The organism is Nocardioides sp. P4_G10 (genome assembly GCF_056401175.1).
Genome location: NZ_JBFUJV010000003.1, coordinates 1 through 106,630 on the forward strand (window position 1 = coordinate 1; position 106,630 = coordinate 106,630).

The 106,630-nt window shown below is 69.9% G+C and carries 135 protein-coding genes and 2 tRNA genes (1 of these 137 cut by a window edge); 88 read left to right on the forward strand and 49 right to left on the reverse strand.

What is annotated here, in order from left to right; genetic code table 11:
* Positions 1–93: 93 nt before the first annotated feature.
* Positions 94–1,359 (reverse strand): tyrosine--tRNA ligase, encoded by a 1,266-nt coding sequence (gene tyrS, locus AC1DP1_RS05340; RefSeq protein WP_477505965.1) that lies wholly within the window; start codon positions 1,357–1,359, stop codon positions 94–96.
* 72 nt (positions 1,360–1,431) lie between these two features.
* Here tyrS and AC1DP1_RS05345 point away from each other — a divergent pair, with 72 nt between their 5' ends.
* Positions 1,432–2,808, forward strand: a complete 1,377-nt coding sequence (locus tag AC1DP1_RS05345; protein ID WP_477505966.1) for a serine/threonine-protein kinase — start codon at positions 1,432–1,434, stop codon at positions 2,806–2,808.
* Here the strand turns inward: AC1DP1_RS05345 and AC1DP1_RS05350 are convergent, their stop codons facing one another.
* From AC1DP1_RS05350 to AC1DP1_RS05360, 3 genes are read right to left on the reverse strand one after another with little or no spacing between them, the layout of a single operon-like run.
* Positions 2,809–3,468 carry a response regulator gene (locus AC1DP1_RS05350; RefSeq protein WP_457192425.1) on the reverse strand — a complete coding sequence of 220 codons (660 nt, stop codon included), beginning with the start codon at positions 3,466–3,468 and terminating at the stop codon, positions 2,809–2,811. It abuts the gene before it with no gap.
* Positions 3,465–4,721, reverse strand: a complete 1,257-nt coding sequence (locus AC1DP1_RS05355; RefSeq protein ID WP_477505967.1) for a sensor histidine kinase — start codon at positions 4,719–4,721, stop codon at positions 3,465–3,467. Before AC1DP1_RS05355 ends, AC1DP1_RS05350 begins: the two co-directional genes overlap by 4 nt.
* A 41-nt stretch (positions 4,722–4,762) precedes the next feature.
* A complete protein-coding gene (locus AC1DP1_RS05360; protein WP_477505968.1) occupies positions 4,763–5,296 on the reverse strand; it encodes a hypothetical protein in 534 nt (177 codons plus the stop codon).
* A gap of 151 nt (positions 5,297–5,447) precedes the next feature.
* Between AC1DP1_RS05360 and AC1DP1_RS05365 the strand changes: the two genes are divergently transcribed.
* Together AC1DP1_RS05365 and AC1DP1_RS05370 are read left to right on the forward strand one after the other, a co-directional pair.
* A complete protein-coding gene (locus AC1DP1_RS05365) occupies positions 5,448–6,995 on the forward strand; it encodes a serine/threonine-protein kinase (protein ID WP_477505969.1) in 1,548 nt (515 codons plus the stop codon).
* A gap of 56 nt (positions 6,996–7,051) precedes the next feature.
* Positions 7,052–7,474, forward strand: a complete 423-nt coding sequence (locus tag AC1DP1_RS05370; RefSeq protein ID WP_477505970.1) for an ATP-binding cassette domain-containing protein — start codon at positions 7,052–7,054, stop codon at positions 7,472–7,474.
* A gap of 426 nt (positions 7,475–7,900) precedes the next feature.
* Here the strand turns inward: AC1DP1_RS05370 and AC1DP1_RS05375 are convergent, their stop codons facing one another.
* A complete protein-coding gene (locus AC1DP1_RS05375; protein ID WP_477505971.1) occupies positions 7,901–8,602 on the reverse strand; it encodes a hypothetical protein in 702 nt (233 codons plus the stop codon).
* 600 nt (positions 8,603–9,202) lie between these two features.
* Here AC1DP1_RS05375 and AC1DP1_RS05380 point away from each other — a divergent pair.
* Genes AC1DP1_RS05380 through AC1DP1_RS05390 form a run of 3 tightly spaced genes read left to right on the forward strand, consistent with a single transcriptional unit; the run spans position 9,203 to position 10,762 of the window.
* Complete coding sequence (locus tag AC1DP1_RS05380; protein WP_477505972.1) at positions 9,203–9,427, forward strand: hypothetical protein; 225 nt, start codon at positions 9,203–9,205, stop codon at positions 9,425–9,427.
* A complete protein-coding gene (locus AC1DP1_RS05385; RefSeq protein WP_477505973.1) occupies positions 9,424–9,615 on the forward strand; it encodes a hypothetical protein in 192 nt (63 codons plus the stop codon). Before AC1DP1_RS05380 ends, AC1DP1_RS05385 begins: the two co-directional genes overlap by 4 nt.
* A gap of 13 nt (positions 9,616–9,628) precedes the next feature.
* Positions 9,629–10,762, forward strand: coding sequence for a tyrosine-type recombinase/integrase (locus AC1DP1_RS05390; protein WP_477505974.1), 1,134 nt, complete (start codon positions 9,629–9,631; stop codon positions 10,760–10,762).
* On the opposite strand, the gene AC1DP1_RS05395 is transcribed toward AC1DP1_RS05390, so the two are convergent.
* Both AC1DP1_RS05395 and AC1DP1_RS05400 read right to left on the reverse strand, forming a co-directional pair.
* Positions 10,759–11,046 carry a hypothetical protein gene (locus AC1DP1_RS05395; protein WP_477505975.1) on the reverse strand — a complete coding sequence of 96 codons (288 nt, stop codon included), beginning with the start codon at positions 11,044–11,046 and terminating at the stop codon, positions 10,759–10,761. The two genes, AC1DP1_RS05390 and AC1DP1_RS05395, sit on opposite strands and share 4 nt — an antisense overlap.
* Positions 11,047–11,316: 270 nt before the next feature.
* A complete protein-coding gene (locus tag AC1DP1_RS05400) occupies positions 11,317–11,682 on the reverse strand; it encodes a helix-turn-helix domain-containing protein (protein ID WP_477505976.1) in 366 nt (121 codons plus the stop codon).
* A gap of 187 nt (positions 11,683–11,869) precedes the next feature.
* Here AC1DP1_RS05400 and AC1DP1_RS05405 point away from each other — a divergent pair, with 187 nt between their 5' ends.
* From AC1DP1_RS05405 to AC1DP1_RS05620, 44 genes are all read left to right on the forward strand, one after another.
* Positions 11,870–12,127 carry a helix-turn-helix domain-containing protein gene (locus tag AC1DP1_RS05405; RefSeq protein ID WP_477505977.1) on the forward strand — a complete coding sequence of 86 codons (258 nt, stop codon included), beginning with the start codon at positions 11,870–11,872 and terminating at the stop codon, positions 12,125–12,127.
* Positions 12,124–12,474: a GIY-YIG nuclease family protein gene (locus AC1DP1_RS05410; RefSeq protein WP_477505978.1), complete on the forward strand. Its 351-nt coding sequence runs from the start codon at positions 12,124–12,126 to the stop codon at positions 12,472–12,474. The genes AC1DP1_RS05405 and AC1DP1_RS05410 overlap by 4 nt, the downstream gene beginning before the upstream one ends.
* Positions 12,471–12,674, forward strand: coding sequence for a hypothetical protein (locus AC1DP1_RS05415; RefSeq protein ID WP_477505979.1), 204 nt, complete (start codon positions 12,471–12,473; stop codon positions 12,672–12,674). The genes AC1DP1_RS05410 and AC1DP1_RS05415 overlap by 4 nt, the downstream gene beginning before the upstream one ends.
* Positions 12,675–12,789: 115 nt before the next feature.
* Positions 12,790–12,966 carry a hypothetical protein gene (locus AC1DP1_RS05420; RefSeq protein WP_477505980.1) on the forward strand — a complete coding sequence of 59 codons (177 nt, stop codon included), beginning with the start codon at positions 12,790–12,792 and terminating at the stop codon, positions 12,964–12,966.
* 148 nt (positions 12,967–13,114) lie between these two features.
* Entirely contained in the window at positions 13,115–13,297 is a 183-nt protein-coding gene (locus AC1DP1_RS05425; RefSeq protein WP_477505981.1) for a hypothetical protein, read from the forward strand.
* 103 nt (positions 13,298–13,400) lie between these two features.
* Positions 13,401–14,141 carry a hypothetical protein gene (locus AC1DP1_RS05430; protein ID WP_477505982.1) on the forward strand — a complete coding sequence of 247 codons (741 nt, stop codon included), beginning with the start codon at positions 13,401–13,403 and terminating at the stop codon, positions 14,139–14,141.
* The gene (locus AC1DP1_RS05435; RefSeq protein ID WP_477505983.1) at positions 14,138–14,434 is read left to right on the forward strand and encodes a hypothetical protein; all 297 of its coding nucleotides are present in this window, start codon (positions 14,138–14,140) and stop codon (positions 14,432–14,434) included. Before AC1DP1_RS05430 ends, AC1DP1_RS05435 begins: the two co-directional genes overlap by 4 nt.
* The gene (locus AC1DP1_RS05440; RefSeq protein WP_477505984.1) at positions 14,431–15,120 is read left to right on the forward strand and encodes a lambda exonuclease family protein; all 690 of its coding nucleotides are present in this window, start codon (positions 14,431–14,433) and stop codon (positions 15,118–15,120) included. The genes AC1DP1_RS05435 and AC1DP1_RS05440 overlap by 4 nt, the downstream gene beginning before the upstream one ends.
* The gene (locus AC1DP1_RS05445) at positions 15,117–15,326 is read left to right on the forward strand and encodes a hypothetical protein (protein ID WP_477505985.1); all 210 of its coding nucleotides are present in this window, start codon (positions 15,117–15,119) and stop codon (positions 15,324–15,326) included. The genes AC1DP1_RS05440 and AC1DP1_RS05445 overlap by 4 nt, the downstream gene beginning before the upstream one ends.
* 56 nt (positions 15,327–15,382) lie before the next feature.
* A complete protein-coding gene (locus AC1DP1_RS05450; protein ID WP_477505986.1) occupies positions 15,383–15,799 on the forward strand; it encodes a hypothetical protein in 417 nt (138 codons plus the stop codon).
* A complete protein-coding gene (locus tag AC1DP1_RS05455; protein ID WP_477505987.1) occupies positions 15,796–15,927 on the forward strand; it encodes a hypothetical protein in 132 nt (43 codons plus the stop codon). The genes AC1DP1_RS05450 and AC1DP1_RS05455 overlap by 4 nt, the downstream gene beginning before the upstream one ends.
* A gap of 79 nt (positions 15,928–16,006) precedes the next feature.
* Entirely contained in the window at positions 16,007–16,351 is a 345-nt protein-coding gene (locus AC1DP1_RS05460; RefSeq protein WP_477505988.1) for a hypothetical protein, read from the forward strand.
* Positions 16,348–17,220, forward strand: a complete 873-nt coding sequence (locus tag AC1DP1_RS05465) for a hypothetical protein (RefSeq protein WP_477505989.1) — start codon at positions 16,348–16,350, stop codon at positions 17,218–17,220. The genes AC1DP1_RS05460 and AC1DP1_RS05465 overlap by 4 nt, the downstream gene beginning before the upstream one ends.
* Before the next feature lie 163 nt (positions 17,221–17,383).
* Positions 17,384–17,746 carry a hypothetical protein gene (locus AC1DP1_RS05470; RefSeq protein WP_477505990.1) on the forward strand — a complete coding sequence of 121 codons (363 nt, stop codon included), beginning with the start codon at positions 17,384–17,386 and terminating at the stop codon, positions 17,744–17,746.
* The gene (locus AC1DP1_RS05475) at positions 17,746–18,066 is read left to right on the forward strand and encodes an HNH endonuclease signature motif containing protein (RefSeq protein WP_477505991.1); all 321 of its coding nucleotides are present in this window, start codon (positions 17,746–17,748) and stop codon (positions 18,064–18,066) included. The genes AC1DP1_RS05470 and AC1DP1_RS05475 overlap by 1 nt, the downstream gene beginning before the upstream one ends.
* Before the next feature lie 144 nt (positions 18,067–18,210).
* Positions 18,211–18,393 carry a hypothetical protein gene (locus AC1DP1_RS05480; protein ID WP_477505992.1) on the forward strand — a complete coding sequence of 61 codons (183 nt, stop codon included), beginning with the start codon at positions 18,211–18,213 and terminating at the stop codon, positions 18,391–18,393.
* Positions 18,390–18,620 (forward strand): WhiB family transcriptional regulator, encoded by a 231-nt coding sequence (locus AC1DP1_RS05485; RefSeq protein WP_477505993.1) that lies wholly within the window; start codon positions 18,390–18,392, stop codon positions 18,618–18,620. The genes AC1DP1_RS05480 and AC1DP1_RS05485 overlap by 4 nt, the downstream gene beginning before the upstream one ends.
* 98 nt (positions 18,621–18,718) lie before the next feature.
* Entirely contained in the window at positions 18,719–19,093 is a 375-nt protein-coding gene (locus tag AC1DP1_RS05490) for a hypothetical protein (protein WP_477505994.1), read from the forward strand.
* 300 nt (positions 19,094–19,393) lie between these two features.
* Positions 19,394–19,786: a hypothetical protein gene (locus tag AC1DP1_RS05495; protein ID WP_477505995.1), complete on the forward strand. Its 393-nt coding sequence runs from the start codon at positions 19,394–19,396 to the stop codon at positions 19,784–19,786.
* A gap of 199 nt (positions 19,787–19,985) precedes the next feature.
* The gene (locus AC1DP1_RS05500) at positions 19,986–20,552 is read left to right on the forward strand and encodes a hypothetical protein (protein WP_477505996.1); all 567 of its coding nucleotides are present in this window, start codon (positions 19,986–19,988) and stop codon (positions 20,550–20,552) included.
* Positions 20,549–20,899 carry a hypothetical protein gene (locus AC1DP1_RS05505; RefSeq protein WP_477505997.1) on the forward strand — a complete coding sequence of 117 codons (351 nt, stop codon included), beginning with the start codon at positions 20,549–20,551 and terminating at the stop codon, positions 20,897–20,899. Before AC1DP1_RS05500 ends, AC1DP1_RS05505 begins: the two co-directional genes overlap by 4 nt.
* The gene (locus tag AC1DP1_RS05510; RefSeq protein ID WP_477505998.1) at positions 20,896–21,162 is read left to right on the forward strand and encodes a hypothetical protein; all 267 of its coding nucleotides are present in this window, start codon (positions 20,896–20,898) and stop codon (positions 21,160–21,162) included. The genes AC1DP1_RS05505 and AC1DP1_RS05510 overlap by 4 nt, the downstream gene beginning before the upstream one ends.
* Positions 21,159–21,782, forward strand: a complete 624-nt coding sequence (locus tag AC1DP1_RS05515; protein WP_477505999.1) for a DUF7341 domain-containing protein — start codon at positions 21,159–21,161, stop codon at positions 21,780–21,782. The genes AC1DP1_RS05510 and AC1DP1_RS05515 overlap by 4 nt, the downstream gene beginning before the upstream one ends.
* Positions 21,783–22,066: 284 nt before the next feature.
* On the forward strand, positions 22,067–22,261 hold the full coding sequence (locus tag AC1DP1_RS05520) for a hypothetical protein (protein WP_477506000.1): 195 nt from the start codon (positions 22,067–22,069) through the stop codon (positions 22,259–22,261).
* A gap of 361 nt (positions 22,262–22,622) precedes the next feature.
* Positions 22,623–22,874, forward strand: a complete 252-nt coding sequence (locus tag AC1DP1_RS05525; RefSeq protein ID WP_477506001.1) for a hypothetical protein — start codon at positions 22,623–22,625, stop codon at positions 22,872–22,874.
* Positions 22,871–23,053, forward strand: coding sequence for a hypothetical protein (locus AC1DP1_RS05530; protein ID WP_477506002.1), 183 nt, complete (start codon positions 22,871–22,873; stop codon positions 23,051–23,053). The genes AC1DP1_RS05525 and AC1DP1_RS05530 overlap by 4 nt, the downstream gene beginning before the upstream one ends.
* A complete protein-coding gene (locus AC1DP1_RS05535; protein WP_477506003.1) occupies positions 23,050–23,829 on the forward strand; it encodes a ribonuclease H-like domain-containing protein in 780 nt (259 codons plus the stop codon). Before AC1DP1_RS05530 ends, AC1DP1_RS05535 begins: the two co-directional genes overlap by 4 nt.
* 452 nt (positions 23,830–24,281) lie before the next feature.
* Complete coding sequence (locus AC1DP1_RS05540) at positions 24,282–24,470, forward strand: hypothetical protein (RefSeq protein WP_477506004.1); 189 nt, start codon at positions 24,282–24,284, stop codon at positions 24,468–24,470.
* Positions 24,471–24,651: 181 nt separating this feature from the next.
* The gene (locus tag AC1DP1_RS05545) at positions 24,652–25,059 is read left to right on the forward strand and encodes an endonuclease VII domain-containing protein (RefSeq protein WP_477506005.1); all 408 of its coding nucleotides are present in this window, start codon (positions 24,652–24,654) and stop codon (positions 25,057–25,059) included.
* On the forward strand, positions 25,056–25,334 hold the full coding sequence (locus tag AC1DP1_RS05550) for an HNH endonuclease (RefSeq protein ID WP_477506006.1): 279 nt from the start codon (positions 25,056–25,058) through the stop codon (positions 25,332–25,334). Before AC1DP1_RS05545 ends, AC1DP1_RS05550 begins: the two co-directional genes overlap by 4 nt.
* A gap of 99 nt (positions 25,335–25,433) precedes the next feature.
* Positions 25,434–25,667 carry a hypothetical protein gene (locus AC1DP1_RS05555; protein WP_477506007.1) on the forward strand — a complete coding sequence of 78 codons (234 nt, stop codon included), beginning with the start codon at positions 25,434–25,436 and terminating at the stop codon, positions 25,665–25,667.
* Complete coding sequence (locus AC1DP1_RS05560; protein WP_477506008.1) at positions 25,651–27,102, forward strand: hypothetical protein; 1,452 nt, start codon at positions 25,651–25,653, stop codon at positions 27,100–27,102. The genes AC1DP1_RS05555 and AC1DP1_RS05560 overlap by 17 nt, the downstream gene beginning before the upstream one ends.
* 13 nt (positions 27,103–27,115) lie before the next feature.
* Positions 27,116–28,534: a phage portal protein gene (locus AC1DP1_RS05565; RefSeq protein ID WP_477506009.1), complete on the forward strand. Its 1,419-nt coding sequence runs from the start codon at positions 27,116–27,118 to the stop codon at positions 28,532–28,534.
* Positions 28,512–29,045, forward strand: coding sequence for a VG15 protein (locus tag AC1DP1_RS05570; protein WP_477506010.1), 534 nt, complete (start codon positions 28,512–28,514; stop codon positions 29,043–29,045). The genes AC1DP1_RS05565 and AC1DP1_RS05570 overlap by 23 nt, the downstream gene beginning before the upstream one ends.
* 59 nt (positions 29,046–29,104) lie before the next feature.
* Complete coding sequence (locus AC1DP1_RS05575) at positions 29,105–29,599, forward strand: hypothetical protein (protein WP_477506011.1); 495 nt, start codon at positions 29,105–29,107, stop codon at positions 29,597–29,599.
* A 21-nt stretch (positions 29,600–29,620) separates the two neighbouring features.
* Positions 29,621–30,517, forward strand: a complete 897-nt coding sequence (locus AC1DP1_RS05580) for a phage major capsid family protein (protein ID WP_477506012.1) — start codon at positions 29,621–29,623, stop codon at positions 30,515–30,517.
* Positions 30,517–30,666: a DUF7302 family protein gene (locus tag AC1DP1_RS05585; RefSeq protein ID WP_477506013.1), complete on the forward strand. Its 150-nt coding sequence runs from the start codon at positions 30,517–30,519 to the stop codon at positions 30,664–30,666. The genes AC1DP1_RS05580 and AC1DP1_RS05585 overlap by 1 nt, the downstream gene beginning before the upstream one ends.
* 18 nt (positions 30,667–30,684) lie before the next feature.
* A complete protein-coding gene (locus AC1DP1_RS05590; protein ID WP_477506014.1) occupies positions 30,685–31,176 on the forward strand; it encodes a hypothetical protein in 492 nt (163 codons plus the stop codon).
* Between the two features lie 20 nt (positions 31,177–31,196).
* The gene (locus AC1DP1_RS05595) at positions 31,197–31,514 is read left to right on the forward strand and encodes a hypothetical protein (protein WP_477506015.1); all 318 of its coding nucleotides are present in this window, start codon (positions 31,197–31,199) and stop codon (positions 31,512–31,514) included.
* The gene (locus tag AC1DP1_RS05600) at positions 31,514–31,783 is read left to right on the forward strand and encodes an HK97 gp10 family phage protein (RefSeq protein ID WP_477506016.1); all 270 of its coding nucleotides are present in this window, start codon (positions 31,514–31,516) and stop codon (positions 31,781–31,783) included. The genes AC1DP1_RS05595 and AC1DP1_RS05600 overlap by 1 nt, the downstream gene beginning before the upstream one ends.
* Entirely contained in the window at positions 31,780–32,205 is a 426-nt protein-coding gene (locus tag AC1DP1_RS05605) for a hypothetical protein (protein WP_477506017.1), read from the forward strand. The genes AC1DP1_RS05600 and AC1DP1_RS05605 overlap by 4 nt, the downstream gene beginning before the upstream one ends.
* Positions 32,206–32,213: 8 nt before the next feature.
* Positions 32,214–32,348 carry a hypothetical protein gene (locus AC1DP1_RS05610; RefSeq protein WP_477506018.1) on the forward strand — a complete coding sequence of 45 codons (135 nt, stop codon included), beginning with the start codon at positions 32,214–32,216 and terminating at the stop codon, positions 32,346–32,348.
* A 74-nt stretch (positions 32,349–32,422) separates the two neighbouring features.
* Complete coding sequence (locus AC1DP1_RS05615) at positions 32,423–32,980, forward strand: phage tail tube protein (protein ID WP_477506019.1); 558 nt, start codon at positions 32,423–32,425, stop codon at positions 32,978–32,980.
* Positions 32,981–33,072: 92 nt separating this feature from the next.
* Complete coding sequence (locus tag AC1DP1_RS05620) at positions 33,073–33,327, forward strand: hypothetical protein (RefSeq protein WP_477506020.1); 255 nt, start codon at positions 33,073–33,075, stop codon at positions 33,325–33,327.
* A gap of 367 nt (positions 33,328–33,694) precedes the next feature.
* Here AC1DP1_RS05620 and AC1DP1_RS05625 read toward each other — a convergent pair whose 3' ends face one another.
* On the reverse strand, positions 33,695–34,090 hold the full coding sequence (locus tag AC1DP1_RS05625) for a hypothetical protein (protein WP_477506022.1): 396 nt from the start codon (positions 34,088–34,090) through the stop codon (positions 33,695–33,697).
* Positions 34,091–34,156: 66 nt separating this feature from the next.
* Here AC1DP1_RS05625 and AC1DP1_RS05630 point away from each other — a divergent pair, with 66 nt between their 5' ends.
* The 3 genes from AC1DP1_RS05630 to AC1DP1_RS05640 are packed head-to-tail and all read left to right on the forward strand — an operon-like array spanning position 34,157 to position 39,183.
* Positions 34,157–36,454, forward strand: a complete 2,298-nt coding sequence (locus tag AC1DP1_RS05630; protein WP_477506023.1) for a hypothetical protein — start codon at positions 34,157–34,159, stop codon at positions 36,452–36,454.
* Positions 36,454–38,184, forward strand: a complete 1,731-nt coding sequence (locus tag AC1DP1_RS05635) for a hypothetical protein (RefSeq protein WP_477506024.1) — start codon at positions 36,454–36,456, stop codon at positions 38,182–38,184. The genes AC1DP1_RS05630 and AC1DP1_RS05635 overlap by 1 nt, the downstream gene beginning before the upstream one ends.
* 3 nt (positions 38,185–38,187) lie before the next feature.
* Complete coding sequence (locus tag AC1DP1_RS05640) at positions 38,188–39,183, forward strand: hypothetical protein (RefSeq protein WP_477506025.1); 996 nt, start codon at positions 38,188–38,190, stop codon at positions 39,181–39,183.
* On the opposite strand, the gene AC1DP1_RS05645 is transcribed toward AC1DP1_RS05640, so the two are convergent.
* Complete coding sequence (locus AC1DP1_RS05645; RefSeq protein ID WP_477506026.1) at positions 39,170–40,276, reverse strand: SGNH/GDSL hydrolase family protein; 1,107 nt, start codon at positions 40,274–40,276, stop codon at positions 39,170–39,172. The two genes, AC1DP1_RS05640 and AC1DP1_RS05645, sit on opposite strands and share 14 nt — an antisense overlap.
* 225 nt (positions 40,277–40,501) lie before the next feature.
* Between AC1DP1_RS05645 and AC1DP1_RS05650 the strand changes: the two genes are divergently transcribed.
* From AC1DP1_RS05650 to AC1DP1_RS05670, 5 genes are read left to right on the forward strand one after another with little or no spacing between them, the layout of a single operon-like run.
* On the forward strand, positions 40,502–40,792 hold the full coding sequence (locus tag AC1DP1_RS05650) for a hypothetical protein (RefSeq protein WP_477506027.1): 291 nt from the start codon (positions 40,502–40,504) through the stop codon (positions 40,790–40,792).
* Positions 40,789–40,977, forward strand: coding sequence for a DUF7620 family protein (locus AC1DP1_RS05655; RefSeq protein WP_477506028.1), 189 nt, complete (start codon positions 40,789–40,791; stop codon positions 40,975–40,977). Before AC1DP1_RS05650 ends, AC1DP1_RS05655 begins: the two co-directional genes overlap by 4 nt.
* Positions 40,974–41,288: a putative phage holin gene (locus tag AC1DP1_RS05660; protein WP_477506029.1), complete on the forward strand. Its 315-nt coding sequence runs from the start codon at positions 40,974–40,976 to the stop codon at positions 41,286–41,288. The genes AC1DP1_RS05655 and AC1DP1_RS05660 overlap by 4 nt, the downstream gene beginning before the upstream one ends.
* 55 nt (positions 41,289–41,343) lie before the next feature.
* Positions 41,344–41,898 carry a hypothetical protein gene (locus AC1DP1_RS05665; RefSeq protein ID WP_477506030.1) on the forward strand — a complete coding sequence of 185 codons (555 nt, stop codon included), beginning with the start codon at positions 41,344–41,346 and terminating at the stop codon, positions 41,896–41,898.
* Positions 41,895–42,497: a hypothetical protein gene (locus tag AC1DP1_RS05670; protein ID WP_477506031.1), complete on the forward strand. Its 603-nt coding sequence runs from the start codon at positions 41,895–41,897 to the stop codon at positions 42,495–42,497. The genes AC1DP1_RS05665 and AC1DP1_RS05670 overlap by 4 nt, the downstream gene beginning before the upstream one ends.
* Positions 42,498–42,860: 363 nt before the next feature.
* Here AC1DP1_RS05670 and AC1DP1_RS05675 read toward each other — a convergent pair whose 3' ends face one another.
* Together AC1DP1_RS05675 and AC1DP1_RS05680 are read right to left on the reverse strand one after the other, a co-directional pair.
* Entirely contained in the window at positions 42,861–43,205 is a 345-nt protein-coding gene (locus AC1DP1_RS05675) for a hypothetical protein (protein ID WP_477506032.1), read from the reverse strand.
* Entirely contained in the window at positions 43,205–43,357 is a 153-nt protein-coding gene (locus AC1DP1_RS05680) for a hypothetical protein (RefSeq protein ID WP_477506033.1), read from the reverse strand. The genes AC1DP1_RS05675 and AC1DP1_RS05680 overlap by 1 nt, the downstream gene beginning before the upstream one ends.
* Positions 43,358–43,430: 73 nt before the next feature.
* On the opposite strand from AC1DP1_RS05680, the gene AC1DP1_RS05685 reads away from it, so the two are divergent.
* The 3 genes from AC1DP1_RS05685 (at position 43,431) to AC1DP1_RS05695 (ending at position 44,332) form a co-directional block, all read left to right on the forward strand.
* Positions 43,431–43,565: a hypothetical protein gene (locus AC1DP1_RS05685; RefSeq protein ID WP_477506034.1), complete on the forward strand. Its 135-nt coding sequence runs from the start codon at positions 43,431–43,433 to the stop codon at positions 43,563–43,565.
* Between the two features lie 120 nt (positions 43,566–43,685).
* A complete protein-coding gene (locus AC1DP1_RS05690; RefSeq protein ID WP_477506035.1) occupies positions 43,686–43,901 on the forward strand; it encodes a hypothetical protein in 216 nt (71 codons plus the stop codon).
* 41 nt (positions 43,902–43,942) lie between these two features.
* Positions 43,943–44,332, forward strand: coding sequence for a hypothetical protein (locus AC1DP1_RS05695; protein WP_477506036.1), 390 nt, complete (start codon positions 43,943–43,945; stop codon positions 44,330–44,332).
* 58 nt (positions 44,333–44,390) lie between these two features.
* On the opposite strand, the gene AC1DP1_RS05700 is transcribed toward AC1DP1_RS05695, so the two are convergent.
* A complete protein-coding gene (locus AC1DP1_RS05700; RefSeq protein WP_477506037.1) occupies positions 44,391–44,630 on the reverse strand; it encodes a hypothetical protein in 240 nt (79 codons plus the stop codon).
* Positions 44,631–44,862: 232 nt separating this feature from the next.
* On the opposite strand from AC1DP1_RS05700, the gene AC1DP1_RS05705 reads away from it, so the two are divergent.
* From AC1DP1_RS05705 to AC1DP1_RS05715, 3 genes are read left to right on the forward strand one after another with little or no spacing between them, the layout of a single operon-like run.
* Positions 44,863–45,975, forward strand: coding sequence for a hypothetical protein (locus AC1DP1_RS05705; RefSeq protein WP_477506038.1), 1,113 nt, complete (start codon positions 44,863–44,865; stop codon positions 45,973–45,975).
* Positions 45,972–46,286, forward strand: coding sequence for a hypothetical protein (locus tag AC1DP1_RS05710; RefSeq protein ID WP_477506039.1), 315 nt, complete (start codon positions 45,972–45,974; stop codon positions 46,284–46,286). Before AC1DP1_RS05705 ends, AC1DP1_RS05710 begins: the two co-directional genes overlap by 4 nt.
* Before the next feature lie 49 nt (positions 46,287–46,335).
* Entirely contained in the window at positions 46,336–47,949 is a 1,614-nt protein-coding gene (locus tag AC1DP1_RS05715; RefSeq protein WP_477506040.1) for an SGNH/GDSL hydrolase family protein, read from the forward strand.
* A gap of 146 nt (positions 47,950–48,095) precedes the next feature.
* Here the strand turns inward: AC1DP1_RS05715 and AC1DP1_RS05720 are convergent.
* Positions 48,096–48,169, reverse strand: a tRNA-Ile gene (locus AC1DP1_RS05720).
* Between the two features lie 12 nt (positions 48,170–48,181).
* Complete coding sequence (locus tag AC1DP1_RS05725) at positions 48,182–49,150, reverse strand: GNAT family N-acetyltransferase (protein WP_477506041.1); 969 nt, start codon at positions 49,148–49,150, stop codon at positions 48,182–48,184.
* Positions 49,151–49,322: 172 nt separating this feature from the next.
* Here AC1DP1_RS05725 and AC1DP1_RS05730 point away from each other — a divergent pair, with 172 nt between their 5' ends.
* Positions 49,323–50,723, forward strand: coding sequence for a DUF1800 domain-containing protein (locus tag AC1DP1_RS05730; RefSeq protein ID WP_477506042.1), 1,401 nt, complete (start codon positions 49,323–49,325; stop codon positions 50,721–50,723).
* Position 50,724: 1 nt separating this feature from the next.
* Positions 50,725–52,032, forward strand: a complete 1,308-nt coding sequence (locus tag AC1DP1_RS05735; RefSeq protein ID WP_477506043.1) for a DUF1501 domain-containing protein — start codon at positions 50,725–50,727, stop codon at positions 52,030–52,032.
* 24 nt (positions 52,033–52,056) lie between these two features.
* On the opposite strand, the gene AC1DP1_RS05740 is transcribed toward AC1DP1_RS05735, so the two are convergent.
* Positions 52,057–53,259 carry a sulfite oxidase gene (locus AC1DP1_RS05740; protein WP_477506044.1) on the reverse strand — a complete coding sequence of 401 codons (1,203 nt, stop codon included), beginning with the start codon at positions 53,257–53,259 and terminating at the stop codon, positions 52,057–52,059.
* An 87-nt stretch (positions 53,260–53,346) separates the two neighbouring features.
* Here AC1DP1_RS05740 and AC1DP1_RS05745 point away from each other — a divergent pair, with 87 nt between their 5' ends.
* Positions 53,347–54,099, forward strand: coding sequence for a PIG-L deacetylase family protein (locus AC1DP1_RS05745; protein WP_477506045.1), 753 nt, complete (start codon positions 53,347–53,349; stop codon positions 54,097–54,099).
* On the opposite strand, the gene AC1DP1_RS05750 is transcribed toward AC1DP1_RS05745, so the two are convergent.
* A complete protein-coding gene (locus AC1DP1_RS05750; protein WP_477506047.1) occupies positions 54,053–54,922 on the reverse strand; it encodes a hypothetical protein in 870 nt (289 codons plus the stop codon). The two genes, AC1DP1_RS05745 and AC1DP1_RS05750, sit on opposite strands and share 47 nt — an antisense overlap.
* Positions 54,923–55,047: 125 nt before the next feature.
* On the reverse strand, positions 55,048–55,740 hold the full coding sequence (locus tag AC1DP1_RS05755; protein WP_477506048.1) for a GAF and ANTAR domain-containing protein: 693 nt from the start codon (positions 55,738–55,740) through the stop codon (positions 55,048–55,050).
* A gap of 290 nt (positions 55,741–56,030) precedes the next feature.
* Here AC1DP1_RS05755 and AC1DP1_RS05760 point away from each other — a divergent pair, with 290 nt between their 5' ends.
* Positions 56,031–56,207, forward strand: a complete 177-nt coding sequence (locus AC1DP1_RS05760) for a hypothetical protein (RefSeq protein WP_477506049.1) — start codon at positions 56,031–56,033, stop codon at positions 56,205–56,207.
* 31 nt (positions 56,208–56,238) lie between these two features.
* Positions 56,239–57,990: a glycosyltransferase family 2 protein gene (locus AC1DP1_RS05765; protein ID WP_477506050.1), complete on the forward strand. Its 1,752-nt coding sequence runs from the start codon at positions 56,239–56,241 to the stop codon at positions 57,988–57,990.
* Positions 57,991–58,026: 36 nt separating this feature from the next.
* Here the strand turns inward: AC1DP1_RS05765 and AC1DP1_RS05770 are convergent.
* From AC1DP1_RS05770 to dnaG, 3 genes are all read right to left on the reverse strand, one after another.
* Positions 58,027–58,099: transfer RNA gene (locus AC1DP1_RS05770), tRNA-Asn, on the reverse strand.
* Between the two features lie 52 nt (positions 58,100–58,151).
* Positions 58,152–58,589, reverse strand: coding sequence for a hypothetical protein (locus AC1DP1_RS05775; protein WP_477506051.1), 438 nt, complete (start codon positions 58,587–58,589; stop codon positions 58,152–58,154).
* A gap of 74 nt (positions 58,590–58,663) precedes the next feature.
* The gene (gene dnaG / locus AC1DP1_RS05780; protein WP_477506052.1) at positions 58,664–60,571 is read right to left on the reverse strand and encodes a DNA primase; all 1,908 of its coding nucleotides are present in this window, start codon (positions 60,569–60,571) and stop codon (positions 58,664–58,666) included.
* A 140-nt stretch (positions 60,572–60,711) separates the two neighbouring features.
* On the opposite strand from dnaG, the gene AC1DP1_RS05785 reads away from it, so the two are divergent.
* The 3 genes from AC1DP1_RS05785 to AC1DP1_RS05795 are packed head-to-tail and all read left to right on the forward strand — an operon-like array spanning position 60,712 to position 61,770.
* A complete protein-coding gene (locus AC1DP1_RS05785; RefSeq protein ID WP_457189907.1) occupies positions 60,712–61,131 on the forward strand; it encodes a phage holin family protein in 420 nt (139 codons plus the stop codon).
* On the forward strand, positions 61,124–61,384 hold the full coding sequence (locus tag AC1DP1_RS05790; protein ID WP_457189909.1) for a DUF3618 domain-containing protein: 261 nt from the start codon (positions 61,124–61,126) through the stop codon (positions 61,382–61,384). The genes AC1DP1_RS05785 and AC1DP1_RS05790 overlap by 8 nt, the downstream gene beginning before the upstream one ends.
* Before the next feature lie 56 nt (positions 61,385–61,440).
* On the forward strand, positions 61,441–61,770 hold the full coding sequence (locus tag AC1DP1_RS05795) for a YtxH domain-containing protein (protein ID WP_477506053.1): 330 nt from the start codon (positions 61,441–61,443) through the stop codon (positions 61,768–61,770).
* Positions 61,771–61,820: 50 nt separating this feature from the next.
* Here the strand turns inward: AC1DP1_RS05795 and AC1DP1_RS05800 are convergent, their stop codons facing one another.
* The 6 genes from AC1DP1_RS05800 to AC1DP1_RS05825 all read right to left on the reverse strand — a co-directional run bounded on the left by AC1DP1_RS05800 (position 61,821) and on the right by AC1DP1_RS05825 (position 68,513).
* Positions 61,821–63,089: a deoxyguanosinetriphosphate triphosphohydrolase gene (locus AC1DP1_RS05800; RefSeq protein ID WP_477506054.1), complete on the reverse strand. Its 1,269-nt coding sequence runs from the start codon at positions 63,087–63,089 to the stop codon at positions 61,821–61,823.
* A 47-nt stretch (positions 63,090–63,136) separates the two neighbouring features.
* Positions 63,137–63,958 (reverse strand): VldE C-terminal domain-containing protein, encoded by an 822-nt coding sequence (locus tag AC1DP1_RS05805; protein ID WP_477506267.1) that lies wholly within the window; start codon positions 63,956–63,958, stop codon positions 63,137–63,139.
* Positions 63,959–64,280: 322 nt separating this feature from the next.
* Positions 64,281–65,420 carry a tRNA dihydrouridine synthase DusB gene (dusB, locus tag AC1DP1_RS05810; RefSeq protein WP_477506055.1) on the reverse strand — a complete coding sequence of 380 codons (1,140 nt, stop codon included), beginning with the start codon at positions 65,418–65,420 and terminating at the stop codon, positions 64,281–64,283.
* A gap of 84 nt (positions 65,421–65,504) precedes the next feature.
* Positions 65,505–66,629 (reverse strand): hypothetical protein, encoded by a 1,125-nt coding sequence (locus tag AC1DP1_RS05815; RefSeq protein WP_477506056.1) that lies wholly within the window; start codon positions 66,627–66,629, stop codon positions 65,505–65,507.
* Positions 66,630–66,719: 90 nt separating this feature from the next.
* The gene (locus AC1DP1_RS05820) at positions 66,720–68,120 is read right to left on the reverse strand and encodes a glycine--tRNA ligase (RefSeq protein WP_477506057.1); all 1,401 of its coding nucleotides are present in this window, start codon (positions 68,118–68,120) and stop codon (positions 66,720–66,722) included.
* 63 nt (positions 68,121–68,183) lie between these two features.
* Positions 68,184–68,513 carry an antibiotic biosynthesis monooxygenase family protein gene (locus AC1DP1_RS05825; protein ID WP_477506058.1) on the reverse strand — a complete coding sequence of 110 codons (330 nt, stop codon included), beginning with the start codon at positions 68,511–68,513 and terminating at the stop codon, positions 68,184–68,186.
* A gap of 61 nt (positions 68,514–68,574) precedes the next feature.
* On the opposite strand from AC1DP1_RS05825, the gene AC1DP1_RS05830 reads away from it, so the two are divergent.
* The 4 genes from AC1DP1_RS05830 to AC1DP1_RS05845 are packed head-to-tail and all read left to right on the forward strand — an operon-like array spanning position 68,575 to position 71,690.
* On the forward strand, positions 68,575–69,513 hold the full coding sequence (locus AC1DP1_RS05830; protein ID WP_477506059.1) for a metal ABC transporter solute-binding protein, Zn/Mn family: 939 nt from the start codon (positions 68,575–68,577) through the stop codon (positions 69,511–69,513).
* A complete protein-coding gene (locus AC1DP1_RS05835; RefSeq protein ID WP_477506060.1) occupies positions 69,504–70,292 on the forward strand; it encodes a metal ABC transporter ATP-binding protein in 789 nt (262 codons plus the stop codon). Before AC1DP1_RS05830 ends, AC1DP1_RS05835 begins: the two co-directional genes overlap by 10 nt.
* Positions 70,289–71,296 carry a metal ABC transporter permease gene (locus tag AC1DP1_RS05840; RefSeq protein ID WP_477506061.1) on the forward strand — a complete coding sequence of 336 codons (1,008 nt, stop codon included), beginning with the start codon at positions 70,289–70,291 and terminating at the stop codon, positions 71,294–71,296. Before AC1DP1_RS05835 ends, AC1DP1_RS05840 begins: the two co-directional genes overlap by 4 nt.
* Positions 71,283–71,690 (forward strand): Fur family transcriptional regulator, encoded by a 408-nt coding sequence (locus tag AC1DP1_RS05845; RefSeq protein WP_457189931.1) that lies wholly within the window; start codon positions 71,283–71,285, stop codon positions 71,688–71,690. The genes AC1DP1_RS05840 and AC1DP1_RS05845 overlap by 14 nt, the downstream gene beginning before the upstream one ends.
* Here the strand turns inward: AC1DP1_RS05845 and AC1DP1_RS05850 are convergent.
* The 5 genes from AC1DP1_RS05850 to AC1DP1_RS05870 all read right to left on the reverse strand — a co-directional run bounded on the left by AC1DP1_RS05850 (position 71,687) and on the right by AC1DP1_RS05870 (position 76,983).
* Positions 71,687–72,478 (reverse strand): isoprenyl transferase, encoded by a 792-nt coding sequence (locus tag AC1DP1_RS05850; RefSeq protein WP_477506062.1) that lies wholly within the window; start codon positions 72,476–72,478, stop codon positions 71,687–71,689. The two genes, AC1DP1_RS05845 and AC1DP1_RS05850, sit on opposite strands and share 4 nt — an antisense overlap.
* A 77-nt stretch (positions 72,479–72,555) precedes the next feature.
* A complete protein-coding gene (recO, locus tag AC1DP1_RS05855; protein WP_477506063.1) occupies positions 72,556–73,284 on the reverse strand; it encodes a DNA repair protein RecO in 729 nt (242 codons plus the stop codon).
* Between the two features lie 54 nt (positions 73,285–73,338).
* The gene (locus AC1DP1_RS05860) at positions 73,339–74,217 is read right to left on the reverse strand and encodes an alpha/beta fold hydrolase (protein ID WP_477506064.1); all 879 of its coding nucleotides are present in this window, start codon (positions 74,215–74,217) and stop codon (positions 73,339–73,341) included.
* Between the two features lie 25 nt (positions 74,218–74,242).
* Positions 74,243–76,012 (reverse strand): 2-isopropylmalate synthase, encoded by a 1,770-nt coding sequence (leuA, locus tag AC1DP1_RS05865; RefSeq protein WP_477506065.1) that lies wholly within the window; start codon positions 76,010–76,012, stop codon positions 74,243–74,245.
* A gap of 212 nt (positions 76,013–76,224) precedes the next feature.
* The gene (locus tag AC1DP1_RS05870) at positions 76,225–76,983 is read right to left on the reverse strand and encodes a class I SAM-dependent methyltransferase (protein WP_477506066.1); all 759 of its coding nucleotides are present in this window, start codon (positions 76,981–76,983) and stop codon (positions 76,225–76,227) included.
* 46 nt (positions 76,984–77,029) lie between these two features.
* Here AC1DP1_RS05870 and AC1DP1_RS05875 point away from each other — a divergent pair, with 46 nt between their 5' ends.
* Both AC1DP1_RS05875 and AC1DP1_RS05880 read left to right on the forward strand, forming a co-directional pair.
* Positions 77,030–77,515, forward strand: coding sequence for an NAD(P)H-dependent oxidoreductase (locus AC1DP1_RS05875; RefSeq protein WP_477506067.1), 486 nt, complete (start codon positions 77,030–77,032; stop codon positions 77,513–77,515).
* On the forward strand, positions 77,512–78,327 hold the full coding sequence (locus tag AC1DP1_RS05880; protein ID WP_477506068.1) for a septum formation family protein: 816 nt from the start codon (positions 77,512–77,514) through the stop codon (positions 78,325–78,327). Before AC1DP1_RS05875 ends, AC1DP1_RS05880 begins: the two co-directional genes overlap by 4 nt.
* Here AC1DP1_RS05880 and AC1DP1_RS05885 read toward each other — a convergent pair.
* Positions 78,324–79,646 carry an aminotransferase class I/II-fold pyridoxal phosphate-dependent enzyme gene (locus AC1DP1_RS05885; protein WP_477506069.1) on the reverse strand — a complete coding sequence of 441 codons (1,323 nt, stop codon included), beginning with the start codon at positions 79,644–79,646 and terminating at the stop codon, positions 78,324–78,326. The two genes, AC1DP1_RS05880 and AC1DP1_RS05885, sit on opposite strands and share 4 nt — an antisense overlap.
* A 72-nt stretch (positions 79,647–79,718) precedes the next feature.
* Here AC1DP1_RS05885 and AC1DP1_RS05890 point away from each other — a divergent pair, with 72 nt between their 5' ends.
* Positions 79,719–80,642, forward strand: coding sequence for a LysR family transcriptional regulator (locus AC1DP1_RS05890; protein WP_477506070.1), 924 nt, complete (start codon positions 79,719–79,721; stop codon positions 80,640–80,642).
* A 3-nt stretch (positions 80,643–80,645) separates the two neighbouring features.
* Here the strand turns inward: AC1DP1_RS05890 and era are convergent, their stop codons facing one another.
* From era to AC1DP1_RS05940, 10 genes are all read right to left on the reverse strand, one after another.
* Entirely contained in the window at positions 80,646–81,683 is a 1,038-nt protein-coding gene (era, locus tag AC1DP1_RS05895; protein WP_477506071.1) for a GTPase Era, read from the reverse strand.
* A complete protein-coding gene (locus AC1DP1_RS05900; RefSeq protein WP_477506072.1) occupies positions 81,676–82,458 on the reverse strand; it encodes a siderophore-interacting protein in 783 nt (260 codons plus the stop codon). Before AC1DP1_RS05900 ends, era begins: the two co-directional genes overlap by 8 nt.
* Before the next feature lie 20 nt (positions 82,459–82,478).
* The gene (locus tag AC1DP1_RS05905; protein ID WP_477506073.1) at positions 82,479–83,786 is read right to left on the reverse strand and encodes a class I SAM-dependent methyltransferase; all 1,308 of its coding nucleotides are present in this window, start codon (positions 83,784–83,786) and stop codon (positions 82,479–82,481) included.
* Positions 83,783–85,069 carry an FAD-binding oxidoreductase gene (locus AC1DP1_RS05910; protein WP_477506074.1) on the reverse strand — a complete coding sequence of 429 codons (1,287 nt, stop codon included), beginning with the start codon at positions 85,067–85,069 and terminating at the stop codon, positions 83,783–83,785. The genes AC1DP1_RS05905 and AC1DP1_RS05910 overlap by 4 nt, the downstream gene beginning before the upstream one ends.
* Positions 85,070–85,211: 142 nt before the next feature.
* A complete protein-coding gene (locus AC1DP1_RS05915) occupies positions 85,212–85,553 on the reverse strand; it encodes a cytidine deaminase (protein ID WP_477506075.1) in 342 nt (113 codons plus the stop codon).
* Between the two features lie 35 nt (positions 85,554–85,588).
* Complete coding sequence (locus AC1DP1_RS05920) at positions 85,589–86,905, reverse strand: hemolysin family protein (protein WP_477506076.1); 1,317 nt, start codon at positions 86,903–86,905, stop codon at positions 85,589–85,591.
* A 1-nt stretch (position 86,906) separates the two neighbouring features.
* The gene (gene ybeY, locus AC1DP1_RS05925; RefSeq protein WP_477506077.1) at positions 86,907–87,368 is read right to left on the reverse strand and encodes an rRNA maturation RNase YbeY; all 462 of its coding nucleotides are present in this window, start codon (positions 87,366–87,368) and stop codon (positions 86,907–86,909) included.
* Positions 87,365–88,393 (reverse strand): PhoH family protein, encoded by a 1,029-nt coding sequence (locus tag AC1DP1_RS05930; RefSeq protein WP_300051728.1) that lies wholly within the window; start codon positions 88,391–88,393, stop codon positions 87,365–87,367. The genes ybeY and AC1DP1_RS05930 overlap by 4 nt, the downstream gene beginning before the upstream one ends.
* 107 nt (positions 88,394–88,500) lie before the next feature.
* Positions 88,501–89,742, reverse strand: a complete 1,242-nt coding sequence (locus AC1DP1_RS05935; RefSeq protein ID WP_477506078.1) for a hypothetical protein — start codon at positions 89,740–89,742, stop codon at positions 88,501–88,503.
* Between the two features lie 6 nt (positions 89,743–89,748).
* Positions 89,749–90,102 carry an HIT domain-containing protein gene (locus tag AC1DP1_RS05940; RefSeq protein WP_457189962.1) on the reverse strand — a complete coding sequence of 118 codons (354 nt, stop codon included), beginning with the start codon at positions 90,100–90,102 and terminating at the stop codon, positions 89,749–89,751.
* 74 nt (positions 90,103–90,176) lie between these two features.
* Here AC1DP1_RS05940 and AC1DP1_RS05945 point away from each other — a divergent pair, with 74 nt between their 5' ends.
* The 3 genes from AC1DP1_RS05945 (at position 90,177) to AC1DP1_RS05955 (ending at position 92,766) form a co-directional block, all read left to right on the forward strand.
* Complete coding sequence (locus AC1DP1_RS05945) at positions 90,177–91,160, forward strand: Gmad2 immunoglobulin-like domain-containing protein (protein ID WP_477506079.1); 984 nt, start codon at positions 90,177–90,179, stop codon at positions 91,158–91,160.
* Between the two features lie 77 nt (positions 91,161–91,237).
* Positions 91,238–91,768 (forward strand): SigE family RNA polymerase sigma factor, encoded by a 531-nt coding sequence (locus AC1DP1_RS05950; protein ID WP_477506080.1) that lies wholly within the window; start codon positions 91,238–91,240, stop codon positions 91,766–91,768.
* The gene (locus AC1DP1_RS05955) at positions 91,765–92,766 is read left to right on the forward strand and encodes a GerMN domain-containing protein (RefSeq protein WP_477506081.1); all 1,002 of its coding nucleotides are present in this window, start codon (positions 91,765–91,767) and stop codon (positions 92,764–92,766) included. The genes AC1DP1_RS05950 and AC1DP1_RS05955 overlap by 4 nt, the downstream gene beginning before the upstream one ends.
* 10 nt (positions 92,767–92,776) lie before the next feature.
* On the opposite strand, the gene AC1DP1_RS05960 is transcribed toward AC1DP1_RS05955, so the two are convergent.
* Genes AC1DP1_RS05960 through hrcA form a run of 3 tightly spaced genes read right to left on the reverse strand, consistent with a single transcriptional unit; the run spans position 92,777 to position 95,712 of the window.
* Positions 92,777–93,517: a 16S rRNA (uracil(1498)-N(3))-methyltransferase gene (locus AC1DP1_RS05960; RefSeq protein ID WP_477506082.1), complete on the reverse strand. Its 741-nt coding sequence runs from the start codon at positions 93,515–93,517 to the stop codon at positions 92,777–92,779.
* A 6-nt stretch (positions 93,518–93,523) separates the two neighbouring features.
* Positions 93,524–94,693, reverse strand: a complete 1,170-nt coding sequence (dnaJ, locus tag AC1DP1_RS05965; RefSeq protein WP_477506083.1) for a molecular chaperone DnaJ — start codon at positions 94,691–94,693, stop codon at positions 93,524–93,526.
* Positions 94,690–95,712 (reverse strand): heat-inducible transcriptional repressor HrcA, encoded by a 1,023-nt coding sequence (hrcA, locus tag AC1DP1_RS05970; RefSeq protein ID WP_457189971.1) that lies wholly within the window; start codon positions 95,710–95,712, stop codon positions 94,690–94,692. Before hrcA ends, dnaJ begins: the two co-directional genes overlap by 4 nt.
* Before the next feature lie 83 nt (positions 95,713–95,795).
* Here hrcA and AC1DP1_RS05975 point away from each other — a divergent pair, with 83 nt between their 5' ends.
* The 3 genes from AC1DP1_RS05975 to AC1DP1_RS05985 all read left to right on the forward strand — a co-directional run bounded on the left by AC1DP1_RS05975 (position 95,796) and on the right by AC1DP1_RS05985 (position 98,061).
* A complete protein-coding gene (locus tag AC1DP1_RS05975) occupies positions 95,796–96,659 on the forward strand; it encodes an MBL fold metallo-hydrolase (protein WP_477506084.1) in 864 nt (287 codons plus the stop codon).
* Between the two features lie 66 nt (positions 96,660–96,725).
* Entirely contained in the window at positions 96,726–97,115 is a 390-nt protein-coding gene (locus AC1DP1_RS05980; protein ID WP_477506085.1) for a hypothetical protein, read from the forward strand.
* 97 nt (positions 97,116–97,212) lie between these two features.
* Positions 97,213–98,061: a DUF3097 domain-containing protein gene (locus AC1DP1_RS05985; protein WP_477506086.1), complete on the forward strand. Its 849-nt coding sequence runs from the start codon at positions 97,213–97,215 to the stop codon at positions 98,059–98,061.
* Between the two features lie 13 nt (positions 98,062–98,074).
* Here the strand turns inward: AC1DP1_RS05985 and hemW are convergent, their stop codons facing one another.
* From hemW to AC1DP1_RS06000, 3 genes are all read right to left on the reverse strand, one after another.
* On the reverse strand, positions 98,075–99,292 hold the full coding sequence (gene hemW, locus AC1DP1_RS05990) for a radical SAM family heme chaperone HemW (RefSeq protein WP_477506087.1): 1,218 nt from the start codon (positions 99,290–99,292) through the stop codon (positions 98,075–98,077).
* Positions 99,293–99,367: 75 nt separating this feature from the next.
* Positions 99,368–101,188 carry an AMP-dependent synthetase/ligase gene (locus tag AC1DP1_RS05995; protein WP_477506088.1) on the reverse strand — a complete coding sequence of 607 codons (1,821 nt, stop codon included), beginning with the start codon at positions 101,186–101,188 and terminating at the stop codon, positions 99,368–99,370.
* A 149-nt stretch (positions 101,189–101,337) separates the two neighbouring features.
* Positions 101,338–102,270: an aminoglycoside phosphotransferase family protein gene (locus AC1DP1_RS06000; RefSeq protein WP_477506089.1), complete on the reverse strand. Its 933-nt coding sequence runs from the start codon at positions 102,268–102,270 to the stop codon at positions 101,338–101,340.
* A 24-nt stretch (positions 102,271–102,294) separates the two neighbouring features.
* On the opposite strand from AC1DP1_RS06000, the gene AC1DP1_RS06005 reads away from it, so the two are divergent.
* On the forward strand, positions 102,295–102,747 hold the full coding sequence (locus AC1DP1_RS06005) for an XdhC family protein (RefSeq protein ID WP_477506090.1): 453 nt from the start codon (positions 102,295–102,297) through the stop codon (positions 102,745–102,747).
* Here AC1DP1_RS06005 and AC1DP1_RS06010 read toward each other — a convergent pair.
* Positions 102,714–103,424, reverse strand: coding sequence for a GntR family transcriptional regulator (locus tag AC1DP1_RS06010; protein ID WP_477506091.1), 711 nt, complete (start codon positions 103,422–103,424; stop codon positions 102,714–102,716). The two genes, AC1DP1_RS06005 and AC1DP1_RS06010, sit on opposite strands and share 34 nt — an antisense overlap.
* Positions 103,425–103,574: 150 nt before the next feature.
* Between AC1DP1_RS06010 and AC1DP1_RS06015 the strand changes: the two genes are divergently transcribed.
* Positions 103,575–104,780 (forward strand): CaiB/BaiF CoA transferase family protein, encoded by a 1,206-nt coding sequence (locus tag AC1DP1_RS06015; protein WP_457189989.1) that lies wholly within the window; start codon positions 103,575–103,577, stop codon positions 104,778–104,780.
* A 29-nt stretch (positions 104,781–104,809) separates the two neighbouring features.
* Positions 104,810–106,630: the 5' portion of a hydantoinase/oxoprolinase family protein gene (locus AC1DP1_RS06020; RefSeq protein ID WP_477506092.1), read on the forward strand. Its footprint extends 255 nt past the window's final position; 1,821 of the gene's 2,076 nt are visible here — the first part of the coding sequence; the start codon lies at positions 104,810–104,812; the stop codon falls past the right edge of the window.

Below are 106,630 nucleotides of genomic sequence, written 5' to 3' on the forward strand. Positions count from 1 at the left end.
CCCGACGACGTCCTCAGGAGACCTCGACGCCCGCGAACTTCTTCTTGCCGCGGCGCAGCACGAGCCAGGCTCCGGCGACCCCCGACGACGTCCTCAGGAGACCTCGACGCCCGCGAACTTCTTCTTGCCGCGGCGCAGCACGAGCCAGGCTCCGGCGACCAGGTCGGACGTGGAGGGCTGCAGCTCCGGGTCCTCGACCCGCACGTTGTTGAGGTAGGCGCCGCCTTCGGCGACGGTGCGCCGGGCCTCCCCCTTGCTCTTCGCGAGGCCGGCGGCCACGAGGAGGTCGAGGATGCCGGGCAGCTCGCCGGCGCGAAGCGTCGTACCGCCGGCTTCCCTCAGAGCGGAGGCGAGGGTGTCGGGCTTGATGCCGCCCAGGTCTCCCCCGCCGAACAGCGCGGCGGCCGCGGCCTTGGCGTGCTCGACCTCGTCGGCTCCGTGCACCAGCGCGGTGACCTCGTCGGCCAACCGCTTCTGGCCGGCCCGCAGGAACGGCTTGTCGGCCGTCTGCTGCTCGAGGTCCTCGATYTCCTCGCGCGGGAGGAGGGTGAAGATGCGCAGCAGCTCGCCGACCTTCTCGTCCTCGACGTTGAGCCAGAACTGGTGGAAGGCGTAGGGCGAGAGCATCTCGGGGTCGAGCCACAGGGCGCCGCCCTCGGTCTTGCCGTACTTCGTGCCGTCGGTCTTGGTGATGAGCGGCGTGGCGAAGCCGTAGGCGTTCTCCCCCGTCACCCGCCGCACGAGCTCTGCTCCCCCGGTGATGTTGCCCCACTGGTCGGACCCGCCGAACTGCAGCACGACCCCGTGCTCGCGGAAGAGGTTGAGGTAGTCCATCGACTGGAGCAGCACGTAGGAGAACTCGGTGTAGCTGATCCCCGACTCGAGCCGGCGCTTCACCGTGTCGCGCGCCAGCATCCGGTTGACCGGGAAGTGCTTGCCGATGTCGCGCAGGAAGTCGATGGTCGACAGCGACGCGGTCCAGTCGTAGTTGTTGACCGTCGTCGCGGCGTTGCTGCCCTCGAAGGTCACGAAGCGCGAGACCTGCTGCCGCACACGCTCGGTCCACTCCTTGACCGTGTCGAGGGAGTTGAGCGTGCGCTCCCCTGAGTCGCGGGGATCGCCGATCATGCCGGTGGCGCCGCCCACCAGGATGTAGGGCGTGTGGCCCGCGTCCTGCAGGCGTCGGGCCGTGACCAGCTGGACGAGGTTACCCATGTGGAGGCTCGGGGCGGTCGGGTCGAAGCCCACATAGAACTTGACGCTCCCCTCGCCCAGCGCGGCGCGGAGCGCGTCGCGGTCGGTGGAGTGCGCGATGAGGCCGCGCCACTCCAGCTCGTCGAGGACGTTGGGGCTGGTCACGTGAGTTCCTTCGGGTGAGGTGGACTGGTTCGCGGGCACTAGCCTAGGGCGAGGACGCAGGAGGTTCGGCACGTGATCGCAGGCAGGTACCGGCTCGAGCGGCAGATCGGCCGCGGTGGCTCCGGCACGGTGCACCTCGCGATCGACGAGGTCCTCGGCCGCCGGGTGGCGATCAAGCGCATCGGGCTGATCCCGGGCTCGGACAGCGCCGAGCTCGAGCGCGCCGAGCGCGAGGCGCGGCTCGCCGCAGCGCTCAACCACCCCCACGTGGTGTCCGTCTTCGACCTCGTCGACGAGGAGGACGTGCGCTGGCTGGTGATGGAGTACGTCGACGGCCAGACGCTGAGCGAGCGGGTGCGGACCTCGGGCGCCATGGACGCCACCGAGGCGGCGACGCTGCTGGCGCAGACCGCCGACGCGCTGGTCGAGGCCCACGACCACGGCATCGTGCACCGCGACGTGAAGCCCAGCAACATCATGATCGCGCACGGTGCGGCCAAGCTGAACGACTTCGGCATCGCCCGCTCGGAGGACGACCACTCCCTCACCCAGACCGGGCTGGTGACCGGCTCGCCGGCCTACCTCGCCCCCGAGGTCGCGTCGGGCTCGTCGGCCACCGCCGCGAGCGACGTGTGGTCCCTCGGCGCCACGCTCTACCACGCGGTCACGGGCAAGCCGCCCTATGACGTCGGCGACAACCTGATCGGCGCGCTCTACAAGATCGTCCACGAGGACCCGCCGCGGTTGCCCGACGACCACCCCATGGCCGGTCTGCTGACGGTGATGATGAACCGCGACGTCGAGGCGCGCTGGACGATGCCGCGCGTGCGCGACGAGCTGGCGCGCATCGCCCGTGGGCAGCGCTCCACCGTGGTCCCGGCCCCCGCTCCACCGCCCACCCGCGAGGTGACCGGCATGCTGCCGCCGGTGCAGGCCGGGCCGCCGGCTGCGACCTCCCCACGGCACGGCGCCCGATGGGGGTGGCTGGCGGCCGCCGCGGTGCTCGCGGTCGCAGCCGTCGTGGCGGCGTACGTCTGGGCGGGACGCGGCACGCCCGAGGCGCTGCCGGACGAGCAGCAGACCCGCCCCGCGGAGACGTCGGAGACCACGACCGGCAGCACCTCTCCCCCGGTCACCGCGGAGGACACCCGCGCACAGATGGACGCGTTCATCACCTCCTACCTCGCCACCGTCACGAGCGACCCCCGCGCGGCCTTCGACCGGCTGACGCCCGAGTTCCAGCAGGCCAGCGGCGGCTACGAGGGCTACATGGGGTGGTGGGGCCGCGTGCAGTCGGCGTCCCTGGCCGAGGTCGCGAGCGACCCGTCGGACCTGACGGTCGGCTACACCGTGAACTACGTGATGCGGACCGGGGAGCGGAACACCGAGCGCGTGCGGCTCCAGCTCGAGCGGTTCGACGACCAGCTCCTCATCGCCGGCGAGGGGTAGTCAGCCGGGCCCGGTCGCGGATCCGCCGAGGTCGTGGCGCTGCGCCCACAGGGCGGCCTGGGTGCGGTCGGCGACGCCGATGCGCTGGTAGGCCGAGGTGAGGTGCGCCTTGACGGTGCGCTCGGTGATGCCGAGCCGCTGGGCGATCTGCTTGTTGAGCAGGCCCTCGACCACGAGCCGGAGCACCTCGGCCTCGCGTGGAGACAGCGCGGAGACCTCGACGTCCTCGGACTCGGCGGCGACGGTCGCCCGGCGCGACAGGAGCCGCCGCGCGGCCCGGGGATCGAGGGGCGACCCGCCCCGCGCCACCGCGCGGATGCCGTCGAGGAGCACCTCGGGCTCGGCGTCCTTGAGCAGGTAGCCCACCGCCCCGGCCTCGATGGCGGCGTCGATCCGGGCGAAGTCGGAGAAGGACGTCAGGACCAGCACCTCCGTGCCGGTCGCCTCGCCGACGATCGCGCGGGTGGCCTCGACGCCGTCGAGGACGGGCATCTGCAGGTCCATCACCGCCACGTCGGGCCGGTGCTCGCGCACGAGGTCGACGGCCTCGCTGCCGTCCCTCGCGACGCCGACCACCTCGAGGTCGTCGGTCGACTCGATCAGACCGGTCAGGCCGCGCCGTACGACGGCGTGGTCGTCGGCCACCACCACGCGGATCATCCGACCGGCACCTCCACCCGGACCATCGTGCCCGAGCCCGGCGCGGACTCGACCTCCCAGGTGCCGCCGTGCTCCCGCACGAGGCTCTCGGCCGCGCGCAGGCCGAAGTGGTCGTCGGTCGCCACGGTGGCCGGGTCGAAGCCGACCCCGTCGTCGACGACCTCCAGCACCAGTCGGTCGTCCTCGTGACGGACGGTGAGCGACATCCGGTCGGCGTGGGCGTGGCGCGCGACGTTGCGGACCGACTCCTGGGCGACCCGCCACAGCAGCGCGACCGCCGGTCGCGACGCCCCCTCGGCGCCGCTGACGTCGACGTCGACGGTCGTCCCGGTCGCCACCAGCGGGGCGACCAGGTCGTCGACCGCGGCGGCCAGGCCGGCGGTGTGCAGGTCGGGCGGGTAGATCTCGACGAGGAGCGACCGGAGGGACCGCATGCTCACCCGCAGGGACCGACTGACGTCCTCGAGCTCGCGGCGTTCGGGCTCGTCCGCGTGGGCCGCCAGGGCCGAGAGGGCCATCGACGAGCCGGACAGGTCCTGCACGACGCCGTCGTGGAGGTCGCGGGCGATGCGGAGCCGCTCGGCGTCGGAGGCACGGACGGCCGCCTCGAGCAGGCGCTCGCGCTCGCGCGCGGCACGCGACAGGCGCCGCGACAGCAGGAGGACCAGCGGGGTGCCGAGCGCGACGAGGGCGAGCAGGGCGCCGATGGTGATGGGAAGGAACCGGTCGAGGATCTGCGTCCGGCTCGCGCGGATGTCGTCGACGCCGAGGTAGGCCTCGAAGAGGAGCGGCTCGCCCTCGGGCGAGCGGACGCGGGTGTAGACCTCCAGGAGGTCGCCGCCCAGGTCACGCTCGAAGCGGTTCTCCGGCCGACCGAGGTCGGACAGCTCCGCGTCGGTCCCCCCGTCACGCAGCACCTCCAGCTCGTCGTCGCCGAGCGGGTAGCGCGCGCCGATCAGCTCGGTGCGGTCGCTGTAGAGCACGGTGCCGTCGGCATCCCACAGCTTGATGCGCAGCACGTCGTCGACCAGCAGCCGGTCGAGCGCCGTACGGTCCATGCGGTCGATGGCGGCCGCGTCGCCCTCGGTCAGGCCGGGCGGGATCGCCGGCTGGGCCACGGACCGGGCGAGCACCCAGGTCAGCGAGCGGGCGTCGGCGATCGCCTCCTCGTCCGCTGCCGAGCGGCTCAGGGCGCTGGTGGCCAGCACGACGACGACGAGCGTGACGAATCCCGCGGCCAGGAACTGAGCCACGGGATTCGTCAACCAGCGCATGGGGCGTACCTCCGATGTGGTCAGTAGTTGACCACACCCCGACATACCTGGCCGTCCCGCACGGCGCGGAACGCAAGGGTGTCGGTGCCGGCGAGGTTCACCACCTTGCGCTCCACCTCGAACGAGCCGCTGCGCGCGGTGGTGGTGGCGACGCCGCGGTCGCTCACCGAGCCGTTGTGACGCAGCGTCCAGCGCCACCGCTGGCCCGCGACGTCGGAGTCGATCTCGCCCTCGACCTCGAGGCGGCCGTCGTCGGTCTTGACCTTGAGCTTCCAGTCCGCGCCAGCGCTGCAGCGGCCCGTGCGGATCACGCGGTCGTCGTCGCGCGTGCGGTCGCCGCCGTTGTCGTCACCCGCGCCGTCGTCGCTGCCGCCGCCGTGACCACCGTGGTCGTCACCCGGCGGGTCGTCGTCGCCGCGCCACGACGACGGGTGGTCGACCTGCGCGGCGCCGGCGGTGCCGACGCCCACCGTGCCGACGCTCAGGCCGGCGAGGGCGATGCCGACAGCGAGTGCTCGGGCCAGTCGGGTCGTGCTGGTGATCGTGCTGTTCATGGGTCCTCCTCGGTTGGTGGTCCCAGCCTCGTCGCACGGGGCGACGCCGACGAGATGGCCGATGGTGCTAGTACCCCGACTGGTCCCAACGGGTGTGAGGGCGAGGTGGTGCAGGTGACTAGCCTGAACGTCAGCCAACGAAGGGGGCTACGTGATCGCAGGCAGGTACCGCCTGGAGAAGGAGATCGGCCGCGGAGGTGCCGGTGTCGTCCACCTCGCGCACGACGAGCTGCTGGACCGCAGGGTCGCCGTCAAGCGCATCGGCCTGCTGCCCGGGACCACCGCCGACGACGTGTCACGCGCCGAGCGCGAGGCGCGGCTGGCGGCCGGGATCAACCACCAGCACGTCGTGTCGATCTTCGACCTCGTCAAGGACGAGGACTGCTACTGGCTCGTGATGGAGCACGTCGAGGGACGCACGCTCGCCGAGCTGGTCACCGACGACGGCCCGCTCCCGGTCCGACGGGCAGCGGCGATCCTCGCCCAGGCCGCCGATGCGCTCGTGCAGGCCGGCACCGCCGGGGTCGTGCACCGCGACGTCAAGCCGAGCAACATCTTCGTCGGCGCCGACGACCGCGCCAAGCTCGGCGACTTCGGCATCGCGCGGGCCGCCAGCGACACCGTGCTCACCCAGACCGGCCTGATCACCGGGTCCCCCGCCTACCTCGCGCCCGAGGTGGCGACCGGGGAGCCTGCGACCGCGGCGAGCGACGTGTGGTCGCTCGGCGGCACGCTGTTCCACGCGCTGGCCGGCAGGCCGCCGTACGACGTCGGGGACAACGTGCTCGGCGGCCTCTACAAGATCGTCCACGAGGACCCGCCCCGCCTGCCCGACGACCACCCGGTCGCCGGGCTGCTGGCAGCGATGCTCGTCAAGGAGCCGGCGCAGCGCTGGCCGGTGGCGAAGGTGCGCGACGACCTTCGGCGCCTCGCACGTGGCGAGCAGTCGGAGGCACCCGCACCGACCGGTCGCGACGCCCAGGCCACGGCCGTGATGACCGCCGCTTCCCCGGCACCTCCGCCGCAGGAGCGCGGCGCCACGACCAGAACGACGTCCGGGCCGGCTGCGGCCGCCCCGACGTCGCCGCCCGCCGGCCGGGCGGCGACGCCTCCCCCGACCCCGAGGAGCCCGGCCGCGGTCACCACCCGCGGACGGTCCCGCGGCTGGGTGGCGGCCCTGGTCGCGCTCGTCCTGGTGGCGGGCGTGGGTACGTGGCTGCTGTGGCCGCGCGACGAGGAGCCGAGCGACGCCGGTCGGAGCGACGCCTCACCGAGCGCCTCGCAGGACCCGACCTCGGACGCCCCGTCCGAGAGCCCCAGCGACAGCCCGACCGAGAGCCCGTCCGCCACCGACGAGCCGACCGACGAGCCCAGCCCGTCCAACGCGGCGGGCGGGACCCCCGCGGCGATGCGGTCCTTCGTCCAGGACTACTTCGCGACCGTCACCTCGGACCCGGAGGCGACCTTCGAGATGCTGACGCCCGAGTTCCAGTCCTCGAGCGGCGGCATCGAGGGATACACGGGCTTCTGGAACACGATCGAGTCCGCGACGCCGCGGGCCATCAAGGCCGATCCCCGGTCGCTGAGCACGACGTACATGATCGAATTCGTCACCACGTCGGGCCAGACCCGGACCGAGCAGGGACAGCTGCAGCTCGAGCAGCAGGGCGACACGTTCCTCATCGCCGGCGAGGGATAGCGCTCCAGGGCGCGCACGCCGCCCGGTGTGTGACCCGGCTCACTTGCGACAACCTCGTGCGCATCTACCAGTCGGAGTGCGTCGAGGTGCAGGCGCTGCAGGGCCTGGACCTGCTCGAGCACGAGGGCGAGATGGTCGCGCTGGTCGGCGCCTCGGGGTCGGGCAAGTCGACCCTGCTCAACGTGCTGGCCGGCGTGGACTCGCCGACAGCGGGCCGCGCCCGGGTCGCTGGTAGCTCGTCACCCCCGGTGCTGGTCGCTGCCGTGACCGGGCTCGCGGTCGGCGTCGTGTGCGCCTACGCCGCCCTCGGCGCCCTCTCTCTGGAGAGCCTCACCGCGGCGCCGGGACCCCCGACCCCCGCCGTGCCGTGGTGGACCGTGCTGTCCGTCGCGCTCCTCGCGGGCTGCGCCGTGGTGCTGGCCCTCCTGGACTGGCGCCGCGCGCGGGGCACCCCGCTCGCGGAGCTGCTGCGGACCTGATCGCACCGGCGTGGGGCACGCCCACGGGCCGGGACCACTGCGTAGGGCGGGTGGGGGTCGAACCTGCAACCTGGGGAGGGCGAGCACTGGCGCTCTGAGGCGCGCTGAAAGACCGCGCAGGGCAGGGCTCAGGCGCTCACGGTGCCTCAGCGCCCTTCGGTCCGTCGTGCCGCATGCCGCGCAGTGAGTGCTCGCATCAGGTCGCACCCCCGGCGCCAACTGTCGCGCCCGCTCGCACCGCCCGCGCGGCATGCGTCACTCGTCGTTCGGAGCCGAGCCGTCACCGGATTGCAGAGGGGGCAAGGGTCGGGAGGACCCAGGCAGCCGCAGCGTGGAGAACCTCCGGCCAGCCGCGCGCAGGAGCGTTTCGGTGTTGCAGAAGCGCTCCCGCTGCACGGGTGGAGGAGACAGCTCAGTGTGTGGCCGCTACCTGACCTTCATCACCAGAACCTGAGCACCGGCCTGCCCTGCCGTGGCACCCCGGATGCTTCCTACGAGCGTGACCGTCGTGTTGTCTGCGGAAATAGTGACGATGGAGGCCACCGTGGTCTGCCCTGCGTTGGAACCGTCGTTCGGAATGTCGGAGGTCCATCCCGTTCCCGGCTGTGGTTGGCCGTTCACGTTGGTGGAGACAACGCCATAATCAACCGCCGCAGTTCCGGCCGGGAAGTGGAAGAACTGAGCCGTCGCGGTGAGGTGGTAGGTCCCTCTGTTCAGCACGACGCTGACGAGCGGCGTGCGTGAGTCGTTCTGTCCAAGCGCAGGACTGGCCGGGACAGCCACGACATTGAGTCCGCCGTAAGCGGCATTGGGGGCAGTGATTGCCGTCGAGGTGGCAATGACTCCGCTAGGTCCAGCAGGACCAACAGGGCCGGCGGGTCCGGTTTTGCCCTTCAGCTTGTCCTTGGCACCGTCGGACAGGTCGCCATACTGCACGCCTCCGGTCTTGAGCTTGTCCGTGTTGACGATGTGATTCTTGAGGTCCTTCCTCTGGATCGTCTTGTCTTTGATGTCGGCCGACGTGATGAGCTGAGCCGCGAACGTAGTGCCTGAAGTGGCACCGACGAGGAGAATCGCTGCTATCAGGAGAGTTGCGCGTCGACTATTGAGCATCTGCTTGAAACGCACGAGGGGTCACCTCCGAAAAGTCCACGCTTGAAGAAGGCGTGGAACCGGCGGCTGCCGCGACGGAGCGCTACACGGCGAGGCGGTAGCCCGAGGTTTCGACGTTACGCGCAAAGTCGGGCATATCCGGCCAGGTCTAGTCCAGGGGCCGCGCCTGGTTCGAACGACGTTCAGTTCCTTTAAGACCTATGAAATCGAGAATCCCCGCGGTGCCGCACCAATCGCACGCGAGGAGATAGCGCGATGCTCAGGTCATCCGGTGCCACTGTGGCGCGTGTCGAGGTTGTTCGCAGGGGCTGTTTCTCCTCGGTATCGGCAGTCTGCCGCACTTTCGAAGAATCCGAGATCCTCCCCTGTCGGAGTGGTGCGCAGGATGAAAGTCCCTGTCCAGTTTCCGTTTCCGCAGGTCATTGGGTGTTGGTAGGGCGGGTGGGGCTCGAACCCACGACCCAAGGATTATGAGTCCCATTCTGGTGTAGAATGGTGAGCAGCGAATCCACTAAAACCGCAGGTCAGAGCGGTGCAGCGTGTAGCCGTGTGACGCAGGTTCGCGAATGGGATCGTGTGTAGAATGGTGTGTCACCCCAATCTGAGGAGCAGGACATGACCCAATCCACCGAGCAGGACGCGCCGACCGACGAGGAAGTCGAGGCGGCGGCGCGGGGCATCCACGCACAGCAGGAGTACTCGACCTGCTGGGACGACAACCAAGCGGGTGCTGAGTCGCGTATGGGTACGCCGATGCGCCCGCTAGGGGAGCACGGCCGGGAGTTCTATCGCGGACTCGCTCGTGCTGCTCTCGTTGCGGTTCGGGAGGCAGGGAAGTGAGCGAGACGTGGCACCACGGGACGTACGCCGAACGCACGATGGGGCTCATCAAGCGTGGGGTCGACCTCGGGCTGGCGAACGAACTCCGCTGGGCGGGCAACCCGTCGCTCATCATCGAGGTCGAGAACGCCACCGATGCGGAGATCGCCGAACTCAATGCGACCTACCGCGAGCGCCATGCGGGCTAAGGGCGACGGGGGTGTGACCCAACGTCACGACCACAAGTCCTGCCCACCACCCATCGACGGCAAACGACCCGAACACCGATGCCGCGGCAGGTGGCAAGCAACCCTCGACGTCATTGTTGACGGACGCCGCAAGAGGAAAACCATCTACGCCCGCACCAAAGCCGAAGCACAAGTGAAGCTCAACAAAGCACTCCGCGAGAGGGACGCCGGCGCCCTCGTCCTCAACACCGTCACCGTCGAAACCTGGCTCACCGCTTGGCTCGAACGGAAGTCACGCCCACCCAAGCCGCTCAAACCACAGACCATGCGCTCCTACCGGTCCAAGGTCACCCTGTACATCGTCCCCGCCATCGGCCGACGCAGACTCACAGACCTCCGCGCCGAACACATCGAAGCCATGTACGACCACATGCGCGCAGAGGGCAAGGCCGAGGCGACGGTGAGGCAGACCCACGCCATCCTCCTCGGCGCCCTCAAAGACGCCGTACGCGCCGACCGCCTCGCATACAACCCCATGCTCAAAGTCAACCCGCCCGGCACCGAACGAGCCGTCCGCGAACAGTTCACCGTCGACCAAGCCCGCCGCGTCCTCCGAGCTGCTGGTGACGACCCACGCTGGTGGCTCGCCCTGTTCTACGGCATGCGACAGGGGGAAGTGCTCGGCCTCGACTGGGCGCAGATCAACCTCGACGAGGGGCTGCTGTTCATCACCGAGACGCTCCAGACCAACGAGGACGGGACACTGTTCCTCGGCGCACCCAAGACGTCAGCCTCACAGCGCACCCTCCCGCTACTCCCCCAGGTCTCGAGCCGACTGCGGCTGCTGTGGGAGAACGAAGGCCGACCGATGTCGGGGCTCGTGTTCCACCGCGATGGCCGACCCATCCAGCCCAAGAGCGACTGGACAGCCTGGCGCGCACTCATCGCCACCGCATCCACCGAGGCCGACCCGCTACCCGTCATCGCACTCCACGCCGCCCGCAACACCGCAGCCTCCGTCATGGAAGCATCCGGCATCAGCGACCGCGAAGTCATGCAAATCCTCGGCCAATCACAAGTCAGCACCACACACCGATATCAGAGGTCTGATATCACCCGCACCAGAGCCACCCTCGAGCGCGCCGGCAAGGTGTGGGAGCTCGACTAGCGCCGCGGGTTGAACCTAGTCACGTCCGAGTCGTCACGCCGCCGCTGGAGCTCGCCCGTCACACGGACTAGGCGACAGATCCGCGCCGCATAGCAGCGCAGGTGCAGCACGGCCGCCACCGCCGACAGGACGCACGCYGTTTCAGCGACCAGGATGGCGAAGTAGATGTGCTTCTCCTCGCCCAGAATCCACGCGGCCCACGCCATCAGCAGTAGCAATGTGGTGGCAAGCCAGGCCGCTGCGGCCATTACCACACCCCGAGAGTAATACGGCTGATCGTTCACGAAAAATGCCCCCTATGTTGGATGAATGTGTGTCCATCCCCCCGTAGAGGGAGTCTGGACCAGACCACCGACACCTGTCTCCATAAACGAGGGAACCCGAGACAAGTCACCCTTGACGCTCACCCCGGGGGAGGGTTCGGGTCTGTCCAACGTTGACAACGCCCCGGCATCCATCGGATGCCGGGGCGTATCTTTGTCTCTGCTGCCGCTCGACTCTGGGTTACTAGGCCACCTGTCGAGCGGCAGCACCTGGAGGGGGCACAGTGTCCGTCATCCGGTTGCCCCCCTCTCTTGGCCGTCTGCCAGCTCGTAGTAGTAGCCGATCAGCTTGGCGCGGTTCGCGCGGCTAAGGCTGGACCGTTCGATGGCCGCGACCACTGGGTCGACATCGTTGGACGCGGGAGTCCACTCCGCCTCGTCGCGGGCGGCCCGCTCGAGCTCGCCGGGATCGAGCCCCAGTGCGTCCTCGATCTTCTTGCGCGTCCTGGCCCACGGCCAGCGATCGCCGGCCGCAAAGTCCCGCACGGTGTCGCTGTCGACGTCGGCAAGGGCGGCGACCTGCTGAGGGCTCAAGCCCTGTGAGGCCATCGCGGTGCGCACTAGCCGCGCCGCTCGCTCCCTGCCTGTCTCGTCCATGGCCTCAGCGTGGCAGAAACTCTGAGGAACTTCTATTCGTACGAATACGTAGATCCGCGCCAAAGTCCGGGAAAACGCGCCTGTAACTACCGCGATGTCAGACGCTCTGACCTGCGACGATGCAGAAAGTTCCACTGTTTCCGACGTTCCACTTGCTTTGTTCCCCAAAGTTCCTTAGAGTCCCGGTATGGCCGAAAACCTCCCAACACCAGAGACCATCCGGGTTGGCTCAGCCGTCCGAGAGTTCCGCGAACTGCGCGGGATGAAGCCCGACGAGCTCGCCAACGCGATCCCCATCTCCCGCTCCTACCTCGCCAACATCGAGGCCGGGCGCAAGCGATTGCAGCCCGTCCACGCCGCTCGGATCGCCGCAGTCCTGGGCATCCGGCAGATCAGCATCCTGCGCCCCGACGAGTTCCCCGTCAGTGTGGATGTGCCGGCATGAGCATCAACGCACCCCGCAAGAGAAGCCGCCATGACCGCCAGGGTCGCCGCTTCTTCGTCTACTTCCTGAGCAGCGCCGATGGCGAGCTGCTGTACATCGGTCGGTCGTGCCAGCCGGTCCAGCGGATCAAGGCGCATGTTTCGGAGGCCGCCAACCCCGACACGCTGGAGTCGACACGCAAGGCGCTCTGGCTGTCCGACGTGCGGCGCGTCGACATGATCGGGCCGTTCTTCTTCGCCGAAGCGGCGATCCGTGAGCGCGAACTCATCCGGTTCGCGGAGCCCCACGGCAACCTCCGATACACCCAGCGCGCAGGTATCCCCGCGAGGGTGGTGTCGGCCGCATGAGCGCCCCCGACCCGATCTTCGTCAGCGTCAACGAGGCCGCTCGCATCCTCGGCCTGTCGCCGCGGGCGATCTACATGAAGCTCGATCAGCAGGTCATCGAGTCGCGCTACGAGGGTCGCAAGCGGCTCGTCGTCTTCGCGTCTCTCCGCGACTACGCGGCCGGTCTGCCGACCTCTGCGCCTGAACCGAAGGCGTCCTAGTCGTCCCCTCGCCGCAGCGACCCCTGACTGCGGCGAGGGGGCACCCAACTCAACGAAGAAGCCAGCCCACCGATTCGACCCGAGCGGACTGGCTCCGACACAGAAAGGCTACATCGTGATTCGTACAGATGATCTTCGACTGGTCGCCCTTGAGCGCGTCCGTGAGCTCCCCCAGCGTGCGGTGAACCCTCTGCTGGATCTGATCGCGGCGCACTTCCTGGAGGTTGGCCGCCTCGACCGGGACACGTTCCTGCGGCTCGCCGACGAAGCGGAAGCGGTGGCGGTCCGATGAGGCTCGGTCCCGCGTGGCCGTCGCGCTTCTATCGGCCCCTTTGCTCACACCCGTCGACCTCAGCAACGCGTGCGTGGAGCGAATCCGCCAACAGGTGGGTCGAGGTCGAGTGGCGCTGTCTCCGCTGCGACAAGAAGCGGGTGCAGCCGTGATCGCCCCCGAGCACGCAGCAGCCCTCATCCTCGCCACCGCCTCCCTCATCGGCCTGTGTGCGAACCCGGTCGCCAAGTGGTTCGCCAGCGAGTACGCCAAGCAGGACCGGATGGTGTCCGACGCGCTGGACCCGGAGCCCGACTACGAGGCGAACATCGCGGCTCGGTGGGTGGACTGATGGGAAACATCGGCGAGCCCGTCCGACACATCGAATTCGAACCCTTCCCGGCCGAGGCGCCCATTGAGGCACCCGCCACGCCTGAGCGAGAGGCAGTACCGGCATGACCTTCGATAAGCCCGCATTCAAGGGTGAGGACTTCGACTTCGCGCTTGGCAGCGTGAAGGGCCTGCGCTCGTGGCAGATCGACGACAAGGGTCGTCTGCGCGGCATCACTCACCCGGCCATCTGGCTTCCCGGCGACAACGTCGCGATCTGTAAGGCGAAGAGCCGATGCCCCAAGGCGAAGAGCATGTGGGAGATCGAGTACTCGATGACACCCACCCTCGGACCCCGCGCACTCGACAGCAAGGCGTGCCAAGCAGACGGATGCGACGGCCTCTATCACCCCACCGACCACACCTTCGACCCCTCCTGCGAGTGCGGATTCTGGGCCTATGACGAAGCGGGATTCGAGCCCCACGGCCAGGTGACCGGCGTCATCGAGGGGTTCGGGCGCACAACGATCGGCACCAAGGGATTCCGGTGCGAGAAGGCTCGCGTCGTCGCGCTCGCTCGCGAGAACAACGACGGAGCCCTGACGCTGTCCGAGTGGCTGCGCCTCAAGCAGCTCTACCCCGACGCCTCGTTCCACGACGACGTTGACGACATGGTCCTCGCGCATGGCGCTGTCCTGCGCACGTGGCCCGCCGTAGGCGAGGACTTCTGGACCGAGACCAACGAGGAGCCGGTGTTGGACTCGGTGCGCAGTCAGATGTCTGCTCTCAATGCTCAGATCGCACGCATGTCGGCGGCCATGACCTACTCGTCGCCGCGATCATGGCGCATCGGTGGCACCGCATGATCCGCCGCTGCACCAACTACCACTGCCGCACCAGCCTCGACGAGCACCCGATCGAGTGCCCCCACGGCCTCCCGTTCTGCGAGCACTGCGTCTGGGAAGAGGGCTGCGACGAGTGCGTCATCGAGCCGTTACGCCAACGAGCCGCAGCCGCATGGGACGCCGCAGCCGTGCCGGGTCCGTACATCGACCCGGCCCGTGACGCATGGGTCGACCAGGCCGCCGAACTGCGTGCCGAGGAGCGGGCCTACGAGCTCGCACAACTTGAGGACCGAGAAGAGATGAGAAGCGCATGACCCTCCACGAGTACCCCGCCCTAGAGCAGGGCTCCGATGCATGGCTCGAGCAGCGACGCGGCATGGTCACAGCCTCCGTCGTCGGCCAACTGCTCACCGCAACCGGACGACCAGCAAGCAACGACACCTCGCGCCGGCTCACCCTGTCCCTGGTCGCCGAACRCATCACGGGTGACGTCGAGTCCGTCTTCATGAACGACGACATGTGGCGCGGTCACGAGGTCGAGCCGATCGCCCGCGGCCTGTATGCCAAGGACTTCACCGACGAACCCGTCACCACTACGGGGTTCATGGTCCGCGACGACTGGGGCTTCTCCATCGGCTACTCACCGGACGGACTCGTTGGTGACCACGGTCTGCTCGAGGTCAAGGCACCTCGGGCCAAGGCCCACCTCGCCACCATCCTCGCCGACCAGGTCCCCGCACACCACATGGCCCAACTCCAGACCGGGCTACTCGTCTCCGGCCGCGAGTGGATCGACTTCCTGTCCTACTACGGCGGGATGCCGCCGTACATCAAGCGCGTGTACGCCGACCCCAAGTGGGCCGAATCCATCGTCGACGCCGTTGCTGCGTTCGAGCAGCACGCCGTCGAGATGACCCTCACCTATGACGTCGCCACCCGCGGGATCCCTTCGACCCCGCGCCTCGACGACCCCAACACCGTGGAGTTGAAGCTCGCATGAAGACCTATCAAGTGATGTTCACGACCGGCGCCTCGACCGTCATCGAGGTCGAGGCCGACTCGGTCGAGGAAGCCCGCCAGCTCGCCGACGAGCAGTTCGACCCGCCCACCATCTGCGCCCAGTGCAGCGGATGGGGCAACGACCAGAACCTCGAGCTCGGCGACTGGGAGCAGGACGAGTCTGACGGCGGGGTTTGGTCCGCATGAGAGTCACGATCGAGAAGAAGACAGACCAGCTCAACTTTGAGGACTTCCTCGGCGGCGTGACCCGCATCGTCACCGTCAAGGGCGTCAAGGCCGGCACCAAGGAACAGCAGTACGACATCGCCATCGAGGGCGACCAGCGTGTCTGGCGACCAGCCGTGACGGTCCTCAAGCTGCTCGTCGCCGCCTGGTCGGACGACGCAACCCTGTGGACCGGTCGTAGCGCCGAACTGTACGGCGACCCCGAGGTGACGTTCGGCCGCGACAAGGTGGGCGGCATCCGGGTGTCACGCCTTACGAACATCGACGGCCCGCTGTCCGTCAACCTCACCGAGACCCGAGGCAAGCGGAAGATGCACCGCGTCGACCCGCTGCCCCGTGCCGATGTTCTGCGTGCCGAGTGGCATGACGCGACGCCTGAGCGCCGCGAACAGATCAAGGCCGAGGTTGCTGCGCTCGAGGGGAACCCGTCGTGAACCCCACCGACCCGGCCGCGTACGAGTGGCCCGACATCTGCCGCGCGTCCCTGCTCGCCCAACTCAAGGCGACGACCGCGAAGGACGACGCCGATGGTCTGGCGCGACTGCTTGGGGGTGCCGCATGAAGGGGCACGTCATGGCCGCGCTGTACGCGCTGAGCTGCCTGATTCCCACCTGGCTCAATCTGCGCAAGGGGGCCAAGCGATGAGCCGACCGAAGCTGAGTCAGCCCGCCGAGATCGACGCTATCGAGATCGCACTCAACTCCCACCAGATGCAGGCGACGCTCACCGACGCATGCACCTGCGGCGCAGGCGACATCACCATCCTGCGACCGACTGGCGTGGCCTTGCGCATGCACAGGCGGCACGTGGCGGAGGAGATTGCCAAGCGCGTCAACACCGACCGCATCCTCGAACAGGTCGCGCAGGCCATCGAGGCCCAGTCGAAGCCCGGCGACAAGTGGTGGGACGCGGTTCCGGACGAGATGCGCGGCGTCATCGGCGCGTGGGTCGCATCTTCCGCTCGCATCGCTCGGGAGGCCCGATGAAGCTCGACGACTACTGCTGCTGCGCTGGCCTCGGTGCTGACGGGTACGCCTCGGTGTTCGGAGCGAGCGCCATCCACGGTTACGACCACGAGCCGCAGCCCGACTATCCCTACGACTTCACGAAGGCCGACGTCATGCAGATGCTGCGTGACGGACTGCCGCCTGCCGACGCCCGACACTTCTCGTTCCCGTGCCAGGCGCACACGACCGCGAGCCACCTCCGAACCGCACAGGGCGGGACCAGCAAGTACCCGGACCTGCTCACTCCCGGCCTCGCGGTCGTCCGCGAGCGGTACAACGACACCCCGTGGATCATCGAGAACGTGGACGACCGCTCCGGCCACGTCCGCGAGATCATGGCGCCACGACCGGGCGAGACCCTGATCGTCCTTTGCGGCTCGATGTTTGGGTTGCAGGTCCAGCGTCACCGGCTGTTCCTCGCCAACTTCCCCCTGCGCCGTCCCGAGCCGGTGCCCGGGAGTGGCAAGTACCGCGCGCAGGGGTGCGACCACTCGCTCTTCCCGATCGGACCCAAGGGCAAGCCGAAGCCGATTGGCGTCTATCACGTCGCCGGGGACAAGGTGCCCGAGGGCGGCCACACGGCCCGCGACGCCGAGCACGGCCGACAGGTCATGGGCTCGCACCGTTCGCTGCCGTGGGACAAGCTCAAGGAAGGCTTTCCGCCTGCCTATACCGCGTGGGTGGCTGCTGACCTGCTGGTCGAGCTACGGCGGCGAGAGGCTGCAACCGCGCCCAGGGGGTTCGGCCTGCTGCGTGTCGCGGCGAACACGCCAGACCCGATCATCGCGGGCGGACCGGATGAGTCAATCGAGAGCGTCTCCCTACCCGCTAGCGGCGGTGCCGCATGACCACCGAGTACCGCGTCCTCTATGAAACGACAACGGGTTCCGTGCGCGTGCTCCTTGAGACGACGGACCCTCTCGCTGCACATGCGTGCATCGCGGACTTCCGAGAGCTCGGCAAGACGGTCACCCTCGAGAGCCGAGACGTTCCCGAGTGGGAGGTCTGCTCGTGACCCGCTCCCGTGCCTCAGCAAAGACAGCGGGCACCCGCTTCGAACGCCTCATCGCCGACTGCCTCGCAAGCCTCATCGACGACCGCATCGACCGCCGCGTCAAGACCGGCAACAAGGACCGCGGCGACATCGGGGGCGTCCGGCACATGGGTCACCGCGTCGTGATCGAAGCCAAGGACCACGCCCGCTTCGACCTCTCAGGCTGGGTCGACCAGGCCGAAACCGAGCGCGGTAACGACGACGCACTGGCGGGGGTGGTGGTCGCGAAGCGGCGCGGCCACGCAGACCCGCTCGACCAGTACGTGGTGATGACCCTCCGCGATTTCGTTGCGCTGCTGACCACAGAGAGGCCCGCCTGATGCCTGCTCCCCGACCCATCACCATCCGTCTCGCCGAGAAGCTCGAGCGCCGTGGCACCTGTCTCGTCTGGACTGGCGCGACCCGTCCGCTCGGATATGGCGTCATCGGCGGAAGCCGCGACGGCAAGAACTGGTACGACAGCCCGCACCGCATCGCCTACATGCTCGCATTCGGCCCCATTCCCGAGGGACTGCATATCGACCACTTGTGCGGCGAGCGCCTGTGCTGCGAGCCATCGCACCTCGAGGCCGTCACCCAGGCCGAGAACAACCGCCGCGCCAACGCCGCACGCAAGGCCCGAGGGGGCTATGCCGCATGACCACCACGACCCTGCGCGACCTGATCGCGCTGACCACAGGAGAACGACCATGAACGTGATCGACTTCGGCACCGCCCTTGAGGCCGGCCGACCAGCCCCGTCCCGCGAGCAGTACGCCGCCGAGTGCGAGCTGGGCGGTGCGATGTGAACGCCTACCCCGCCCTCGCCGAGTACAACCGCGACACCCTCGCCGCCCGTCACGCCTACCACGCCGACATCGCCGTGCAGGACGGACTCTGCGCCTCATGCAAGTGGCGCAAGCGAGACACGGCCGGGCGCAAGCGCCTCTGCACCACCTGTCGCCGTTCGGGGGTGAGCTCGCGATGATCCACGACGACCCGACACCGTGCTTCGGCCGCTCCGACCTGTTCGACGCCACCGACCTGAGCAGCCACTACCGCGCGAAGGAACTGTGCAGCATGTGCCCGGTCATCGACGCCTGCCGTCAGAACCTCCTCGAGACCCGCCGCGCGCAGATCATCCCCGGCCATGGACCGGAAGGCACCTGGGCTGGGCTGCTCCTCAGGCCGCGGGCAGCGAAGGGGTCGGCATGACACCCGGACTGACCTGCACCCGATGCAAGGGGCAGCTCTACCCGCACACCGCCAAGCACACCGACGACGGCTACACCCACGCTCACCGTTGCCCCCGCATGTGCTCGGTCGAGGACTGCGACCGCAAGCACCACTCCCGCGGCTACTGCCTCAAGCACTACCACCGCGCCAAGGATGGTGGCGACCCGAATCGCCCCCCGGCGACTGTCAACACCGCCGAACGGCTGGAAGACGTGCGCTGGATGGCCGAGACCGGCGAGAACCTCGACGGTGCAGCGCAACGGCTCGGAATGACCGTTGAGGCGCTCGAGAAGTGGTGCGCCCGTCACGACAAGGAAGCACTCACCACCCTCATCGCCGCTCGTCCGCGGGACCACAACCGCGTCATCGACACCCGCATCAGCGTGTCCGACCTGACGGGTCAGAAGGCACGACGCGAGCGCCGTCGACAGCGTGAGACGGAGGCGGCATGAGCACTGGATCAGCCCGAATCGAACCGAGGGATTGCTTCGGTCCCAGGGGTGCGCCGTGGGACAATAGAAGCGCCCCGGAAGGTGCTGGTAACACCACTCCGGGGCTCGACCCGCACCACCTCTATGACAGGAAGTGCTAGCCGTGGCCTCCATTCTGCCACCAACCGAGGGCGTTACCATTCCGCCCCACTGGATCTGCGGATTCATTGCATGTAGTCAGCGGGCAGACCAGCCCCATCTTGACGGCTGCCCCTATGGCGGCGACGCCTGATGCCCAAGGACCCAAGGCAGTACGCCCGTATGGCGGTCGACCTGCCAGTCAACCGCAAGCTCAAGGGCGCACCAGCGCAGACCAAGTGGCTTTCGGTCGTCGGCATCCTCTGGTCAACCCAGAACCTCTCTGACGGCGAGGTGGATCCAGCCATCGTCGCGGCCACGGCAGGGGTCCCGGCAAAGCACTGCCGCGACCTCGTGAACCGCGACGTATGGCACGACAAGGGGCACGCCTGTCCCGACTGCCCCCAGCCTGCCCATTCCGGAGAGGTGGTCATTCACGACTACCTGACCCATCAGGACAGCGCGGAGACGATCCGCCGAGCTCGCGACGAGAAGGTCAAGGCCGGACGCCTCGCCAACCACCTCCGATGGAAGCACGCCGGACCGATCGAGGAGTGTGCCAAGTGCTCCGAGTAGCCATCCCAGATGGGATCCCAAGTGGGATCCGCCACCGGAGTCCGGTGTGGGATCCCAAAGCGGGGACTCCTGTAGCAGTAGCAGTACACAGTAGATGTTCCGGGCTTCTGTCTCTTGTGGTTGTCAGTGGTTCAGACCAAATCCAAAGTGACCGTCACCTAGGACCGCTCGCCGCTCCAATTGGCTTTGGAGATGGACAATGAACGAACACGAAATCGAGCGGCTCGCATCAGCGTTCCACGTCATGCGACCAGACTGGCCCGTCCTCTCGCTCAAGACGTTCATCACCAAGAACCTCGCAGACAGGCCGCGACGTGACGTCGCCGTCGCCCTCGCCTGGATCTCCTGTGAGTCCAACACCGCCTCCCCCGCCCGCGTTCTTGCTGCTGGCCCCTGGTGGCGAGCTGCGGCAGTCGAAGGTGACGTCACCACCACGCATACCGGCAAGACAGTCGGTCGCGGTGAGAACCCGCACAAGGTCTGCGGCATCTGCGACATGTGGCAGGACGAGTGCGAGCGACGGGCAGCAACGAGCGGGCACGAGTTCATCGCCCGCAGCAAGTGCCTGCCGCCCACCGAGGTCGGGCCACTGGGCGAACGGGGCACCTGTCTCGCCGGCCCGATCGACTGGCCCTGCCAGCTCATCACCGGCCACGACGGCGCACACCACTGCCTGCCGCCGAAGCCGACCACACCACCCACCGCGGCCTATCTCGAGGCCCGACGCCAACGCCCTGACGACACCGACGAGAAGGAATCTGCATGAGCGAGCCGAAGCCCCTGCAATTGGGCACCGAGCGGAGTTGGGGCGAGACGACGTGCCACTTCGGAGTACGCGAGCCGATGTGCTCCGAGCGCGCCACGAGGCACTTCATGTGGCTCAGGGACGGCTCAACTAGCGCAGCCTGCGATGAGCACGCCGCCTATATCCACTCCCGCGACACGGCCGCGACTCCGTTCGATGAGCACACACATGGCCCCGACTGCGGGATGCCAGGTGCCATGTGGCGGTTTCCCTACGAGGACGAAGACGAGGGCTATTGCTTCATGGAGGCGCCGGACGACTTGGCCCTACTCGTCGATGAGTCGCTGCCCACCGAGGCCGACGCATGACCGAGATCTGGGCCGTCGCACACCCCCAACACCCCACCACCTACCGCGACACCAAAGCACAGGCCCTCGCCCTCGTAGACGCCTGGACAACCGAACGGGCGCCGGCCATCTGCTGGCCCATGACCGTGGAGGACGTGTACGCGCTCCCGGACACCTACCCGGAGTGTGGTTGTCAGCCCGATGACTGCCCCGACCGCGAGGGCGTTGAACGCGCCCTCGCTCTCTCTGCCGAGACCACCCAGCCAACCGAGGAGATCGCGTGACTGCCAGCACTCATCTCGACATCCACGACCACGTCGAACAGCTCGTCGACTCGCACACCCACCGCGAGCCCTACAGCCACCGCAACGGCACCCAACTCGCCATCTTCACCCACCTCACCATGGTCCCCCCACTCATCGACCAACTCGACGAACCCAACGTCGCCAGCCGCGGCGAAGGTGGCGGCGGTGGATACACGTCCGCTGCCGGGATCTCGGTCGAAGCGATCGACACGCTGATGTTCATCGACGACGAAGCCGCCCGCTGGGTTAGGAAGCTCGGGGAGGACGACCCCGGCGACACAAAAGCCTGCATCCGCCGCGTCCACGCACTCCACGCCAGCCAAGACGCCAACACCAAGGCCGACATCGAACGGGCCGTGAAGCGCTGGTGGACCCAAGCCCGCATCACCTCCGGCTGGGACTCCCCAGCCTGGCGACCAGACAACACCTGCCCAGTCTGCGAGGTGCGTCGGTCGCTGCGGATCAAGCTCGCTGACCAGATGGCCTACTGCACAGACTGTCGGAGCCTGTGGGATCCGTCCGAGATCGGACTGCTGGCCGACTGGATCCGCCTCGAGAACGCCGAGGACGAGGCGCCCGCCGCCGAGGAATCCGCCTAGTACACCCATTCAAGCAAAATCACCAGAGTTGACTTGCCCGACCACCCGGTGTATGTGCTATCGTAGTCCTTGCCGGTACAGCCGACCCCACGGGTAGGCAGAACCAGCACCCAGCCGAAGCCCCGCCACCCGCGGGGCTTCGCGCATTTGTGCAGGATCCCCACGCCGCTGCGAAACGCCACGCTCACCACTGAGGGGCACACAGAGCCCCACGGCCTCAGGTCGACTACCGATGCCGCGTTCAGCCGAGCAAGGGACCACTGCCCCACGCCAGGGAGAAGCCGATGCGACTCATCGTCCGCTTCCTCGGCCTCGACCTGCTCGACCTCGAGCTCGTCACAGAATCGGCACCGTATGAGGCTGCCGAAGAGGACTGCTCTCGGGATCTGAGCGGCGGAACGACCTACGCGACACCACTGGGCTTCACGGCCCACATGGACAAGCCGCACGAGGTCGAAACGCCGGATAGGGACTGGTGAGCATGGTGACAACGTTCGAGAATCGCGAGCCCCTCGACGGCTGGCGTGACCCGCGCACCGACCCACCCCGAGTCGCACCGCCGCGTTGCTGCGGCCTGTTCTGCGACTCACTCGCCTGCTCGATCTGCGGCCAGTGGGTCGCGTTGGGCAAGGGCGAGAACTGATATCACCGCGCTGATATCACCTGCACCACAGCACCACCCGCCGCGACACCCGCCATCCGGGCGCGTGTCCCGCCGAACGGAGCAACGCATGGACAAGTGCCACATGTGCGACAGCACTGACATCGTCTACGTCGACATCCTCGGCTTGAACTGGTGTCGTGCTGACTACGCCAAGACCTACCTCGAGTCGGTCTGACGTGGCCCTGCAAGACGTCGCCGCATCGCTCACCGACGAGATCCCCTGGCGAACCTGCGCCACCTGCCACGCCCTCTCCGGCATGAGCTCGGAGGACGCGGCCACCCTGCGCCGGCTGCTGTCCGACCGTGGCGTGCAGTTCCGGGCGCTGGCGAAGGCGCTGCATGACGACCCGGACTCGCCGTCCATCCCGCATGACGCGCTGTCACGGCACGCACGGGGCATGTGCTCGGCGCGCGAGGTGCTCCGATGAAGAACGCGAGCACCCCGCCGTGGCACAAGACCAATCCCGGAGTTCAGGCCACCCCCGAAGAGTGGGTCGAGTGGTTCCTCAGCAATGACCGCGCGGGCCAACTCGAGATTGCCGAGTGGAGCATCCGGTTCGGCGAAGAGGCAAACGTCTGCCTGATGCGTCACGGGGGCAACCGGTGACCATCTCCGACGTGGCCGCGCAGGTCAAGAACTCCGGCGCCAAGATCCTCATCGTCGACATCGAACGCCTCCCCGGACTCGCCCGCATCTGGGACCAAAAGACGCGCTTCGTCCACATCAACAACTTCACGAAGCTCCCGTCGCTCCTGTGTGTCGCTGCCAAGTGGTACGGCTCCAAGCAGACCGAGTTCCTCTCCGTCTGGGACGACGCCGACCACATGGTCAAACGCATCTGGGAGATGTACGACGAAGCCGACATCGTCGTCACCTACAACGGCGTCCGGTTCGACAACAAGCACCTCAAGTCCGAATGGCTGCTCGCCGGGATGCCACCACCGCGGCCCTGGAAAGACGTCGACCTGTACGCCGTCAACTCGCGGACGTTCGGGTTCGAGTCGAAGAGCCTGCAACACCTCTGCTACCGCCTCGGGCTCGACCTCAAGAGCGGCCACTACGACGCCGTCCTTGCCGAGAAGTGTGTCGATGGTGACGCCAAGGCTCAGGCCAAGATGCGCCGCTACAACGTGGGCGACGTGAAGATCACCGAGCAGGCGTACGACCGGCTGCGTGGCTGGATGCCAGGTCACCCGCACATGGGGATCAACGCGTCCGACGAGATCCGTACGTGCAACCAGTGCTCGAGCGAGAACCTCCAGCGCAACGGCACGAAGCTCGCCGAGCAGATCGTCTACACGCTGTATCGCTGCCTCGACTGTGGCGCCAACGTGCAGTCGACCCGACACGCCCGGGCTGCTGTGACACGGGGTGCGCGATGAGTGGGCGCCTCGAGCGTCTCTGCGAAGTGATGCACGAGGCCTACGAAACGGCCGCCCTTGATGCTGGATGGGAGACGCAGAAGCGCAGCCGCAAGCCGTGGTCCGACGTACCCGAGGCGAACAAGGCCACCATGCGCGCTGCCGTCACCGCACTGCTTGACCACCTCGAACCGAAGCACACCGCTCGACCTCCTCACCCTGACACGATGGCTGCTGGTGGACATGAGCGACGACGACCGTCTCGCTGATTACCTCGCTCGCATGGACAGCGGCGACCACGTGCGCACGCTGGACGACGGATGCAAAGGCTGCGGACACTCGGCGGTCTACTGCCGGTGCTGCATCTACCGAGACCTCGGACCATGCTGCTCCGCCTGCGACCACTAGCCATGCTCTGGATCGTCCTGCACCACCTACTCCGAGCACGACCTGATCCCGTGACGGGGGCCAAGATGACGACAGAGACCATCGTTATCAAGGACGACACCACGCGCGAGGATCTCGTCGAAGCGCTGCGTCACCTCAACGACACAGCCAAAGCCATGCGGCGCAAGGGATACACCGGCACCGCATCCGACGCATACGCCAGGCAGCACGCACGCATCGACAGCCTGCTATCGGAGCTCGAGACCCATGCGTGACCCCGAGACCTGCCGCATGTGTGGTCGGACCGGTGACCACTGTGCGCCGCTGGTGCTCGACTGCTGCCAGTGGTGCAGCCATGGAGTGCGGCGCTGACTGACCACGACAAGCAGTGGCAATGCAGCCTGTGCCTCAAGTGGTGGCCGGTCATCCCGTTGGCTCGAGACTGCGAGGCCAAGCATGAAGACCTGCTCAACGTGCAAGACAGCCAAGAAGCCTGACGCCTACCACCGCAGCCGATCCACCAGCGACGGGCTAGACCCACGCTGCCGAGACTGCCGCAAGGTCGCAGGCACAAGGCACACCATCGACCAGGAACTCAGGCGAGCCAGTCACCTCCTCCGGTTCTACGGCCTCACACCCGAGCAGTACGAAGACATGTACGAAGCTCAGGCTGGCGTGTGTGCCATCTGCCACGACCCCGAGACCATGACCTACCGAGGCAAGCCCAAGTCGCTATCCATCGACCACGACCACGACACCGGCAAGGTACGTGGTCTGCTCTGCGCTGCCTGCAACTTCGCCATCGGTAAGTTCCGTGACGACCCTGCGTTGCTCAGGTCTGCGGCTCAGTACCTCGAGCGATGAGCCAGGCGCCACGCAACACCACCACCCGAGACCGTGACCGAGCTGCCATCAAGCGAGGTCGGCCACCGTGTGGGATCTGTGAGCAGGACATCGACTACTCGCTGCCGTACCTAGACCCGATGTCATACGTGGTCGACCACATCCTGCCCCTTGCTCGCGGTGGCGCCGACGCACTGGATAACAAGCAGGCCGCACACCGATCCTGCAACCAGACCAAGGCCGCCAAGGTTCCCGAGTTCAACATCCGAACGTTCGTCACGTCGCGAACCTGGTGACGGGTGGGCATCCCCACCCCCATGCCCTCATCCGTCGCTCCCTCTGGCATAGGCGACGATCTCTCTCTTCAACTTTTTTGGTCCCCCAGGAGGCGCATCATGGCTGCACGCCACCTCCGCCCGGCCGACGCTGCCCCGTCTGAGTCGCAGCTTCTCCGTGCCCAGTTGGCGCGTGTTGAGGCTGCGTTCTACGACGATAAGACCCGCCCTACCGACCTCAAGGCGCTCTCCGTTGAGATGCGTGAACTCCGCGGCCTCATCAAGGCTGCGGAGGCTGCGGAGAACAAGACGCTGACGGTCGTGGCAGACACGGCCGATGAGCCGCTTAGCTGATCTCGCGAAGCACCTCGTCACCCCCGATCGGGGGGTCTCTACGGGGTGGCCGAAGGTGCGCGATACGTGCAACAACCTCGGCTGGATGTTCGATGAGTGGCAGGAAGACCTCGGCCGGCTGATCCTGTCGAAGGATGCGGTCGGCATGTTCGCCTCGAGCATCTGCTGCATGTCGCTACCTCGCCAGGTCGGGAAGACGTACCTCGTTGGCTGCATTGCGTTCGCCCTGTGCCTGACGCAGCCTGGGACGACGGTCATCTGGACTGCTCACCGGGGTCGTACGGCCACTGAGACGTTCCGCGCCATGAAGGCCAAGGCGAAACTGCCCGAGCTTGCGGCGTTCATCGACCAGCGCGTCAAGGGCGGCGGAATCCGCAGCTCGAACGGCGAGCAGGAGATCGAGTTCCTGAACGGGTCACGCATCCTGTTCGGTGCTCGAGAGTCCGGCTTCGGTGTCGGGTTCGCGAACGTCGGGATGCTGGTACTCGACGAAATCCAGCGCGCGAGTGTCAAAGCGATGGACGACCTGCTGCCGACGACGAACGCCGCAGCCAACCCACTCGTCTTGTGCATGGGCACGCCGCCGCGTCCGACCGATGACGGCGAAGTGTTCACGATGCTTCGCCAGGAAGCGACCACGGGCGAGTCGGATGACGTGCTCTACGTCGAACTGGCGGCGAGTGATCGTTTCGACCTCAGTGATGAGGACGAGTTCTGGCGTCAGCTCCGCAAGGTCAATCCTTCCTTCCCTCACCGGGTTGGCGAGCGGGCGATCCTGCGGAACAAGAAGGGGCTGACCGAGGATTCGGTCTACCGCGAGGTCTTCGGCTTGTGGGATGAGTTCTCCAAGCAGTTCTCCCCAATCAATGGCCCACTGTGGCGCGAGGCTGCCGACGTCGGCCCTGCTGACGGCACGAAGCCGAACGGTATGGCGGTCGACATGTCCCACGACCGGCAGATCAGCGTCGGTGCGTGCTGGCTCGAGGACACTTCGGCTCACGTCGAGGAAGTCTGGGCCGGGATGGACGAGCCCGCGGCTGTTGAGTGGGTCGCCAGTCGTGCGGGTCGCAGGATGCCGGTCTTCATTGACGGCCAATCGCCGGCCGCATCCATGATCCCGGCGCTCAAGGCTCGGGGCGTGAAGGTCTACACCGGCAACGCCTCGGATATGTCCCGGGGCTGCGGCCTGGTCGTCTCTGACCTTGAGTCGGGGCGCCTGACGCACGCCGACCAGGAGTCCGTGAACGAGGCCCGCGAGGGTGCTCGGAAGCGCGCCATCGGAACGGCAGGCGGTTGGGGCTATGACCGTAAGGACGCCTCCGTGAACATCGCTCCTTTGGTCAGCGTCACCCTCGCCCGACTGGGTGCGTCCATCAAGAAGCCCACATCGAGCACTGAATCGGCGCGAGCCGGCCGAGCAAGCGTGACCAGATGAGAGGCGGTGCGGCGTGGTGCAGTACGACTCCCTGACCGTCCCCGGGTTGACCGATGACGAGCAGGCCACGGTCAACCGCCTGGTCAAGAACCTCAAGGACCGCGAGCCGCGCAACCTTCTCCGTCAGCGCCTCTACGACAACCAAGAGGTAGCTCGTCGGATCGGTGACACGATCCCGTCTGCCTACTTCAACATGGGCATCGTCCTCGGTTGGACTGGCAAGGCTGTCGACGCACTTGGTCGGCGCTGCACCCTTGAGCGTTTCGTGTGGGCGGACGGCGACATCGACGCACTGGGCGCCCGCCAGGTCTGGGACGAGAACAACTTGCGCGCTGAGATGAACTCGGCCAAGGTGTCCTCACTGATCCACGGTCCCGCGTTCCTGGTGAACACGACCGGCACCGTGGATGAGCCCAAGTCGCTCATCCACGTCCGCGACGCGCTCAACGCGACCGGCGACTGGAACCCCCGCCGCCGCCGCATGGATAACCTGCTGTCGGTCCTCGACCGCGACGAGCAGCGACAGATCACCGAGTTCGCCCTCTACCTCGATGGCGAGACGGTGACCGCCGTCAAGGTGGACGGCCGGTGGGAGATCGACCGACAGGAGCACCCGTGGGGCGTTCCTGTCGAGGCGATGGTCTACAAGCCCCGTGTCGGCCGCGCTATGGGTGCCTCGCGCATCTCTAGGCCCCTGATCGGCTTGCAGAAGTCTGCTGTTCGTGACCTGATCCGGCTCGAGGGCCACATGGACATCTATAGCTACCCCGACTTCTGGCTTCTCGGCGCTCTTGCCAAGGACGTCAAGGGCGAGGGTGACGCCAACGTCGCCGCGATGGCTTCTGCACTCGGTCGCATCCGAGGGATCCCTGACCTGCCGGCCGATGACCCGAACGCCCGCGACAACAACCTTGACCGAGCCGACATCAAGCAGTTCCCGGCCTCGGCTCCGACGCCGAACCTGGCGACGTTGAACGCTAAGGCCAAGCTGTTCGCTCGAGAGGCTTCATTGCCGGACTCGTCGTTGGCGATCACCGACTTCGCGAACCCGACGTCGGCGGACGCTTATGACGCCTCGCAGCGCGACCTCATCGACGAGGCTGAGGGCGCGATCACCGACTGGTCGCCGGCCGTGAAGCGCGCCCACATTCGTGCGCTGGCAATCCTCAACGACCTCACTGAGATCCCCGCCGAGTGGCAGACCATCGAGCCCAAGTGGCGCGACCCGCGCTACACGTCGAAGTCCGCACAGGCTGACGCCGGATCCAAGGTCGTACCGCTGATCGCCGCCGCCACATCTGAGGTAGAGCTCGAGCTCCTCGGCCTTGACGAGCAGCAGATCCGCCGCGTGATGGCCGAGAAGCGGCGCGCGCAGGGCTCGTCCGTGCTGGACCGGCTGAGGGCCGTCAGTGGCGACGACCCTGCGGTCTGAGACGACCAACCTGGTCCGCCTCGCCGACCGTGACCTGTCGCGCCTGTGGCAGCTCGTCGCGAACGGCGCAGCGGCAGACGAGGCACTCCACGACCTACTGCCCGCCATCGTTCGCGAGTACGGCGCAGCGGGCGGAACGATGGCGGCCGAGTGGTACGACCAGCAGCGCGAGAAGGTCGACGCCAGGGGCCGTTACTTCGCAGACCCGATCCCTGCCGACGACCGCGGCGCTCACGCGCTCGTCGGGTCGGCACTCAAAGAGGCCACCGACGACACGGCTCTCAAGACGCTCATCCTCGGCGGCGTCCAGCGCCGAATTGCCGATCACGTCCGCCTGACTGTCGCCAACAACTCCGTGACCGACCGAGCCGCTCAGGGCTGGGTCCGTGTCGGCGCAGGCGGTTCGTGCGACTGGTGCGACCAGTACCTCGACGGCGAGATCCGCACCGTGGCCGGCTACGACTTCGACGCGCACGACAACTGCAACTGCACCGTCGATGTGGCCTTCTGAGCCACCCATAGACCAACCCAGCCGCAACGGATGGGTCCAACCCGCAACGGGAGCACCGCATGTCCGAGCAGCAGACCGCCGAGGCCACCGCAACGGAGTCCGAGGCCACCAGCGAGTCCAGCGAGACGAAGCCGACTGAAACGGTCGACTTCTGGAAGCAGAAGGCTCGTGAGCAGGAGAAGCGCGCCAAGGTCAACGCCGACGCAGCCAAGCGTCTGGCGGACATCGAGGACGCGCAGAAGACGGAATCCGAGAAGGTCGCAGACCGCATCGCCAAGGCTGAGGCCGAGGTTGCGTCTGTGCCCGCGAAGGTTGCCGAGGTCCTGCGTGACCACCTTGTCGCTCTCCATGAGATCGAGAAGGACGACGCCGAGCTGTTCCTGACGGCCAATGACCCCGAGCTCTTGCTCAAGCAAGTCACGCGCCTCGTCGGTCAGTCGGACAAGCGCAAGAAGACGACCAACACCGTGCCCCGCGAGGGCCAAACCTCATCCACTTCCGGCGATGACGAGGTCCGCGAGTTCGCTCGCGGCCTGTTCAAGCGCGCGGAGTAGTCCCGAAAGGAAACAGCCAACATGGCTACGTTCGCAACCGGATCGCTCACGATCCCGAAGCAGAAGATCACCCCCTGGCTCGGCTCGATCCAGAACGGATCGTGCGTCGCCGCACTGTCCGCCCAGACCCCGATGACCTTCGGCGAGGGTGAGTCCTGGACGTTCAACATCGGCGAGGCCGAGTACGTCGCTGAGGGCGCCCAGAAGGGTCAGTCGACCGTCACGGCGACGACCAAGACGATCAAGCCCTTCAAGTTCCACAAGACCCTCCGCTTCAACGAGGAGGTCATGTGGGCCGACGAGGACCGGCAGCTCGAGGTCGTCGACGAGATCCTGGCTCTCATCCAGCCGGCGCTCTCGCGTGCGCTCGACTTCGGCGTGTTCCACGAGATCAACCCGACCGGCGGTGCCGTTGTGGCCGCGATGAACGGTGGCCTCACGGACACGACCAACCTCGTCGAGTACGTGGCGGCCGACAAGCCCTACGTGTCCCTCGACGCGGCTGACAACCTGGTGCTGGCTGACGGCTTCGTCCCGCGCGACATCGCCCTCGACCCGGTCTACGCCGCGAAGTTCTCCTCGCTGCGTGGCACCAACTCCGAGCAGAAGCTCTACCCGAACTTCCGCCTCGGCCTGGAGACCTCCGAGCTCGAGGGTCACCGCGCGTCGGTGTCCAACACGGTTCGCGGTCTCGGCGTCCTCGCGTCCGACACCAAGGTCATGGGCTTCGTCGGCGACTTCTCCGCGATCCGCTGGGGCGTCCAGAAGTCGATCGGCCTCAAGGTCATCGAGTACGGCGACCCGGACGGTGCCGGCGACCTCCAGCGCAACAACCAGGTCGCCTTCCGTGCCGAGGTTGTCTACGGCTGGGGCATCGCTGACCTGAACGCCTTCGCCAAGATCCACGACCTCGTCTGATGGCTCGCCTTCGTAACACGAAGTCTGGCGCGATCGTCTCTGTCGCTGACGAGAAGGTCGACCGGATGGGAAGCGACTGGGAGCCGGCCGACAAGCCTGCTCCGAAGACGCCTGCCAAGAAGGCGTCCTCCAGCAAGTCCAGCAAGTAATCAGAAGGGGGCGACCCGATGGCCGAGTTCATCATCGTCGACGACCTGCCGAATGCGATCCAGACGGCAGAGCTGGTCGACTCAATGGTGGCCGGTGCGAACGCGAAAGCGTCACGGGTCGCCCCCTGCCTGGTCGAGGCGTTCACGGCCCCGACCCCTACCGCCGCTCAGGCTGACGCGCTGTCTGAGGCGCGTCTGGTGCTGATCGGTGCCGTGAAGCGTTGGGCTGAGGCCGGTTCGGGTGCGATCCAGTCGCAGACGGCTGGCATCTTCGCCCAGACGATTGACACTCGGCAGCGCGGCGGATACCACCTGTGGCCGAGTGAGATCAACGATCTGCAAGCCATCTGTAAGGGCTTGAGTGCGACACCGTCGCGGCAGGCGTTCTCCATCGACACTGCCGGACCCTACGGCGCGGTTCACGCCGAGTCCTGTGCGCTCGCGTTCGGTGCGCTCTACTGCGACTGCGGCGCCGACCTGGCGGGCTTCCCGCTGTTCGAGGGCGCTTGATGTTCTCTTTCCCTGAGCCGGTGACGATCTTGTCTCCCGGCACCGTCACTGACCCGTATTCGGGTGAGACGGTGACGGATTGGGGCACGTCGTCCAGTCGTGACGAAGCGTGCGCGGTTGCCCCGGGTGGCAGCACGGAGCCGAACCTTGTGGCTCGTGACGCGATCGACTCTGACTTTGACCTGATCTTCGACCACGACCCGGGTGTGAGCCCTGCTGATCGTGTGGTGGTCCGTGGCCTGACCTGCGAGGTCGACGGTCGCCCCTTCGCTTACCGATCCCCCTTCACGGGCTGGGAGCCGGGAACCCTGGTCCGCGTCAAGGTTCGGGAGGGCTGATGGCTAAGGCACGCATCAAGCTCAACTCGGCCGGTATCCAGTCGTATCTCGATGGCGGCGGCGGTGTCGACGCGATGCTCCAGGCCGAGGCCGAGACCCGCGCTGAGCGTGCTCGAGCCAGCGCCCCCGTAGGCGACACCGGCAACTACCGCGACAGCATCCACGTCGAGACCGACCACACCGACCGCATGGTCAAGCGCGTTGTCGCTGACGTGCCTTACGCGATGGTCGTCGAGGCGAACAACGGGACGATGGCGAGGTCGCTATGACGATGCAGCCTCTCGCCGCTCTCCCGGTTGACGCCGAGGAGTGGTGGATCGTGTATCTCCGCGGCGCTCTCGTGGGCCGCACGGAGCCGTACGCGACCGGAGTCAAGTTCGACCGCAAGGTTCCGAACCCTCGCCCTTCACGTCTCGTGGTCATCTCGCGCGATGGTGGCGCCGTGTCTGGCGTCTTTGACTTCCCGCGCGTGCGAATCGACGTGTGGCACGAAGACTCCGCGCTGGGACAGAAGTACGCCAGCGACCTGTCGCGGCTGCTGATCGCGCTCGCCATGGACGCCCCGGGGACTAACGGCTGCGTCCGCGTGACACACCAATCCGGGCCGAATGACGTGCCCGACCCGTCGGGTCAGCCCCGGCGCCTCTCGCTGATTGAAGCCAAGCACCGAGCAACCATCCTCGCCACCTAGGAGCACTCATGTCCTACAAGCTCACGCACCCCGAGTCCGACCAGACCATCGAGGTCGACGCGGACATGGTCGCGGTCTACGAGACCCAGGGCTGGGAGACCGCCCCGACCGCCAAGACGCCGGCCAAGTCCGACGACAAGTAGCACCACCTCACCGCCACCGCGCAGGCACCTTCACCGCGGCCATGCCGCACACCACCAACACACAGGAGTAAGACATGGCCGTCACCGCCTCCAAGGTGCGCGTTGCGATCACGGGCGCCCTCAGCAAGGGACTCACCAGCGCCACCTCCCCCACCGGCACCGCTGGCACCCTCACCGGCTTCACCGACCTCGGCGCCATCAGCGAGGACGGCGTGGCTCTCGCGCTCAACGACGAGGGCGACGCGACCCCGCTCAAGATCTGGCAGGACGGCGCGACCGTCCGCACCCTCCGCTCCACCTCGGAGGACAACCCGACCCTCTCTCTGACGCTGGTCGAGACCAGCAAGGAGGTCATCGAGACCTTCTTCGGCGTCACCGTCACCCAGACCGTCACCGAGGGTTCGTTCGAGTTCAAGACCCAGAACCGCACCGCCTCGTCGTACGTCCTCGATGTGGTCGACGGTGCTGAGCTGATCCGCATCTACGTCCCCCGTGGTGTGGTGTCGGCGGTCGAGGAGATCAGCCTAGTGAACACCGAGGCCATCGGCTACGGCATCACCATCGACTGCGAGCTCGACACGGTGAAGAACTACGCGCTCAAGACCTGGATGACCGGGCTCAAGACGCCCTGACCCTGACCGCCCGGCCCTGATTCGCGCGGAGTCAGGGCCGGGCTTCGCTTGTCCTATCCGCGCACCCATCCGCGCAAGGAGTCAGCATGACCATGGAGAAATTTCACTGGACCTCGCCGTCTGGCGTCGAGATCGTCCTGCCCCACATGGGCAAGATCAAGGCCGGCATCATCCGCCGCCACCGCAAGGAAGAGCCGGTCGACTTCATCTTCTCGGTGCTTGAGGAGACGGCCGACACGGAGACGCTCGCGAAGGTCGACGACCTCGACCAGACCGACCTCAACACCCTCGTGGAGAAGTGGCAGGCGGGCGCTTCCGTGGGGGAATCTGCGGGCTCCTCGACCTGATCGAGGAGCACCGCGGCGCCCTCCGCTACGACTGGCGCACCCGGTTCGGACGCGGCCTCGATGAGTCTGTGCCCGCTGACATCGGCTGGGATGAGGCGCTAGACCTGGTTCGCATTCTTCGCTCAGATCCGTCATCACGCATAGCCGCAGCCGCTGAGGGGTGGGATCAACCCCACGCTCCCGGCGACCTGATCGCGATGCGGCAGTTCGAACTGACTCAGGCTGCCGCGGGCGTGAAGAAGCCTCAGCCCTACCCCACTGCGCCGTGGGCTAGTAAGAACACCAGCACGCAGCGTTTTGGCAAGACGGATGGACGTTCACGCGAAGAGGTCGTGGCGATCCTCCGCGCGCACGGTCACGAGCTCAGCTAGAACCTCGGCGTAACGCCGCACACGTTGTTGAGCTCGGTGAGCGACGTGACCATCGTGTCCGTCTCGAACGTCTCCCCGGCCTTCACGTCGGCGTACTCGCGCAGTTCGGCTTCGACCACCTTGACGTGGGGGCCGATCTCCTCGCCCGCCTGTTCTTGGATCGGTGCCAGTTCCTCAGCGAGGGCCGCAGCCGTCTCGTCATCAGTTGTCGAGGCTTCGGCGGTCATCAGGTCGACCACCTTCTCGGCCGGAGCATCGCCGTCGAACAACTGCCCGCATGTCGTGGCAGTCGACACCTTCGGGAGCGCTTCCTCGGCAGGCGCTTCCGCCGTGCCACTCCCTCCGCACGAAGTGAGCAGGACGACGGCACAAGCTCCGAGAAGGGCACGCATGCGCCGAGATTAGCCGCCAGTCCACCGCCCGCGCATCAGTAACACCACCTAGAGAGGCGGTGCCGAATGGCTGAGGTCGCCAGCGCCTATGTGAGCCTGATGCCGTCCGCGAAGGGCTTCGGCTCCAAGCTCGACGGCCAGATCTCCGGCGACATCGACAAGTCGGGCAAGAGGTCAGGAATCAGCTTCGGCAAGCTGTTCGCTGCTGGTGCCGCCCTTGGGCTCGGCGCCAAGGCGTTCTCGTTCCTTGGCGACTCGCTCGGCGAGGCGAGCGAGGCTCAGGTCGTCGGCGCGCGCACCGAGAACGTCATCAAGAAGATGGGTGGCGCGGCCGGCATCTCGGCTAAGCAGGTCGGAGACCTCGCGGGCGCTATCTCTGCGAAGACGGGCATTGACGACGAGGCGATCCAGTCTGGGCAGAACCTTCTGCTGACGTTCGGCAACGTCCGCAATGAGGCTGGCAAGGGCAACAAGATCTTCAACCAGGCGTCGCAGCTCATGGTCGACATGTCGTCAGCGATGGGCACGGATGCAAAGGGCTCTGCGGTCCAGTTGGGCAAGGCGCTCAACGACCCGGTTAAGGGCATCACCGCCCTGTCGCGAGTTGGGGTCTCGTTTACTGAGCAGCAGAAGGAACAGATCGCTGGCTTCGTAGAGTCGGGCGACACGATGAAGGCGCAGAAGGTCATCCTCGGTGAACTCGAGCGTCAGTTCGGTGGGGCTGCGGAGACGATGGCGACCCCCGCCGACAAGGCGAAGGTCGCTTTTGGCAACCTTCAGGAGCAGATCGGCACGGTCGTCCTGCCCATCGTGGAAAAACTGTCTGACTACTTCACCACGAAGATCGCGCCCGCAGTCTCGAGGTTCATCGACGAGGTGAAGACGGGTGAGGGCGTCGGCGGTAGGTTCGCCGATGCCTTCAAGAAGGTCGCCGACAATCTAGACACCATTGTCCCGGTGCTCGCCACGCTGGTAACGGGGGTCGCGGCATACAGGGCCGCGGCCCTGCTGTCAGGCGCCGCGAGTGCTGTCATGGCTGCGGGAACAACGGGAGCGGCGGGGGCAACTTGGTCCCTTAATGCCGCACTGCGTGCCAACCCTATCGGCATTGTCGTGACCGCACTCACCCTCCTCGCGGCCGGCCTGGTCATCGCCTACAAGAAGTCGGACACGTTCCGCAGCATCGTCGACGGCGCACTCCGCGTTGTGGGCGAGACCGGCAAGTGGCTGTGGAACAACGCCCTCAAGCCAGCCTTCGAGAAGATGAAGGACGGCTTTGAGGCGGTGGGCGAGGCTGGTACGTGGCTGTGGAATAACGCCCTTCAGCCTGCCTTCAAGTTCATCGTCGGCGGCCTCGCGAGCATCCTCGACATGTGGGCGTCGATGCTTTCGACGCTGGCGAAGGTGCCGGGGTTCGGGTGGGCCGAGAAGGCTGCCGACGCCATGGCGAACGCGGCCGACAAGGCCCGCGACGTAGCGGACGGCATCAAGAAGATCCCGCCGTCGAAGACCGTCAACATCACGGTCGCCTACAAGTACACGGGCCTCAAGAGCCCCACGCGCGGCCGTGACGACGAGTTCGGGATCAACCCACGCGGCAAGGCCAGCAACGGCCCCAAGCGCGCCTTCAACCAAGTGCTCAAGGGCTACGGCGAGACCGGCGAGAACCTCATGGAGCGGATCGCGAAGGGCATCAAGCTCGCGAAGCCCAAGGCTGTCGCCGCGGCGCAGGACGCTTTCGACTCTCTCAAGTCGAAGATGGAGTCGAAGCGCGACGAGATCCAGTCGACTGTCGACGGGCTCAAGGACATCTTCGAGGGCATCCGCAGCACGGTCTCCGAGGCGTTCGCGGGCAACTTGTTCGACGTCGGTGCGACGGCAGCCAAGGACGCCGTCACCGAGATGATCGGCGGCAAGAAGGTCGTAACCGAGGCCGCAGTTGCAGCCCGGAGCGTCGGGCAGAACTTCATCGACAACCTGATGGGCAAGAAGGCCCAACTGACTGGTCTGCTCGCCTCGTTCAACGTCCTCAAGGGCTGGGGTATCGATCCGAAGTTCCTGACGCAGTTGTTCTCGTCTGGCAACGGCGCGCTCATCACCGAGCTCGCGGGAATGGGTCAGGCGGGCGCGGTCGACACGGCCAACCTGTTTGGCGAGGTCACCAGCCTCGGCAGCCAGCTCGGTAGTGCGGTCGCGAACAACGACCCGGTGGCCGCGGAGATGGTCACCGCCAACGCGACCCTGGTGGAGATTCGTGACGCCCTGTCGTACCTCAGCTCTGACATCGGCAAGGAACTCAACCAGGCCGGCGCCAAGGCCCAGCGGAACAAGAAGAACCGGGGCAAGAAGGGCAGGGGTAAGTGATGAGCGTTGACCTTGTGCCCGAGTGGACGATCGGCGACCTGTGCCTGACGTCGTACCCGTTCGGCGTTGATGCTGACTCGACGGTCGACATCGGTGAGCCTGAGATGGTTGTCGAGTCTGTCACGTCGATGCTTGCTGATGGTGACCTTGAGCGGGTCGTGCGTCACGGCAACCGGACCTATGTGCTCGAGGTCTACGTCGAGGGTCCGTCGCTTGCAGAGTTGGCGACATCTGAGGCCGAGTTGCGCACCCAGCTCACGCGCACTGGCCTGCTGTTGACCCACGACCCGGGCGACGGGTTCTCGCCGGCTTCGGTGTACGAGGTCCAGACCGCGAGGTTGACGCCGCAGCGCCGGGACGACCACGAGTCGCACCTGATCCGCAAGTTCACCCTGACTCTGACCTGCTCCGGATTTCCTCGCTCGGTCGACCCCGTGGTGGTCGAGGCGCTGAGCGTCCCCGGCACGGAGACCCTCATCAGCGTAGACACCTGTGACTCGGCGACGGGCTGGACGGGCACGCGCTCTGGAGCGCCGCAGACGGTATCGGCGGCCCTGACCCCCGGCTCTGTGTCGGTGGCAGAACTCGACAGTGCGGTCACATCGCCTGAGACATGGACCCTGACCCGCACCGGCTCGATCGACCTCGGCACCACCACGTATCTAGTCGTCGAGGCGCGGACCCTGGTGTCAGGAGCGGATGAGCGGGTCTCGGCGTCAGTGGGTGGTGTGTCGCTGCCGATGCTCGAGCAGCGTGAGATGACAGATGGAACGGGTTACTCGCGTCTCACGTTCGACGCTACCGGGTTCGGCGTGGTGTCGTCGGTGACGTTCTCGCACACGTCGAAGGCCGGCTCTGCGTGGCAGGGATTGTTCATCCGCCAGGTGTCCCGCACGAACGCTCCACCGAAGATCACAGCCCGTCAGATCACCCGCATCATCGAGACTGGCGGCACGGAGCGCACTCCGGCGAGTCTCCATGTCTCGGCTGCGAACGGAACCGCCCCGCTGGGGCTGACGATCGTTCACACGTCCCCGGCCGATGGGTCCGGCTATTCTCCGCCGTTGCAACGCTGGCGGACGGTGGGTCAGGCGCGCACGGCTGACGTGACGGCCTACTCGGGCAACTACGAGCTCATCAATGTCACGTCGTGGGTGGCCGAGGTGCCGACGTCGGCACTGCCCGAGGGTGGTTACACGCTGCTGGCTCGTCTGCGTTGTCAGACGGCCTCGACGGTGCGGATCTCCTATTCGACGTCGACGATCTTCCCGGACTCGACGACGCAGCAGGGATTCACGTTGGGGCAGGTCGACCACGCTTTCGCTGCGGCGAACGTGTGGGAGTTGGTGCCCCTTGCGGTTCTGTCGCTGCCTTCGGTTCGTACCGCGGCCGGCAAGGTGCAGATCGCCCTCCAGGTTGAGGCTGCGAGCCCGTCCACGACTCTCGATGAGGCGTGGCTGTTCCGGGTTGACGACGACTGCGCGTTGACCATCGTGGAGACCGACAAGCCGAACCTGTGGCTCGACTCGCCTGACCTGTCTTCGTCGGTCCCCCGCGTGTGGGTTGGTGGCGACGTCGGCTCCCGGGTTCACCCTGGTACGGGTCTCAAGGCGATGGGCTCGCACGTCCTCTCGCAGCCGGGGACGTCTGTGTTCACTGCGGCGTTCACCGACTACCCGAATACCAGCTCGACGCACTACTGGCGCTGGCACTCAAACGCGGCGGGGTGACGGATGGGCGCGACTGCATACTGGCTGCGCATCGGCGGTTACCCCGCAACGGAGATCGCCCCCGACGGCCATACCCCACCGACGTGGGAGACATTGGCGGATGGCGGCATCGGCGAGATCTCATTCAAGCTCGCGTTGACCCCGCGCTCTCAGCACCAGGCTCTCCGGGCGCGTGCGGTGGTCGAGGTCATGTGCGGCGCTAACCGTGTCGCGGTCGGCCTGATGACTGAGCCCGACCGCACGACGTGGGAGTGCCACGCCTTCGGTTTTGAGCGGGATCTCCGCAAGTTCCCCGCGCTGGACAGTGTCGGGAGCAATACGCGCAACCTTGCCGAGGCGACTGAGACTGCACAGTTCTGGGGCTGGCCGGGGAGGAACTCACTGCCCATTACTGGGATCGCCGCTGGTGACGTGACAGGCAACCCCGTCACAGTGGGCCAACTGTTTGACGACTTCGCCACGCAGACGGGGCAGCGTTGGGGGGCCGACGAGCTCGGCCGCCTTTTCATGCGCCCCGACCCGACAACTCCGACATGGCTCACCACCCCCGACGCCGCAGCGTTTGGTGCCACCGACGAAGACGTAGCGACCTGGCTGGCCGGCCGGTTCGACTCCGGCTCGGGGTTCCTGACTGCTGTCGTCGGTACACATGGCCCCGGCGACACGGTGGACCTGACCGATCGGGGTGCGATGGGTCTGATTGAGGCTCAGGTGATCCTCAACGGGATGCTGATCCGCAAGGGCGGCACGCAGTGGACGAACGGCGTCACGCTCCACCGTGAGCAGTTGACGACGATGGGCGGCTCTCCTGCTGCTCTGGCTGCGGTGAAGGCTGGGCAGATGTTGCGCGTCCACGGCCTTGCGTCAGGTGTCATCGCGCAGGCTCCGTGGCTTGACATCACCATCGGGAAGACGGTCTACACGGCGGGCGAGGACTCCATCTACATCGAGCCGGTGAACCTGGCACCGCGCACCCTGTCGGGTGTCATCGCAGCTTGACCGTCACCCGCACCCACACGCTGGTCCCGGTCTCGCTCACGGAGCGGACGGAGCAGCGGCGCGCGGTGGCCCGGACGACAGTACGACTCTCGGCGACCTTCTTGTCTCGCTGCCCACAACGCACCTCGTAAGCATCGGCACCGGGAGCCTTGCGCCACAGCACCGTCGTACGCCTGCCGTCACGCACGGCACGCACTCGCTTGGGTGCGGCGGGCGCTTCCACCTCGGCCGGCGCGGGCGTCACAGCGGCGGCCGGTGAGGGTTCGGGGGTCGCCTCCACGGGTGCGGCCGGGCCGGTCGACTCGGGCTCAATGGGCGCGGGCACTTCTTCGAGGCGCAGCATCGGAGCGATCAGGTCGGCCATCAGGGCGTGACCGGCGTCAGACGGGTGCAGCATGTCGGCGTCATAGATCAGGTCCCGAGGATCGGCGCCAACATGGTCGGCCGCCTCGTACACCTGAGAGACATCGAGCACTGCCACGTTTTCGCGTGCCGCAGCAACCCGCTTGAGGGCGTCGCCGTAGGTCGCCCACTTGGCGGCGGTGACGTCGAAGCGGCGATACGTGTGGACGAGCAGGTGGCTCATCGGCCGGCTCGTGGATGCGTCGAGGCGGTCGATCTTGGCGCCGATGTTGGCTTCGTACTCGTCAACAGGTACGGCGAAGGGCTCGCGGTCGACTGAGTCGTTGGAGCCGACCATGTGCACGATCAGCGACGGGCGCTCCCAGAGGATCCAGGGCTGGTTGGTGTCGCTGATGTAGTTCTCGCTGTTGGAGCCACCGGGCGCGGAGACGTAGCCGCGTACGCCAGCCGAGGTGGTGCGGGTGGGGTATGAGTCGCCGACGTGGGTGACCGGCCCGCCGCCGAGTGCTGCGGTCACGAGGTCGATGTAACGCTTGTCGGGCGAGCTGGCTCCGACGCCGTAGGTGCTCGAGGAACCGAGCCACACGATGTTCGCCTGTGCGGTGTCCGAGTTGGCGAGCGCAGCCTTCCATGCGGCCAGCGGGTCGCCCTGGGCCGCGCCCGCGGATCCGCAGCCCATGAATGTCGCAGCCATCAGCGCGACCGCGAGCAGTCTCCCGACGAACTTCATTCCAAATCCCCCGTAGTTCGGTGGCAGCCGAAAAGCCACCTTAACCCGGGCGCACCGGATTCGTATCAGTAAGAACACCTATCTCTCGGCAAGCGGCCCCCGTCCGCGCATCGCAGACGGGGGCCTAACTCGCGCGTACGGCTGCCACCGACGCGCGAGGTGAACGCACAGTACCGACGCCCAACTCTCCTCCGCATCGGGAGTACTACGTAAGGGGCCACCCACATGACCGAGATCCTCGGAATCCCAGTTGGCCTCCTGGCGCCAAGTGCCCTCGCTGGTCTCGCTGTTCTGCTGGTGCTGACCGGGCACATCATCCCGAAGCGCACCCACGACGAGACGATCCACGACCGGGACGAATGGCGCGCCGAGTCGCGGGTCAAGGATCAGCAGATCCTCGAGCTCACCGAGCAGAACCAGAAGATGCTCAACGCGTTCGGCCCGACCCTGACCGACTTCCTCGCGGGCCTGCGTCGCGCGGGGGTCGGCACGCGCGAGGACGGTGAGGATTCGTGAAGTTCTGGCGACGTAAGCGTGACCCTGCCGACCGCCCAGATGTGGCGAAGGCAACCGAAGACCTGGCTCGCATCCGTGCCCAACGTGACGAGGTTGATGCTCTCGTCGCGGCGCTCACTCGGGAGAAGCGCCTCAACAACTTCACGGCCAACGTTGTCGTGACCTTCCGAGGAGGACGCGCGTGAGCGTCGACATTATTGCCCTGTGGCTGGTTATTGCTGCCGCCCCGCCTGCGACCTTGTTCCCGTTCTGCTTTGCCTGGATCTCTCGTGGGATCTGGTGGCGCAACCCTGCCGGTCGTGCGTTGATGACGTCCTCGACTGCGCTCGCTCTGCTGATCGACATCTCGCTGGCCTATCAGTGGCTTGGCGATGACTACGCGCTGCGTGATGCGGTGCGGCTGACTGTGTTCGCCCTGATTGCTGCGGGTGCGTGGCAGAAGCTCTACGCCCTGCTGAGCGCGTCGTGGCGGAACCCCACTGCCGAAGACGAGTAAGCCATTCGCTTCACGGCGCCCTAGATCATTCCATCTGCTTCATTCGGAGGTGCCCATGTGGCGCGTAGCCCGCTCTCTTGACGTCCTGCTCGGCGAACTCAACGCCGCTGCCCCTCTGCGGTCGAAGGTGTCTGACGGCTCCATCGGTGACGCCGCGCACGCCACCCGGTCCTCTGACCACAACCCTTGGGTTGTGTTYGGCGGTCAGGGGATCGTCCGCGCCCGGGACTTCACTCACGACCCGGCGAACGGTCTGGACTGCAACAAGCTGGCCGAGGCACTGTCTGCGCTGATTGCGGTCGGCGGCCACCCTGCCTGCCGCTCGGGGGCCTATGTGATCTGGCGCAGTCGGATCTTCTCGTTCGACCGCCGTCACGAGGGGTGGCGTCCGTACTCGGGCAGCAACCCGCACGACAAGCACTGCCACCTGTCGGTTGCCACTGACCCGGCTGGCTTCGACTCCACCCTGCCGTGGGGCGTCATGGTCGACCCGAAGCGTGAAGAGCGACTGGCGAAGCTCGCGGCGACCCGGAAGCGCAAGGCGAAGTGGCAGCGGTGGGTGAAGCGGGCGAACAAGAACATCGCCCGGCTCAAGGGTCTGACGAAGTGACCACGCTCGGCACGCACAACCTGAGAGACGAGACGGGCACCCCGACACCCTTTAGTGACGTCATCCTTTTTACGGAGGCGATTCACTCCGAGGTGCGCGACGAGCTCGGCACCACGCACGACGTCTACGTGTGCCGGTTCCAGCGTGACCTCATCATCGCGATCCGTAAGACGATGAGCCAGGAGCGGGTGCGTACTCACTACCGGCTGGTTCACCCGGGCATCGCGAAGGTGACGCCGCACCGTGGCACGTTCTGGCTGACGTTGCGGCTGAACGGTGTGCCGACCGCGATCGTGGTGGAGCACCGGATCAATGCCGCGTTCCCGCCGTTCAAGCGGGGTGAGCGGTTCTATCGGCCGCAGATGTGGCGGCTGCACACGCGGGTGTCGCTGCGGATCATCGCCCGTCACAAGCGCAAGGGCCGCCGCGTGCTGGCTGGCGGCGACGTGAACACCCCGCACGGCGTTAAGGGTTACCCGGGTCTGCATGAGGTGGGCGACCACTTCGACCGGCTGGCGTCGACTCGTCCGCTGACTAACCTTGCGGTGATGAGCCGCATGGGGTCCGACCACCCGCGGCTCAAGGCGACGGTGGGCTAAGTCGATCGGGTAATGCGCGAAGTCCGCTGGCGGCGGAACGACCGATTAGCCAGAACGCCTCCAGCATCTCTTTCAACTTCGGCGGTCAGGCAGATCTCGCAAGGCCCCGCTCCAGGGATGTCATAGGCGCACACATGGGTCTCGCTCACTTCCCCGCCTCCCGCTTCCACCGCTGCAACGTGTTCGTGCTGAGGCCAGTCGCTTTCGATACCTCCGAGAACGACGCCTCAGAAAGGGCGGCAACCACTTCGGACCGGTAAGTGGCCTCGGCCCTGGCCCTAGCCTTGGCGGCCAAGGCTAAGCGCCGTTCCCGCCTGTCGCTCAATGTTCCACGGGGGCGAGGCATGGGCGGAATCGTAGCGGTCATCGCGGAACCCCGATTCCCCTGAGCGCGTATTGCAGCACTTGCTCCAGCGGGATGCGTTCGGTCCACGAGTGTTCCGTCATCACGGTCACCGACTTCGCGTTGACCCTGACGACGTGGTGCCATCCGAGGGAGTCGCGGACGTGCGTCGCCTCAGCCAGGTCCGAAGCGGTGAACTTCGCACGGCTTGCCTCAGTGGCCCGCGCGGCCTTCCGCCGTGCCGCCGCCAACTCAGCCTCCAGCCGGGCGATCTCCGCCTGCCGCTCCCTCTCCTCGCGGATCGCAGCCTCTGCCGCCCGAGCGCCGTTACGTGCGCCCGAGCGGCGCTGCGAGTAGGTGGCCATCAGATCCACTGACCCTTCTTCAGCTCGACCGCCTGGCCGAGGGCGATCAGGTCGCGGGCCTTGTCGGCGCTGATGGTCTTCCAGCCGGTGTGGCTCCAGACGCATGCGCGCTTGGCGGTGAATCGGACTTCGAGGATCTGGTTGCTGTTCATGTAGTAATCGTAGCACTCGTCGCCACGATTGCATAGCCCCAATCGCCATGAAACTTCTACGAAAGGCACCACCATGACCCGCAAGATCCTCGCCACCCTCGCCGCCACCGTCCTCGCGCTGACCGCTCTCGCTGCCACGGCCCCTACCGCACACGCCAAGGACACCTCCTGGGGTCGCGTCCAGCACAAGGACACCTCGTGGGGCTGAGATGACGAAACCCACCGCCTTCGCCCTCGGCATCACCCTCGGAGCCCTCGCGCTCCCCCTCGGCTACAACCTCGGCTGCCGTCTCGCCGGCAGACATCACCTCGCCATCAAGGAGAACTGATGCACTCCACCGTCCTGCCGTACCTCAAGGCATACGCAGCCCTCATCGGCTCCATTGCCACCGCCCTGCTCGCTGTCTACGCCTCCGACTCGTCGGCCGGTCAGGTGCTGACCGTCGTCTCGGTCATCGCCACCGCTGTCGCTACGTGGGCCGTTCCGAACCTCGACCCGCAGGCCGAGCACCAGACCGAGTCGGTTCAGCCGCCGACTGCCTGACCACCCACCCTCTCGGGCTGCCACCCATATAGGAGAACGCCATGGCCCTCACCATCTCAGCCGCCGCCGCCCAGGCGATGGCCGCTGCACTCGCGACCGACATCGGCTCGGCTGCCACCATCGAGATCCGCACGGGCACCAAGCCCGCCACCCCGGAGACCGCCGCGTCGGGCACCCTGCTCGCCACCGTCGCCATCTCCGGATCGTTCACCGCAGCGAGCGGCAGCATCACCGCAGCCGACCCCGCCTCGGTCACCGTCGCGGCGTCCGGCACTGCCGGCCACTTCCGCGTGAAGACGTCGGGCGGCACCGCGAAGATCGACGGCACGGTCGGCACGTCGGGCGCTGACATGAACCTGTCATCCGTCGCCCTCGTGTCGGGCGGCACCGTCGACCTGGGCGTGCCCACCTTCACTATCCCTGTCGCCTGAGCTGACTCGTGGCTACCCCTCCGACTCGGGCAGCGTTCGCGTCCCCGGCGTCGGGGAACTACACGACCTCGGGCACATCCAAGGTCACGACCGCCTTCAACGTCACGGCCGGCGACCTCATCGTGGTCGTCTGCTCGTCGGAACAGGCGGGCACGAACAGTGCCGTCACGCCGACCGCTTCGGGTGGATCGGTGACGTGGACGCTGCGGGCCTCGCAGACCGCGGGCACCACCAACCAATCGGGTGCGTGGTGCTGGACGGGCGCTGTCGGCGCCACTGCGACGGGCATCACCGTCACTGTCCCGCGACCCAACACGGGCACGACGCTGTGGTGGGGCTGCTCGGCGACCGTGTGGAGTGGTCACGGCGGCGTGGGGGCTGCGATCTCGGCGACCACGGGAACCACCTCCAGCACCGCTCAGACCACGACAGCGGCCCTCGCAGCGAACAGTGCCGTCCAGATCGCGATGAGCGACTGGAACGCTGTCGCGCTCGCTACTCGCACCTGGCAGACCGTCAACGGCTCAGCCATGACGGAGAGCCTGTACGTCAACGGCGCATCCCACGCCACGGCGCTCGGCGGGTTCCGCACTGACGTCGGGGCCGCGGGCACGAAGGTCGTCGGCCTCACCACCCCGGCAACCCTGCGCTGGGTGATGGTGGGCGTCGAGATCCTGGGCGCCAGCGGAGGCAGCACCACCACCGGCACCCTGTCGGCGAGCGTCCCTCGCGTGACGTCGAGCATCGCCGGGACCACCACCGTCCCCTCGACGTCCGGCATCCTCATCGCGTCGACCCTGCTCGCGACCGCCTCTCTTGCCGGCACCACGACCTCGCCCTCTATCGCGGGCACGGTCTCGGCGTCGACACCCGTCATGACTTCGGCTATCGCTGGCACCGCGACTGTTCCGACCTACGCGGGCACCCTGTCGGCCAGCGTCCCCGTCACGACCGGCTCGCTCAACGGGACTGCCAGTGTCCCGAGCTCGTCGGGGTCGATCGCCGCATCCACACCGCGCGCCACGTCGTCGGCTGCTGGAACGGTCACCGCGCCCGTCTACAGCGGAGCAACCTCGGGCAGCGTCCCGGCAACCACCGGCAGCGCGTCCGGTACGACAGCGGTCCCCGTCTACTCGGGCACACTCACGACCGCCATCCCGCCGACACGCTCCACCATCGCGGGCACCGTCACCAACCCGGCAGGCTCCGCAGCACTGTCGGGCACCGTTCCCCGCGCCACCTCGTCGATAGCGGGGTCGGTCTCTGCGCCCGTGTGGACTGCCACCCTCGCCGCGCAGGTCGCTCGAGCCACAAGCACGATGATCGGCACCGTCACCCCTCCCGTGTTCGCGGGGACGATCACGGGCACGCTTCCCGACGTCACGGGGTCGACCACCGGCACCGCGACCTCGCCGACCGGATCCGGCTCCCTGGCCGCCTCCACGCCCCGGCTGTCGGCGTCGCTCACTGGATCCGTGCTGGACGCACCGCCCACCGAGTTCACCGGCCGCATCCTCAAGGCCACCGTCGCAGCCCCCACCGCAGTCGGCGTCATCGTCCTACCCGCCTCGACTGGCGACATCGTGTCGCAGCGGATCTCGGGTCGCCTATCCATCCTTCGCGCTCGAGGAGTCATCACATGAAGTTCGATGCCGGAACCCGCACCCGTCTCCTCGTGAAGATGGAGCTCGACTTCGACCCGACCGGCTCCACGGTGGAGGTCAAGGTCGACTCCACCTGGCATCCCGCGACGTGGCAGGACTCCCCGGTCCAGTCGGGTGGCAAGTGGACGCAGACAGCCCGCACCACGGACTACTTCGCCGGCCCCGAGGTTGCGAACCCGGCCGGGGCGACCGTCCTCGGCATCTCTCCTGCCCGCCACCTCACCCAGACGCGCGTCACCTCGGGCTCCGACGTGATCGTGGCCGACTCGACACCCCTCGACGTCGGCTGACCCGCTCCACCCAATCAAGGGCCTCGCCAACAGAGAACGGACCGCCCACATGCCCCTCAGCACCGCCACCATCACCTTCGACATCTCCGACCAGCTCGGCACCGACTACGACCGCCGCCGAGGAATCCGCGGATGGATCGACACCAACATCCCCAACGACACCGTGGTCGACGTCGACGGCAACAAGATCCGCCTCGGCTCCGGCAAGGTCACCTTCAACGACGACGGCACCGGGTCGTTCACCGTCTGGACGCCCGGCACCGGCTCCAACCCCGCGTCGTGGCAGACCTACTTCCATGTGGAGTACGTCGACTCCGGCAACCACGCGAAGGGCCGCGCGACCCGCACGTTCGGGCCGTTCACCATCACCGCGAACGCCGACCTTGCTGACCTCATCGAGGAGCAGGAGGTGCCGCCCGACTTCGACTCGGTCGGATTCCTCGCCCAGGCCGAGGCGCTGCGCGACGAGCAGCTCGCCATCGCCGCGGGGGACATCTCGGCCACGATCTCCGCAGAAGTGGGCGACGCCCTTGCAGATGCCCCATTCACCTCCCGCTACGCGATCCTTGGCTCCGGCACCAGCCAGCGCGTCGGCGTAGGCACCACCGACCCGGCGACGAAGAACTACGGCACGCGCGCCGCCGCCCGACTGGGTGCCGACCTCGCCGTCACGGTCGGCGACACCAACGCCGGAGCATCAGGTGCCAACTCCACGCAGCTCCTGTCCTACCTCCCCGGCTGGCTGGCCGACCGCCGACCCCACGTCGTCACCATCGAACTCCCCATCAACGACGTCAACCTGTCGAACGCCGTGGCGCGCGCGACCACCATCGCCAACCTCGGCAAGCAGATCGGCCTCGTCCGGCTCGCGGGCGGCACCCCCGTCCTCGTCATCACCCCGGCCATCAACCCGTGGGCCTACGGAAACGTGGGCCAGCAGACCGACGCCACACAGCTCGCCTACTCGACCCTGCGCGCCGACGCCCTCACGCTCGCCGCGTCGCTCCGCGTCCCCGTGGCAGACGGCCACCTGGCGATGCGTGCCATGGTCAACATCCTCGCGGACGGCGTGCACATGAACGACACGGGAGCCGACGCGCTCGGCAGGGTGGTCGCCGAGACCATCGAGGGAGCCCCGCCCGCCGACGTGTCGACCACTATCTTCTCCGACACGTTCTCATCGACACTGAGCGCCTCGTGGGTGCCGACCCTGGGCTCGTGGACCGTGGAATCGGGCAAGGCTCGCAGCGCCACCGGAGGCGACGGCGAGATCGCCCTGCGTGAGACCTCCCGTGCTGACCACGCCATCTTCGCCGACCTGTCGTGGGCCAGCGGCAGCATCGACGGCGGCATCGTCGCTCGGGGTGCTAGCGGCGGGACCGGCTACCTCGCCACCCTCTACCCCAACGGCGCCAACACCGACCTGCGGCTCTACTACCTGAGCGGCGGCGGCGCCACCCTCCTCACGCAAGAGGCATCCGTGTCGGTGAACGCGGCAGGCGCAAACCTCGGCATCACGGTCGGTGGCAACAACATCCTCGTCTGGCTCGACGGCATCCCCCGCCTGTCGTGCGCTTCCACCCTCGCCACCGGGACGAAGGTCGGCCTTCGCCAGCAGGCCAACACCGCGCTCCGGTTCGACAACGTGCGGGCGTCCTACTGACCCTTTCGCCCCGATAAGCAGCAGCCCCGTCCTCTTCGGAGGGCGGGGCTGTTCTGCGTTTGTGTCGACGGCACCGTGTGTCAGTTGATGTGTCACGGCCGATATACGTTTGGCCCGAAACTGTCTAAACATGCAGGTCAGCGAGGTGGGGCGACCGGGGCTCGAACCCGGGACCCAAGGATTATGAGTCCTCTGCTCTGACCGACTGAGCTACCGCCCCTCGGGGCGCACCCTAGGCGATGCGGGCCTCGACCTCGTACATGTGCTCCACGACGCGGAAGCCGAGCGCCGTGTTGGTGCGGTGCATCGCCGTGTTGGACGGCGCGGTCCACGTGTGCACGAGCCGGACGTCGTCGGGCAGGTCGGCGTAGTTGGCGGACTTGAGCGCGGCCCCCAACCGGTGGCCGCGGTGCTCGGGCATCACCAGCGTGTCGTCCTGCCAGCCGTAGTCGGTGCCGTGCGGGACGAAGAGCAGCGAGTAGCCGCCGAACGTGCCGTCCGCACGCCGGCGGGCGGCGGCCACGCGGACGTCGTACGCCCGCATGAGCCGTTCCTCCGACATGGCCAGCCGCGCGTCGTCGAGGACCTCGGGCTCGAGGTCGAGCTCCCCGGTCGGGACGTCGGCGTTCATCTGGTTGCGCATGGCGAGGTAGGCCTCGCGGTGCTCGTCGGGGCAGCGCCCACGCCAGGTGACGACGTCGTACGCCGGGTCGACGGGCGACGTGGCGACGGGGAGGTCGGCGACGAGGTGGTCCTCACGGTGCTTGTCGACCGTGCCCATGGCCGCGGCGAACTCGCGGGCGGGTCCGGGCGCGGCGACGTCGACGGTCACCTCTCCCCCGACCCGGGTGCGGTCGGCGGCACGGGCGCGCTCCACCACGGCCTGCCACAGGGCGCGGCCGACACCGCGGCGCCAATGGGTGGGCAGCACCTGCACCTCGGCCCACGCGACGTCGGTGTTCTCGCTCAGCGGCAGCTCGAGCTCCGCGACCCCGACGACCTCGCCGCCCTCGACCGCCTGCAGCCACGTGCGGGCGTAGTGGGTGCTCGGCGAGGTGGCCGTGACCTCGAAGGCGGCCGCCGTGGTGACCAGCGCGTGCGGCCGGTCCGACCGGGCCGCCCGCTCCATCACGTCGTGCCACGCGGCCCGCGCCGCCTGGTCGGTCGTGTCGAGCTCCACGATCTGCACGTCGGTGTCCACCGGCACATCCGACCGCACCCGCCGGCCGACGGGCAACCGGGATTCGGACGTTCGACTTCGCGTCCGCCGCCCGGCATGGGACAGTGACGCGTCTCGGAAGCGGCTCGGGTACGGGAGGACCTCGGTGGCCAAGGATCGGTCTGCTCTGTTGTCCCCGTCGCAGCGTCACCTCGTGACGCGCTTCGGCTACGGCATCGACGCAACGCTCGCGCGCGACGTACGCCGTGCCGGCGGGGCGCCCGCATGGTTCGAGCAGCAGCTCACCCGCCCGGGCTCGTTCCCGGACGGGTCTGCTGACGCCGTCCGACGGTGGTGGCCCGACCTCGACCGGCGGCCCTCCGACCTCTGGCAGCGCCAGGTCCAGGAGGTCCGCGGCGGCTGGCAGGTCATGGAGGACTACGGCCGCTGGCTGCTCGTGCGGCGCATCCGCACGCGGCGCCCGGTGCTGGAGAAGATGACCGAGTTCTGGGAGGCGATGCTCCACGTGCCGGTGAGCGGCGACGCCCACTTCACCTGGCGGGTGGACTACGGCGACACGGTCAGGCGCCACGCGCTCGGCCGCTTCGACGAGCTCCTGGCCGCGACCACGACCCACCCGGCGATGCTGATCTTCCTCTCCGCCGCGACCTCGACCAAGCGCGCCCCCAACGAGAACCTCGGGCGCGAGCTGCTCGAGCTGCACACCCTCGGCGCGGGCACCTACGACGAGGACGACGTCAAGGCGTCGGCGCGGATCCTGACCGGCCACCACGTCGACCTCTGGGAGTCGTGGAAGGCGTCGTACGTCAAGGAGGACCACGCGACCGGCAAGGTGCAGGTCAAGGGGTTCACCCACAAGAACCGCAAGGCCGACGGCCGCGAGGTCACCCGGGAGTACCTCCGCTACCTCGCGCACCACCCGCTGACCGCCCAGCACGTCTGCGAGCGGCTGGCGACCAAGTTCGTGCGCGACGACCCGCCGCGATCGCTGGTGAAGCGGCTGGCGAAGGTCTACCTGAAGAACGACACCGCGATCGTGCCGGTGCTGCGCGCGCTGGTGGCCAGCAAGGAGTTCCGGTCCTCCGCGGGCGACAAGCTGCGCGACCCGGGCGAGGACGTCGTCGCCACCTATCGCGCCCTGGGCGTCGATGTAGGCCGACCGAGCCGCAACGACTCCGCGTCCAACGCGATCCTCTGGCAGGCATCCCGCCTGGGCCTCAGCCCCCATGCCTGGCCGCGACCCGACGGCACTCCCGTCACCGACCGGGTGTGGGCCTCGCCCTCGCGCGCGCTCGGCTCGATGGACCTGCACTACTCGATGGCCGGCGGGTGGTGGCCCTCCGAGGGCATCCGCTACCGCACGCCGGGTGCGTGGGTGCCGTCGAAGAAGCCGGTGCGCTTCGAGGACCTCGTCGACGCGGTCAGCCGCGACCTGCTGCACCGGCCCGCGAGTAAGCGCCTCGTGCAGACGGCGACCATCGCCACCGGCTGCAAGGCCCGGGAGAAGATCGACCGCGACCACGCCCTCTACCAGTGGGGCTTCCCGCGCCTGCTGGCCGCCGTCCTCGACTCCCCCGACCACCTGGCGTGCTGACATGACTGCTTCCCACCCGACCCCTGCCGTCCCCGCCGCTCCGGGGGCCCGACCCTGCGGCTGCCCCGACTACGACGAGGCGCGACTGGCCCTGAGCCGACGCGCACTGCTCGGCACCGCCCTCGCCGGCGGCGCCGTCGCGCTCGGCCCGTCGCTCACGGGCGCCGGCCCGTCGGCGTACGCCGTCACCGGCCGCAGCGCAGCCGGGCTGGCCGCGCCGGGCGGCTCCGTGCTGGTGATCCTCTCGCTGCGTGGCGCGGCCGACGGCCTCTCGCTCGTCGTCCCGCACGCCGACCCGGTCTACTACGCCGCGCGACCGCGCCTGGCGATCCCCCACACCGCGCTGCTCGCACCGGACGCGATGTTCGGGCTGCACCCCGCCCTGGCCCCGCTGCTGCCGATGTGGGACGCCGGCACGCTGGCCGCCGTGCACGCCACCGGCATGGCCGCACCCAACCGGTCGCACTTCGCGGCCATGGAGGCCATCGAGGACGCCGCCCCCGGCTCGTCCGAGCGCACCGGCTGGCTCAACCGCCTGCTGGGCGAGCTGCCCGGCACGTCGCCGCTGCAGGGCACGGCGATGGGCAACCAGGCGCCGACCTCGCTCTTCGGCGCGCAGCCGGCCTTCGTGGTCGGCCGGGTCGACCAGGCCAAGGTCGCGGGCGCCGACGAGGAGGGCCGCCGGCTGGCGTCCCTGGCGCACGCGTGGCGCGGCAGCAGCCCGATGAGCCGCGCGGTGCGCGACGCGATCTCGGGGGCGCAGACCTTCGGTGCCGCCCGGGACACCCCGGCCGGCGCGCCTGCCACCGCGTACCCCTCCAGCGGGCTGGGCCAGGCACTGTCGGACGTCTCCCGGATCGTGCGGTCCGGCGTCGGCACCGAGGTGATCACCGTCGACCAGGGCGACTGGGACATGCACACCGACGCGGGCACGCTCGAGTGGGGCGACATGGTGCGCAACGCCTCCGACCTGGCGAGCTCGATCGCGGCGTTCTTCTCCGACCTCGGACCGGCCGCCGAGCGGGTCACCCTCGTGACCCTGAGCGAGTTCGGCCGCAGGGTGCGGGAGAACGACGACTACGGCACCGACCACGGCTTCGGCAACGTCATGTTCGTCGCCGGCGCCGGGGTGCGGGGCGGCCGCTACTACGGCTCGTGGCCGGGCCTGTCCGACACGCCGGACGCCGACCTCCTGGTCACCACCGACTACCGCAGCGTGCTCGCCGAGGTCGTCACCCGACGCTTCGGCGTCTCGGTCGCGCAGGTCTTCCCGGGCTTCGCCCCGCAGGCCGTCGGCGTGATGGCCTGACGGTGTCCCCGTCCCCGCAGGCGGTCAGACGACCTGCACGGGGTGGCGCACGACGGCGTCGAAGAAGTAGCCCTGGGTGTTGAAGGCGGCCACGAGCGGCTGGGTGCGGCCCTGCTCGTCGGTCGCCCGGGCGAGCAGCTCGTGGCGCCCGGGGCGCGGGTTGGCCCAGCGCACCGACCACTGCGTCCAGCCTTCGTCCTCGCGGGACCGGCGGTCCAGGACGGCGGGGCGCCACCTGGCACCGCCGTCGAGGCTCACCGAGACGCGCGTGATCCGGCCGGCGCCGCTCCACGACCGACCGGTCAGGGTGACGGGGCGTGACGGCAGCACCTGCTCGGGGGCCAGCTCCCACGCGGAGCGCACCGGGTTGACCGTCAACGGCGGGGAGTCGACCGGCCAGTCGGGGCCGACCATCCGGTAGAAGGTGGTGTTCCACGGCGACGTCAGCTGCGTCGTCGACACCTCCAGCGACCCGAGCCACTTGATGCTCGCGATGCCGACCCAGCCGGGCAGCACCAGTCGGAGCGGGTAGCCGTGGTCGGGCAGCAGGTCCTCGCCGTTGATCCCCCACGCGAGCAGCGCGTCGTCGAGCGCCTTCTCCACCGGGAACGGACGACGCACCCGGCCGTAGTCCGTGCCGCCCGAGACGAAGGGGTCGTCGAGCCCGGTGGCCTGGATGGACACCGCGTCCGGCGACAGCCCGACGGAGGCGAGCACGTCGCGCAGGCGTACGCCGCTCCAGCGCACGGTGCCGACGGCGCCGAGGGTCCAGGCGGTGCCGGAGACGGTCTGCCCCTGCTGGGTCCGGAAGTAGCTGCGACCGTTGCCGGTGCACTCCACCACGGCGGTGAGCTCGTGGTGGGGCAGCCGCTGGAGGTCGGCGAACGACAGGCTGAGCGCCTCGCCCTCCCCCCTCGGCGTCGCCAGACCGTCGCCGTGCACGCGCAGCGCGTAGGTCGACCGGTCGACCTGAGGGGTGCGGGTGTGGTTGCGCACGAACAGGCGGGACTGGGGCGTGAGGTAGCGCTGCGGGTCGACCGAGGCCCAGCGCATCTCGGCGTTGGTCCCGAAGTCGGTGAAGTAGGCCGGCGGGGTGGGCTTGAGGATGAACGGCGACGCAGCGGAGACGGGGGCTGCGCGCCACACGGAGGTGGGGACGACTGCGGCGCCGGCGAGCGCAGCGGCGGCGGTGAGGAATCCACGTCGGGTCGGCGCGTACGAGGTCATGGGCCGACCATATAGGAGTAAGTCGTTCGTTTCACTACACAACTCACGCCGGCAGACACGTCGTCCTCGCGGTGCCATGCTCGGTGCATGACCGCCGAACGACCCACGCCCCCATCCTTCGAAGCGCTGCCCGAGGACTGGCAGAGCGCCCTGTTCGTCGTGGCGCACCCCGACGACATCGAGTACGGCGCGGCCGCCGCGGTCGCGCGGTGGACCGGCCAGGGGAAGAAGGTCGTCTACTGCATGGTGACCAGCGGCGAGGCCGGGATCGACGGGATCCACCCCGACGAGTGCGGGCCCCTGCGTGAGGCGGAGGAGATCGCGTCCGCCGCCGCCGTCGGCGTCGACGAGGTGCTGTTCCTGCGCTTGCCCGACGGGATCCTGGAGTACGGCGTCGAGCTGCGGCGCGCGCTCGCGAAGGTCGTGCGGGAGCAGCGACCCGACGTCGCGCTGACCATCAACTTCCGCGAGACGTTCGGCGGCACCAACCTCAACCAGGCCGACCACATCGCCGTGGGCAAGGCGCTCCTCGACGCGGTCCGCGACGCCGGGAACCGCTGGGTGTTCCCCGAGCAGCTGACCGACGGGCTCGAGCCGTGGGGCGGCGTGAAGGCGGTCTGGGCGGGAGGGTCACCGCAGGCGACGCACGCGGTGGACGTCACCGACACGTTCGCGGCCGGGGTCGCCTCCCTGAAGGAGCACCGGGCCTACATCGAGGGGCTCGGCTGGGAGGGCTGGGACCCCGAGGAGTTCCTCGACGGGATCCTCCGCGGTGGTGGCCAGGGGCTCGGCGTCACCCACGCCTCGACGTTCGAGGTGTTTCCCCTGGGCTGGGGCTGACGGTCCCCCGCCCGAACCGCCGCCTGCCCCGGCGCGGCTCCCGCGCACCCGCACCGGCGAACCGCGCCCCCACCAGCGGCGGCGGGGTCGGTGCGGCCTCCACGACGACCTCGTCGGGCGTCTCGTGGACGGCCGCCGGGTGGGCTGCAGTGGACTCGTCCTGCGTCGGCACCGACGACAGGTCGTGGTCCGCCAGGATCGCGCGCACCTCGTCGATCGTCGCGAGCAGCGCGTGCTCGTCCGTCTCGTCCGTGCACGCCACCATCGCGTGGCGACCGAGCGACGCGCCGACCACGAACGCCTGCTCGAACCGCAGCCGGACGAAGCCGGCCACGTGCTGGTCCTCCAGCGAGCGCAGGATCGCGAGCATGCGGTTTCCCACCTCGTCGAGATGACGCCTCGCCGCCCCGTCCCCGGCCGTGGCGACGACGCGCGACCCGGCCGTGACGACGCCTGCCCAGCGGACGCCGTCGACGGACTGGAGCCGGTCGACGCAGTGGATGACCGTGGCCGTGGCGTCCGCACCGCCGACCACCATGAAGGTCGGCACGGTGCGGGCCTCGGCGGGCGCGAGCACTGCCCGGTAGGTGCCCTCCCCGGCGGGGGTCCAGGTCACCCCGACCGTCAGGCGGCGCGTGCCCACCGCCTCCAGGGCGCGCAGGTCGCCGGCCTCGACCAGCTCCCCTGCGCGGCGGGCCAGCCGGCCCGTGTAGGGCAGGGCGGCGGCGAGCGCACCTGCTGCACCGTCGTCACCGACCAMGGTTCCGTCCGGGCGTACGACGAACTCGCGAGGGTCGTGGCCCTCCATCGGTCCTGCGCTCATGGCGCCACCCTGACCCAGCCCGGCGTCGGACGGAGGCGGCGTAACGCACAGTTCACACGCGACCGCGGAAGCGTTACGCCACGGCAATCCGCCGCACCGGCCGGGGGCTGAGGCCAGGGCAGCGGCTAAGGAGCCGAGCCCGGCAGGGTGCCCGTCTCGACCACCTGCTGGGCCACGGCGAAGAGCTTGATGTTCTGCTGGGACGAGAGCCGCTTGAGCACGGCGAAGGCCTGGTCCGAGGTCAGCGCGAATCGCTCGCGCAGGATCCCGGTCGCCTCGCCGATCAGCTGCCGGCTCGTCAGGGCGGTGTGCATCTGGTCGTGCCGCACGGTCGCACTGAGGGCCACGGAAGCGTGCGCCGCCGCGACGAGGCCGTCGAGCTTGTCCTCGTGGTCGAAGGCGTCGGGCTCGTAGGCGTAGAGGTTGAGCATGCCGATGCTGTCGTCCTCGACGAACAACCGGAAGCCCAGGTAGGCCCGCACCCCCGTCCGGTCGACCACCTCGCTCCCCCACCGCGGCCACCGGGCGTCCCTGCTGAGGTCGCCCACCGAGACCACGTCGACGGCCGGATTCCCGCTCATGGACGGTCCTTCGGCGAGGTCGTGCTGCAGGTCGTCCATGACCTGCAACGACGCATGCGTGTGGGCGCAGGTGTCGTTGCGTCCCGGCCGCAGCACGCAGACCCCGGCGACGTCGCAGGCGTCGATCAGGTCGACGGCCATCGTCGCGATGCGTTGCAGGGTGTCGGCGGGGTGCCGGGCCGCCGACATCTCCCGGGCGGCCTCGGCCAACCGCCGTCCGAACTCATGACGATCCATCCTCACGCATTCCCTCCGGCGGTTCGACCCCGACCGCATCGTATAGATGCACCGGTGGACCCCGAGCCGTCAGGCGGAGGGGACGGCCCGGGCGGCCGCTTCTTGACCGCCCGGGCCTGGGTCCCCTGCGAAGTCGCGACGCCGCAGGGACCTGGCCCGCAGTACCCGGATGCGCCGCAATGATCCGCTCCGGGCACGAGTGGGCTGCCTCACCCGGGAGGGATGAGGTGGAGCGTTGCTGCGCTGGCTAGCGTGTCCGGCGCGACGGACGTGGATGGGCTGGTGACCGGGTGCACTTCCTGCACAGCAACCCGCAGCGTCTCGCAGCAGAGTTCTTCGGCACGCTCTGGCTGGCCTTCGGCGGCTGCGGCGCGGCTGTGCTCGCGAGCGAGAACGTCCAGTGGCTCGCGACGTTGTTCGGCGAGGGTGAGCCCGAAACCCCGCTCGAGGTGGCGACAGAGGGATGACCAGGCCGTAGCCGGCCGAGAATGGGTGGCGATGGAGGATCCGGCCGCGCAAGCGACTCGAAGTGCCAGCCTGCGAGGGCGCGCCTCGCTGCTGGGGTGGGTGACGGCGGGGCTCGTCGTGCTCAGCCTGGTGCTGCTTGCGGTCGCGGCGTGGCAGCTCACGACGGTGGACGGCCGGGAGACCATCTCGGACACGGCTGTCCTCCCTCTGAGCGTGGAGTTCAGACCTCCCGGGCTGGCCGTGTTCCTGGCTGCCGTCGCGCTGGTCGCGGCCACCTTCCTCGCCCTGGCCGCGCTCGAGACGGCCACGGCGATGCAGGTCCTCAACCGCGACCGCCGCATCCCTCCCCCACTGCCGGCGCACCTGCAGCAGGCCCGCAGATGGACCTTGGGACCGATTGCTGTCCGCAGCCTGGCCATGGAGCACCCACCGGAGTGGCCGGCCCTCGCCGTCCCGAGCGAGGACCTGCCACCAGGCACCCGTCTGCGCTGCACCGTCCTGGTGCCCGCCCATGACGAGGAGGCCGTCATCGGCGCCACCCTGCGCTCGCTGGCCGACCAGACCCGGCGTCCGGACCGGATCATCGTGATCGCCGACAACTGCACCGACGCCACGGGCGAGCTGGCACGTGCCTGCGGGGTGGAGGTGGTGGAGAGCGTCGGCAACACCGAGAAGAAGGCCGGCGCGCTCAACCAGCAGCTCGCGCTGCTCCTGCCCTCGCTCGACGCCGAGGACGTCGTCCTGGTCATGGATGCCGACTCGACGATCTCCCCGGACTTCCTGGAGACCGCACTCGGCCTGCTCGAGGACGACGCAGACCTGATGGCGGTCGGCGGGCTCTTCTTCGGCGAGGGGGGCGGTGGGCTGGTCGGGCAGCTCCAGCGCAACGAGTACGGCCGCTACCAGCGGATCGTCGCCCGCCGGCTCGACCGGGTCTTCGTGCTGACGGGCACCGCCTCGGTGATCCGCGGTTTCGCCCTGAGCGCCGTGGCCCAGGCCCGGGGCTCCCTGATCCCCGGCCCACCGGGCAAGGTGTACGACACGCTTGCGTTGACCGAGGACAACGAGCTCACGCTCGCCCTGAAGACGCTGGGCGCCCAGATGACCTCCCCGCACCAGTGCCGGGTCACCACCGAGGTCATGACCCGCTGGCGCGACCTCTGGCGGCAGCGCCTGCGCTGGCACCGAGGAGCCGTGGAGAACATCGGCGCGTACGGGTTCACCCGCGCGACCGCGATGTACTGGACGCAACAGCTCGCGCTGGGCTACGGCGTTGTCGCCCTGTGGTCCTACCTCCTCCTCCTGGCCATCACGCTCCTGGCGGCCGACAGCATCCGCTGGTCGCCCTTCTGGGTGGGCATCGGCCTGGTGTTCCTCCTCGAACGACTGGTCACCGTGTGGGCAGTCGGGTGGCGGGCCCGCGTGCTGGCCGTGCCCGTGGTGATCGAGCTCGCCTACGCCGCCTTCCTCCAGGCCTGCTTCGTGACGTCGATCGTCCAGATCGCCACCGGACGCAAGGCCGGGTGGAACTACGTCGCCCGCCCCGCTCTTCAGGCGGCGACGCTTCCGGTGCTCGTCGCGTTCGGCATCGTGCTCCCGAGCTCGGTCCTCCTGACGGACTGGTACCGGTCCCTCAGCATCTGGGTGGCGTTCAACACCCTCGTCTTCGTCGTCCTCAGCCTCCTGCAGCTGCTTCCGCCGCTGCGCCGCGACGCCCGGCGTGCCTGGTCCAGGCGGGGCGACGCCCACGAGCCTGCAGGGGACATGCGAAACGGCTCCTGACCTGCGTTGATGCAGGTCAGGAGCCGATTTCTACTGCTCCCCCGGTTGGACTCGAACCAACAACCCTCCGATTAACAGTCGAATGCTCTGCCAATTGAGCTACAGGGGATCGCTTGTGCAGCGAGGCGAAACCTTAGCAAGCCTCGACACCGCGGGTGAAATCAGGGCATCCCCACGTCACGACGGGCCAGCTCGAGCGCCTCGCTGGCCGCGGCACGGACCTCCGGGTCGTCGGGGTCGACCCCCTCGTCGTACTCGTAGACCCACTCGACACCACCCGCACCGGACGGTGCACGGCGCGCGATCACCCGCAGGCTGCGGCTCCGGCCGAGCGTCACGTGGCGCTGCAGCACGACGCTGGCGGTGACCCGCTCGCGGACCAGCTCGAGCAGCCGCCCCGGATCGGTGAGCGTGGCGGTGTGCACTGGTCGCTCCTCGCCCCAGCTGCCGACCTCGGAGAGCCGGAACGTGTCGGTGTCGCGGTCCCAGTTGGCCGCCTCGACCTGCTCCCAGGGCACCCGCCGGGTCTCGCCGTCCCGGACGACGTAGAACGCGTCACGGGTGCCGGCGAGGACCGCACCGTCGGTCGCGGTGGTCATGGCGAGCACCTTCTCGCCGCGCGGCACCGTCACGGACGGGACGAGCGAACGCCTCCGCCAGCTGATGGGCATCATCAGGACTGGCCTCCCGGCTGGCCCACGGCACCCTCGCGCAGCTTGCGGCGGTGCTGCTCCAGCATCACCAGCTCGCCGAACATGCGGTTGTAGTCGAGCGCCTGGTCGACGGGGTTGGTGCGCTGGAGGCGGGCCTTGACGTCGGCGATGCGCCGGGAGGTGGTGAGCTCCTGGAGCCGGTAGACGTAGGCGACGGCGAACGTCGGGTTCGGGTCCGTGGTGCCGCGGACCGGCTCGACCCCGAGCTCGGTGACCGCCGCGACGACGGCGGGGTCGGTGGCCGACCCGCGCACCTTGGCGGCCCAGCCGGCGTCGTCGACGCCGGCGACGGGCCCGCCGGCCGCGGTCACCGCCTCCCAGACGCCCTGGAACGTCGGATGGGTGAAGTCGCCCGTGGTCACGTGGGCGGTCGTGCGGCCCACCCCGGCGGGGTGCTGGATGACGAGCTTGAGCAGCTCGCGCTCGATCAGGAACCGTGGGTCGGACAGGCTCGGCAGCGCCGGCCGGGCCGGCTCCGGCGCCTGAGGGGCGTCGCCGCCGCGGACCGGACGGCGCTCGTCCTTGGCGGCGGCGGCGGGGCGATCGGCTGCCCGACGCACCTCCGCCCGCACCTGGTCGAGGTCGACCCCGACCATGTGCGCGAGCTCGCGGGAGAACGTCTCGACCTTGGTCTTGTCGCGGATGCCGGCCACCAGCCCGGCGGCGTCGCGAAGCGCGTCGACGCGGCCGTCGGCGCGGTCGAGGTCGTAGCGGGTGAGGACGTTGTCGAGCGCGAAGCGGTAGAGCGGCTTGCGGCTCGCGACCAGCTCGCGCACGGCCTCGTCGCCCTCCTTGAGCCGCAGGTCGCAGGGGTCCATCCCCTCGGGGGCCACGGCGACGTAGGTCTGCGAGGCGAACACCTGGTCGCTGTCGAGCACCTTCATGGCCGCCTTCTGCCCGGCCGAGTCGCCGTCGAAGGTGAAGATCACCTCGCCGCTGGTGGTGTCGTGGTCGCCGAGGAAGCGGCGCAGCACCCGCGCGTGGTCCTGGCCGAAGGCCGTGCCGCACGAGGCCACCGCGGTCTTGACGCCCGCGAGGTGGCAGGCCATCACGTCGGTGTAGCCCTCGACGACGACGGCCTGCTGGGCGTCCTTCATCGCGGTGCGGGCCAGGTCGATGCCGTAGAGCACCTGGCTCTTCTTGTAGATCGCGGTCTCGGAGGTGTTGAGGTACTTCGCCTCGATGCGGTCGTCGTCGAAGATCCGGCGTGCGCCGAAGCCGATCGTGTCGCCGTTGGCCTCCCGGATCGGCCACACCAGGCGGCCGCGGAAGCGGTCGTAGTGGGAACGCCCCAGCGCGACGAGACCGGCCGCGACCGACTCCTCGTCGCTGAACCGCCGACCGCGCAGGTGGCGCACCAGCGCCTCGCCGTCGCGGGGTGCGAAACCCACCCCGAAGGTCGCGGCCGCGGACTGGTCGAACCCGCGCTCGTGCAGGAACTGCCGCGCGACCACGGCGTCGGGGCCGGCCAGCTGCTCGGCGTAGAACTGCTGGGCGACCTTGTGCGCCTCGATCAGTCGGCCGCGGGCCGGTCCGCGGGGTCGTACGGGCTCGTCGTCGCCCTCCTCGCGGCGCAGCTGGACGCCGAACTTCTCGGCGAGCCGCTCGACGGACTCGGTGAAGGTGAGCCCGTCGACCTTCATCAGGAAGGAGATGACGTCACCGCCCTCGCCGCAGCCGAAGCAGTGGAAGAACTGGCGGGCCGGGTTGACGTTGAACGACGGCGTCTTCTCGTCGTGGAAGGGGCACAGGCCCTTGAGCGACCCGCCGCCCGCGCGCTTGAGCGTGACGTAGCCCGACACCACGTCGTCGATCCGCGCCTTCTCGCGCACCTCGGCGATGTCGTCGTCGCGAATCCGGCCTGCCACGCCGGGGAGTCTACGGGCGCCCTCCCACGAGCACGCCGGAGTCTCCACAACGGCTGCCGGCGCCCCGGATCCTCGCGTCCGGCCACCCCTTGGGGCGTACGTCGCTGGTGCCCCGTGGGTGCGTCTGGGAAGGTCGAAGCATGACCGCTCAGCACGGCGCTCCAGAGGGTCAGACCCAGGACCAGACCCTCGGCGCACTCGTCCACCAGCTCACCCAGCAGGTCCCCGAGCTCATCCGCTCGGAGATGCGCCTCGCCCAGGCGGAGGTCGCGCAGAAGGGCAAGCGCGCAGGCGTCGGGATCGGCATGTTCAGCGTCGCCGGCCTGCTCGCGTTCTTCGCGTTCGGGTCGATCGTGGCGACCGCGATCCTCGCCCTCTCGCTCGTCGTCGACGCCTGGCTGGCCGCCCTCATCGTGGCGCTCGTCCTGCTCGCCGGCGCCGCCGTGGTCGGCATGGTCGGCAAGAACAAGGTCGCCGAGGCCGGACCCCCCGCCCCCGAGCGGGCGATCCAGGGGCTGAAGGAGGACATCGCGACGGTGAAGGGAGACCACCATGAGTGACCAGACGCCGGAGAAGACGCCGGAGCAGCTCGAGGCCGAGATCGCACTGCAGCGCGAGCAGCTGGCCGGGACCGTCGACCAGCTCGCCGCCAAGCTCGACGTGAAGTCGCAGGCGCAGCAGCGGGTGGCCTCGCTCAAGGACGCCGCCACGACCGACACCGGCCAGCCCCGCACCGAGGTGCTCGCGGCCGCCGGCTCGCTCGTGGCGATGGTCGTGGTGCTGCTGCTGTGGCGGCGCCGCGGCGACCACTGAGCACCACCGCGGGCACCACACCGCACACAGAAGCCACACCAGGGAAGGGAGACCCCATGAATAAGCTCATGCTGCTCGTCGCCGGAGGTGTCGGCTACGTGCTCGGCACGCGTGCGGGCCGGGAACGCTACGAACAGATCAAGAAGGCGGCCACCCGCGTCAAGGAGGACCCGCGGGTCCAGGAGAAGGCGCACCAGGCGGCCGACCTCGCCAAGGACAAGGCCCCCGTCGTCAAGGACAAGGTCGCCGCGGCGGCCAGCACGGCGGCCGACAAGGTGACGCCCTCGGGCGGCAGCGGCGACCACCGCTCCGACCTCGAGGAACAGCTGCACCCCGACAGCACGGCCCGCCAGGACGACCCGTACCCGCAGGGCAACCTGCCGTAGGTCGTCGCACGCACGCCTGAAAGGGGCCCGGCCATCTGGCCGGGCCCTTTTCAGGTGAGCGCGGCGTGACGTGCGACGGCGCTGGCGTCGGTCAGTGACGCGACCTGGTCGACGACCACGCGTCGCCGCTCGGCGTCGTCGTCTGCGTGCTCCCAGTCCTCGACGAAGACCGGGTCGAGGCCGTCGACCCCGCGCGCCCACAGCGCCTCGACGAGCTCCGCGACGAGCTGGCGCTGGCGTTGCATCAGCGCCACCCGGTCGTCGGCCTGCATCACGTAGTGGGCGGCGATCCCCTTGAGGACCCCGATCTCGACCTCGGTGGCCTCGGGCACCACCAGGTCGGCGCGGTGCCGCACGGGCGGCTCCCCCGCCGTCGCGGCGAAGGTCGCCTGCTGCACGCTGCCGCAGAAGCGGCCGATGAGGTCGCTGGTGAGGTTCTTGATCGCGGCGAGGCTGCGCCTGCTCCCGTCGTACGACGACCGGGGCCAGCTGCCCACCGCCCGCAGGTCGGCCAGTGCCACGTCGAGGGCGGCGTCGTCGGCCCCGGGCAGGTACCACGAGCGGACGGTCTCCCAGAGAGCGTCGCGGTCGAGCCGGGTGAGGTCGAGGCGACCGGCCACGATGCCGTCCTCGACGTCGTGCACCGAGTAGGCGACGTCGTCGGCGAGGTCCATCACCTGGGCCTCCAAGCAGCGCCGGCGGCCCTCGACGCCCGACCGCACCCAGTCGAAGACCGGGCGGTCGTCGTCGTAGACACCGAACTTCACCACGACCCGCGGCGTGCCGTCGGCGTGGACCCCGTGGGGCCCGGTCGCCTCCGCCCGCGCCCAGGGGTACTTGGTGCAGGCGTCGAGCGTGGCGCGCGTCAGGTTGAGCCCGACCGAGCGACCGTCGGCGTCGAAGGTCTTCGACTCCAGCCGCGTCAGCAGGCGCAGGGTCTGCGCGTTGCCCTCGAAGCCGCCGCAGTCGGCGCTGAGCTCGGCCAGCACCCGCTCGCCGTTGTGGCCGAACGGCGGGTGGCCGAGGTCGTGGGCGAGCGCTGCGGTCTCCGCGATGTCGGGGTGCGTCCCGATGGCCCGGGCCAGGTCGCGGGCGACCTGCGCCACTTCGAGGCTGTGCGTGAGGCGGTTGCGGACGAAGTCGTCGGTCTGCGGTCCGACGACCTGCGTCTTGGCCGCGAGCCGGCGCGACGCCGCCGCATGGACGACGCGCGCCCGGTCGCGCTCGAACGCGAGGCGCACCGGCGCCTCCACCCGCTTGGGTGGCTCGGCGACGATGCGCTCGCGCGCCGAGTCGTCGTACGGGTCCTCGATGCTCATGGGCCGGTCAGCCTAGCGAGCGCCTCGGACGCCGGCGACGCCCCGCCTCAGTAGACCGTGACGTGCACGTGGTCGTAGTGGTTGGCGGTCGTCGAGCCACGGTCGGACATCCCGCGCCAGCCCTCGCCGGAGCGCTCCACGGACCAGATGTTCTGCGAGTAGATGATGTACTCGATGCCCAGCGAGGCGTAGTTGGCACGCAGGAAGTTCGCGATGGCCCAGCCGGTCTCACCGGTCACCATGATGTCGATGGCACGACCCTGGCCGTGCTCGCCGTCACCGCGCCACGTGCCGTAGCTGGTCACGGAGGGCCAGTTGGCGCACACCACGTCGTGGATGTCGTAGAGCGCCGCGTGACCGGCGTCGATGGACGAGCCGTTGGAGCAGACCCCGCCCAGGCTCGGGCCGGCGGGTTCCTTGGGCTCGGGCTTGGGCTTCTCGGCGCTGAGGTAGTCGGAGGTGACCCAGCGCGACTGGCCGTCGATGACGACCTGGGTGCGGCCGGCCTGCTTGCGGCCGGTCACGGACACCTGCTTGATGGCGCCGATGACGCCCAGCTGGTCGGACGCCTCGGACGGGCCGTCCCAGAGGTTGAGGACGTCGGTGGTCCACACGGCGTCGTCGACCTTCTCGGCCAGCTGGCGGGCCTTCCTGTTCACGCTACGGTCCTCGCGTGCCGCGGCGATCTTCTTGCGCGCGGCGGCCTCGGCCTTCGCGGCGGTGCGGATCTGCGAGCGCGAGACGGTGGTCGTCTCGCTGCGCCGACGGAGCGTGGTGTCGTCGACGGTTGCTCCGGCCGCCGGCTGGGAGGTGCCGGACGAGGCGAGCAGGTTGTCGTTGGTCGCCGGCTCGGCGGCGAGGACGCCCATGGTCACCGCGGACAGCGTCGCCACGACGGCGAGCGGTGCGGAGACGAGGACGGAACGGGGGATCCGAGACGGACGGGGGGTGGTAGCAGGGGCTTCCCGCTTGTGGCGATGCTGAGCCACAGCGCTGATCCTTTGCACTTGCTGACGGGGGACGTTGCGCCGATCCACGAGCCCGGAAACGGGGGAAGAACTCGTGCCCACGTCGACGCGATCATCGAGTGAAGCACAGGAAACTCGGCCTGTCCCAATCTTCCCCGGTAAATTCCAGCGTGTTCCGGCTCACCGTCACGGGATCCGTGCGTACGACGCCGGCGCCGCGGGATCAGCCCCCGGTGGTCTCGTCGACGTCCTCGCGCAGGTGCGCGCCGCGGCCGTCGGTGTCGTCGAGCCACCCGTCGGGGAGCACGACCCGCTTGCGTGGCGCCCCCTGTCGTCCGCGTGGCGTGCCGAGCTCGCGCTCGGGGAACGGCGCGGCGTCGTCGAGCCCCGAGAGCAGCTCGTCGAGGGAGGCGAGCGAGTCGACGAGGGCCAGCTGGTGGCGCAGCTCACCGCCGGCGGGGAACCCCTTGAGGTACCAGGTGATGTGCTTGCGGAACTCCTTGCAGCCCCGCTCCTCCCCCATGTGCTCGGACAGCAGCTCGGCGTGGCGACGCATCATCGCCTTGACCTCGCCGAGGACGGGGAGGGTGGCGACGTCCTCGCCGTGGAAGGCCGCGGCCAGGTCGCGGAAGAGCCACGGGCGCCCGAGGCAGCCACGGCCGACGACGACGCCCGCGGCGCCGGTCTGCTCGACCATCCGCAGCGCGTCGGCGGCCTCCCAGATGTCGCCGTTGCCGAGGACGGGGATGTCGACGTGGTCGACGAGGGCGGCGATGGCGTCCCAGTCGGCCTCGCCGGAGTAGGCCTGCTGCACGGTGCGCCCGTGCAGGGCGATCGCGGCGACACCGCTCTCCTGGGCGAGGCGGCCCGCGTCGAGGTAGGTCAGGTGGTCGTCGTCGAGGCCCTTGCGGGTCTTCATCGTCACCGGGACGTCGTACGGCGCCGCGGCGGCGACCGCGTGCTCGAGGATCTCGCCGAGGAGGCCGCGCTTCCACGGCAGCGCTCCCCCGCCGCCCTTGCGGGTCACCTTGGGCACCGGGCAGCCGAAGTTGAGGTCGACGTGGGCGACGCCGTGGTCGGCGCAGAGGATCTCCACGGCCTTGCCGATGTAGACCGGGTCGGTGCCGTAGAGCTGCACCGACCGCACCGTCTCCAGCTCGTCGAAGGTCAGCATCTTCTTCGTGACCTCGTCGCCCTCGACGAGGCCGCGGCTGGTGATCATCTCGGAGACGTAGAGCCCGGCGCCCTGCTCGGCGCAGAGGCGGCGGTAGGCGGCGTTGGTGATGCCGGCCATCGGCGCGAGCACGACGGGGGTGTCGACGCGCAGCGAGCCCAGGGTGAGGGAGTCGGGCACGACGGTCATGCCCCCATTGTCGGAGCCGGATCGGGCCCGGCCCAAATCAGCCGGGTCCGCGCGTCCGGCCGGTCTCCTGCTCGCAACGCGGGATCACCACATGAATCGCTCGAACGGCACCGAGATGTCGCTGCCGAAGTCCGAGGCCCGCTCGCAGTCGCGTCCCCCGACGGGACAGCGCACGAGCACCGCTCCGCGCGCCGTGGTCAGCTGGAAGACGTAGCTCGCATCGTCCTCGAAGCGCGCCGTCTGCTCGTGGTCGTTGATGATCGACCAGGTGTCCTCGGTGATCTTCGGACCGAACGCGATGTGGTCGACCAGCGAACCGTCGGCCATGGACCGTACGTCGAGGATGGCGCGGCTCGTGAAGCCGGAGCGGGTGATCCGCAGGCCGATCGCCGTCGCCCCGTCGGGCGAGACGTCGAGCGGCTGGAACGGGGCCGACCACGCCGGCACGACCGGCGCCGAGATCGGGGTGGGGCCGAAGTCGCGACCGGTGGTGCGCACGAACATCAGGTCGCGCCGGAGGTCGGCGTAGACCGCGGAGGTCGCGACCCGGGTGAAGCGCTCGTCGCCGGCCCAGTCGGCGACCCGGAGCCGGCCGAACTCGTTGTCGTACCAGGTGAGGACGTGACCCGCGTCGGCGTCGAACGGCTGGAAGAACGCGCCGCTGTAGCTGGTCCCGCCCAGCCTGCCGGTCGCGGTCGCGCGCAGCTGCGTCGTGCTCCCCCCGCGGTCGTAGGTGGTGGTCAACAGCTGGGCGCCGTCGCGGGAGAGCCGGAAGCCGACGTAGGAGTCGGCGTAGTAGGGCATCCGCGAGCGCGGCACCCGGACCGGCGCGGCGCCGGGGCGCACGAGGTCGACCGTGGCCTCGCCGGGACCGCTGGAGGAGTCGGCGCGCCGCCACGTCGCCACCGCCCACGCGGTGCCGACGGCGCCCAGGAGCGCGATCCGCTGGCGGCCGTGCGGGATGCCGACGCGGACGGTGGTGCCGTCCGCGGCGTGGATGACGCCGTCCTGGAGATGATCGACGGCCGCGTCCGGGCCGCGGTCCAGCTCCCGCGGGTCGATGGTCCGCGGTCCCGACGCCCGGTCACGGGTGCGGTCCTGGCTCGGGGCAGGGTCGGCCAGCGCCACCGGCGCGGTCGAGGCGGCCACCCCGGACAGCACCACCCCGAGCGCGGTCAGGGTCAGGAACGTGGCCGTACGACGACGCATGGTGATCCCCCGATCGTGGACCCTCCAGGTCCGGACCGCCCCAGCGTGCCACCGGCGCCGACGGGGCGCCAGAGCCCGGGGTCGGCGGGGTCAGCAGCCGACGAGGCGCTCCGCGAACCAGCGGGTGATGCCGTCGAGGCTGACCCGCTCCTGGGCCATCGAGTCGCGCTCGCGGATCGTGACCGCGTCGTCGTCGAGGGTCTCGAAGTCGACCGTCACGCAGAACGGCGTACCGATCTCGTCCTGGCGGCGGTAGCGGCGACCGATGGCGCCGGAGTCGTCGAAGTCGACGTTCCAGTTCTCGCGCAGCTCGGCGGCCAGCGCCTTCGCCTTGGGCGAGAGGTCGGCGTGGCGGCTCAGCGGGAGGACCGCGACCTTGACCGGCGCGAGGCGCGGGTCGAGCTTGAGCACGACGCGCTTGTCGACGCCGCCCTTGGTGTTGGGGGCCTCGTCCTCGGTGTAGGCGTCGATGAGGAACGCCATCAGCGAGCGGGTGAGACCGGCGGCCGGCTCGATGACGTAGGGCAGGTAGCGCTCGTCGGCGGCCTGGTCGTAGTAGGACAGGTCCTTGCCGGAGAACTCGCTGTGCTGCTTGAGGTCGAAGTCGGTGCGGTTGGCGATGCCCTCGAGCTCCTCGAAGTCACGACCGGAGAACCCGAAGCGGTACTCGATGTCGGTCGTGCCCTTGGAGTAGTGCGACAGCTTCTCCTGCGGGTGCTCGTAGTGGCGCAGGTTGTCGGGGTTGATGCCGAGGTCGACGTACCACTGGGTGCGCTGCTCGATCCAGTAGCGGAACCACTCGTCGTCCTCGCCGGGCTTGACGAAGAACTCCATCTCCATCTGCTCGAACTCGCGCGTGCGGAAGATGAAGTTGCCGGGGGTGATCTCGTTGCGGAAGCTCTTGCCCATCTGCGCGATGCCGAAGGGCGGCTTCTGGCGGCTCGAGGTCACCACGTTGGCGAAGTTGAGGAAGATGCCCTGCGCGGTCTCGGGCCGCAGGTAGTGCAGGCCGGACTCGTCCTCGATGACGCCGAGGTAGGTCTTGAGCATCATGTTGAAGTTGCGCGGCGCGGTCCACGCGTTGCGGGTGCCGCAGTTGGGGCAGGCGACCGACTCGTTGATGTCGACGGTGTCGGGGTCGTCGATGCCCTTCTTCGCCGCGTGGTCCTCCTGGAGGTGGTCCTCGCGGAAGCGCTTGTGGCACGACTGGCACTCCACGAGCGGGTCGCTGAAGGTGCTCAGGTGGCCGGAGGCCTCCCACGTGCGGGTGGGCAGGATGACGCTGGAGTCGAGGCCGACGACGTCGTCGCGTCGCGTCACCATGAACTTCCACCACTGGCGCTTGATGTTCTCCTTGAGCTCCACGCCGAGTGGGCCGTAGTCCCAGGCCGACTTCGTACCGCCGTAGATCTCACCGCAGGGGTAGACGAAACCTCGGCGCTTCGCGAGGGAGACGACGTTGTCCAGGGCGGTGGGAGCGGGCTTGGCCACGGTGCAGGTCCTTCAGGTGTGGGCAGGTCGGCAGGCTGGCTGCCGGCTCGGAGAAACGAACGGTCAGCCTATCGAGCGGGGGTGCGCCTCGTTGAGGTCGGTCCCCTCCTCGACCACCTCGTAGGCGCTGGGCTCGTCGAGCGCGTTCACCATCAGCGGCTGGATGTGCATCTTGCCCTCGTACGACCCCAGCGCGCGCCGGTAGGACCCGACGTTCTCCCAGCGCGTGGTCAGCACCCAGAGGGACGGGTCGTCGACGTTGCGGCCGACGTCGCCGCCGACCCATCCGGGCTTGGCGGCCAGGATGGCAAGTGCCTGCAGCAGGCCGGCGCGCAGCTCGCTCTCGGCTGCCGCGTCGGGCAAGGGCGTACGGAGGCGGGTGACGACGAGCACGGGCTCACCCTACGGCCCGCCGGTTTGACAACGGTTCTCAAAGAGCGTGAGAATCGTTCTCATGTTGTCCGCCACCCGACCGATCGCCCTCGCCATCGCCCTCGCCACCGCCCTCGCCTCGGCCGCTCTCCTTGCCGGCTGCGGCGGGTCCGACGACAGCGCCGGGAATGGTCGCTCGGCCGTCGCCGCGTTCTACCCGCTGGCCTGGGTGACCGGTCAGGTGGCGGGCGACGAGTGGGAGGTCACCAACCTCACCGGGCCGGGCACCGAGCCGCACGACCTGTCGCTCGACATCAAGCAGACCGCGACCCTCGCGGAGGCCGACCTGATCGTGCTCGAGCACGGCTTCCAGCCCGCGGTCGACGAGACGGTCGACGCCAACGCGCCCGACGCGGAGATCGTCGACGCGGCCGACGTGGTCGAGCTCATGCCCGCCTCCGAGCACGAGCACGAGCACGACGAGGCGGGCCACGACCACGGCGACCTCGACCCCCACTTCTGGCAGGACCCGCTGCTGATGGCCGACCTCGGTGACGCCGTGGCCGACCGGCTGGTCGAGCTCGACCCCGACGGCGCAGCGACGTACGAGGACAACGCGGCGGCGCTGCGCACGGAGCTGGAGGCCCTGGACCAGGAGTACGTCGACGGCCTGGCGACGTGCGAGCGCACGACGACCGTCGTCAGCCACGAGGCGTTCTCCTACCTCGCCCGCTACGGGCTGCAGTTCGAGGCGATCGCCGGCCTCTCCCCCGACGCCGAGCCGACGCCGGCCGACCTGGCCCGGCTCCAGCAGCTGATCACCGAGGACGGCATCACCACCGTCTTCTCCGAGCGCCTCGCCAGCAGCAAGATGGCCGACTCGCTCGCCGGCGACCTCGGCCTCGAGACCGCGGTGCTCGACCCGGTCGAGGGCCTCTCGGACGAGACGTCCGACGACGACTACCTTTCCCTCATGGGCCAGAACCTCGACGCGCTCCGGAAGGCCAACGGATGCCAGTGAGCCCCGGAGCACCTCCGGTCGAGGTCCGCGACGGGTCGGTCGCGATCGGCGGCCGCCCGATCCTGCGCGGGATCGACCTCACCGTCCGGTCCGGCGAGTTCCTGGCACTGATGGGCGCCAACGGCTCCGGCAAGTCGACCCTCGTGCGTGCGATCACCGGCCTGCTGCCGACGACGGGTGGCGGCATCTCCCTCTTCGGCACGCCGTACGCCGACTTCCGCGACTGGAAGCGGGTCGGCTTCGTGCCGCAGCGCGCGTCCGCGGCCAGCGGCGTACCTGCGACCGTCTGGGAGGTCGTCGCGTCGGGGCGCATCAGCCGGCGGCGCCCCTTCCTCCCACTCTCCCGCGAGGACCGGCGGGCGATCGCCGACGCGATCGACGTCGTCGGGCTGTCCGACCGCGCGGGCCTCGGCGTGTCCCAGCTGAGCGGCGGGCAGCAGCAGCGCGTCCTCATCGCTCGCGCACTGGCCGGCGAGCCCGACCTGCTGGTGCTCGACGAGCCCACCGCCGGGGTCGACCTCGGCAACCAGCGCGCCCTCGCCGACGCGCTCGCCACCTTCAAGGCCGGCGGCGCCACCATCGTGCTGGTCGCCCACGAGCTCGGTCCGATGGCGCCGCTGATCGACCGAGCGGTCGTGATGCGCGACGGCCGGATCGCCTACGACGGGCCCGCGCTCGACGAGGAGGACGCCCACGGGCACCACCACCCGCTGGCCGCCTCGCACGACCACGTCCCGCACGTGGGATCGCCGCTCGACGAGCTGGGCGGCGGACGATGAGCGACTTCGTCGACCTCTTCTCGCTGCCCTTCATGCAGCGTGCGCTCCTCGCCGCGCTGCTGACGGGCCTCGCCGCACCCGCGATCGGCACCTTCCTCGTGCAGCGCCGCCTCGCCCTGCTGGGGGACGGCATCGGCCACGTCGCCGTCACGGGTGTCGCGATCGGCCTGCTCACCAACACCTCCCCGACGTGGACGGCCGTCGTCGTCGCGGTCCTCGGCGCCGTCCTGATCGAGGTCATCCGCGAACGCGGCCACACCAACGGCGACGTCGCGCTGGCCCTGCTCTTCTACGGCGGCCTGGCCGGTGGCGTGCTGATCACCGGCCTCGCCGGACAGGGTGCGGCGCGGCTCCAGGAGTACCTCTTCGGGTCGCTCACCAGCATCACCGCCAGCGACGTGTGGTTCACGTTCGGCCTGACCGTGGTGCTGCTCGTGACCACGCTCGGCCTGCTCCCCCAGCTCTTCGCCGTCTCCAGCGACCCCGACTTCGCGCGAGTCGCCGGCCTGCGGGTGCGCCTCTACAACCTGCTGATCGCCGTGCTCGCCGCCGTGACCGTCACCGTCGCGATGCGCACGGTCGGCCTGCTGCTCGTGTCCGCATTGATGGTGGTGCCGGTCGCGACCGCCCAGCAGCTCGCCCGCTCGTTCCGTACGACGATCGCGGGCGCGATGGTCGTCGGCGTCCTCGCGGCCCTCGGCGGCCTGCTGCTGAGCGCGGCCCTGTCGTTCCGGGCCACTGTCGCGCCGGGGCCGACGATCGTGCTGCTCGCCCTCGCGATGTTCGCCTCCACCTGGCCCATCGGCGTGTGGCTGCGCAGGCGCCGCCGGATGCTCTCGCCGTTCGCGAGCGTCGAGGTGGCCACGCACACCGTCACCGACGAGCACCCCCACCAGCACGGCACCGACTGCGGCCACCCGGCGGTGCCGCACGCGGACCACGTCGACTACGTCCACGACGGCCACCGGCACGCCGTACACGGAGAGCACTATGACGAGCACTGAACCCACGCCCCGGCCCTCGGTCCGGCCGACCCGCCAGCGTCGCGCGGTCGCCGCCGCGCTGGCCGGCTTCGACGACTTCCGCAGCGCGCAGGAGATCCACGACCTCATCTCGCAGCAGGGCGAGTCCGTCGGGCTCGCGACCGTCTACCGCACGCTGGCGACCCTCGCCGACGCCGGCGAGGTCGACATGCTGCGCAACGAGGACGGCGAGGCCATCTGGCGCAGCTGCTCCGACACGCACCACCACCACCTCGTGTGCCGCACCTGCGGGGCGACCGTGGAGGTCGAGGGACCTGCCGTCGAGCGGTGGACGAGCGCGATCGCGACCGAGCACGGCTACGCGGACATCAGCCACACGCTGGAGATCTTCGGGACCTGCCCCGCCTGCCGCTAGGGCTGGCCGGGGGTCTGGTTGGGGAGCGCGCCGCCGTAGCGGCGGTCGCGGCTGGCGTACGTCTCGACGGCCGACCACAGGTGCCGCCGGTCCACGTCGGGCCAGAGCACGTCGGTGAAGACCATCTCGCTGTAGGCCGCCTGCCACAGCATGTAGTTGGACAGCCGCTGCTCGCCCGACGTGCGCCAGACCAGGTCGGCGTCCGGAAGCTCGGGGACGTAGAGGTGCCGGGCGAAGATCTTCTCGTCGATCTTGTCCGGGTTCAGGCGGCCTGCGGCGACCTCGCGGCCGATGGCGCGAGCGGCGTCGGCGAGCTCGGCCCGGCCGCCGTAGTTGACGCACATCGTGAGGGTGAGGACGTCGTTGTCCTTCGTCATCTCCTCGGCGACCTGGAGCTCCTTGATGACCGACCGCCACAGCCGGGGAGCGCGACCGGCCCAGCGCACGCGCACGCCCAGGTCGTGCATCTCGTCGCGACGACGGCGGATCACGTCGCGGTTGAAGCCCATCAGGAAGCGCACCTCGTCGGGCGAGCGCGACCAGTTCTCGGTGGAGAACGCGTAGGCCGAGATGGCCTTCACGCCGATCTCGATCGCCCCCTCGACGACGTCGAAGAGCGTGTGCTCGCCCTGCTCGTGCCCCTTCGTGCGGGGCAGCCCACGCTCCTTCGCCCACCGGCCGTTGCCGTCCATGATGATCGCGACGTGCTCGGGCACGAGGTCGCGCGGGACCGGCGGCGGCGTCGCGCCGCTCGGGTGCGGGGTCGGCGGCTTCACCTCTCGCTTCACGGCGCCAGCGTAGTGCGGGGACGTCATGGCGTGCGGTCGCCCGGACGACCGCACGCCATGACGTCAGAGGCGACGCGTCAGCGCTCGACGTACGCCATCGAGCGCAGGCCGCGCTCGAGGTGCCAGGCGAGGTAGGCCGAGACGAGGTTGCTGGCCTCACGCAGGTGGCGTGGCTCGGCGGCGTGGACGACGGGCCAGTCGCCGACGAGGAGCGCGCCGAGCAGGAGGACGGTCTCCCCGGCGGGGGTGGCCGACCCCGGCAGCTTGTCGGAGGAGCACAGGACGCCACCGGCCGACGGGTTGAAGAAGCGGTGCGGGCCCTCGACGCCGCACTGCACGCAGTGGTCGAACGACGGCGCGTAGCCCGCGACGGACAAGGAGCGCAGCAGGTAGGAGTCGAGGACCTGCTTGGCGGGGTGCTCGGGGCCGGCCATCGCCCGCAGCCCGCCGACGAGCAGCAGGAACTGCTGGACCGCGGGCTCCTTCTCCTCGGTCACCAGGCGCTCGGCGGTCTCGAGCATCACCGTGCCGGCGGTGTAGCGGTCGTAGTCGAGCCCCAGCCRTGCGTGGAACGGGTCGAGCGTCTCGGCCTGGGTGATCACGTCGAGGCTGCGCCCCTCCGCGAGCTGGAGGTCGACGTGGTTGAACGGCTCGAGGCGGGAGCCCCAGCGTGACGTCGTACGCCGCACCCCCTTGGCGACCGCGCGCACGCGCCCGTGCTGACGGGTCAGCAGGGTGATGATGCGGTCGGCCTCGCCCAGCTTGTGGGTGCGGAGCACGACGGCCTCGTCGCGGTACAGGGGCACGCGGTCATTCTCCCCCACCGAGCCTGCTCAGGCGCGTACGGGCGGGGTGCGGCGTCAGCGTTTCCGGGTGCGGGCCTTCGTCGCGGCCTTGGTCGTGGCGGGGTGCTCGTGCCAGCACTCGAGGGCGAAGTCGGCGGCGGCGGTGGTGAGCCGCTCCGGCCGGAACCGCCACTCGAGGATCGAGGTGGCCCGTTCGAGCCGGACGTTGGGCAGCTCCGCGGCCAGCATGTCGGCGTCGACGAAGGGGTGGATCGGGTCGATCGGGTGGCCGACGAGGAAGACCGGTGCCTGGATGCGACGACGCTGGCTGCGGGACGGCGCGAGCCGGCCGAAGATCACCCCGTGCAGCACCGAGGCGATGGACTCGGCGCGGTGGTCGACGGTGTCGAGGCCGATGCCGACCCAGAACGGGACGATCCCGCGGGGCACGGACCGGGAGAGCCGCTGCAGGGTGTTGGCCGTGATCGGCAGGTAACGCGCGGCGAGCATGATCGGGACGAACGCGAGGATCCCGGCGACCAGCGCGTTGTTGAGCACCGGCATCTCGACGATCAGGCCCTTGACCCGCTCCGGCGCGATCACCGCCACCTCCAGCGAGACGTTGGCGCCCAGCGACGTGCCGCCGATGACGGCCTGCTCCGCGCCGAGGTGGTCGAGCAGCGCGACGACCTGCTCGCCGAACGACGTCATCGAGTAGACCAGCGGGTCGGCCGGCTGGTCGGAGCGGCCGTGCCCGAGCAGGTCGAGGGTCACCACGTGCAGCCCCTGCGCGGCCATCGCGCGGGCGAGCGGCTGCTGCATCCGGCGCGGCATGAGCAGGCCGTGCAGCAGCACGACCCACTCGTCGCCCGAGCCGTACTCGGTGTACTCGAGCCGGTCGCGCCCACCGTCGGACTCGACGAAGAACTGTCCGATCCGCTCGCTGACCAACATGGACCGAATGTAGCGCTGCCGGCGCTCAGCCGCGGTTGACCGCGCTGATGACCGCCTTCAGCGACGCGGTGACGATGTTGGCGTCGAGCCCCACGCCCCACAGCACCTTCTCGCCGACGGCGCACTCGACGTACGCCGCTGCGATGGCGTCGCCACCGGACGACAGTGCGTGCTCGTGGTAGTCGAGGACCCGGACCTCGCCGCGGCCGGCGTAGGCCGGGTTGCCCGCCGCCTGCTCGGCCTCGACGAGCTCGTTGAGCGCGTTGGTGAAGGCGTTGATCGGGCCGTTGCCGGCGCCGGTCAGCTCGCGGCGCACGCCGTCGACGTACACCCCGACGGTGAGCTGGTCCTTCTCCCCCGCAGCGCTGGAGGTGTGGACCGAGTTGAGCTTGAGCGGGGTCTCCCGGTCCAGGTACTCCGCACGGAAGACGGACCAGATCTCCTCGGGCGTGATCTCCCCGCCCTCGGTGTCGGTGCGCTGCTGGACGACGCGGCTGAACTCGATCTGCGCGCGACGCGGCAGGTCGAGCTTGTGCTCGGACTTGAGGACGTAGGCCACGCCGCCCTTGCCGGACTGGCTGTTGACGCGGATGACCGCCTCGTAGGTGCGGCCGACGTCCTTGGGGTCGATCGGCAGGTACGGCGCCTCCCAGGGCAGCTCGCCGACCTCGACGCCCAGCGCGGTCGCCTTCTTGTCCAGGTCCTCCAGGCCCTTCTTGATGGCGTCCTGGTGGGAGCCGGAGAAGGCGGTGTAGACGAGGTCGCCCGCGTAGGGGTGGCGCGGGTGGACCGGCAGGTTGGTGCAGTACTCGACGGTGCGGCGGACCTCGTCGATGTCGCCGAGGTCGACCTGCGGGTCGATGCCCTGGCTGAAGAGGTTCATCGCCAGGGTCACCAGGTCGACGTTGCCGGTGCGCTCGCCGTGGCCGAACAGGCAGCCCTCGACGCGGTCGGCGCCGGCCATCAGGCCCAGCTCGGTGGCGGCGACCGCGGTGCCGCGGTCGTTGTGCGGGTGCAGGCTGATCGCGGAGTGCTCGCGGCGGGTCAGGCCGCGGCCGAAGTACTCGATCTGGTCGGCGTAGGTGTTGGGCGTCGACATCTCGACCGTGGCGGGCAGGTTGAGGATGATCTCGCGGCCGGCCTCGGGCTGCCACACGTCGGACACCGCTTCGCAGACGCTCAGCGCGAAGTCGGTGTCGGACTGGGTGAAGATCTCCGGGCTGTACTGGTAGCCGAAGGACTCGCTGCCGACGAGGCCGCCAAGCCGCTCCTCGGCGTACTTCATGACCATCTCGGTGCCGCGGACGGCGATGTTGCGGCACTCGTCGGGGGTGACGTTGAAGACCACGCGCTGGAACAGCGGAGCCGTGGCGTTGTAGAGGTGCACGGTCGCGCGCGGGGCGCCGACCAGCGAGTCGACGGTGCGCTCGATCAGGTCCTCACGGGCCTGCGTCAGCACCGAGATCTGTACGTCGTCGGGGATGCGGTCCTCGTCGATGAGCTTGCGCACGAAGTCGAAGTCGGTCTGGCTGGCGCTGGGGAAGCCGACCTCGATCTCCTTGTAGCCCATCGCCACCAGCAGCTCGAACATCGTGAGCTTGCGGGCGGGCGTCATCGGGTCGATGAGCGCCTGGTTGCCGTCGCGCAGGTCGGTGGAGAGCCACCGCGGCGCCTTCTCGACCTTCCGGGTCGGCCAGGTGCGGTCGGGAACGTCGACGGGCACGAACGGCGTGTAGCGGGCGAACGGCATCGGGCTCGTGCCCTGCTGGTTGGCGGTGTTGCTCAGGTTGGTCATGAGGTCCTCGGTCTGCTTCTCGTGTGCGGAGGGGCGACCGGCACGCGCCACACTCCGCAACGAGGGGGCCGGGTCAGGCCTCGCTGCGGCGGCGAAGGAGGAGAAGGCTGCGCATCATGAGGGACCAACAGTAACCCCGTCCGCGCGCAGCCGCCGCCCGTCTCCCGCTGGATGAGACACCTCGTGGCCGGGTCCGGCCACCAGGCCCGGGCTCACGCCCGACCGCGGCCCGCCCACGCCACGGCGGTGATGTCGAACGGACCGTCGCCGAGGTTGCGGCGCAGGGTCTGCTCGACCTCCCGCCTGCGGTCCGGGTCGAGCGCGGCGATGACCTCCCCCGCCGGGCCGACGCCGTGCAGGTAGGGCTGCCACCACTCCTCGAAGGTCGGGTGGGTGACGGTGACCGACAGCTCGCTCACCTCGACGTCACGGAGGGCGGCACCCTCCAGGATCGAGCGGATGCTCTCGCGCGAGCCACCCTGGAAGCCCCGCTCGTCCGGCTGCTGCGGGGCCACCTCGGCGAAGGCGGTCCACAGCGGCGCCATCGGCGCGCGGGAGCCGGCGAGGTCCCACACCGTGGCGCCGACCCAGCCGCCCTCCCGGGTCACCCGCTTCATCTCCGACACCCCGCCGACGGGGTCGGTCATGAAGTGCACGACGAGGCACGCGCCGCTCACGTCGTGCGAGTCGTCGTCCCACGGCAGCGACTCGGCGGCGCCCCGCTGGACGTCGACCCCGGGGAAGCGGGCGCGGCAGGTCTCGACGAAGGGCGCCGACGGGTCGATCGCGGACACCTGGTCTGCTCCGAGGCGGTCGACCAGCGGCGCGGTGAACGCACCGGGCCCGCAGCCGACGTCGAGCGCTCGCTCCCCCGCGGTTACCTCCAACAGGTCGGCGAAGCGGACCGCGAGCGGCTGCGAGTAGCGCCCCATGAACCGGTCGTACGCCTCACCCGCCACCTCGAAGCTCACGCGTCGACGGTACGCCGCCCGCGGGCCCGTGAGTAGCCTCGGCTCCGTGCCGCGCCTGCTCATCGTCCACCACTCGCCGACGCCCTCGGTGGCCGCGCTGACCGAGGCCGTGGTCGCCGGCGCGTCGGACGACGCGATCACCGGCGTCGACGTGGTCGTCCGGGCAGCCCTCGAGGCCGATGCGGACGACGTGCTCGCCGCGGACGGCTACGTGCTCGGGACGCCCGCGAACTTCGGCTACATGAGCGGGGCGCTCAAGCACTTCTTCGACTCGATCTTCCTCCAGGCCGGCGGCGCCCTCACCGACGACGGCTCGGCCGCGGCGGTGGAGGGCGGACGCAAGCCGTTCGGGCTCTACGTCCACGGGCGCTACGACACGATGGGTGCCGTGCGCTCGGTGCAGTCGATCGTGGGTGCGCTCGGCTGGCGGCAGAGCGCGCCGGTCCTCGAGGTGCTGGGCGACGTGGGCGAGTCGCAGCGCGAGTCGGCGTACGAGCTGGGCGGGACGCTCGCGGCCCTGGTGATGGGATGAGGCGGCTCCTCGCGGCCCTCGCCGCGGCCGTCCTGCTGTCGGGCTGCACCTCTCCCACCGGCGCACCCGCGGACGACCCGACACCGTCGCCGTCCTCGACCTCCACCCCGACCGAGGTCGCGGCCCCGGACCCGGGCCCGACGCCCGAGGTGGGCGAGTGCCACGCCCTGTCGTTGCGCCAGGCGGTCGCCGTGGTGGGTCGTACGGCGCCGGTCGCGTGCCGACGACCGCACACGGCGCAGACCTTCTTCGTCGGCCGGCTCGACCTCACGACGAAGTCCCGCTTCACCCGGCGGGTGGACTCGCAGGCCGCGCAGCGGCAGATGAGCCGCGCCTGCACCACTCGGCTCCCCCGGCACCTCGGACGTACGCCGCGCGAGCTGAGGCTGCGCATGGTCCGAGCCGTCTGGTTCAGCCCGAGCCAGAAGCGGGCGGAGGCCGGGGCCGACTGGTTCCGCTGCGACATCGTGGCCGTGGCGTCGCCCGGCACGCTGCTGCGGCTCCCGCGCCGAACGAAGGGATGGGACGGTCCGCTGATGTGCGCCACCGCGGCACCCGGCACCCCCGGGTTCCGGCGGGTGACGTGCGGCGCGAAGCACTCGTGGCGTGCGGTGGCGACCGTCGACATCCCGGGCCGCAGGATGCCCACCCGCGACGCGGTGGCCGCGCGGATGGACCAGGTCTGCCGCGACGTCGCGGCGGACGCCACCGACGACCTGGACTTCACCTGGTCGCAGGAGAGCCCCACGCGCGAGCAGTGGGACGCCGGCCAGCGCTACGGCATCTGCTGGGTGCCCGACACCTCGTCCTAGGCGGTGAAGTGCACCCCGCCGAAGCGGGACCGCCACGCCGTCACCCGGGTGGCGACGTCGTCGAGGTCGGCGCCCGGGGTCAGGGCCAAGGCGAGGAGGGACGCGAGCACGTCCATGTCGCCGCGACCCATGCCCAGCCGGACCAGCTCGGGGGTGCCGATGCGCAGCCCGTTCAAGTCCCCGTCGACCGCCTCCACCGGCAGCCCGATGCCCGACGTCAGCAGGTTGGCGCGGCGCAGGAGCCGTGCCGCGCTCTGGCCACCGCCCCACTGGCGCGCCTCCAGGGCGAGCTGGTGGGACCCGGTCGGCCCGTCGATGCCGTGGAAGACCGGGAGCCCGCGCTCCACCAGGCCGGCGGCGAGGGCCGCGGCCGTCTGAACCATCGTCGCGGCGTAGTCGGCCCCCACGGCCTTCCAGTCGAGCATCGTCACCGCCAGGGCGGCCGCCTTGCCGGCGTCGAAGTTGGCAGTGAGGCCGGGATAGGCGATCGCGTCGAGGCTCCGGGCGATCTCCGGCTCGTTGGTGACGACCAGGCCGCCGGGCGGCCCGCCGAGGCTCTTGTAGGTGCTCATCGTCATCACGTGCGCGCCCTGCTCGAGCGGGTTCGGCCAGGCGCCGCCGGCGATCAGGCCGCAGACGTGGGCGGCGTCGAAGAGCAGCACCGCACCGACCTCGTCGGCCACCTCGCGCAGCGCGGCGACCGGGTGGGGGTAGAGGTTCATGCTGGCGCCGATGGTGATCATCCGGGGGCGGTGCTCGAGTGCGAGGTCGCGCAGCGCTGCCACGTCCACGGTGAAGCGGTCGGCGTCGACGGGCGCGGCGAGGGTGCGCAACCGGTACATCCCGGCCGAGCCCCCTGCGTGGTGGGTGACGTGGCCGCCGATGCTGGCGGGCGGGGCGATGATCGTGTCCCCCGGCTCGCACGTCGCCAGGAAGGCGTAGAGGTTGGCGATGGCCCCGGACGGCACCCGGATCTCGGCGTAGCGCGCCCCGAACACCTCGCCCGCGAGCTCCGCCGCCATCACCTCGATCTGCTCGATGGCCTCGAGCCCCATCTCGTACTTGTCACCGGGGTGACCCAGGGACGCCCGCGACCCGAGCCCGGCGGAGAGCATCGCCTCGGCGCGGGGGTTCATCACGTTGGTCGCCGGGTTGAGGTTCAGGCAGTCGTGGTCGTGGATCTGCCGGTTGGCCGCCACCAGGCGGTCCAGCTCGGCGAGCGAGGCCGCGACCGTCCGGTCCGCGGTCGCCGCCGCCAGTGCCTCGATGTGGGTGCGGCTGTGCTCGGGGACCCAGTGCTGCTGCGCGAGTGCGGTCATGGAGCCATCATCGACACCGGGACCGGTAAGGACCAGCGCGCATCACGCGGCACGACTGGTTAGCGTTGCTACATGATCGACCTGTCCCGGCTCGTCTTCCTCCGCGCCGTCCACCGCCACGGCTCGGTCACGGCCGCGGCGCGCGAGCTCGGCTACACGTCCTCGGCGGTGAGCCAGCAGATCGGCAAGCTGCAGCGCGAGGCGGGCGTTCGACTCCTCGAGCCCGTCGGTCGCGGGGTCGTGCTCACCGACGCCGCCCTCGTCCTGGTCGATGCCGCGGTCGCCGTCGAGGCGGCCGAGGAGGAGGCGCGGGGGCGGCTCGAGGCCCTCTCCGGTGGGCTGACGGGGTCGCTGAGCCTGGCGTGCTTCCCCTCGGCGGTCCGCGGCGTCGTCGCGCCCGCGCTGCGGTCGCTGGCCGAGGCCGCACCCGAGCTGCGCATCCGGCTCCGGGAGCTCGCACCCGACCTGGGCCTCGAGGCGGTCGCGGGCGGGTACGTCGACGTGGCGGTCGTCCACGACTGGGTGCACGACCGCACCACGCTCGCTGCCGGCCTGGAGTCGGTGCACCTGGCCGACGACCCCGTCGACCTGGTCGTCCCCGCCACGCACCGCCTGGCAGGCCGGCGGACGGTGGCCCTCTCGGAGACGGTCGACGACGTGTGGGTCACCGACGTCTCGGACAGCATCTGCACCCGGTGGATCCTCGACATGCTGGGCGCCGCGACCGAGCACCCGCGCGTGGACTTCCGGGCCGAGGAGTACGCCTCGCAGCTCGCCCTGGTGTCGGCGGGGCTCTGCGTGGCGGTGCTGCCGCGACTGGGCCGTCCCGCCCTGCCGGACACGGTGCGGGTCGTGGCCCTGCGCGGACCGGTCCCCACGCGTCGCTTCCTGGCCGTCCACCGCGCGTCGACCTCGCGCCGGCCGGCGGTCGGTCGCCTCGTCGAGGCGCTGGTCGGGGCCCTCGCCGAGCAGGAGCGCCGCCCGGACCGCGGGTAGGGGTCAGAAACCGAGCTTGCGCAGCTGACGCGGGTCGCGCTGCCAGTCCTTGGCGATCTTGACCTGCAGGTCGAGGTAGACCGGGGTGCCGAGCAGCGCCTCGATCTGCAGGCGCGCGGCCGTGCCGACCGAGCGCAGGCGCGAGCCCTTGTGGCCGATCATGATGCCCTTCTGGGAGTCACGCTCGACGTAGAGGTTGGCCACGATGTCGAGCAGCGGCTTGTCGTCGGGACGCCCCTGGCGCAGGCCCATCTCCTCGACCACCACCGCGATCGAGTGCGGCAGCTCGTCGCGCACGCCCTCGAGGGCGGCCTCGCGGATGAGGTCGGCGGCCAGCGCCTCCTCGGGTGCGTCGGTGAGGTCGCCGTCGGGGTAGAGCGGCGGCCCCTCCGGCAGCAGCCCGACGAGCAGGTCGGCCAGCAGGTCGACCTGGTCGCCCGCCACCGCGGAGACGGGCACGACCTCGGCCCACTCGGTGCCGGTCTCGACCCCCAGCGCTGCGATGTCGAGCAGGTGCTGGCCGAGCTGCTCGGGGGTCGCCAGGTCGGTCTTGGTCGCGACGGCGATGCGGGTCGTACGCCGCACCTTGGCCAGCTCGCCGACGAGGTAGCGGTCGCCGGGCCCGATCTTCTCGTTGGCCGGGAAGCACACGGCGACCACGTCGACCTCCGCCCACGTGGTGCGCACCAGGTCGTTGAGCCGCTCCCCCAGCAGGGTGCGGGGACGGTGCAGGCCGGGGGTGTCGACGAGGATCAGCTGCGCGTCGTCGCGGTGGACGATGCCGCGCACCACGTTGCGGGTGGTCTGCGGCTTGGACGACGTGATGACGATCTTCTGGCCCACGAGCGCGTTGGTCAGCGTCGACTTGCCCGCGTTGGGACGCCCGACGAACGACGCGAAGCCGCTGCGGTAGCCCTCGGGCGCCTCGTAGAAGGCGCTCGCCGGCGCGACGCCGGACAGGTCGAAGTCGTCGTCCAGCTCGTCGTCGTCCTCGTCGACCTCGTCCTCGAGCTCGAGGTCCTTGTCGTCGTCGTCAGCCATCGTTCGCCTCCTCGGTCTGGGCAGCGTCGTAGTCGGCCCAGATCTGCTCGTCAGTCTTGCCTGCCGCCTTGCCCGCGCGCCAGATCGGTCCGGGGTCGACCGCGCGCGGCTGACGGGCGGCAGTGGCGCGCCAGTAGCCCATCACGTCGTAGTGGCTGGTCGGGAGGCCGACCTCGCGCATCAGGTGCTTGCGGATCGCGCGCATCTGCGCGGACTCGCCGGCCATCCAGAAGTAGCCCTCGCCCTCGGGCCACTCGATGCCCGCGACCACCTCGGCCAGCGCGCTCTGCCCGGGCGCGGGCGGGGCCAGCCAGGTGACGTCGACGCCGGCGGGCAGGTAGCCGGACAGGTCGTCGGGCACCTCCGCCATGACGTACGTCGTCAGGTCGGGACGGGACTCGGCGATGCGGGCCATCGCCGGCATGGCCGTCAGGTCGCCGACGAGCAGCAGCCAGGACGCCCCGGGCGGCGGGTCGAACGACGCCTTGGGCTCGGTGATCGTCACGGTGTCGCCGACGCAGTCGCGCATCGCCCACTCGGTGACCAGGCCGACGTCGTGGACCACCACGTCGAGGGTGAGCTCGCCGTCCCGGAAGGACCGCACGGTGTAGTAGCGGCTCTGGAACTGCCCCGGCACGACGAGGCCGACCCACTCGTCGGCGATCCCGGTCGAGGTGAAGCCGTCGACGTCACCGAGGACCAGCCGGACGAGGTGGTCCGAGAGCGGTTCGCGGCGACGCACGGTCGCCTGGAACTGGGCTGCACGGGTGCTCACCCACTGAGGTTATCGGTGGCTCACCAGTCGGGGCGCATCGGGAAGTCGGAGCGGCCGTCGTCGTGGTTGCGGGTCGCGAGCACCTGGTGCAGCTCGACCTCGTCGCGCTCGAAGCCGACGCGCGAGCCGGCGATGTAGAGGCCCCACACGCGGGCCGTCCCCTCACCGACCTCGGCCACGCACTCGTCCCAGTGCTCGACGAGGTTGCGGTTCCAGTCGCGCAGCGTGGCGGCGTAGTGCAGGCGCAGGTTCTCGCTGTGCTGCACCTCCAGGGCCTGGTCCTGCGCAGCCCGGATGATCGTGCCCGAGCCGATCAGCTCCCCGTCGGGGAAGACGTAGCGGTCGATGAAGTGACCCGTCTCCGTCCGGCGGTTGTGCCGCCGGGTGATCGAGTGGTTGAGCAGGCGTCCGCCGGGCCGCAGGCGGTCGCGGAGGTGGCGGAAGTAGGCGGGGTAGTTGCGCACGCCGATGTGCTCGGTGAGCCCGATCGAGCTGACCGCGTCGAAGCCGGACTCGACGACGTCGCGGTAGTCGAGGTGGCGCACCTCGGCGAGGTCAGCGAGGCCCTCGCGGTCGATCGCCTCCTTGGCCCACTGCGCCTGCTCCAGCGACAGCGTCACGCCCAACGCGCGCACGCCGTGCTCGCGCGCGGCGTGGCGGACCATGCTCCCCCAACCGCAGCCGACGTCGAGCAGGCGCTGGCCGGGCTGCAGGTCGAGCTTGCGGCAGACGAGCTCGAACTTCGCCGCCTGCGCCTCCTCGAGGCTCATGTCGGGCGTCTCGTAGACAGCGCAGGTGTAGGCCATCGACGGCCCGAGCACCAGCTCGTAGAACCGGTTGGACACGTCGTAGTGGTGGGAGATGACCTCGGCGTCGCGGGTCATGGAGTGCCGCAGCCCCTCCACCGCGCGCCGCCAGCGGGGCAGGTGCTCCTGGGGTGGCGGGGGCGGTGGCCGCAGGTGCGTGAGGCCGAGGCTGCGGGCGATGTGCACCGCCTCGGGCGGCGCCGGCACCCGGAACTTCGTGTGGTCCTTGAGGAGCACGAGCGCGTCGTAGGGGTCACCGGGGTGGACCCCCGAGAGCTGGAGGTCGCCGCTGACGTAGGCCCGCACCATGCCGAGGTCGCCGGGCGCCGTCATCAGGTAGGCGAGCCCGCGCTCGGTGCGCAGCTGCATCCCGACCTCGGCGTCCGGAGGACCGGCGCTGCTGCCGTCGTACGCCGTGAAGTGCAGCGGCAGCCCGCCCCACACCAGTCGGTCCATCGCGTCGCCGATGCTCAGGCGCGACGGTGGGCGGGGTCGCGAGCCCGGGTCCGTGTGGAAGGTCATCGTCGTTGCACCACCTTGTCGTAGAGGGACGTGAGTCGGCCGTCGGGATCGTGAACGGCCTTGACGCGGGCCAGGTGGTCCCCGCCGTAGAGGCGGTCGAACTCCGCCTGCGCGTAGAAGGCCTCGGAGTAGAGGCTCTTGTGGCCGCCGAGCTCGGAGACCTTCGCCTCGATCGCCCGGTTGCGCGGGGACGTGGGCGCGTCCGGGCCGACGTTGACGATGCCCCAGAAGCCCACGTTGACGTAGGTCGTCTCGGCGCTGAGCGGGTAGCCGGGCCAGGGCCGGTCGCCGGAGCCGTCCGCCTCGCGACGCAGCCGCAGTGGACACAGCCACACCGGGCGCATCCCGATCTCCCGGTCGAACCAGGCCAGGAACTCGGGGAGCCGCTCGACGGGGACCTCGACGTCCTGGACGACGCGCTCCCCCTGGGGACGACCGGCGCGCCGGTCGAGCCGGTCGGCGACCCCGAGGCGGCGGTCGAGCGCGACGAGCTTCCAGTACACGTCGGAGCGCCGCAGCCGTCGCGGCCACACCCGTCGCACGAGCGGGTGCTGGGCGCCGAAGGCGCGTGAGCACCAGAACCAGTCGGTGTCCCAGCGCCACAGGTAGTCGTGCACGGTGAGCCGGTCGGTGCTCCGCTGCTGCAGCGAGCGGTAGAAGACCTGCTGGCCGGCGTAGTCGCTGGTCGGCCCGGGGTCGTCGGTCCACCGCGCGAGGGTGAGGTAGAGCTCGTCGGGGGCGAACGCGACGCCGTCGACCGCGTCGACGCGCTCCCCCGCCCAGGCCCGCTCCTCGACCACGCGGACGACGGCCTCGGCGAGCGTCGTCGCGTCGGGGAAGCGGACGTGCCGGAGGGCGACGTACGACGGCACCTGCTCGAGCTCGATCCGCAGCCGGGTCGCGTAGCCGAGCGAGCCGTAGGAGTTGGGGAAGGCGTCGAAGAGCTCGTCACCCGGCTTGGTCGTGACGACCTCGCCGGCCCCGGTGAGCACGTCCATCTCGAGGACCGACTCGTGCGGCAGGCCGCTGCGGAAGCTCGTCGACTCGATGCCCAGGCCGCTGACCGCGCCGCCGAGCGTGATCGTCCTGAGCTGCGGCACGACCAGCGGGATGCGGCCGTGCGCGAGCGTCACCTCGACGAGGTGCTCGTAGGTGCACATCCCCTGCACCTCGGCAACGTCGCCGTCGACCTCGACGACACCCGTCAGCCCGGAGACGTCGAGGCCGGCCTGTGACGCCGACCGGCCACGGAACAGGTTGCTGGTGCGCTTCGCCAGTCGCACCGGCGCACCCGCAGGCAGGGCGGCGTAGGACTCCCTGAGTCTCGCCTCCCCAGCAGCATGCTGCTCGCGACCAACAGCCGTTCGCACCCCTCCACGCTAGCGATCCCGGCCCGCTCACGCGAGCAGGTTGCAGTCCAGTGGCTCAGGTGGCGAGCGAACGGGCGATCGCGCCCCGTGCGTCGCCGAGGTGCACCGGCACGCCGGCTCCGGCGAAGTCGCGTACGGCGTCGAGGGCGGGTACGCCGTCCGCCAGCACGACAGCGGCCTCGAGACCGGCCGAGCCGGACGACACGGCCATCGCCACGCACACGTCGAGCGCCGACAGGTCGAGGTGCGCGAGGCGCACGCTGGCGGCGGCGTAGGTGCGGCCGTCGAGGTCGCGCACGGCGGCGCCCTCGTCGGTGCGCGCCCGGGCCCGGGTCGCTCGGGCGAGGGTCACCAGCTTGGCGTCCTCGGCGCTGAGGTCGACGGCGTGGTTGGTCATGCGAGAACCCTAGTGAGCGGCCCGCTCGGCGCCCGTCAGCGGCCGGCGGACGTCACCGAGGTGTCGTCGGCGGCGGCGTCCGACTCCGGCGCGAGAACGGTCACCAGCACGGTCTCGATCTTGTTGCGTCGACCAGTGGCGCGCTCGGCCTCCAGCCGCAGGCCGTGGCACTCCACGACGGAGCCGGGGAGCGGGACCTTGCCGAGGTGCTTGGCCATCAGTCCGCCGACGCTGTCGACGTCGTCGTCCTCCACGTCGAAGCCGACCAGCTCGTCGAGGTCGTCGACCGGGTAGCGCGAGGACACCCGCATCGCGCCGCCCTCGAGGTGCTCGACCTCGACCTCCTCGGCGTCGTACTCGTCGGTGATCTCGCCGACGATCTCCTCCAGCACGTCCTCGATCGTGATCAGACCGGCGGTGCCGCCGTACTCGTCGACGACCACCGCGATGTGCTGGCGACGGGCCTGCAGCTCGGTGAGCAGGGCGTCGACCGGCTTGGAGTCGGGGACGTAGTGGACCGGCCGCATCACCTCGTCGACGCGCTGGGTGAACTCGACGTCGGGGGCCTCGAAGTCGCGGCGGACGAGGTCCTTGAGGTAGGCCATGCCGACGATGTCGTCGAGGTTCTCGTCGATGACCGGGATGCGGGAGTAGCCGCTGCGCAGGAAGAGCGACAGCGTCTGGCGGATGTTCTTGTGGCGCTCGATGTAGACGACGTCGGGGCGCGGGACCATCACCTCGCGGGTGATGGTGTCGCCGAGCTCGAAGACCGAGTGGATCATCTTGCGCTCGCCGGACTCGATGATCGCGCCGGCCTCGGCCATGTCGACCAGCTCGCGCAGCTCGGTCTCGGTCGAGAACGGGCCCTCGCTGAAGCCCTTGCCGGGCGTGATCGCGTTGCCCAGGAGGATCAGCAGCGCCGGGATCGGGCCGAGGATCGTGGTCACGAGGGAGAGCGGGCCCGCCGACGCCAGCGCCACGCGCACGTCGTGCTGGCGGCCGATGGTGCGCGGGGCGACGCCGATGACGACGAAGGAAACGACCAGCATCACGCCGATCGTGGTGAGGAACGTCGGGACGGGCGAGCCCTGGTAGGCGTCGCGCGCCCACGTCGCGACCAGCACGATCGCGCTGATCTCGCACAGCAGGCGCATCAGCAGCGCGGTGTTGAGGTAGCGCGCGGGGTCGTCGAGGAGCTTGACCAGGCGCACCGCGCCGGGCCGTCCCTCGGCCTTGAGCTCCTCCGCACGGGCGCGCGAGAAGCCGCCGAGGGCGGCGTCGGCGGCCGAGAAGAGCCCGGCGAGCACGACCAGCAGTGCGGCCGAGCCGAGCTGCCAGATGTCAGCAGTCATGTCAGACGGGCTCGGCCGACGCGCGCCACTTCTCCAGCAGCTCGCCCTGCAACCCGAACATCACCGCGTGCTCCTCGGGCTCGGCGTGGTCGTAGCCGAGGAGGTGGAGGATGCCGTGGACGGTCAGCAGGTCGATCTCGGCCTCGCGTCCGTGCCCGGCCTCCTCGCCCTGCCGCTCGGCCACCGAGGGAGCCAGCACCAGGTCGCCGAGCACGCCCTCCTCGGGCTCCTCGTTGACCTTGCCGGGGCGCAGCTCGTCCATCGGGAAGGCCAGCACGTCGGTGGGACCCTCCTTCTCCATCCACTGGCCGTTGAGCTCGGCGATCGTGTCCTCGTCGACGGCCTTGATGCAGAGCTCGGCCTGCGGGTGCACACGCATCTCGTCCATCACGAAGCGCGCCAGCCGGGAGAGGCGGCGTACGTCGACGTCGAGACCCGACTCGTTGAGGACCTCGATGCTCATCGGGGACTCCGCTCGGTCTTCTTCGGACCGGGGCGCTCGTTGTCGGAGTCGAAGACCTCGTAGGCCTCCACGATGCGACCGACGAGGCGGTGGCGGACCACGTCGGTGCCGGTGAGGCGGCAGAAGGTGATGTCGTCGACGCCGTCGAGGATGCCCTCGACGACCCGCAGGCCCGACTTCGTGCCGGAGGGCAGGTCGACCTGGCTGGTGTCGCCGGTGACGACGATGCGCGAGCCGAAGCCGAGGCGGGTGAGGAACATCTTCATCTGCTCGGGCGTGGTGTTCTGCGCCTCGTCGAGGATGATGAACGAGTCGTTGAGCGACCGGCCGCGCAGGAACGCCAGCGGGGCGACCTCGATGGTGCCGGCGGCGAGCAGCTTGGGGATCGTCTCTGGGTCGACCATGTCGTGCAGCGCGTCGTAGAGCGGGCGCAGGTAGGGGTCGATCTTCTCGCTGAGCGTGCCGGGCAGGAACCCGAGCCGCTCGCCCGCCTCGACGGCCGGGCGGCTGAGGATGATCCGGTTGACCTCCTTGGCCTGCAGCGCCTGCACGGCCTTGGCCATCGCCAGGTAGGTCTTGCCGGTGCCGGCCGGGCCGATGCCGAAGGTGATCGTGCTCTGGTCGATCGACTCGACGTAGCGCTTCTGGTTGACCGTCTTGGGGCGGATCGTGCGACCGCGGTTGGACAGGATGTTGAGGCTCAGCACGTCGGCCGGGCGCTCCTGCGTCTCGGTGCGCAGCATCTGGATGATCCGCTCGACCGTCTCGCCGGTGACGCCCTGGCCGGTGCGGACCAGCGTCACGATCTCGTCGAGGAGGCGCTCGGCGGTGGCGACCTCGGCCGACTCGCCGGCGAGCGTGATCCGGTTGCCACGGACGTGGACGCTGGCGTCGAAGGCCCGCTCGATCAGCCGGAGGTGCTCGTCTCCCGGGCCCAGGACCGACACCATGTCGATGCTGTTGGGGACGACCACGGTGTGGGTCGGTCGCTCCTGGGAGGAGCCTGGCTGGTTCGTCGCAGTCATGGATGCCCGTGCGGGCGGCCTTCCGGGTCGGTGGTAGAGCCCCACCATGCTACCGAGCCGGCCACGCGCGGCCCACCTGACGAGGGGAGGCCGGTCACGTCAGGCCGTCAGGGGCGGGTGACCTGCAGCATCCCGAGGCACATCTCGTCGGTCGTGCCCTCGCCCCACACCACGTAGCGGTCGGGCTGGCCCTCGAAGGAGGGCAGCCTGTCGCGCAGCCACTGGACGTGGCGACAGGTCACCTTGACCTGCTCGAACGGCTCGAGCCGGATCGGGGTGATCGGGCGGCTGCCCTGGTCGTCGAAGTCCCAGACGGGGATGTCGAGGATGGTCTTCGCCTGCGGGGTGCCCGGGTTGACCTCGATCTTCAGGGAGCGGCCCAGCAGGTGCATGTGCCCGGCCACGCCGTGGATGGTGATCGGCTCGGACAGCGTGCGCACGCACGACTGCACCTCGCCGGCGCGTGGCTCACCGCCGCACAGGAGGTGGAGGAGGTCGGCGGTGTTGCCCTCCGCGCCGAAGCGTTCCTTGACGTCGGCGAGCGCCGCGTCGCGGTCACACAGCTCTCCGTCGGAGTGCTTCGGCCGGCACGGCAGCTCCACGGGCGCGGGCAGCAGCATGGTGCTGAGCGCCTCGTAGTCGCGCGTGCCGGGTGCGAGGCGCAGCTGGGCGGCCGAGGTGTCGGGCTGCTGCCCGGCGAGCAGGTTGTAGTGGACCTGCATCACGATCCGGCTGCCCTTGCGCAGGCGTACGCCGTAGCCGGGCTTGGTGACCGACTCCTTGCTCCCCGGGGCCCACGCGCCGATCCACGAGGACCGGTCGACGTTCTGGAAGCGGTCGAGCCCCGTGCCGCCGAAGCAGGTCCAGCCCTCGTCGTCCTCGGCCGCGTCCTTGGCCTCGGCGGCGGCGACCTGTCGCGGCGGGACCTGGAACAGGATCACGTGGTGCACGACGTCGGGGTTGCCGGGCAGCACCTGCGTGCCGGTGAGCCAGGCGTCCTTGTCGAGCTCGGGGTCGAGCAGGAAGCACCGGTAGTCGTCGGTTCCGGTGCCGTAGGGCGCGGACGGCGTGTACTCGCCGGGCATCGCGATCGTCGTACGCGTCTCCCCCGCGCGCAGGCGTCGGGACTTCGCCCGCTCGGCGTAGTGGCCGCTGTGCCCGGCCTGCCCCTTCTGTGCGGCCTCCTCGGCGTCGGCCGTGGAGGCGCTCGTCGGGGAGTCCGCGGGCTGGGTGGCGGTCTGGTCCGCCTCACCGGAGCCGTCGCTGCCGCTGCAGGCGGACAGGGCGAGGAGCCCGGCGGCGAGCAGGGCCGCGAGCACGGGGCGGGTGCGGGACGGCAGGAGGTGCATGGCAGCTCAGACCAGCGTCTCGGACATCCGCGGCGAGCCGCCGAGCACGTGGAGGTGGGTGTGGAACACCGTCTGACCGGCGCCCGTGCCGGTGTTGGCGATGAGCCGGTAGTCGGCGTTGCCGGACTCCCGTGCGACCTCGTCGGCGAGGGCGACCAGGTGGCCGATGCTGGCCGGGTCGGCGGCCGCGGAGGCGGCGGCGTTGTCGTGGTGGTCCACCGTGATCACCAGGGCGTGGAACGGCGCCTGCGGGTTGAGGTCCTTGATCGAGACGGCGTGGGCGTTGCGGCCGAGCACGTCGGCCGGGACCTCGCCGGCGACGATCTTGCAGAAGATGCAGTCGGGGGCCGTCTCGCTCATGGCGCCACCCTAGGCTCTGGCGGCGCGGCGTGGGACTGGAAGCGGCACCCGCGCCTCGCACTACCGTGGCGATCATGACCTTCCCCTCCACTCCACGACCGGCTCGCGCCCGCGCCGTACGACGCTGGGCGGGCGCCGCGGCCGTCGTCGTGGCGAGCAGCCTGGCCCTCGCCGGGTGCAGCGACGACCCGACGCCGGTCTCCGACGACACGGGCACGGCGACCGAGGAGCCGCAGCCCTCGGAGACCGGGTCCGATGCCGGGCAGGAGTCCGACTCGGCGTCCCCGACCGAGTCACCCGCCGAGTCGGGGTCCCCCTCGGAGCCGGCGGCATCCGGCACCGCTGTCCCGGTCTACTTCGCCGGCGACGGCCCCGGCGGACGCACCGTCCTGTTCCGCGAGTTCCAGCGCGTCGAGGGCGACCCGCTGACCGAGGCCGCCCGGCTCGTCGCCGGCGGCGGCCAGCCCGGCGACCCGGACTACCGGACCCTCTGGCCCGGCGTGGAGATCAGCTCGGTCCAGGCGACCGACGGGGTCCTCCTGGTCGAGATCCCCTCCGACGGGTTCACCGAGCGCCCCGACGGGATGTCGCGGCGCGACGCCAGGCTCGCCGTCCAGCAGCTCGTCTACACGCTCCAGGGCGTGCAGCAGGAGCGCGTGCCGGTGCAGGTGCAACGCGAGGGCGGCGCACCGCTCTTCGGGCTCCCGACCGGGACGCCGTTCGAGGCCGCCGGGGCGCTGCGCACCCTCAACCTCGTCAACATCACCTCGCCCGCCGAGGGCGACACCGTCAGCGGCGACACCCTGACCGTGACGGGGGTGGCCAACTCCTTCGAGGCCAGCGGGCCGTGCCGACTCCTGCAGGGCGGCGAGGAGATCGCGCTCGAGGGCTACCAGTCAGCGGGCTGGATGGGCAACCGGCTGTTCCCGTTCGAGGTGGACCTGCCGCTCGGCGACGTCGCCGGCGAGGTCGTGGTCCAGTGCGAGACCGACGACCCCACCGGAGGCACCGAGGGCCCCGGCCCGGCCGTCGACACGAAGACGATCACCGTCGGCTGAGGCGTCAACCGGACCGCCCGCTGGGGCGTCACCTTGCCGTGACCCTCCAGACCAGACCCCGCCGAGGGAGGACTCCGGTGCCTGACCACCTGAGCCTCGTCGGCGTGGACGCAGACGTCGCGGTCGAGCAGCTGTACGCCGCCCACTGGCGCCAGCTCGTCCGGCTCTCCGCCCTGCTCGTCCACGACCAGCAGGCCGCGGAGGACGTCGTCCAGGACGCCTTCGTCGCGATGCACGGCAAGTGGTCGCGGCTCCGCGACCCCGAGAAGGCGCTCGCCTACCTGCGGCAGGCCGTGGTGAACCGCTCCCGATCGGCCCTGCGGCACCGGGCCGTCGTCGAGCGCCACGTGCGAGCCACCGCTCCGGGCGAGGGCACCGTCGACGGGCCGTCCGTCGGCGGCGCCCGCCGCGACGCCGTCCGCGAGGCGCTGCTCCGGCTCACCGAGCGGCAGCGCGAGGTGCTCGTCCTGCGCTACTACCTGGACTGGTCGGAGGCGCAGATCGCGGACGCGATCGGCGTCTCGCGCGGTGCCGTCAAGTCACACGCATTCCGCGGCAGCGCGGCCCTGCGCGACCTGCTCGGCGACTGGTGGGAGGACCCCTCATGAACGACCTGCAGATCCGGGACCTCCTCCACGAGGTCGCTGACGACATCGAGCCGGGCGACCGGCTGGACGCGATCCGCGCCGCCACCGCGCCCGATGGTCGTCGTACGCGTCGCGGGTGGTGGGCTGCCGGCGGCGCTGGGCTGGTGGCTGCGTCGGTGGTGACGGCGTTCGCCCTGAGCACTGGCGGTGCACCCCGGACGACAGGCCCCGACCCCGCCGGCCCGCCGCCGACCTCAGGCAACACCGTGACCGACGGGCAAGGGACGAGCCGTCCGGTGCACGTGTACTTCGTGGGCGACACCGCAGCAGGTCCGCGGCTCTTCCGCGAGCTCCGGCCTGACCTCGATGCGGACTCGGGAGTCGTCCTCGGCATCGATGCTGCCCTCCGGGGCGACGCGCTCGACCCCGACTACCGCTCCCTCTGGCCCGAGGGCGTGGTCCTCCGCCAGTGGTCGGACAGACCGGACGGGATCACGGTCAGCCTCGAGGGCGCTCCGGTGGAGCGACCCGCGGACATGAGCGAGGAGGACGCCCGCCTCGCGCTCGAGCAGCTCGTCCGGACCGCCCAGGCCGTCTCCGGCCGCGGCAAGGTGCCCGTCGACGTGCAGATCGAGCAACAGGTGACCGACACGGTCCTCGGCGTGCCGACGACGGCGCCGCTGACGGGATCCCCCGACCTCGACGTGCTGGCGCCGGTGTCGCTCTCCGAGCCCTCCGAGGGCCAGAAGGTGCGCGCGGACGGAACCGTCTGGGTCAGCGGCCGTGCCACCAGCGCCGACGACCTCGTCACGGTGCGAGTGCAGCGCAGGAGGGGCACCGCTGTGGTTCTGGGACCCGCGAGCTTCACTCTCAACCAGACGAGCGATCCCGCCGGCTCCTTCAGCTTGGGCCTGAGCAGCGACGACCTCCAGCCCGGTGAGTACGACGTGATCGCGACGGTCGAGAACTCCGACGGCACGACCGACTCCGACACCCGGCGGATCACGATCGTCGACTAGCCCCGGCGCGTCAGGCCCAGCGCGACGTGCGGGCGAGCACCGCGGAGACGGCGACGACACCGGCGGTGGAGGTGCGCAGCACCTCGGCACCGAGGCGTACGACGTGCGCGCCGGCGTCGGCCAGCACCGCCAGCTCGTCGGGGCTGATGCCGCCCTCCGGTCCCACCACGAGCACGATCCGGCCTGCCTCGGGGACCACCAGCGCACCCAGGGGCAGGGTGGCGTCCTCGTGCAGCACCAGCGCGAGGTCGGACTCCGCGACGAGGGCTGCGAGGTCGGCCGTGGAGGCCAGCGGGGTGACGGTGGGCAGCCACGAGCGGCGCGACTGCTTGGCCGCCTCGCGGGCGGTGGCCTGCCACTTCGCGTGCGACTTCGTCGCTCGCTCGCCCTTCCAGACAGCCACCGAGCGCGACGCCGCCCACGGCACGATGCGGTCGACGCCGACCTCGGTGAGGACCTCGACCGCGAGCTCGCCGCGCTCCCCCTTGGGCAGCGCCTGCACGACGGTGATGGCCGGCTCCGGGCGGGCCTCCTGCGCGACCGACTCGACCGTGACGGAGAAGACCCGCTTGCCCGTCGACGCGACCGATCCCGTGGCCGAGGTGCCCCGGCCGTCGGTGAGGACGACCTGCTCACCCTCACGGAGGCGGCGTACGGCGACCGCGTGGTGCGCCTCGTCGCCGGTCACCTCGACGAGCGTGCCGGGCGCCGCCCCGTCCAGGGACTCGACGAGGTGGACCGGGAGCGACACCCGGGCTCAGCCCTGGAAGGCGTCGCGGAGCCGACCGAACATCGACTTGTGCGGCGCCTCGTTCTTGCCGTCGGGCTGCTCCTCGCCACGGATCGCCGCGAGCTCGCGCAGCAGCTCCTCCTGGCGGGGGTCGAGACGGGTGGGGGTCTCCACGGCGATGCTGACGACGAGGTCGCCGCGACCGCCGCGCAGGCTCGGCACGCCGAACCCGCGGACCACCTGCTCGCTGCCCGACTGGGTGCCGGGGCGGATGTCGAGGTCGTAGGTCGTCACGGTCTCCGAGGACGCGTCGGACGAGGCGGGCAGGTCGGCCTCGAGCAGCGGCAGCGTGAGCTGGGTGCCGAGGGCGGCCGCCGACATCGGCAGCGAGATCGTGGTGTGGAGGTCGTTGCCGTGGCGGGTGAAGGTGGGGTGCGGCTCGACGTGGATCTCGACGTAGAGGTCGCCGGCCGGGCCGCCGCCGGGGCCGACCTCGCCCTGGCCGGTGAGCTGGACGCGGGTGCCGTGGTCGACACCGGCGGGGATCTTGACCGTCAGGGTGCGGCGCGAGCGCACGCGGCCGTCGCCCGAGCACTCACGGCAGGGGTCCGGGATGATCGAGCCGTAGCCGCGGCAGGCCGCGCACGGGCGGAGCGTGCGGATCTCGCCGAGGAACGAGCGCTGGACCACGGCGACCTCGCCCTGGCCGTGGCAGGTCTCGCAGGTGGTCGGCGAGGTGCCGGGCGCGGTGCCCTGGCCCTCGCACGCCTCGCAGCGCAGCGCCGTGTCGACCTTGAGGTCGCGGGTGACGCCGAAGCCGGCCTCCGCGAGCTCGACGTCGAGCCGGATCAGCGCGTCCTGGCCGCGCCGGGCGCGCGACCGCGGGCCACGGGTCTGCGCGCCACCGGCGGCACCGCCACCGAAGAACGCGTCCATGATGTCGGTGAAGCTGAAGCCCTGGCCGGCACCGCCGAAGCCCTGGCTGAAGGCGTCGCCGCCGCGGTCGTAGGCCGCACGCTTGCCGGGGTCGCTCAGCACTTCGTAGGCGCGCGAGACGTCCTTGAACCGCTCCTGCGTCTCCGGGTCGGGGTTGACGTCGGGGTGGAGCTGCCGCGCGAGCTTGCGGTAGGCCTTCTTGACGTCGTCGGCGCTCGCGTCACGCGAGACGCCGAGGATCTCGTAGGGGTCCTGTGTCACTGGTTTCCTTCATCGAGGATCCGGGAGACGTAGCGCGCGACCGCGCGCACGGCTGCCATGGATCCGGGGTAGTCCATGCGGGTGGGGCCGACGACGCCCAGGGAGCCGAGGTGGAACTCCTGCGGGCCGTAGCCGGTGGCCACGACGCTCGTGGCCGCGAGCTCGGAGTAGGGGCCTTCGTGGCCGATGCGCACCATCAGCGCATCGGTCCCCGACTCCCCCAGCAGCTTGAGCAGCACGACGTGCTCCTCCAGCGCCTCGAGCAGTGGTCGGACGGCGGTGTCGAAGTCGCCGTAGCGGGCGAGGTTGGCGGTGCCGCCGACCGCGACGCGCTCGTCGCTGCGGTGGTCGGACATCGCCTCGGTGAGCACGCCCACGATCGCGCGGGCCGAGTCGACCTGCTCGGGGCGTACGCCGTCGGGCAGGTCGCAGAGCGCGACGGCGGCCGCCGCGATCTGCACGCCGACGCTGGCCTGGTTGACCGCGACCCGCAGCTCGGCGAGGTCGCTGTCGACCACGGGTGCGTCGAGCTCGACGAGGCGCTGCTCGACCCGACCGGTGCTGAGGATGAGGATCAGCATCACCCGGGTCGGGGTGAGCGACACCAGCTCGATGTGGCGGACCGTCGAGCGCGAGAGCGACGGGTACTGCACGATCGCGACCTGGCGGGTGAGCTGGCTGAGCAGCCGGACCGAGCGCTGCACGACGTCGTCGAGGTCGACCGCCCCGTCGAGCAGCGTCGCGATCGCGCGGCGCTCCGCCGCGCTCATCGGCTTGAGCGTGGCGAGCTTGTCGACGAAGAGCCGGTAGCCCTTGTCGGTGGGGACGCGCCCCGCACTGGTGTGGGGCTGGTGGATGTAGCCCTCGTCCTCGAGCGCGGCCATGTCGTTGCGGACCGTCGCCGGTGAGACGCCCAGTCCGTGCCGCTCGACGAGCGCCTTGGAGCCGACCGGCTCCTCCGTCGCGACGTAGTCCTCCACGATCGCGCGGAGCACGTCGAGCTTGCGGTCGTCGACCATCGAGCCACTCCTCTGCACGTCGCGTTTCTGGCACTCGTTCGCCCGGAGTGCCAAGACTACTAGCAGTCCGTAGGCTCGCGGTCATGCCCGACGACACCCCTCGGTTCACCGAGGTCGCCCCGCGCGTGTGGGTCGCGCACTACGACTGGATGCACGTCAACATCACGCTGATCGGCGGGTCCGACGGCCTGCTGATGGTCGACACGCACGGGTCGGCCGCCGAGGCGCGGATCGTCGCCGACGACGTACGCCGCCTCGGCGCGGGTCCGCTGACAGGGCTGGTCAACACGCACGAGCACTGGGACCACCACTTCGGCAACGCGACGATGGTCGAGCAGTTCGGCGACCTGCCGATCCACGCGACCGACTGGGCGGCCGAGCACATGGAGGTGTCGTCGGCGCACACCTTCGAGCAGTACGGGCAGGACACCGCCCACCCGCGCCGCGACGAGATCCTCGCGACCACCCTCCACCTGCCCACGCGCACCTTCTCCTCCGCCGTCCAGCTCGACCTGGGCGACCGGGCCGTCGAGCTCATCCACCCCGGGCGTGGGCACACGGCAGGCGACCTCGTCGTACGCGTGCCGGACGCCGACGTGCTGCTGGGCGGCGACCTGGTCGAGGAGTCCGACCCGCCGTTCATCGGCGACGACTCGTGGCCGCTGGAGTGGCCGCTGACCCTCGACCTGGTCCTCGGCCTGATGACCGACTCCACGGTCGTCGTGCCGGGGCACGGGAAGGTCGTCGACAAGGAGTTCGTGCAGGACCAGCGCACCGAGCTCGGCGTCATCGCCGAGACCATCCGCGACCTCGCCTCGCGCGGGGTGCCGCAGTCCGAGGCCCTCGCCGCCGGCGAGTGGCCGTGGGAGCGCGAGCGGCTCGGGAGCGCAGTCCGGCTGGGCTACGAGCACCTGCCCCGCAGCCAGAAGCGGCTCCCCCTCATCTAGCCGCCCGACCGGCCCACACCCTCCGGGGGCTGTTCTCGCGGTGGTCGGCCCAGTAGGACTGGTGGCATGACCGAGAACAGCGAGTCCCAGACCGACAACACGGAGTCGACCGACACGCCCAAGGCGGGCAGCGGCACCAGTCCTGCCGACTCCGACCACTCCGGCGGCACCACCTCGCCCGACGGCGCCACCCTGGGCGGCATCTCCGACGACCAGCTGCCCGACGACCTGCAGCCCGGCGAGGACAACCCGCTGGCCGAGCCCCTCGACCCCGACGACGAGGCGACCAAGAGCCGCGAGGAGCTCGAGATGGACGCCACCCAGGAGGACCTGGGCAACGACGACGGAGCCAGCCAGGCGCCCACCCAGTCCGGCGACTCCGACGAGGGCACCGACAAGGGCTCCGACGCCAACAGCGGCGACGGTGCCGAGGGCAGCGGCATCGCTGGGGGCTGAGCCCCCGACAGCCCCCGGCCCCCGCCGCACCGGGTGTGATCCGCGACGCACGGCGAGCCACCCGGCCGGCGGGCCGACGGGCGCCTAACGTGGAGCGGTGCCCCAGGATCGCTACGGAACCGACGTCCTCTCCGGCGACTGGCGTGTCCCGAAGAACGGTCGCGCCACCGAGGTGCCGACCGAGATCGGGATGGTCGTCGAAGAGGTCACCACCGACTGGTGCGGCGAGGTCGTCGCCGTCGACCGCGACATCGACACGCTCACGCTGGAGGACCGGCGCGGCAAGCGGCGCACGTTCCCGCTCGGCCCCGGCTTCCTGCTCGAGGGCAGGCCGGTGATCCTCACCCGTCCCGTGCGGGCGGGTGCCCCAGCAGCCCCCGCGCGTACGGCGTCCGGCTCGGTCGCGGTGCCCAACGCGCGAGCCCGCGTCGCGCGCGCCAGCCGCATCTTCGTCGAGGGCCGGCACGACGCCGAGCTCGTCGAGAAGGTCTGGGGCGACGACCTGCGGATCGAGGGCGTGGTCGTCGAGTACCTCGGCGGCGTCGACGACCTCGCCGAGCACCTGCGCGACTTCAAGCCCGGCCCGCAGCGCCGCGTCGGCGTCCTGGTCGACCACCTGGTCACCGGGTCGAAGGAGGCGCGCATCGCCCAGGGCATCGCCCGCTCCCCCATCGGCAAGCACGTCCTGGTCGTCGGCCACCCGTTCATCGACATCTGGCAGGCGGTCAAGCCCGACCGGCTCGGCATCCCCGCGTGGCCCTCCGTCCCCCGCGGGATCGACTGGAAGACCGGCACCTGCCAGCAGCTCGGCTGGCCGCACCGCGACCAGGCCGACATCGCCCGCGCCTGGAAGCACATCCTCGGCCGGGTGAGCTCCTTCGCCGACCTCGAGCCCGCCCTCCTCGGCCGGGTCGAGGAGCTGATCGACTTCACCACCGCGCCCTGACGGGCGCGCTGGTTCAGTCCACCAGGTCGCGCACGATCGCGTCGGCGAGGAGCCGGCCGCGCTGGGTGAGCACGAGGCGCTCGGTGGCGAGCTCGACGAGCCCGTCGGCGACGAGGCGGGCGACGTGGGAGCGGCCGGTGGCCTCGAGGGCGGTCACCGGGAGCCCCTCGACGAGCCGGATCTCCAGCAGGATCCGCTCGACCCGCTGGTCGTGGTAGCCGAGGACCTCGCGTGCCAGGGCGGGTGAGACGCCGCTGGCGAGCCGCTGGGCGTACGCCGCCGGGTGCTTGACGTTCCACCAGCGCACCCCGCCGACGTGGGAGTGGGCGCCGGGGCCGACGCCCCACCAGTGCCCGCCGGTCCAGTAGAGCAGGTTGTGGCGGCACCAGTGGTCGGGCGACGTGGCCCAGTTGGACACCTCGTACCAGCTCATCCCGGCGGCGGAGAGCTTCTCGTCGACGAGGTGGTACTTGTCGGCCAGGTCGTCCTCGTCGGGCATCGGCAGCTCGCCGCGCTTGACCTGGCGGCCCATCGCGGTGCCGTCCTCGACGATGAGCGAGTAGGCGGAGATGTGGTCGGGGCGGCAGCCCAGGGCGACGTCGACCGAGGTCGCCCAGTCGGCCAGCGACTCCCCCGGCGTGCCGTAGATCAGGTCGAGGCTGACGTCGTCGAAGCCGGCCTGCCGGGCCCAGTCGACGACCGCGGGCACGCGCATCGGGTCGTGGGTGCGGTCGAGCGTGCGCAGCACGTGGTCGACCGCGGACTGCATGCCGAAGCTGATCCGGTTGAAGCCGGCGGTGCGCAGCTCCTCGAGGTCCCAGGCGGCGACGCTGTCGGGGTTGGCCTCGGTCGTGATCTCGACGTCGTCGACGAGCCCGAACTCCGCCGCGGCGCTGGCCACGATGGCTCCGAGGTCCGCAGCCTTCAGGAGCGTGGGGGTGCCACCGCCGAAGAAGATCGTCTCGATGGGGACGTCGCGGTGGCCGAGCACCTGGCGCGCGAAGCGGATCTCGCGGATCGCCGCCTCGGCGTACGACGACCGGCTGGCGCCGACCTCGTCGCCGAGCTCCTGGGCGGTGTAGGTGTTGAAGTCGCAGTAGCCGCACCGCACCGAGCAGAACGGCACGTGGACGTAGAGGCCGAAGGGCTTGCTGCCGAACTGGGCCCACGCCTCGTCGGGGAGCAGACCGTCCTCGGGGGCGACGTCACCGTCGGGCTGGGCGGGGGACACGCCGGTATCCAACCACGTGCCGGACGTGCGAACGGGTGCCAGTGGTCTCCCACAGGCACCCGTCCATGGTCAGCCCTAGGCGTACATCTGGTCGATGAGCGCCTGGTTGTTCTCCTGCACGACGTTGCGCTTGACCTTCATCGACGGGGTCAGCTCGCCCGACTCGACCGTCAGGTCGTGGTCGAGGAGCTTCCACTTCTTGATGGTCTCCCAGCGGTTGAGGTGGCTGTTGAGCTCGTCGACGTAGCCGCCGACCATCTTCTGCACCGAGTCGGACTGCACGATCTCGGTGTAGGACTTGCCGCCCATGCCGTTCTCCTCGGCCCAGCCCGCCATCGCGTCGGGGTCGAGGGTGACGAGCGCGACGCAGTAGTTGCGCTCGTCGCCGAAGACCATGAACTGGCTGGCATAGGGGCACACGGCCTTGAACTTCGACTCGATCGCCGGCGGGGCGATGTACTTGCCGCCGGAGGTCTTGAAGAGCTCCTTGATGCGGCCCGTGATGACCAGGTGGCCGTCCTCGTCGACGGCGCCCTTGTCGCCGGTGTGCAGCCAGCCGTCGGAGGTCAGCGTCTTGGCCGTCTCCTCGGGCAGGTTGTGGTAGCCGTCCATCACGCCCGGACCCTTGATCATGATCTCGTCGTTGTCGCCGAGCTTGACCTCGCTGCCGGGGAAGACCGGGCCCACGGTGCCAAACTTGTTGCGGTCGGGGTGGTTGACGAACGAGCCCGCCGAGGTCTCGGTGAGGCCGTAGCCCTCGAGGATCTTGATGCCGGCGACGCCGAACCACTCCGCGATGTCGCGGTTGAGCGCCGCGGCACCGGAGATGAAGAAGCGGACGTTTCCACCGAAGCGGTCGCGGATCTTGGAGAAGACCAGCTTGTCGAAGAGCCCGTGCTGGACCTTGAGGGTCAGCGGCACCGACTGCCCCTCGCGCTTGCGGCGCTCGACCTCGAGGCCGACGTCGAAGGCCTTCTTGAAGATCTTCTCCTTGGCCCCGCCCTCGGCGGCCTGCATGGTGACGATGCGGCCGTGGGCCTTCTCGAAGATGCGCGGGGCGGCACCCATGAACGTCGGCTTCACCACGCCCAGGTTGTCGACGATCTTCTCGACGCGGCCGTCGATCGCCGCGGCGAAGCCGCAGGCCATCTGGGTGGACATCAGCACCTTGCCGAAGGAGTGGGCCATCGGCAGCCAGCGGAACTCGAGGTCGTCGGGGCCGAGGATGCCCTGCGCGCGGATCGCCTCGCCCTCGTAGACCCACGAGGAGTGGCGCAGCCGCACGCCCTTGGGGCGGCCGGTGGTGCCGGAGGTGTAGATGAGGGTGGCCAGCTGGTCGGGACGGATCGCCTGCGACGTCGTACGCACCACGTCGGGCTGCTCGGCGAGCCGCTCCGCACCCAGCGCGGCGAGGTCCTCCAGGGAGATCACCCAGTCGCCGTCGGACGCGCCCTCGAAGGTGATGACCTTCGTGACGTGGGGCAGCTCGGAGCGGTGCGCGGTGAGCTTGGCGACCTGCTCGTCGTCCTCGGCGAAGACGACGCGGCTCTCGGAGTCACCCAGGATGTAGACGGTGTCCTCGGCGTTGGTGCTCGGGTAGACCGTGGTGGTGGCGCCGGCGGCGCACATGACCGCGAGGTCCGCGAGGATCCACTCGTAGCGCGTGCCGGACGCGATGCCCACGCGCTGCTCGGGCTCGACGCCCAGCGCGATCAGGCCTGCGGCGAGCGCCTCGACCTTGTCGCCGGCCTGCTTCCAGGTGACGGACTCCCACGCCTCGCCACGGGGAAAACGGAAGGCCTCGGCGTCGGGGGTCGCGGTGACGCGGTCGAAGAACTGGACGGCGACGTTGGGTGGCATGGTGTCGAGGAAGGCCGTGTCGATGGTGGTCGGCATCTGTTACCTACTCATTCGTGGAGCGTGGCGCGACGGCACCACACAGCGGGGCTTGCTGCTGACTTGGCCTGTAACCTAGATCACGGGGTTTACCCAGCGGTAGCAAACGCGGCGAGTGTCCCGTCAAACGGGCGACTTTCCGACTTTGGTCAGTGCTGGACGGCCTTGGTGACGGCGATGCAGCGCGTGATCCAGTCCTGCTCCTCCGCCGTCAGGCGACGAGCGGCTCGCTGCGCGTCCTGCACCGCCCACCCCGCGTTGAGCACCATCCGCACGACCACCCAGTCGCGGGCGCGCGCCTCGTCGAGGCCGGCGGTGTCGACCAGCGCGTGGAAGCGCCGGCGCAGGCCGTCGCGCACCGATCCGACCGCTCCCGGACCGCTGAGCTCGTCCATCCGGTTCCAGAGCATCGGCGCCGGCTCGTAGTGCGGGTCGCCGGCCATCGGCTTGGGGTCGATGGCCAGCCACTCCCCCGGGTCGTCGGCCATCACGTTGGCGTAGTGGAGGTCGCCGTGCACGACGACGCTCGCCACCTCGTCGGCGAGCAGGTCGGGGCCGAGCGACAGGGCCTGCTCGACGTAGCGGCGCGGGACGGGGAGGTCGCGGCCCAGGTCGCCGAGCTCGCGGAGCCACCGCTCGACGTACGACGAGACGCCGGCCAGCTGCGGCATCGCCGGGATGTGGAGCCGGCCGTAGAGCTCGCCGACCACCTCGCAGGCCTCGACGTCCCAGGAGTCGCCGAGGTCCGGCCCGGGCAGCCAGTCCAGCAGCAGCGCGCGTCGTCGCGGGTCGGCCCGCTGGAGCCGTACGGCGCCCCGGCCGCCCCAGTGCTGCAGGGCGAGGCCTTCGTGGAGCGACTCGTCGTCGCCGTCGAAGCCGACCTTCAGCGCACCGGCCGCGCCGTCGGCGCCCACGACCGGGAGCACCAGCGAGCAGAAGCCGTGCAGCGCCGTGCCGGTCGGACTCAGCCGCCAGTCGTCGAGCAGGTCGCCCGCGAGCCGCGGCAGCCGGTCGAGCCAGCGCCCCCAGTCGTCCCCGAGCGCCCGCTGCGCGAGCAGCCCCGCAGGGATGGTGAGCGGCATGCCCGCGAGCCTAGGCTGACCGGCATGAGCAATCGGCAGCAGCCGTGGTCGGACGACGCCGTCCGGCACGGCCGGATCCTGGTCCTCAGCGACAACCCGATCTCGCGGTCGATCGCCGCCATCGCGTCGACGGCCGGGCGCACGGCCGTGGTCGAGCCGGCGGACGACGGCGGGCCCGGGCTCGACCCGGGGCCCGGTGACGCCGTGGTGCTGTGCGACCACGACGCTCCCGACGCACCCGCCGTGCTGCGTGCCGCGCTGGCGTCCGAGGCGTCGTACGTCGCCATGATGGCCAGTCGCGGCCGCGCGGCCGGGCTCCTCGACGAGCTCGGCGCGGAGGGGGTCGACGTGTCCAGGCTGCACGTGCCGGCGGGGCACGACCTGGGCGGCAAGGGCCCGGGTGAGATCGCCCTGTCGGTGGTGGCGGAGATCGTCGCCGAGTCCTACGGCCGAGCCGGCGGCCCGATGCGCGGCTGAGCTGCTCCCTGGGGGCCCTCCGGGTGCTCCTGCCGGAGGCTCACCCAGGCGGCCCGCACGTGGGACCGCATCACCGACTCAGCCCACTCGGCGTCGCCCGCGGCGAGGGCCTGCACGATCTCGTGGTGGTGCGCCAGGCTCCGTCGCATCGCCTCGGGCGAGTAGTGCGAGAACGTGCGCCACACCAGCGGCACCTCCACCACCGACGACACCATCGCGACCAGGCGCCCGTTGCCGGACGCCTCGAGCACGGTGCGGTGGAACTCGTTGTTGAGCCCGGTGATCGCGTCGAGGTCGGGCGGGTCGCGTCGAGCCTCCTCGTCCATCCGGTCGGCCAGCCGGCCGAGCCTGTCGAGGTCGGCCCGGCCGGTGGTCGCGGCGAGGCCGCACCCCCACGGCTCGAGCTGTGAGCGGAGGCTGAAGATCTCGTCCAGGTCGCCGACCCCCCAGTCCTCGACCTGCACGCCACGGTTGGGCTCGTGCCGGACCAGTCCTTCCGCGGCGAGGCGTCGCAGGGCCTCGCGCACCGGCGTACGGCTCACGCCGATGACGGCGGCGAGGTCGCCCTCGCGCAGCCACTCCCCACCGGCGCGCTCGCCGCTGAGGATCTGCCGCCGGATCGTCGCGTAGGTGACCTCGGCGGCCTTGCCGGTGTCCGCGCCCGCATCCTGGGTCATGGTCGCGAACCCTAGCAGCGCACCTCGGCCCAGATTGTATGCAATTCGTGAGACGCCATTGACGTCGACGACGACCCGTCGCTAGCGTCGGCGGCGGTCGGTATGACCTGCCTCACACCTTGCGCCTGCTTTGCATACGAAAGGGCTCCTGTGGCCTCACCGTCGGCTCTCCCCCTCGACGACCTGCGCGTCGTCGAGCTGGGCCAGCTCCTGGCCGGCCCGTTCTGCGGCCAGCTCCTCGGCGACTTCGGGGCGGAGGTCATCAAGGTCGAGGACCCGGTCAACGGCGACCCGATGCGCCAGTGGGGCCGGGAGAAGCCCTACGGACAGTCGCTGTGGTGGCCGGTGGTCGCCCGCAACAAGCTGTCGGTCACCGCCGACCTGCGCACTGCGCGCGGCCAGGACCTCGTCCGGCGCATGGTCGCCGAAGCCGACGTGCTGATCGAGAACTTCCGTCCCGGCACGCTGGAGCGCTGGGGCCTGGCCCCCGAGACGCTGTGGGAGACCAACCCCGGTCTCGTGGTCACCCGGGTCACCGGGTTCGGGCAGACCGGACCGTACGCCGCCCGCGCGGGCTACGGCTCGATCGGCGAGGCGATGGGCGGGATCCGCTACGTCACCGGCGACCCGGACCGGCCACCGGCCCGCGCCGGGGTCTCTCTCGGCGACTCGCTGGCAGCGACCTTCGCCTGCCTGGGCACCCTCGTCGCGCTGCACCAGCGCGGGCGCACCGGTCGCGGCCAGGTCGTCGACTCCGCCATCTACGAAGCCGTGCTCTCCCTGATGGAGTCGCTCGTGCCCGAGTGGCAGGTGGCCGGCTACCAGCGCGAGCGGACCGGTACGACGCTGCCCAACGTCTCGCCGAGCAACGTCTACCCCACCGCCGACGGGGAGATGGTCCTCATCGCCGCCAACCAGGACACCGTGTTCCGCCGGCTGGCCGACGTCATGGGCCGCCCCGACCTGGCCACCGACGAGAAGTACGCCTCGCACGGCGCCCGCGGCAAGCACATGGAGGAGCTCGACGGCCTGATCGCCGAGTGGAGCACGACGGTGCGCGCCGACGACCTTCTCGAGCGCCTGCACGCCGGCGGCGTACCGGCCGGGCGCATCTTCCGCGCCAAGGACATGCTGGCCGACGAGCACTTCGCGGCCCGCGAGGCCATCGTCCGCCTGGCCCACCCCGACCTGGGTGAGTTCGCGATGCACAACGTCGCCCCCAAGCTCTCGGAGAGCCCCGGATCGGTCCGACACGTCGGTCCGGCCCTGGGCGAGCACAACGACGCCGTCTACCGCGGCCTGCTCGGCCTGGGGGACGACGACCTGTCGTCCCTGCGCGCCGACGGCGTCATCTGAGGCGCACCACCGACATCAAGGAGAGCAGCATGACCTACCGGCTCGGAGTCGACGTGGGTGGAACGTTCACCGACATCCTGCTGATCGACGAGGACTCCGGCGCGACCTTCCGCGCCAAGACCTCCTCCACCCCCGAGGACCAGTCCATCGGCGTGCTGCGCGGCATCGACCAGGCGTGCGCCGCCGCCGGCATCGAGCGCACCTCGGTCGGTGACGTCTTCCACGGCACGACGGTCGCGACCAACGCCATCCTCGAGGGCAAGGGCGCCCGGGTCGGCCTCGTGACCACCCACGGGTTCCGCCAGGTGCTGCAGATCGCCCGGTCCTTCGTCCCCGGCGGCCTGGCGGGCTGGATCATCTGGCCCAAGCCCGAGCCGCTCGCCGCGCTGGAGGACACCGTCGAGGTGCGGGGACGCATCGCCAGCGACGGATCGGTCGTCACCGAGCTCGACGAGGACGACGTCCGCACCCAGCTGCGGGCCCTGGCCGGCCGCGGCATCGAGGCGCTGAGCATCAGCCTGATCAACTCCTACGCCAACTCCGCCCACGAGGAGCGCGTCCGCGAGCTCGCCGCCGAGGAGCTCCCCGGTCTCGCGGTCTCGATGTCGTCGGCGGTCCTGCCCGAGCTGCGGGAGTACGAGCGGACGATCACGACGGTCGCCAACGCCGTGGTGCAGCCGCAGGTGAAGCGCTACGTCGCCAACCTCGAGGGTCAGCTGCGGGACTCGGGCGTCAGCGGCTCGCTCTCGATCCTCCGCAGCGACGGGGGCCTCGTCTCCGCGGGCGTCGCCGCCGACAACCCGGTCAACCTGCTGCTCTCCGGCCCCGCGGGCGGCGTGACGGGAGCCGCGTGGGTCGCCGCCCAGACCGGGCACCGCAACTTCCTCACCTTCGACATGGGCGGCACGTCGACGGACGTGGCGCTGGTCGAGGACCTCGCTCCGCGCATCGGCCGCGAGACCACCGTCGGCGACCTCAAGGTCCGCGCCACGTCGGTCGACGTCCGCACCGTCGGCGCCGGTGGCGGCTCCATCGCGCACGTCCCGCCGCTCACCCAGGCGTTGCGGGTGGGCCCGCAGTCCGCGGGCGCGGCGCCCGGCCCGGCGGCGTACGCAGCCGGCGGGACCGAGCCGACGGTCACCGACGCCAACGTGGTGCTGGGGCACCTCCCCACCGCGCTCGCCGGCGGCGAGGTCACGCTCGACCCCGAGGCGGCCCGCACCGCCGTCCAGACCATCGCGGACGCGACGGGCCTGGGCTCGGTCGAGGCCGCGGCAGCAGGGATCATCGACATCGTCAACGAGAACATGTTCGGGGCGCTGCGCCTGGTCTCGGTGCAGCAGGGCTTCGACCCCCGCGACTTCGCCCTCGTCGCGTTCGGTGGAGCCGGCCCGCTGCACGCCAACGCGCTCGGACGGCTCACCGGGTCCTGGCCGGTCATCATCCCGCCCTCCCCCGGCGTGCTCTGCGCCTACGGCGACGCGACCACCAGCCTGCGTGACGAGGCGGTCCGCACCCTCGTACGTCGCTTCGCCGAGCTCACCGACGACGGCCTGCGGGCCATCCTGGACGACCTGGCGGCGTCGGCTCGCGGCACGCTGACGGCCGAAGGTGTCCCCGAGGACGACCTCCGCGTGAGCTACTCGGCCGACCTGCGCTACCACGGCCAGGGCTTCGAGATCCCCGTGTCCGTCGACATCGACGCCTTCGACGGCGGCGGGGGCGGGCTGGAGGCGCTCGGCAAGGCGTTCGACACCGAGCACGACCGGTTGTTCTCCTTCGTGCTCGACGCCGAGCACGAGCTGGTCACGCTCCGCGCCACGGCCGACGCGCCGCGTCCCGACGTGGGC

Coding starts and splice junctions, on each gene's coding strand:
- AC1DP1_RS05350 (WP_457192425.1), bottom strand. CDS start 3,468: ATGATCCGCGTGGTGGTGGCCGACGACCACGCCGTCGTACGGCGCGGC.
- AC1DP1_RS05360 (WP_477505968.1), bottom strand. CDS start 5,296: ATGAACAGCACGATCACCAGCACGACCCGACTGGCCCGAGCACTCGCT.
- AC1DP1_RS05380 (WP_477505972.1), top strand. CDS start 9,203: ATGACCCAATCCACCGAGCAGGACGCGCCGACCGACGAGGAAGTCGAG.
- AC1DP1_RS05400 (WP_477505976.1), bottom strand. CDS start 11,682: ATGGACGAGACAGGCAGGGAGCGAGCGGCGCGGCTAGTGCGCACCGCG.
- AC1DP1_RS05405 (WP_477505977.1), top strand. CDS start 11,870: ATGGCCGAAAACCTCCCAACACCAGAGACCATCCGGGTTGGCTCAGCC.
- AC1DP1_RS05410 (WP_477505978.1), top strand. CDS start 12,124: ATGAGCATCAACGCACCCCGCAAGAGAAGCCGCCATGACCGCCAGGGT.
- AC1DP1_RS05415 (WP_477505979.1), top strand. CDS start 12,471: ATGAGCGCCCCCGACCCGATCTTCGTCAGCGTCAACGAGGCCGCTCGC.
- AC1DP1_RS05430 (WP_477505982.1), top strand. CDS start 13,401: ATGACCTTCGATAAGCCCGCATTCAAGGGTGAGGACTTCGACTTCGCG.
- AC1DP1_RS05435 (WP_477505983.1), top strand. CDS start 14,138: ATGATCCGCCGCTGCACCAACTACCACTGCCGCACCAGCCTCGACGAG.
- AC1DP1_RS05445 (WP_477505985.1), top strand. CDS start 15,117: ATGAAGACCTATCAAGTGATGTTCACGACCGGCGCCTCGACCGTCATC.
- AC1DP1_RS05460 (WP_477505988.1), top strand. CDS start 16,007: ATGAGCCGACCGAAGCTGAGTCAGCCCGCCGAGATCGACGCTATCGAG.
- AC1DP1_RS05465 (WP_477505989.1), top strand. CDS start 16,348: ATGAAGCTCGACGACTACTGCTGCTGCGCTGGCCTCGGTGCTGACGGG.
- AC1DP1_RS05475 (WP_477505991.1), top strand. CDS start 17,746: ATGCCTGCTCCCCGACCCATCACCATCCGTCTCGCCGAGAAGCTCGAG.
- AC1DP1_RS05485 (WP_477505993.1), top strand. CDS start 18,390: ATGATCCACGACGACCCGACACCGTGCTTCGGCCGCTCCGACCTGTTC.
- AC1DP1_RS05490 (WP_477505994.1), top strand. CDS start 18,719: ATGTGCTCGGTCGAGGACTGCGACCGCAAGCACCACTCCCGCGGCTAC.
- AC1DP1_RS05495 (WP_477505995.1), top strand. CDS start 19,394: ATGGCGGTCGACCTGCCAGTCAACCGCAAGCTCAAGGGCGCACCAGCG.
- AC1DP1_RS05500 (WP_477505996.1), top strand. CDS start 19,986: ATGAACGAACACGAAATCGAGCGGCTCGCATCAGCGTTCCACGTCATG.
- AC1DP1_RS05505 (WP_477505997.1), top strand. CDS start 20,549: ATGAGCGAGCCGAAGCCCCTGCAATTGGGCACCGAGCGGAGTTGGGGC.
- AC1DP1_RS05510 (WP_477505998.1), top strand. CDS start 20,896: ATGACCGAGATCTGGGCCGTCGCACACCCCCAACACCCCACCACCTAC.
- AC1DP1_RS05520 (WP_477506000.1), top strand. CDS start 22,067: ATGCGACTCATCGTCCGCTTCCTCGGCCTCGACCTGCTCGACCTCGAG.
- AC1DP1_RS05530 (WP_477506002.1), top strand. CDS start 22,871: ATGAAGAACGCGAGCACCCCGCCGTGGCACAAGACCAATCCCGGAGTT.
- AC1DP1_RS05540 (WP_477506004.1), top strand. CDS start 24,282: ATGACGACAGAGACCATCGTTATCAAGGACGACACCACGCGCGAGGAT.
- AC1DP1_RS05545 (WP_477506005.1), top strand. CDS start 24,652: ATGAAGACCTGCTCAACGTGCAAGACAGCCAAGAAGCCTGACGCCTAC.
- AC1DP1_RS05550 (WP_477506006.1), top strand. CDS start 25,056: ATGAGCCAGGCGCCACGCAACACCACCACCCGAGACCGTGACCGAGCT.
- AC1DP1_RS05555 (WP_477506007.1), top strand. CDS start 25,434: ATGGCTGCACGCCACCTCCGCCCGGCCGACGCTGCCCCGTCTGAGTCG.
- AC1DP1_RS05560 (WP_477506008.1), top strand. CDS start 25,651: ATGAGCCGCTTAGCTGATCTCGCGAAGCACCTCGTCACCCCCGATCGG.
- AC1DP1_RS05575 (WP_477506011.1), top strand. CDS start 29,105: ATGTCCGAGCAGCAGACCGCCGAGGCCACCGCAACGGAGTCCGAGGCC.
- AC1DP1_RS05580 (WP_477506012.1), top strand. CDS start 29,621: ATGGCTACGTTCGCAACCGGATCGCTCACGATCCCGAAGCAGAAGATC.
- AC1DP1_RS05585 (WP_477506013.1), top strand. CDS start 30,517: ATGGCTCGCCTTCGTAACACGAAGTCTGGCGCGATCGTCTCTGTCGCT.
- AC1DP1_RS05590 (WP_477506014.1), top strand. CDS start 30,685: ATGGCCGAGTTCATCATCGTCGACGACCTGCCGAATGCGATCCAGACG.
- AC1DP1_RS05600 (WP_477506016.1), top strand. CDS start 31,514: ATGGCTAAGGCACGCATCAAGCTCAACTCGGCCGGTATCCAGTCGTAT.
- AC1DP1_RS05605 (WP_477506017.1), top strand. CDS start 31,780: ATGACGATGCAGCCTCTCGCCGCTCTCCCGGTTGACGCCGAGGAGTGG.
- AC1DP1_RS05610 (WP_477506018.1), top strand. CDS start 32,214: ATGTCCTACAAGCTCACGCACCCCGAGTCCGACCAGACCATCGAGGTC.
- AC1DP1_RS05615 (WP_477506019.1), top strand. CDS start 32,423: ATGGCCGTCACCGCCTCCAAGGTGCGCGTTGCGATCACGGGCGCCCTC.
- AC1DP1_RS05620 (WP_477506020.1), top strand. CDS start 33,073: ATGGAGAAATTTCACTGGACCTCGCCGTCTGGCGTCGAGATCGTCCTG.
- AC1DP1_RS05625 (WP_477506022.1), bottom strand. CDS start 34,090: ATGCGTGCCCTTCTCGGAGCTTGTGCCGTCGTCCTGCTCACTTCGTGC.
- AC1DP1_RS05630 (WP_477506023.1), top strand. CDS start 34,157: ATGGCTGAGGTCGCCAGCGCCTATGTGAGCCTGATGCCGTCCGCGAAG.
- AC1DP1_RS05635 (WP_477506024.1), top strand. CDS start 36,454: ATGAGCGTTGACCTTGTGCCCGAGTGGACGATCGGCGACCTGTGCCTG.
- AC1DP1_RS05640 (WP_477506025.1), top strand. CDS start 38,188: ATGGGCGCGACTGCATACTGGCTGCGCATCGGCGGTTACCCCGCAACG.
- AC1DP1_RS05645 (WP_477506026.1), bottom strand. CDS start 40,276: ATGAAGTTCGTCGGGAGACTGCTCGCGGTCGCGCTGATGGCTGCGACA.
- AC1DP1_RS05650 (WP_477506027.1), top strand. CDS start 40,502: ATGACCGAGATCCTCGGAATCCCAGTTGGCCTCCTGGCGCCAAGTGCC.
- AC1DP1_RS05675 (WP_477506032.1), bottom strand. CDS start 43,205: ATGGCCACCTACTCGCAGCGCCGCTCGGGCGCACGTAACGGCGCTCGG.
- AC1DP1_RS05680 (WP_477506033.1), bottom strand. CDS start 43,357: ATGAACAGCAACCAGATCCTCGAAGTCCGATTCACCGCCAAGCGCGCA.
- AC1DP1_RS05685 (WP_477506034.1), top strand. CDS start 43,431: ATGACCCGCAAGATCCTCGCCACCCTCGCCGCCACCGTCCTCGCGCTG.
- AC1DP1_RS05690 (WP_477506035.1), top strand. CDS start 43,686: ATGCACTCCACCGTCCTGCCGTACCTCAAGGCATACGCAGCCCTCATC.
- AC1DP1_RS05695 (WP_477506036.1), top strand. CDS start 43,943: ATGGCCCTCACCATCTCAGCCGCCGCCGCCCAGGCGATGGCCGCTGCA.
- AC1DP1_RS05705 (WP_477506038.1), top strand. CDS start 44,863: ATGACGGAGAGCCTGTACGTCAACGGCGCATCCCACGCCACGGCGCTC.
- AC1DP1_RS05710 (WP_477506039.1), top strand. CDS start 45,972: ATGAAGTTCGATGCCGGAACCCGCACCCGTCTCCTCGTGAAGATGGAG.
- AC1DP1_RS05715 (WP_477506040.1), top strand. CDS start 46,336: ATGCCCCTCAGCACCGCCACCATCACCTTCGACATCTCCGACCAGCTC.
- AC1DP1_RS05735 (WP_477506043.1), top strand. CDS start 50,725: ATGACTGCTTCCCACCCGACCCCTGCCGTCCCCGCCGCTCCGGGGGCC.
- AC1DP1_RS05740 (WP_477506044.1), bottom strand. CDS start 53,259: ATGACCTCGTACGCGCCGACCCGACGTGGATTCCTCACCGCCGCCGCT.
- AC1DP1_RS05745 (WP_477506045.1), top strand. CDS start 53,347: ATGACCGCCGAACGACCCACGCCCCCATCCTTCGAAGCGCTGCCCGAG.
- AC1DP1_RS05755 (WP_477506048.1), bottom strand. CDS start 55,740: ATGGATCGTCATGAGTTCGGACGGCGGTTGGCCGAGGCCGCCCGGGAG.
- AC1DP1_RS05765 (WP_477506050.1), top strand. CDS start 56,239: ATGGAGGATCCGGCCGCGCAAGCGACTCGAAGTGCCAGCCTGCGAGGG.
- AC1DP1_RS05775 (WP_477506051.1), bottom strand. CDS start 58,589: ATGACCACCGCGACCGACGGTGCGGTCCTCGCCGGCACCCGTGACGCG.
- AC1DP1_RS05785 (WP_457189907.1), top strand. CDS start 60,712: ATGACCGCTCAGCACGGCGCTCCAGAGGGTCAGACCCAGGACCAGACC.
- AC1DP1_RS05790 (WP_457189909.1), top strand. CDS start 61,124: ATGAGTGACCAGACGCCGGAGAAGACGCCGGAGCAGCTCGAGGCCGAG.
- AC1DP1_RS05795 (WP_477506053.1), top strand. CDS start 61,441: ATGAATAAGCTCATGCTGCTCGTCGCCGGAGGTGTCGGCTACGTGCTC.
- AC1DP1_RS05800 (WP_477506054.1), bottom strand. CDS start 63,089: ATGAGCATCGAGGACCCGTACGACGACTCGGCGCGCGAGCGCATCGTC.
- AC1DP1_RS05805 (WP_477506267.1), bottom strand. CDS start 63,958: ATGGGCGTCCTCGCCGCCGAGCCGGCGACCAACGACAACCTGCTCGCC.
- dusB (WP_477506055.1), bottom strand. CDS start 65,420: ATGACCGTCGTGCCCGACTCCCTCACCCTGGGCTCGCTGCGCGTCGAC.
- AC1DP1_RS05815 (WP_477506056.1), bottom strand. CDS start 66,629: ATGCGTCGTCGTACGGCCACGTTCCTGACCCTGACCGCGCTCGGGGTG.
- AC1DP1_RS05830 (WP_477506059.1), top strand. CDS start 68,575: ATGTTGTCCGCCACCCGACCGATCGCCCTCGCCATCGCCCTCGCCACC.
- AC1DP1_RS05835 (WP_477506060.1), top strand. CDS start 69,504: ATGCCAGTGAGCCCCGGAGCACCTCCGGTCGAGGTCCGCGACGGGTCG.
- AC1DP1_RS05840 (WP_477506061.1), top strand. CDS start 70,289: ATGAGCGACTTCGTCGACCTCTTCTCGCTGCCCTTCATGCAGCGTGCG.
- AC1DP1_RS05845 (WP_457189931.1), top strand. CDS start 71,283: ATGACGAGCACTGAACCCACGCCCCGGCCCTCGGTCCGGCCGACCCGC.
- AC1DP1_RS05860 (WP_477506064.1), bottom strand. CDS start 74,217: ATGTTGGTCAGCGAGCGGATCGGACAGTTCTTCGTCGAGTCCGACGGT.
- leuA (WP_477506065.1), bottom strand. CDS start 76,012: ATGACCAACCTGAGCAACACCGCCAACCAGCAGGGCACGAGCCCGATG.
- AC1DP1_RS05880 (WP_477506068.1), top strand. CDS start 77,512: ATGAGGCGGCTCCTCGCGGCCCTCGCCGCGGCCGTCCTGCTGTCGGGC.
- AC1DP1_RS05885 (WP_477506069.1), bottom strand. CDS start 79,646: ATGACCGCACTCGCGCAGCAGCACTGGGTCCCCGAGCACAGCCGCACC.
- AC1DP1_RS05890 (WP_477506070.1), top strand. CDS start 79,719: ATGATCGACCTGTCCCGGCTCGTCTTCCTCCGCGCCGTCCACCGCCAC.
- era (WP_477506071.1), bottom strand. CDS start 81,683: ATGGCTGACGACGACGACAAGGACCTCGAGCTCGAGGACGAGGTCGAC.
- AC1DP1_RS05905 (WP_477506073.1), bottom strand. CDS start 83,786: ATGACCTTCCACACGGACCCGGGCTCGCGACCCCGCCCACCGTCGCGC.
- AC1DP1_RS05915 (WP_477506075.1), bottom strand. CDS start 85,553: ATGACCAACCACGCCGTCGACCTCAGCGCCGAGGACGCCAAGCTGGTG.
- AC1DP1_RS05920 (WP_477506076.1), bottom strand. CDS start 86,905: ATGACTGCTGACATCTGGCAGCTCGGCTCGGCCGCACTGCTGGTCGTG.
- ybeY (WP_477506077.1), bottom strand. CDS start 87,368: ATGAGCATCGAGGTCCTCAACGAGTCGGGTCTCGACGTCGACGTACGC.
- AC1DP1_RS05930 (WP_300051728.1), bottom strand. CDS start 88,393: ATGACTGCGACGAACCAGCCAGGCTCCTCCCAGGAGCGACCGACCCAC.
- AC1DP1_RS05935 (WP_477506078.1), bottom strand. CDS start 89,742: ATGCACCTCCTGCCGTCCCGCACCCGCCCCGTGCTCGCGGCCCTGCTC.
- AC1DP1_RS05940 (WP_457189962.1), bottom strand. CDS start 90,102: ATGAGCGAGACGGCCCCCGACTGCATCTTCTGCAAGATCGTCGCCGGC.
- AC1DP1_RS05945 (WP_477506079.1), top strand. CDS start 90,177: ATGACCTTCCCCTCCACTCCACGACCGGCTCGCGCCCGCGCCGTACGA.
- AC1DP1_RS05955 (WP_477506081.1), top strand. CDS start 91,765: ATGAACGACCTGCAGATCCGGGACCTCCTCCACGAGGTCGCTGACGAC.
- hrcA (WP_457189971.1), bottom strand. CDS start 95,712: ATGGTCGACGACCGCAAGCTCGACGTGCTCCGCGCGATCGTGGAGGAC.
- AC1DP1_RS05975 (WP_477506084.1), top strand. CDS start 95,796: ATGCCCGACGACACCCCTCGGTTCACCGAGGTCGCCCCGCGCGTGTGG.
- AC1DP1_RS05980 (WP_477506085.1), top strand. CDS start 96,726: ATGACCGAGAACAGCGAGTCCCAGACCGACAACACGGAGTCGACCGAC.
- AC1DP1_RS05995 (WP_477506088.1), bottom strand. CDS start 101,188: ATGCCGACCACCATCGACACGGCCTTCCTCGACACCATGCCACCCAAC.
- AC1DP1_RS06000 (WP_477506089.1), bottom strand. CDS start 102,270: ATGCCGCTCACCATCCCTGCGGGGCTGCTCGCGCAGCGGGCGCTCGGG.
- AC1DP1_RS06005 (WP_477506090.1), top strand. CDS start 102,295: ATGAGCAATCGGCAGCAGCCGTGGTCGGACGACGCCGTCCGGCACGGC.
- AC1DP1_RS06010 (WP_477506091.1), bottom strand. CDS start 103,424: ATGACCCAGGATGCGGGCGCGGACACCGGCAAGGCCGCCGAGGTCACC.